We start from the raw sequence: 113,101 nt of genomic DNA on the forward strand, positions 1-113,101 counted from the left end.
TCCTGCTCCTGAAGCTGTCCGCCCCCGAGCAGGCGGGCGCCAACTCGGCGGCCCTGCAGATCTCCGACGGCCTGTCCAACGTCCTGCTCCTGTCCGCGGGCGGCGCCGCGTTCGCCGCGCTCGGCGGCGGAACCGTCGCCCGCACGGCCACCGGGGCGACCGCGGCCGGCTCCCATCCGGCCGCCTTCACCGCGGTGTTCCTGCCGATGGCGGCGGTCGCGCTGGTGGGGGCGTGGGTGACGACCCGGTTGCGGACGGACCCCGCTGACACACGTCGCACCGTCCAAGCGCGGCCGGACTGAACCTGCGGTTCACGGACGCAGAACTCGCGCGTCCCCGGTCGAGTGTGTTCGGTCAGGACGCCCACCCCGACGTGTGGGAAGGCTGCCGCGCTGATGGAGTCCCATGCCCGCAACCACGCCCTCGCCGACGGGAACAAGCGCGTCGCCTGGTCCGCGACCCGGGTGCTCCTGCACGTGAACGGGCACTCCCTGGACACGGACCTCGACGGGGACGAGGCCGAGCGATTCGTGCCGGACGTGTGCCGGGGCGCACTGGACGTACCGGAGATCGCCTCCCGGTTGCCGCGCTTCGCGCGCTGACCGAGGTGTGTGCAGCGCGGTGAGTGTGAGCTGAATCCCATCCCCTGTCGCCTCCGCGCGGTCCGGCCGTCGGGCGACCGGGTCGCCGATAGGGTGGCCCGGTTGTCATACGCAGCCGAGCCGCCGACCCCCACACGGAGACCGTGAGTACCTCCCGCCCGTCGCCCACCACCGCCCTCAACGGAGGGCCTTCCAGGCCCGCACCCGCTTCTTCCGGCTCCAGCTCCTCGCACTCCCACCACCTCTCGCCCGCCTTCCCCGGCCGTGCCCCCTGGGGCACCGCCGGCAAGCTGCGCGCCTGGCAGCAGGGGGCGATGGAGAGGTACATCCAGGAGCAGCCGCGCGACTTCCTCGCCGTCGCCACCCCCGGCGCCGGCAAGACGACGTTCGCGCTGACGCTCGCCTCCTGGCTGCTGCACCACCACGTCGTGCAGCAGGTGACCGTGGTCGCGCCGACCGAGCACCTGAAGAAGCAGTGGGCGGAGGCCGCAGCGCGGATAGGGATCAGGCTCGACCCCGAGTACAGCGCCGGACCCCTCGGCCGGGAGTACCACGGTGTCGCCGTCACCTACGCCGGCGTCGGCGTGCGGCCCATGCTGCACCGCAACCGGGTCGAGCAGCGCAAGACCCTCGTCATCCTCGACGAGATCCACCACGCGGGCGACTCCAAGTCCTGGGGCGAGGCGTGTCTTGAGGCGTTCGAGCCCGCGACGCGACGGCTCGCGCTCACCGGTACACCGTTCCGGTCGGACACGAACCCCATTCCGTTCGTGGCGTACGAGGAGGGAGCGGACGGGATCCGGCGCTCGGCCGCCGACTACACCTACGGCTATGGGTCCGCGCTCGCCGACGGCGTCGTGCGCCCGGTCATCTTCCTCTCCTACAGCGGCACCATGCGCTGGCGCACCAAGGCGGGCGACGAGATCGCCGCCCGGCTCGGCGAGCCCATGACCAAGGACGCCGTCAGCCAGGCCTGGCGTACCGCGCTCGACCCGCGCGGTGAGTGGATGCCGAGCGTGCTGCGCGCCGCCGACCAGCGGCTGACCGAGGTGCGCAAGTCCATCCCGGACGCGGGCGCCCTCGTCATCGCCTCCGACCAGGACTCGGCCCGCGCCTACGCCAAGCTGATCCGCGACATCACCGGGCACAGGGCGACCCTGGTGCTGTCGGACGACGCCGGGGCCTCCGACCGGATCGACGAGTTCAGCAACAACGACGACCGGTGGATGGTCGCGGTCAGGATGGTGTCCGAGGGCGTCGACGTGCCCCGGCTCGCGGTCGGGGTGTACGCGACCACCATCTCCACACCTCTCTTCTTCGCTCAGGCCGTCGGCCGTTTCGTACGGTCCCGGCGGCGCGGCGAGACCGCGTCCGTGTTCCTGCCGACCGTCCCCGACCTGCTCTCCTTCGCCAACGAGATGGAGCGGGAGCGGGACCACGTCCTGGACAAGCCGAAGAAGGCCGGCGAGGAGGACCCGTACGCCGAGTCCGAGAAGGAGATGGAGGAGGCGAACCGGGAGAAGGACGAGGACACCGGAGAGCAGGACATGCTGCCCTTCGAGGCGCTGGAGTCCGACGCCGTCTTCGACCGGGTCATGTACAACGGCGCCGAGTTCGGCATGCAGGCGCACCCGGGCAGCGAGGAGGAGCAGGACTACCTCGGCATCCCGGGGCTTCTCGAGCCGGAGCAGGTGCAGTTGCTGCTGCAGAAGCGGCAGGCCCGGCAGATCGCGCACAGCCGGAAGAAACCGGACGCGGAGGCCGATCTGCTGGAACTGCCCGCGGACCGGCGGCCCGTGGTCACGCACAAGGAACTGATGGAGCTGCGCCGGCAGCTGAACACGATGGTCGGGGCGTACGTCCACCAGAGCGGGAAGCCGCACGGCGTGATCCACAACGAGCTGAGGCGGGTGTGCGGGGGGCCGCCGAGCGCGGAATGCACCGCGGGGCAGTTGCGGCAGCGGATCGCGAAGGTCCAGGAGTGGGCCACGCGGATGAAGTGACCCACCCCGAGGCCCGCCGTGGCGGACTGCGGAACGTATCCGCGCAAAACAAACCACTCCGTACCGGCCACTGACCGGATTCTGGACGGAGCCTTCCGCTGAGCGAACCGGCTCGCTACTGTCCCGCTAGCACACGCCCCGTGGCAGCGCCGCCGCGGAGCGCAGCCGTGAAGCGACAGAGTCCGGGAGCCGCCCGGGCCGCCGGCCGATCGGCGGCCTCTGAAGCGCGTCGCCGGCGGGACCCGGCGTCGCATCCGCCGCGGAGGGGGCCGTCGACCTCACCACTAAGGAGTGGGCGTCGTGACCGCGGAGACTTCCCAGACGCTCGACCGGGGCCTGAAGGTCCTCAAGCTGCTCGCCGACACCGACCACGGGCTGACCGTCACCGAGCTGTCCCACAAACTGGGCGTGAACCGGACCGTGGTGTACCGGTTGTTGGCCACGCTGGAGCAGCACTCCCTCGTGCGCCGCGACCTGGGTGGCCGCGCCCGGGTCGGACTGGGCGTACTGCGCCTGGGCCGCCAGGTGCATCCGCTGGTGCGGGAGGCCGCGCTGCCCGCGCTGCGGGCGCTGGCGGAGGACATAGGCGCGACCGCGCACCTCACCCTCGTCGACGGCTCGGAAGCGCTGGCCGTCGCGGTGGTCGAGCCGTCGTGGACCGACTACCACGTGGCGTACCGCGCCGGGTTCCGGCACCCGCTCGACCGGGGAGCCGCGGGCCGGGCGATCCTCGCCGCCCGCCGGCAGTCCGTCGCCGAGCCCGGGTACACGCTGACGCACGGCGAGTTGGAGGCAGGCGCCTGCGGGGCCGCCGCACCGCTGATCGGGGTGACGGGTGTCGAGGGCAGCGTGGGTGTCGTGATGCTGGCGGACTCGGTACCGGAGAGGGTGGGCCTGCGGGTGGTGGACGCCGCGCGGGAGGTGGCGGAGGCGCTGCGCTGACCCTCGGCGCAGGCAGGCCATCAGTCCCTCAGCACCCTCAACTGCAGCCACAGCGCCAGCCGTTCGTCCGCGTCGTCCAGGTCCACCCCGAGCTGCCGCCGCACCTGACGCAGCCGGTACCGGCACGTGTTCGGATGGACGGCGAGCCGCTGGGCCGCACTTCCCGCATCGCAGCCCGCCTCCAGCCACGCCAGCAGCGTCGCCGCGTACTCCGTGCCGTGCCCGGCGTCGTACGCCACGACCTCCTCCCACGCCCCCACGGCCAACTCCCGCCGCTCCCGCATCACTTCGGCGAGCCGCAGCAGCGTGATCCGGGCCCGCACCCGTCGCGCGGACGCCACCGGCAGGTGTGGCCCGAGCACCCGCAGCACCAGGTCCGCGTCCTGCCGCGAGGCGGCCGCCCCGGCGAGGGAGGGCACCACCTCCCCGAGCCCCGCCCGCACCGGCACCCGCAGCGCCTGCCCCGCCCGCCGCACGATGTCCCCGGCCAACCGCAGGTGCCGTTCACCGCCACGCTCCCCGGAAGCGGGCAGCAGCGCGTAGACCACCCCGTCGACCAGCACGCACGCGTGCCGCCCGTACCGCGCCTCGCACTGCAGCCGTACGAGGTCCAGCAGCCGCAGCGTGGTCTGCTCGTCGTCCGGGGCGGACGGTGCGGACACCGGGGAGTCCAGGACGAACGCGGCCACCCGCACGGCCTGGAGCCCGAGCCGGTGGGCGGCGGCGGCCGGGTCGGCGGTGCCCTCGAGGACGCGGCGCAGCAGGGCGCCGTCCTGGTGCCGGGCCAGCTCCTGCGCGGCACGCGCCCGCAGCAGGAGCAGGGCCGCCGTGGAGGCACCCCGCGCCAGCGCCTCCTCGGCGTCGGGGGCCAGTCGGCCGTCGTCCACCACCCACAGGGAGCCGAGGGTCTCCCCGCCGGCGCGGACGGCGACGGCGAGCCGTGGCAGCGCCCCGGCGAGAGCCGGCAGCCGTACCGGGCCGGGGGCCGCGAGGACGGTCCGGTACTGCTCGGTGTTGTCCGGTATCTCCGGCACCTTCAGGCCGAGGATGCCCTGACGGCGGTCCTCGTCGGTGGCCTGCCCGGGAACCGTCGAGTAGGCGAGGATCCGCTGTCCCGGGTCCTCGATCGCGGTGGCCCCGCCGACGGCCGCCGCCACCGCGTCGGCCAGTGCGAACAGCTCCCCGCGCGTGTCCCCGCCGCCCCCGGCCGCCGGGCGCGCGGCGATCGCCGACGCCAGCAGCAGGTGCACCTCGTGCCAGGCAGCGTCCTCGTCGACGCGGAGCAGGGCGACCCCGGCCGCCTGCGCCTCGGCGACCGGCCCGCCCGCGCCCCGCACGACGACACCGGTCGTCCCGGCCTCCGCCGCGGCCCGCACCAGCGGCCCGGCGGCCCGGGGCGGGACGCCCACCGCGAGCAGCAGGGAGCCCGGGACGCGGGGGAGCGGGGCGTGGGCGTCGTACAGCAGTACCTCGGTGACGGGCGCGGTGAGCCCGGCGGGCGCGGTGCACAGGCGCAGCGAGGGCTCGCCTGCGACGTCCAGCAGGTCGCCGAGTGTGCGGACGTCCATGTGCGGTGTCCCCCGGGGTGTCTGTGCGCCGATTCCCTCGGCAACGGGTCCGTCGGGCCGGCCTTCGCAGCGCCACGGTTCTGTTTGGCCGATGCTCTCAGCAACGTACGCACACGTTGTCCGTCTCCACAACGCCGACGCCCGCCCCTGCTTCGACACTCGTGTCATGACTGCAGAGACGGACCGACCACCCGTCCGCACCGCCGCGGACGACGCCGACCACGCCGCCCGCGCGGCCGGAGTCACCGTGCGCACCGTGCACGACGTGACCGGTATCGCCGCCGTGGCCGACTTCTTCAGCGACGTCTGGAAGACCCCGCGGCAGGCCCCGCCGGTGCCCGCGGAGGTGATGCACAGCCTGGCGCACGCGGGCGGCGCCGTGCACGCCGCGTACACCCTGGACGGGGGCCGGCTCGCCGGGGCCTGCGTCGCCGTCTTCGGGCCGCCGGCGTCCGCGGACGCGTACTCGCTGCTGGCGGCGGCCCACCGGGGCGTCGGATACGCCGTGAAGCAGGCGCAGCGCGGCTGGCTCCTGGAGCACGGCGCCCGCACCCTGCGCTGGACCTTCGACCCGCTGGTGGGTCGCAACGCCCGCTTCAACCTGGTCAAGCTGGGCGCGACGGGCACCGAGTACCTGGTCGACTTCTACGGTCCGATGGCCGACGGCGTCAACGAGGGCGACGAGAGCGACCGGCTCACGGTGACCTGGGACCTGACGGCGCCCCGCGAGGAGGGCGCCACCGGCGACCGCGCCGCCGCACCCGTCACGCACCGCGCCCCGGACGACGCCCCGCTCGCCCGCCGCTCCCGCGACGACCGGCGGGTGTGGTGCCGCGTACCGGACGACATCGTCGCCCTGCGCGCCGCCGACCCGGCCCTCGCCCTGCGCTGGCGGCACTCCGTCAGAGTCGTCCTCACCTCGGCCTTCGCCGACGGGTTCACCGCGACCGGCATGTCGCGGGACGGCTGGTACACGCTCACGCGCGAGGAGGACCCCCCGGCATGAAACTGGAACGCGTCGAGATCGTCCATGTGTCGATCCCGCTCGTGACCCCGTTCCGCACCTCCTTCGGGACGATGACCACCAAGGACACCTTCCTGCTGCACGTCGTCACGGACACCGCCGAGGGCTGGTCGGAGTTCGCGGCCGATCCCGAGCCGCGCTACTGCTCCGAGTTCACCGCCGGGGCCGAGATCGTCCTGCGGGACTTCCTGCTGCCGCGTGCCGGCGCCCTGCCCCGGCTGACGACGGCCGCGCTCGCCCCGGCCATGGCGCGGGTCAAGGGGCACGAGCTCGCGAAGGCGGCACTGGAGACGGCGGTCCTGGACGCCGAGCTGCGCGCACACGGCATGCCGCTCGCGTCCTACCTGGGGGCGGTACGGGACCGGGTTCCGGCCGGGGTGTCGGTGGGCATCAAGGACTCCGTGCCCGAACTGCTGGACGATGTCGAGCACTACCTGGCCGAGGGCTACGTCCGCATCAAGCTGAAGATCGAGCCGGGCTGGGACCTGGAACCCGTACGGGCCGTACGCGAGCGGTTCGGGGATGCGCTGCCCCTGCAGGTCGACGCGAACACGGCCTACAACCTCGCCGACGCCGAGCACCTGCGGCGGCTGGACGAGTTCGGGCTGCTGCTGATCGAGGAGCCGCTGGGCGAGAACGACCTGCACGCCCACGCCCGGCTCCAGCAGCGCCTCGCAACCCCCGTCTGCCTGGACGAGTCCCTGCACAACGCCCGCGACACCGCCTCCGCGATCGCCATGGACGCCTGCCGTGTGGTGAACGTCAAGCCCGCGCGGGTCGGCGGCTACCTGGAGGCCCGACGTGTGCACGACGTGGCGCACGCGCACGGGGTGCCGGTGTGGTGCGGCGGCATGCTGGAGACGGGGATCGGACGCGCGCCGAACCTCGCCCTGGCCGCCCTGCCCGGCTTCACGCTCCCGGGCGACACCTCGGCGTCGGCCCGCTACTTCGCGGAGGACATCACCGAGCCGTTCGTCCTGGAGGACGGCCACCTGCCGGTCCCGTCCGCCCCGGGGATCGGCGTGGAACCACTACCGGACGCACTGCGGCGCTTCACGACGGGGAGGGCCGACCTCCATACGGCGTGACCGGGGGTCGGTGGGGCCTGACCGGGGTCCGGTGGGCTCTGTGGAGCCCGACCGGGACCCGGCCTGCGGGCGGGCCCCAGAAGGGGTCCGCCCCGCCCTCAGGCCGACCGCCGACCTGGCCAGAAGTGGCCGTCGCGTTAGATTGATCCCGTGCTCTCTCGTCTCTCCGGCCCCAAGGCCGTCGCCGTCTGCGCCCTGCCCGTCACGGCCCTGCTCGCCGTGGCGGCGTTCGCGCCGCTGCCGTTCGTCGTGGCGCAGCCCGGAATGACGGCGAACGTGCTGGGCACGAACAAGGGCGCCGCGGTGATCACGATCAGTGGAGCGCCCACCCGTACGACGACGGGCCAGCTGCGGATGACGACGATCGAGGCGACGGGCCCCGACGCGCACGTTTCGCTCGGTGAGGTGGTGGACGGCTGGTTCCGCACCGACCGTGCGGTACTGCCGCGCGACGCGGTCTACCCGAGCGGCGACACCGTCAAGGAGATCGAGCAGCACAACACCGAGCAGATGAAGCAGTCCCAGGACGCGGCCACCCGCGCGGCCCTGTCCTATCTGCACCTCAGCGACAAGAACGTCAAGGTCACCCTGAGGCTCGCGGACGTCGGCGGCCCCAGCGCGGGGCTGCTGTTCACCCTCGGCATCATCGACAAGCTGGGCGGCGACGGCACGGGCGGCGACCTCACGGGCGGCCGCACCATCGCCGGTACGGGCACGATCGACTCCTCGGGCCGGGTCGGCCCGGTGGGCGGCGTGGCCCTGAAGACCCAGGCCGCCAAGCGGGACGGTGCGACGGTGTTCCTGGTCCCCAGGGCGGAGTGCGCCGACGCGAGGGCGGAACTGCCCAGGGGACTGCGCCTGGTTCCGGTGACCACCCTGAAGAGCGCCGTCGACGCCCTCGTGTCCCTGGAGAAGAGCAAGGACTCGGTCCCGAGCTGCTAGCTGGTGCCGTGACCGGAAAGGTTCACCGGCTCGCGGCAAACCTTTCCGGCCACAGCACTGGCCGAGGGAACCTCAGTCGAAGGGCTCTGCGGGAGCGATCTCTTCCGCTATCTTGTTACCGCGCCGTAGTTAAGGGCTCAACAAGGCCTCCCGGCGCGGTCTTTCCTGTCTTCGGCTCCCGTTTCCGAGCGGAGTTCCATGTGACCCAGTGTTGTGTCATGCCCATGGCGAAGATGGCGGAAGCGTCCTCGTCCGCGTGAGCGGCCCAGAACGCTCCGGCCGTACGTCCGCGCATCCGCTCACCGAAAGCCCCCTCACTTCGTGACCGTCTCCCTGTACGACAGCCGGCCCGCCGGCCGGCACGCCGCGGTGCCCACGGGCAGTCTGCTCCGACGGGTCTACGCACCGCGCGCCTGCGACGCGCTCGCCTACTCCATGGCCACCTACGCCATGCCACTCGTCGTGCTGGCGACCACCGGCTCCGCGTCCCTGACCGGCCTGGCCTTCGCACTCGAATGGATCCCCCGGGTGGCCGCCTTCGGCTTCGCCGGTGCCCTGGTGGACCGCAGCGGCGCGGCGATCGTGTGCTTCCTCGCCTCGCTCGCCCGCGCCCTGCTGGTGGCGGGCGCCGCCGTCGTGCTGGTGGTGCTGCCGCGGGGGACGGCCGAGACCGTCACCGTCATGGTGCTGGCCGCCGTGACCGGTGCCCTCACCCAGTTCGGCTTCATCGCCAACGAGGCGGTGGGCGCCATCGCCGGCCGCCGCGTCACGGGACGGACCCACAAGGTGCAGCCGGTGCTGATCGGCATCGACCAGACGGCCACCCTCGTCGGCCCGGCCCTGGGCGGCGTTCTGCTCCTGACCGGGCCGACCCGCATGCTCGCCTGCCTGAGCGTGCTGTCCTTCCTGTCCGCGGGCCTCGCCCTGCAGACCCCGCCCACCCCCCTGCGCGCCGCGCACCAGGGCGGACAGGGGCGTCGCGGAGGCATGCGGGACGGGTGGCGGACGCTGCGTTCCCTGCCGTCCCTGCGGCGGCTCGTGGCCGGCCTCGCCTGCTCCAACCTGGCGCTCGGTCTGCTGCAGTCGGCCGGGCCCGTCCTCGTCGAGGGCCGCTTCGGCCGGTCCCCGGCCGCCGTCGGGACGCTCTGGTCGGTCGCCGCCGCCGCCACACTGGTCGCGATCACCTGCTGCCGGTTCGCCCTGGGCCGGGTGGGCCTGTGGGGGGTCGGCGTGATCAGTGCGACCGTCGCGTCCGCCGCCTGCCTCGCCGTGCCGCAGGCGCCCTCGTACCTCGGCTACACGGCCCTCGTGGCCCTCTTCATGGCCGCCGACGGAGGGCTCACCGTGGTGCTGCGCACCCTGCGCTCGCTGATCATCCCGCCCGCGGCCTTCGGAACGACGCTGTCCCTGACCATCCTGCTCCTGCTGGTCCCCTTCCCCGTGGCGGGCATCCTGCTGGCCGTCACGCCGCCGCCGTATCTGACCGACGTCATCGGGGCGTGCGCCGCCCTCCAGGCCCTGACCCTGTTCGTCACCTTCGTACGGCTGCGCAACGACCCGGTGCTCCGCGTCACGGGGCACCCGGCCGCAGGTGACGCCTGACAGGCCCGGAGGCCCGGCCGCACCGGCTCACACCCCCTCCCGGTCCCGTGCCGCCTGCTCCACCAGGGGGATGATCCGCAGCGGTACCGCGTTCTCCATCACGATCGCCGTGGAGGCGCGGACGATGCCCTCGAAGCCGACCACCCGGTCGATCACCCGCTGCAGGTCCGCGTTCGAGCGGGCCACCAGGCGGCACAGCATGTCGCCGCTGCCCGTGGTGGTGTGCAGCTCCAGGACCTCCGGGACCGTGGCCAGATGGGCCCGCACGTCCGCGCCCTGGCCCTGGCGGATCTGCAGGGTCGCGAACGCCGTGACCGGATAGCCGAGCGCAGCCGGGTCCACCTCCGGGCCGAAGCCCCGGATCACCCCCTTAGTCTGCAGACGGTCCAGGCGCGCCTGGACCGTGCCGCGCGCCACGCCCAGCCGCCGCGACATCTCCAGCACCCCGATGCGCGGCTCCCGGGCGAGCAGCACGATGAGCCGGGCGTCCAGATGATCGATCGCCATACCGCGCCCCTCCTTGGTCATCCTGTACAGAACGCCCGGCGATGCGGGCCTTTCACCGGGCAGATTGCCCAGTCCAGAAGCAAACTATTGCGCACCTTGCGGAGTCGGGTGACCCTGCCGCTATGACGCAGACCACACACCACGCCCCTGACACCGCGCGCGAGGCCGACCCCTTCCCGGTGAAGGGAATGGACGCGGTCGTCTTCGCCGTCGGCAACGCCAAGCAGGCCGCGCACTACTACTCCACCGCCTTCGGCATGCGGCTCGTGGCGTACTCCGGACCGGAGAACGGCAGCCGCGAGACGGCCAGCTACGTCCTGGAGAACGGCTCCGCCCGTTTCGTCCTCACCTCCGTCATCAAGCCGGCCACCACCTGGGGCCACTTCCTTGCCCAGCACGTGGCCGAACACGGCGACGGCGTCGTCGACCTCGCCATCGAGGTCCCCGACGCCCGCGCCGCGTACGCGTACGCCCTCGAACACGGCGCCCGCTCCGTCGCCGAGCCGTACGAACTGAAGGACGAGCACGGCACCGTCGTCCTCGCCGCGATCGCCACCTACGGCGAGACCCGCCACACCCTGGTCGAGCGCTCCGGCTACGACGGCCCCTACCTGCCCGGCTACACCGCCGCCGACCCGATCGTGGAGCCGCCCGCGCACCGCACCTTCCAGGCCGTCGACCACTGCGTCGGCAACGTGGAACTCGGCCGCATGAACGAGTGGGTCGAGTTCTACAACAAGGTCATGGGCTTCACGAACATGAAGGAGTTCGTGGGCGACGACATCGCCACCGAGTACAGCGCCCTGATGTCCAAGGTGGTCGCCGACGGCACCCTCAAGGTCAAGTTCCCGATCAACGAGCCCGCCATTGCCAAGAAGAAGTCCCAGATCGACGAGTACCTGGAGTTCTACGGCGGCCCCGGCGTCCAGCACATCGCACTCAACACCAACGACATCGTGCGCACGGTCCGCACCATGCGGGCGGCCGGCGTGGAGTTCCTCGACACCCCGGACTCGTACTACGACACCCTCGGCGAATGGGTCGGCGACACCCGCGTCCCCGTCGAGACCCTGCGCGAGCTGAAGATCCTCGCCGACCGCGACGAGGACGGCTATCTGCTGCAGATCTTCACCAAGCCGGTCCAGGACCGCCCGACGGTCTTCTTCGAGATCATCGAGCGTCACGGCTCCATGGGCTTCGGCAAGGGCAACTTCAAGGCCCTGTTCGAGGCGATCGAGCGCGAGCAGGCCAAGCGCGGCAACCTGTAGGCCGCCCGGGCCCACTCGCGGAGGAGCGCCGGCCACCGGCGCTCCTCCGGCCCCCGCGCTCCTCCGGCCCCCGCGCTCCTCCGGCGGGGCTGCTCCGGGCTTCCCACCGCCGCCACCCGGTGCGACGCTGTGATCATGAGCCGTATCGAAGCCCCGCGCGACGAAGTCACCGGCAACCTCCTCGACCGCCTGCGGGCCGGCCTGCCGCCCGAGGCCGTCCTGACCGACCCCGACGTCACGGCCTCGTACGCCAACGACATGGCGAGCTTCTGCGCGGCCGGCCTCCCGGCCGTGGTCGTGCTGCCGCGCACCGTCGAACAGGTCCGGCACGTCCTGCGGACCGCCACCGAGCTGCGCGTCCCGGTCGTCCCCCAGGGCGCCCGCACCGGCCTGTCGGGCGCGGCCAACGCCTCCGACGGATGCATCGTGCTGTCGCTCACCAAGATGAACCGCATCCTGGAGATCGACCCGGTCGACCGCATCGCCGTCGTCGAACCCGGCGTCGTCAACGCCACGCTCTCCCGCGCGGTGAACGAACACGGCCTGTACTACCCGCCCGACCCCTCCAGTTGGGAGACGTGCACGATCGGCGGCAACATCGGCACCGCTTCCGGCGGCCTGTGCTGCGTGAAGTACGGGGTGACGGCCGAGTACGTCCTCGGCCTCGACGTCGTCCTCGCCGACGGGCGCCTGATGTCCACCGGCCGCCGTACCGCCAAGGGGGTCGCCGGATACGACCTCACCCGGCTGTTCGTCGGCTCCGAGGGCTCCCTCGGCATCGTCGTACGGGCGGTCCTCGCGCTGAAGCCGCGGCCGCCCCAGCAGCTCGTCCTGGCGGCCGAGTTCGCCTCCGCGGCAGCCGCCTGCGACGCCGTCTGCCGGATCATGACCCAGGGGCACGTGCCGTCGCTCCTGGAACTCATGGACCGCACGACGGTGAAGGCCGTCAACGCCCTGGCCCACATGGGTCTCCCGGAGAGCACCGAGGCCCTGCTCCTCGCCGCCTTCGACACCCCTGACCCCGCCGCCGACCTCGCCGCCGTCGGCGCGCTCTGCGAGGCCGCGGGCGCCACCCGGGTCGTGCCGGCCGACGACGCGGCGGAGTCCGAACTGCTGCTGCAGGCACGGCGGTTGTCCCTGCCGGCGCTGGAGGCCGTCACCGGCACGACGATGATCGACGACGTGTGCGTCCCGCGCTCCAGGCTCGGCGAGATGATCGAGGGCACCGAGCGCATCGCCGAGAAGTACCAGCTCACCATCGGGGTGGCCGCACACGCCGGTGACGGCAACACCCACCCCGTCGTCTGCTTCGACGCGCAGGACCCCGACGAGTCCCGGCGCGCCCGCGAGTCCTTCGACGAGATCATGGCCCTCGGCCTGCGACTCGGTGGCACGATCACCGGCGAGCACGGCGTCGGCGTCCTGAAGAAGGAGTGGCTGGCGCGTGAGATCGGCCCGGTGGGCGTGGAGATGCAACGGGCCGTCAAACAGGTCTTCGACCCGCTGGGCATCCTCAACCCCGGCAAGCTCTTCTGACCCGCCCGTACGAGTGAGGGCACGACCGTGTGGCACCGTGCCGCGCGTTGCGGAGGGCTTCTTTCGGGCTGTGTTCCGGCTGTGTCGCCCCGGGGAGCGACCGGGAGCAACCTCCGGACCACCAGCCGATCAAGACCGCTCGACCATGACCAGAAAGTGGGCCTTGTGGCCGGAGCCGCACAGGCTCGTGCACGGGTCTGATAGATGTGGACCCCCAACGACCCCCCGAGCAGATACGGGACGACGGACATGAGCGCCCCAACCCCGGCACCCGGCGACGACAGGCCCCGCGAAGGCTATTACCCGGACCCGTCCATTCCTGGATATGTCCGGTACTGGAACGGTGTCGCCTGGGTGCCCGGCACCAGCCGCCCGGCGCCCACCGACGGCGAGCCGCTCTCCCCGCCGGCCGGCGCGCGCCCCGCCCAGCCCTCGGTGGAGGAGACCGGGCCGCACTTCTTCGACGAGGACCCGGTCGACGAACCCGGGCAGGGCGCCCCGGCCGAGGGCCGCTCGGAGCCCGCTCCGGCCTGGGGCGCCGACCGCTCCCAGCAGTCCGGCTTCGGCGGCGAGCAGGACCGCCGGGTGTCATGGGGCGCCGCCCAGGCCGCGGACCCCCGGCTGCCGGTTGCCGACTCCGGGGCCGAGGCGTCCTCGGGCTCGCCCGGTGCCACGGCGCTCCGCCGGCCGGCGCCCACCGACGGCACCACCGGCACCGACGAGCCCACCCCTTCCGAGGGGACCATGAAGTTCCGCGCGCTCTCCCCGCGCACGGGGGAGCAGGGCTCGGGCACGGCGGCGGCCGGTGCCGGCGCCGGCCCGGGGCAGCCCGGCACCGGGCGCCCGACGAGCACCCGGGCGGCGGCCCGTCAGGCGCTGGGCCTGGACCCGGACGGCCCGGACCCCGCCCCGAACCCCGCCCCGCCCCCGCCACAGCCGTCCGTCCCGTCGCCCGCGGCGGGGCTGCCCCCACAGCAGCCCGCCGCGCCGGTCGCCACGCCCCTGACCAGCGGTCCCGGCGGCGGCCAGCCCTCCTGGGCGCAGCAGGTCCACCAGCTGGCGAGCCCGGGCCCCGAGGGCGACCGGCCTCTCGCCCCCTGGAAGCCGCCGGTGGAGGACATGTTCCAGGCGGCCGCCCGGGCCCAGGCGGCGGCGCGGCCCGCGGGACTCGGCAAGCGGCTGGCCGCGCGGCTGCTCGACACCCTGGTCCTGGCGGCGGTCACGGGCCTGGCCGCGGTACCGCTGGGCACGAAGGCGATCGACCACGTCAACGCCAAGATCGACGCGGCGAAGCTGTCCGGACAGACCGTCACGGTCTGGCTGCTCGACGGCACGACGTCGGTCTACCTCGCGATCGTGCTCGCCGTGCTGCTGGGCTTCGGGGTCCTCTACGAGGTGCTGCCGAACGCCAGGTGGGGACGCACCCTGGGCAAGAAGGTGTGCGGCCTGGAGGTACGGGACATCGAGGCCCACGAGCCCCCGACCTTCGGCCAGGCCCTGCGTCGCTGGCTGGTCTACAGCGTCCCCGGCGTGCTCGCCGTGGGCGTGGTCGGGGTCCTGTGGTGTCTGTTCGACCGCCCCTGGCGCCAGTGCTGGCACGACAAGGCCGCACGCACGTTCGTCGCCGGCTGACCCGGACGGCCCTGTAGGGATGCGGAGCCGGAGGGTTCGCGGTCGACTCGGGCCATGAGCACCGAACCGCCACCCCCCGGCCGAGGAGACGCCCCGGTGTCCGCCCAGGGCGGCGAGCCGCCCCACGGCCAGCCCCCGCCCGGCGGTGAACCACCCGGCGACGGACCACCGGGCGGCAGCGCCCCCCACGGCGAAGGTGGCGGCCCGTACGGCGGTGGGGGCCCCCACGGCGAAGGTGGCGGCCCGTACGGCGGTGGCGGCGGCCCGTACGGCGGTGGCGGCGGCCCGTACGGCCCCTACGACGGCACGGATCCCCTCGCCGGGATGCCCCCGCTCGCCGACAGCGGCAAGCGCGTCCTGGCGAGGATCATCGACATGGTCCTCGTCGGCATCGTCGTCTGGCTGCTGTCCTGGGCGTTCCACACCCTCGAGTACAACCTCGAGGCCAACAAGGTCGACACCGGCAAGTCCCTGGGCCAGTCCGTGATCGCCGCCGTGCTCTACACGGCCTACGACACCGTCCTGATCAGCAGAACCGGACAGACGTTCGGTAAGAGGCTGCTGAACATGCGCGTGGCCAACCTGGACGACGGCTCGAACCCCTCCCTCAAGGTGTCCCTGATGCGCGCCGCGGTGCTGTGGCTGCCGTTCGCGTTCTGCTGCGCCTGCGTGTGGACCGCGATCTGCGGCGGCTGGAGCTTCTTCGACCGGCCCTACAAGCAGGGGCTGCACGACAAGGCGGCCAGGACGGTGGAGGTCAGCACGGCGGGCTGACCAGGGGCGCGGGGGCGTACGCGCGAACCGGCGGGCCCGCGCATCCAGGACCCGCCGATTTCGAGTGCTCCCTGTGAAGTTGCGCGGATGTGCGCCCGGTTCAGGGGCTTGCAGGCTCGCGGACGGGCTCGGCGGTCGCGGCGGATCCGACCGACGCCGCGGGGCGCCCCGCCGGGGCGTGCTGCCGTGTGGCGGGCGCGGCGGCCGGTGCGGACTTCGGCAGCGGTACCGTCACGGCGACGAGCAGCCCGAGTGCGAGCGCCGCCAAGGCGATCACGGTGATCCCCAGGCGCGAACTCGTCTGCGACAGCAGCAGCATGGCGAGGGTCGAGAAGATCACGGTGCAGGAACCATAGGCGAGCTGTGCGGCGTTCGGACGAGGCATGGCCATTCCTCGGGGTGGGGGACTCCCCCCCGTGCCTCTCGTGATGGGGGAGGATGCGGACAACTGCGGACAATGATGGGGTACTTGGACGTCAACCACGGAATCATGGCAACGACAACGGTGTCGACAAGGCAAACCGCCGCCATTCCGGCGCTCCGCCCAGCGACCCTATTCGCCTCCATGCCCGAGCGGAACGGTTGGTAAGCGTGACCTAACCCACGGTGCCGAAGCACAAGGGGCGCACGGAGTCATGTGTTCCACCAACTGGACACGTGCGCGCGCCGGTTGACAAGAGATTATGCCGTTCGGGTGCGTTCGTTCCGGGACCTCTGCTTCGGGCTGGGCGCCGCCGCCCGCGGACCACGACCTCGGCGGCGTGCGGGCCGGCAACGCGGTATCCGGGTCGGCGACCACACCGTCCGGCCGGAGAACGGCACCCCCGGCGGAGATCAAGTCGTCGAAACGCGTCCCGGTCTCGACGGCCATGCCGGCGCCTGCCGCGACCCGTCGAGCCCGGCCGCGGCGTCAAGATCATCGACACCAGTACCAAGATCAAGATCATCAAGGAGGCCGGGAAGGGGCGCGCGATCTTGCAGCAGGTCGGACCCGCGGTGAAACGGTCCGCGTTTCCGCAGGTCAGAAGCGTATCCGCAGCTGCCCCTTGGCGGGCGGCCGCCGATCGTGTTTAGGTGCGTGCTGTGGCTCTCTTATTGACAACAGGTCTCACGGGGGTGTGATGCGTATGGCCGCAGGAGGTTTCTGCAAGCTGCCGAACGGCAGTGTGGTGGTGGCCCTGAACCTGCCCAGCCCGGGTTCGGGCGCGGGTTCCGTGCGCGTCCTGGTGCACGCCCAGAACCGCGCCCGCGCGCTGACGCGGCTGCGCAACCTGGGCCTGCGCGTGGTCTCCCTGCGCGGCAACGCGGCTCCGCCCTCCCCGGACGAGGTCACGGCGGTCCTGCACCACCCCGACGGCCTGATATGGCGCACGGCCCCGGACAGCGCGGCCCAGGACCTGTCCGTCGAGCTGTGGCACCCGATCGGATCCCTGCTGAGGCGGACGGCCCGGTGGTGACCCGTTGAGGCGCACGGGAGGGCCCGGGGCACCCTCCTGGCGCCCCGGCTATGCCACCACCGGCTTGCCGGACAGCTCCACGCCCGCCTCCCGGAGCTCCTCCAGCGCGCGCTCCGTGGTCTCCTCGGCCACCCCGGCCGTCAGGTCCAGCAGGACCTGCGTGCGGAAGCCCTGGCGCACCGCGTCCAGCGCGGTGGCGCGCACGCAGTGGTCCGTGGCGATCCCCACCACGTCCACCTCGTCGATCTCCCGCTCGCGCAGCCAGTCCCCGAGCGCGACCCCGTTCTCGTCGACCCCCTCGAACCCGCTGTACGCCGCCGAGTACGCCCCCTTCTCGAACACGGCGTCGACCGCGCCGGAGGCGACCGCCGGGGCGAAGTTCGGGTGGAAACCCACCCCCTCCGTGCCCGCCACGCAGTGCGCGGGCCACGAGTGGACGTAGTCGGGGTTGTCGGCGAAGTGGCCGCCGGGGGCGATGTGGTGGTCCCGGGTGGCCACCACGTGGCGGTACCCGGCGGGGGCCTGCCCGATCAGCTCGGTGATCGCGGCGGCCACATCGGCACCGCCGGCCACCGCGAGGCTGCCACCCTCACAGAAGTCGTTCTGCACGTCTACGACGATCAAGGCGCGGCGCATGGTCGGTGTCCTTCGGCTTGGCAGCGGTTCGGGTGTGGAGGGTGCGGGCCCGGCCGTCCGTTGACTACATGACCTACCGAGCCTAGAGACTTCGGGGACCGGGCGGGAGAGGGCATCGGGCGGTCGGCCGGGTGCGCCGGGTGCGTTGCCGTCGCGTTCCCGCCCGTCGGCCGCTCGTGCGCCCTCGCGTGAGAACGCCTCCGCCTCCATGGTCCCCCGGGCGCGTCGACCGCGAGGCGTCGGGCTCCCGGGGTGCGTCGACCGCGAGGCGTCACACGTACTCGGTCGGGATCACCGGCTCACCGCGGGAGAGCTGCGTCGCCGACAGCGGCAGGTTGGCGCGGGCGGTCGCGTGCCGGTCGCGGACGACGTCCAGCGGCTCCCGGGCGATCACCTCGCCCCCCTTGACCAGCTGCACCAGCAGCTGCCGGTCCGCCAGCCCGTCCGGCACCGGACCGGTGCCGACCACCTCGGCCTCGGCCACCCCCTCCTCGTCCAGCCGCCGCGCCGCCCACTTGCGCCCGCCGACGGACGTCTTGCCGCCGATCGACTTCTTCGCCACCGGCACCAGCATCCTCGGGTCGGCCGACTCGGCGCGGGCGACCAGCTTGTAGACCATCGAGCAGGTCGGATGCCCGGAACCGGTCACCAGCTTGGTGCCCACGCCGTACGCGTCCACGGGCGCCGCCGCCAGCGAGGCGATGGCGTACTCGTCCAGGTCCGAGGTGACGATGATCTTCGTGTGGGTGGCGCCGAGCGCGTCCAGCTGCTGCCGCACCCGGTGCGCGACCAGCAGCAGGTCGCCGGAGTCGATGCGCACCGCGCCCAGCTCCGGCCCGGCGACCTCGACGGCCAGCCGGACGGCCTCCGTGACGTCGTAGGTGTCCACGAGCAGCGTGGTGCCCCGGCCCAGCGACTCCACCTGGGCCCGGAAGGCGTCGCGCTCGCTGTCGTGCAGCAGTGTGAAGGCGTGCGCGGACGTCCCGACCGTGGGGATGCCGTACCGGAAGCCCGCCGCCAGGTCCGAGGTGGTGGTGAAGCCGCCGACGTAGGCGGCGCGGGAGGCGGCCACGGCGGCCAGTTCGTGGGTGCGCCGGGCGCCCATCTCGATCAGCGGCCGGTCCCCGGCGGCGGAGGCCATGCGGGAGGCGGCGGCCGCGACGGCCGAGTCGTGGTTGAGGATGGAGAGGATGACGGTCTCCAGGAGCACGCACTCGGCGAAGGAGCCCTCGACCCGCATGATCGGCGACCCGGGGAAGTACACCTCGCCCTCCGGGTAGCCCCAGATGTCGCCGCTGAAGCGATAGCCCGCGAGCCAGTCGAGGGTCTCCGCGTCCACGACCCGGCGCTCGCGCAGGAAGTCGAGGACGCCCGCGTCGAAGCGGAAGTTCTCGACCGCGTCGAGGACACGTCCGGTACCCGCCACCACGCCGTAGCGGCGGCCCTCGGGGAGCCGCCGGGTGAAGACCTCGAAGACGGAGTGCCGCTCGGCGGTGCCCGCCCTCAGGGCGGCCTGCAGCATCGTCAGCTCGTAGTGGTCGGTGAAGAGCGCCGTGGAGGGCACGTCCACCGGCAACCCAAGGTCCGCTACACCCACAAACCTCTCCTCACACACGACTCTTCGGTTGCACGCATCCGTGGTCCCGGTGCCTGCGACGGCCGATCGTACTCCTCATCTCGTCAGTTTGACGATTTGCGGTCCCGGCGGGGGTGTCCGTTTGTGCGACCACCCCCCTCGGGTGGCAGCATGGGGCTTGTGACGTCACCCGCTCCCGTAGAGATCGAACGAACACAGCCGGCGGAGGAAGAGTTCGCCGTACCCGAGCCCGACGTCCCCTGGGTCACGATCGTCCACAACGACCCGGTCAACCTCATGAGCTATGTGACGTACGTCTTCCAGACGTACTTCGGCTATTCCAAGGACAAGGCCACCAAGCTCATGCTCGACGTCCACCACAAGGGCCGGGCGGTCGTCTCCAGCGGTACCCGCGAGGAGATGGAACGCGACGTGCAGGCGATGCACGGCTACGGCTTGTGGGCCACCCTCCAGCAGGACCGGAAGTAGCGACCTCCCTTCATGTCAGGACACTTCGAACCGCTCCCCGGCGGCGGCGCGGCCGTCGCCCTCGACGACGTCGAGATCTCCATCATCCGGTCGCTGGCCGTGCAGCTGCTGGAACTCATCGGGCCCGGCCCCGCCGAGGACGCCCCCGAGGATCCGCTCGCCGAGTTGTTCGCGGAGGGGCCCAGCGAGCCACCCGCCGACCCGGTGCTGCGCCGCCTGTTCCCGGACGCGTACGGCGACCCCGGCGCCGAGCCCGCGTCGCCCGGCGAGGCCGAGGAACTGCGGGCGCACTCCGCCGAGTTCCGCCGCTTCACCGAGAACGACCTGCGCGCCCGCAAACGGGAGAACGCCCTGGCGGTGATCCGCACCCTGGACGCGCTGACCTCGCAGAGCCGGGAGGGCGGGGTGCTGAGGCTGTCGCGCGAGGAGTGCGAGCGGTGGCTCGGTGCCCTGAACGACCTGCGCCTCGCGATCGGCTCCCGACTGGAGGTCGCCGACGAGGACGAAACCGACGAGCTGTACCGGCTGCCCGACGAGGATCCGCGCAAGCCGATGGTGATGGCCTATCTGTGGCTCGGCGGTCTGCAGGAGACGCTGGTCGCCACCCTTATGCCCTGATCGGTACGGGTTTCGTGTTCGCTCAGCGGACGCTCAAATCCGGATAACGATCGGATCACCATTGCGGCCGTATATGGGTCGTTCACGCGCGCTTTGTCCGCTTCTTACTGTGTGCTGCGCCACACGACGTCCGGGTGATCAGCATTGCGGTCGTGATAAATCTTCACGACCGCCCGGCGAACACCACCCATGTTCCGCCGGGTGCGCCACCGAGCCGACGACCGTCGGCCAGGCATGAGCGGAGCCGGGGACGGCCCGCCCGCTCGCTCCATCAATCCGGGGGGATCGAAAACCGGTCCGAGGCCGACGAGAGGCCCGGGTCGGCATGGAGAAAGGCGCACCACACATGACCTCAGTGCAGGTCGGCAAGGAGAACAACCCCGAGGAGGGGTACGAGCGCGGGCTCGGCAGCCGTCAGGTCCAGATGATCGCGATCGGCGGCGCCATCGGCGTCGGCCTGTTCCTGGGCGCGGGGGCGAACATCGCCAAGGCCGGGCCCAGCCTGATCCTCATGTACGCCGTCGCCGGCGTGATCATCTTTTTCATCATGCGGGCGCTCGGCGAGCTGCTTCTGTACCGCCCGGTCTCGGGTTCCTTCGCGGAGTACTCCCGAGAGTTCCTCGGCCCGTTCTTCGGCTACTTCACCGGCTGGACGTACTGGCTGATGTGGGTGGTGACCGGCATGGCCGAACTCACGGCCGCCGCGATCTACGTCCACTACTGGTTCCCGTCGATCCCGCGGTGGGTGACGGCGCTGGTCTTCCTGGTGGTCCTGTTCGTGGCAAACCTGATCTCGGTGAAGCTGTTCGGCGAGATCGAGTTCTGGTTCTCGATGGTCAAGGTCACCGCGCTGATCGGCATGATCGTCATCGGTCTCGGCGTGCTGACCTTCGGATTCAGCGCGGCCGGTGACACCGCCGCGGTCTCCAACCTCTGGCAGTTCGACGGCTTCTTCCCCAAGGGTGTCGGCTCGTCCCTGATGACCCTGCAGGGCGTCATGTTCGCCTACCTCGCCGTCGAGCTGGTCGGGGTCACCGCGGGCGAGTCCGAAGACCCGGAGAAGACCCTCCCCAAGGCGATCAACACCCTGCCCTGGCGCATCGCACTGTTCTACGTCGGCGCCCTCACCGTCATCCTGTGCGTGGTGAAGTGGACCGAGTTCGCGGCGGGCGTCAGCCCCTTCGTGAAGGCCTTCGCGGTCATCGGCATCCCGGCCGGCGCCGGAATCGTCAACTTCGTGGTGCTCACCGCGGCCCTGTCGTCCTGCAACTCGGGCATGTACTCCACCGGCCGCATGCTGCGCACCCTCGCGGACAACGGCGAGGCCCCGAGGGCCTTCAGCAAGCTGTCGGCGTCGAAGACCCCGGCCCTCGGCATCACGGTCTCCGTCGCCTTCATGGGCATCGGCGTGGTCCTCAACTACGTCGTCCCGGAGAAGGCCTTCGGCTACGTCACCTCGGTGGCCACCGCGGCCGGCATCTGGACCTGGCTGATGATCCTGGTCAGCCACGTCCTGTACCGCCGAGCGGTGGACGCGGGCCGGCTGCCCGCCTCCTCCTTCCCGGCGCCCGGCGGCGCGGTGTGCAGCTGGATCGCCATCGCGTTCCTGCTCTTCGTCACCTGCCTGATCGCCTACGACGCCGATTCCCGCATCTGCCTGTACGTGATGGCGGTCTGGGCGGCCGCCCTGGCCGTCGGCTGGGCGGTGCTGAAGGCCCGCAACCCGCAGGTCACCCAGCGCAGCGAGCAGGAGCTGGAGAAGGTCCGCTGAGGCCCCTGACTCACGCGTAGCCCACCATGTGGGCCGTCCCGTACCACCCCTCGGTATGGGACGGCCCCTCTGCTTATGCTGACGGTCATGCTGACCATCACCCAGGCCCTCGTCGACCAGATCGTCGCGCACGCGCGCCAGGACCACCCCGACGAGGCGTGCGGCGTCGTCGCCGGCCCGGCCGGCTCGGACCGCCCCGAGCGTTTCGTCCCGATGCTGAACGCGGCCCGCTCGCCCACGTTCTACGAGTTCGACTCCGGCGACCTGCTCAAGCTGTACCGCGAGCTGGACGACCGCGACGAGGACCCGGTGGTCATCTACCACTCCCACACCGCGACCGAGGCCTACCCCTCCCGCACGGACATCTCCTACGCCAACGAGCCCGGCGCCCACTACGTCCTGGTCTCCACCGCCGACACCGACAGCGCGGGCCCCTTCCAGTTCCGCTCGTTCCGGATCGTGGAGGGCGAGGTCACGGAGGAAGACGTCAAGATCGTGGAGTCGTACTGATCCGGAGGTCGATCCGGCGGCCACCCGGCAGCAGCCCCCGGCCGATCTCCCGTCTCGCGTCTCGGATGGATTCTGTCCGAAGAGCGAGATCACACTCCGGGGGCCGGGCCGGGAATCGTTACGATGAGCGCATGGTTCTGAACGACGTGAGCGACAAGACGCCGGGCGTACTGCTCGTGGCGCGGCTGCACGTCGACCTGTGCAGGCTCGCCAGCGCCATCTGTTGACGCTGCCCCTGCCGCCGTACGGCCGTGAGCCGCGGCGCCCGACCCGCGTACCACCACGCACGCTCTTGCGCCGCCGCGCGCTCTCCGACCCGCCATCCTTCCGACAGGAGCCCGCAACCATGGCCATCGAGGTCCGCATCCCGACCATCCTCCGCCAGTACACCGACGGTCAGAAGGCGGTGGAAGGCACCGGGGAGACCCTCGCCGACCTGTTCGCCGACCTCGAGACCCGCCACCCGGGCATCCAGGCCCGCATCGTGGACGGCGGCGAGCTGCGCCGCTTCGTGAACGTCTACCTGAACGACGAGGACGTCCGCTTCCTCGACGGCATCAACACCAAGGTCGCCGACGGCGACAACGTGACGATCCTGCCGGCCGTCGCCGGTGGTATGGCCTGATCTCCATGCGCTACGACTCCCCGCTGGCCGCGGTGGGCAACACCCCTCTGGTGCGCCTGCCGCGGCTGTCGCCGTCCCCCGACGTCCGGATCTGGGCCAAGCTGGAGGACCGCAACCCGACCGGCTCGATCAAGGACCGCCCCGCGATGCACATGATCGAGCAGGCGGAGAAGGACGGCCGGCTCACCCCCGGCTGCACGATCCTGGAGCCGACCTCGGGCAACACCGGCATCTCCCTCGCCATGGCCGCCAAGCTCAAGGGCTACCGCATGGTGTGCGTGATGCCCGAGAACACCTCGCAGGAGCGCCGCGAGCTGCTCGCCATGTGGGGCGCCGAGATCATCTCCAGCCCGGCGGCGGGCGGCTCCAACACCGCCGTGCGCGTCGCCAAGGAGCTGGCGGCCGAGCACCCGGACTGGGTGATGCTCTACCAGTACGGCAACCCGGACAACGCGGGCGCGCACTACGCGACGACGGGCCCCGAGATCCTCGCCGACCTGCCGTCCGTCACGCACTTCGTGGCCGGACTGGGCACCACCGGCACCCTGATGGGCGTGGGCCGCTTTTTGCGCGAGCACAAGCCGGACGTCCAGATCGTCGCCGCCGAACCGCGCTACGACGACCTGGTGTACGGCCTGCGGAACCTCGACGAGGGTTTCGTGCCGGAGCTGTACGACGCCTCCGTCCTCACCACCCGCTTCTCCGTCGGCTCGGCGGACGCGGTGACCCGGACCCGCGAACTCCTCCAGCAGGAGGGCATCTTCGCGGGTGTCTCCACCGGCGCCGCGCTGCACGCCGCGATCGGTGTCGGGAAGAAGGCCGTCAACGCGGGCGAGAGTGCCGACATCGTCTTCGTCGTGGCCGACGGCGGCTGGAAGTACCTGTCGACCGGCGTCTACACGGCCGCCACGACCGAAGAGGCCATCGAGACGCTCCAGGGCCAGCTCTGGGCCTGAGGGCCGGCTCCGGGTTCGAGGACGATTCCGGGCCCGAGGGTCGATTCCGGGCTTGAGGGTCGAGCCCGGGTCTGAGGTCGAGCCCGGGTCTGAGGTCGAGCCCGGGTCCGAGGTCGAGCCCGGGTCCGAGGTCGATTCCGGGGGTCGACTCCGGGCCTGAGGGCCGGCTCCGGGTTCGAGGTCGAGTCCGGGCCCGAGGGCCGAGTCCGGGCCCGAGGGCCGAGTCCGGGCCCGAGGGCCCGTTCCTGGTCTGCGTCCGAGGGCCGCCTCCCGCCATGAGCGCGCCAACCCCCTCCTATGAGGGGGCTAAGCGTTGCCTACGGCGCGGCAAAGATCTTCCTTCGGGGGAGCCTTTCGCTGTCGGACGGAGCTACGTTCTGGCCGTCCTGTCATGTCACGTTCATCGACATCGCAGGGTGTTCTAGGTGTCATGCCCATGACGTGCGTCCCACCGCCGCTACGCGCGTCACAGGCCTGCCGCCCAGCTGTTGAATCCCCACTTCCGGCTGTGGTTCCGCGTCCGGCCCTCCCCAGGCCCGCGCGGTGCCGGCCTCGATTCGATGGAGGCAACACCCCATGCGTGAGTCACGCCCGAACAAGCGGCGCCGGAGTCTTCGAAGACTCCTGACCGCCGCCGTCCCGGCCCTCACCCTCACCGCCGCCGGGTTCCTGGCGGCCCCGTCCGCGGGCGCGTCCACCGCGCCCGCCGCCACCGCGCACACCACGCGCGTGGCCCAGAACGCCAGGGCGCTCACCGACCCCCAGCGGCAGACCGTCCACGCGACCGGCAAGGCCGGCCAGAAGGTGGCGACCCAGCACCTGTGCGCCACCGCGAAGCCCGGACAGGCGTCCTGCTTCGCCCAGCGCCGCACCGACATCAGGCAGCGCCTGGCCTCCGCCCTCGCGGCCGCCGCGCCCTCCGGCCTGAGCCCGGCCAACCTGCACAGCGCCTACAACCTGCCCTCGACCGGCGGCTCCGGCGAGACCGTCGCCATCGTCGACGCCTACAACGACCCCAACGCCGAGTCGGACCTGGCCACCTACCGCTCGACGTACGGCCTCTCCGCGTGCACCAAGGCCAACGGTTGCTTCAAGCAGGTCAGCCAGACCGGCTCGACCACCTCGCTGCCCACGAACGACTCCGGGTGGGCCGGTGAGGAGGCGCTCGACATCGACATGGTCAGCGCCGTCTGCCCGAACTGCAACATCATCCTCGTCGAGGCCAACTCCGCCAACGACACCGACCTCGGTATAGCCGAGAACGAGGCCGTCTCGCTGGGCGCCAAGTTCGTCTCCAACAGCTGGGGCGGCTCCGAGTCCTCGTCCCAGACCAGCGAGGACACCTCGTACTTCAAGCACCCGGGCGTCGCGATCACCGTCTCCGCGGGCGACTCCGGCTACGGCGCCGAGTACCCGGCGACCTCCCAGTACGTCACCGCCGTCGGCGGCACCGCGCTGACCACCGCCTCCAACTCCCGCGGCTGGAGCGAGAGGGTCTGGAACACCAGCTCCTCCGAGGGCACCGGCTCCGGCTGCTCCGCCTACGACCCCAAGCCGAGCTGGCAGACCGACACCGGCTGCTCCAAGCGCATGGAGGCCGACGTCTCCGCGGTCGCCGACCCGGCCACCGGTGTCGCGGTCTACGACACCTACGGCGGCTCCGGCTGGGGAGTCTTCGGCGGTACCAGCGCCTCCTCCCCGATCGTCGCCGGTGTCTACGCCCTGGCGGGCACCCCGGGCTCGAGCGACTACCCGGCGAAGTACCCCTACTCCCACACCGGCAACCTGAACGACGTCACCAGCGGCAGCAACGGCTCCTGCTCGACCTCGTACTTCTGCACCGCGCGCACCGGCTACGACGGCCCGACCGGCTGGGGCACCCCCAACGGCACCACCGCCTTCGCCTCCGGCAGCAGCACCGGCAACACCGTGTCCGTCACCAACCCGGGCAACCAGTCCACCACGACCGGAAGCTCGGTCAGCCTGCAGATCCAGGCGAGTGACAGCGCGGGTGCCACCCTCACCTACAGCGCCACCGGCCTGCCCACCGGCCTGTCGATCAACAGCTCGAGCGGCCTGATCTCCGGCACCGCCTCCACCGCCGGCACCTACAGCGTGACCGTCACCGCCAAGGACTCGACCGGTGCCTCCGGCTCGGTCTCCTTCACCTGGACGGTCGGCTCCTCCGGCGGCACCTGCAGCTCGGCGCAGCTGCTCGGCAACCCCGGCTTCGAGTCGGGCAACACCACCTGGAGCGCCTCCAGCGGTGTGATCACCAACGACAGCGGTGAGGCGGCGCGCAGTGGCTCCTACTACGCCTGGCTCGACGGGTACGGCTCCTCGCACACCGACACCCTGTCCCAGTCGGTGACCGTTCCGTCCGGCTGCAAGGCCACGCTCACCTTCTACCTGCACATCGACACCGCGGAGACCGGCAGCACCGCGTACGACAAGCTGACGGTGACCGCCGGTTCGACCACCCTGGCGACCTACTCGAACCTCAACGCGACCTCCGGCTACACCCAGAAGTCCTTCGACCTGTCCTCGTTCGCGGGGTCCACGGTCACCCTGAAGTTCAGCGGCGTGGAGGACTCCTCGCTGCAGACCAGCTTCGTCATCGACGACACCGCCCTGACGACGAGCTGACCGCACCCGTGCGCGAAGGGGCCCCGGCCGGGCGTGTGGGCCGGGGCCCGTTTGCGGGCGCGTGGGGATCCTGATGCGCTGGAGAAACGTCACATCGGCACACACGGGCACGAGTAACGAGAGGCGGCCCTCATGCGCCGTACCACCGCTCAGCGGACCACCGCCATCGCCGTCGCGGCAGCGGCGCTCCTCCTCGCGGGCTGCGGCACGCACAGTGGGGGAGGCGCCTTCGGCAGCGGCGCGGTGTCGCCGTCCCCGTCGGTGTCCGGCTCGACCCCGGCTCCGGCGTCCCCGTCCGCTTCCGGGCCGGCCTCCACCTCCGCGCCCTCCTCGGGTGCGCCGTCCCCCACGGCCACCCCCACCGGCTGCGCACCCCACGTCCAGCTCACCGCCGCCGACACCGGCCGCACCGTGTGTCTGACCACCGGCGGACAGCTCCGCCTCACCCTGGACGGCACCAAGGACCGCCCCTGGACCCCCGTCACCGCCACCGGCACGGCGCTGAAGGCCACCAACGCCGGCTTCGTCGTCCAGCCGGGCGACGCCGTGGCCGCCTTCGACGCCGTCGCGCCCGGCACCGCGCAGCTCAAGGCCACCCGCCCGCTGTGCGCGAAGCGCCCCGGCCAGACGTCGTGCCTCGGCATCCAGCAGTGGACCGTCACGGTCACCGTGACCAAGCCGTGAGACCCGCATGAACGCCGTCGACGCGCTCACCCCGCCAGGTACCGCACCTGGTCCCACAGCGCGGGGTCCACCACCCCCACCCGGTGCCGGAAGTCCCACAGCGGCACGTCCCGCAGCTCGTCCGTCTCCAGAAAGCCGGGCCGCCCCTGGACGTCACCGACCGACCCCGGCGGAAGCGGGATCACGCCCGGCCGCTCGTCGTGGTACCGGCTGGTGATCCGGGCGACCGTCGCGCTGTCCCCGCGCACCGTCAGCACCAGGCACGGCCGTTCCTTGCCGCCGGGCCGGTCCCCGTAGGGCACGCTCGCCCACCAGATCTCGGCCGGCCGCGGATGCGCCCGGGCACGCCCCGGTGGGCGTGCGGCCGCGGCACGGTGACGCCGCCCGCGCCCCCATCCGTCCACCAGCGTCGCGACCAGCGCGAGCAGCACCACCGCCGCCAGCGCGAGCCACCACGACGTGTCCATACGGATGACGGTACCGGCGGGTTCGCCCCATTGCCCGCCTTCCGCAACTCAAGTGCGCCGTATTGTGCGCCGCGCGCGCCCTTGTTCCAGCCGAACCGGTGACACCACAGGTGAGTTCCCCCACAACGGCCCCTGGTGGAGGAGCTACCGATCCTTTTGCGCCTTACGCTCGACGGACCGCACGACCCCCGTCACCGTCCCTGCCTTCCGCACGTCCTGCCACGGAGGTTCCAGCTCTATGAAGCTCACCGTCGTCGGCTGCTCGGGGTCGTTTCCGTCCGCGGAATCGGCCTGCTCGAGCTACCTCGTCGAGGCCGACGGCTTCCGGTTGCTGCTCGACATGGGCAACGGCGCCCTGGGCGAGTTGCAGCGCCACTGCGGTCTCTACGACCTTGACGCGATCTTCCTCAGCCACCTGCACGCCGACCACTGCATCGACATGCTCGCCTACTTCGTCGCGCGCTACTACCGCCACGACGGCGGCCGCTGCGCGCCCATCCCGGTCTACGGCCCGGAGGGCACCGAGCAGCGTCTGACGACCGCCTACGGCGACCCCCCGTCGGCCTCCTCCATGAGCGAGGTCTTCGACTTCCACACGGTCAAGCCGGGCACGTTCGAGATCGGCCCCTTCACCGTGCACACGGAACGCGTACGCCACCCGGTGGAGGCGTACGGCATCCGGATCGAGCACGGCGGCAGGTCGCTCACCTACTCGGGCGACACCGGGGTGAGCGAGGCCCTGGACGAACTCGCGCGCGACGCCGACCTGTTCCTGTGCGAGGCCGCGTTCACCCATGGCAAGGAGGACATTCCGAACCTCCACCTCAACGGCCGTGAGGCGGGCGAGAGCGCCACTCGCGCCGGGGCCCGCCGTCTCGTCCTCACGCACATCCCGCCGTGGACGGACCCCCAGGTCAACCTGACCGACGCCCGCGCGGTCTATCCGGGGCCGGTGGAGCTGGCGGCGCCACGGGCGACGTACGAGATCTGACGCGTCCGTCCGCAGACCCCGACGGGCGTCCCCGGGCTCCGAACGCCCCGACGGTGACCGCCGCCTCCCCGGGAGGCAGCGGTCTCTTCGTCTTCCGGGCGAGCAGGAACTGCCCGCCCGGAAAGGGCGGAGTCCCAGGAGTCCCGAATCGCCCCGCACATGTGTGAGGGCCCCGGAACCACTGGTTCCGGGGCCCTGCGGGGGACTGCCGGCGCTAGGCCTTCGTCAGGTCCTCGACCTCCTCCTCGGGCTCGCGGCCCGGGGTGGTGAGGTCGAACTTGAGGATGGCGAACCGGAAGACGAAGTAGTAGATCGCCGCGAACACCAGGCCGATCGGGATGATCAGCCAGGGCTTGGTGGCGAGGTTCCAGTTCAGCAGGTAGTCGATCGCACCGGCCGAGAACGTGAAGCCCGCGTGGACGCCGAGCGCCCAGGTGATCGCCATGGACAGCGCGGTGAGGACCGCGTGGATCCCGTACAGCACCGGGGCGATGAACATGAACGAGAACTCGATCGGCTCGGTGACACCGGTGACGAAGGACGTCAGCGCGACGGAGACCATCAGACCCATCACGGCCTTGCGGCGCTCCGGGCGGGCGGTGTGCGCGATGGCGAGCGCGGCGGCCGGCAGACCGAACATCATGATCGGGAAGAAGCCCGACATGAACTGCCCGGCGGTCGGGTCACCGGCGAAGAAGCGGTTCAGGTCACCGTGCACCATGACGCCCGCGGAGTTCTTGTAGTCGCCGATCTGGAACCAGGACACGGCGTTCACGAACTGGTGCATGCCGACCGGGATCAGCGCGCGGTTGACCAGACCGAACAGACCCGCGCCCACGGCGCCCAGGCCGGTGATCCACTTGCCGATGTCGGAGATGCCGTCACCGATCGGCTTCCAGACCAGGCCGAAGAAGACGCCGAAGACCGTACCGACGAACGCCATGATGATCGGGACGAGCCGGCGGCCGTTGAAGAAGCCGAGCCAGTCCACCAGCTTGGTGCGGTGGAACCGCTGCCACAGCACGGCGGACAGCAGACCCAGGAGGATGCCGCCGAGGACGCCCGGGTTGTTGTACGTCGCCTCGACTATCTTGCCGTTCTCGATGTGCTGCTCGGTCAGCGGGAACGCCTTGAGGACGTTGCTGTAGACGAGGAAGCCGACCAGGGCCGCGAGCGCGGTGGAGCCGTCCGACTTCTTGGCGAAGCCGATCGCGACGCCGACGCAGAACAGCAGGGGCAGGTTGTCGAACACGGCGCCGCCCGCGGTCGCGAAGACGGACGCGACCTTGTGCCAGCCGAGTCCGTCGTCGCCGAACACGTCGGGCTGCCCCAGCCGGAGCAGGATGCCGGCCGCCGGCAGCACGGCGATGGGGAGCTGCAGGCTGCGGCCGACCTTCTGCAGGCCCTGAAACAGACCGGAGCCCCGCTTTTTCGCGGGGGCCGCCGATGTCGCGGTGGCGGTGCTCATACTTCCTCCATGTGCCGGGGAGCTGCCGGGAAACGGGAAAGGGGGAGGTGAACGGGGTGGACAGCCCCCGTGTGGTCTACACCACCTGTGGTGTAGACCTGTTGTAGCACGGTGAAGGCGGGATAAGGAACCCATGAATTCTCCGGCTCCGGAAGGACGAGGGGCAAATGCCGCACTCGTGATAAAGGCCACGTAGATGGGTGCCGTGTTCTCGCCCGGTGCTTTGCGGCCGTTCCCGGGGTGGTGTAGACCAGTTTCGACACAGCGGTTCGGCTCAGGGAGTAGGGACATGGCCAGCAAGGCTGAGAAGATCGTTGCCGGGCTCGGCGGCATCGACAACATCGACGAGATCGAGGGCTGCATCACCCGGCTCCGCACCGAGGTCCACGACGCCTCGCTGGTCGACGAGGCCGCTCTGAAGGCCGCCGGCGCCCACGGCGTCGTCAAGATGGGCACCGCCATCCAGGTCGTCATCGGCACCGACGCCGACCCGATCGCCGCGGAGATCGAAGACATGATGTGAGCCCCGGCTCACGCGGTCCCGCACACCCGTACGCGCACGCGGGTGGCCAGGGGTTTCTCCCGCCGCGGGAGAGGCCCCTGACGCGGATACGGATAGGCTCGGCGCCATGTCTCGAATCGACGGCCGTACCCCCGAACAGCTCCGCCCGGTCACCATCGAGCGCGGCTGGAGCAAGCACGCCGAGGGCTCCGTCCTCGTCTCCTTCGGCGACACCAGGGTCCTCTGCACCGCCTCCGTCACCGAGGGCGTGCCGCGCTGGCGCAAGGGCAGCGGCGAGGGCTGGGTCACCGCGGAGTACGCCATGCTGCCCCGCTCCACCAACACCCGCGGCGACCGCGAGTCGGTCAAGGGCAGGATCGGCGGCCGTACGCACGAGATCAGCCGCCTGATCGGCCGCTCCCTGCGCGCCGTCGTCGACACCAAGTCGCTCGGCGAGAACACCGTCGTCCTCGACTGCGACGTCCTCCAGGCCGACGGCGGCACCCGCACCGCCGCGATCACCGGCGCGTACGTCGCGCTCGCCGACGCGGTCGCCTGGGCACAGCGCAGGAAGCTGGTCAAGGCCACCCGGCAGCCGCTGACCGGCACCGTCTCGGCCGTCTCCGTGGGCATCGTGGCCGGTGTACCGCTCCTCGACCTCTGCTACGAGGAGGACGTCCGCGCCGAGACCGACATGAACGTCGTCTGCACCGGCGACGGCCGCTTCGTCGAGGTCCAGGGCACGGCGGAGGCGGAACCCTTCGCCCGCGCGGAACTGAACGCCCTCCTCGACCTCGCCGTGGCGGGCTGCGAACAGCTCACGGCGATGCAGCGGGCGGCGCTGGAGGCAACCGCGTAGCGCCCGGCGGCGTTTTCAGGAGTGACCCGGGTGGGGCGCACGGACGACACCGTGCGCCCCACTCCGACCACCCACGTGGAGGGAACCGCTCCATGGCCTCGCGCCACCGCCGACGCAACCCCACCGCCGCGTTCGCGGCCGTCGCCGTCCTCGCCGCCGTGGGCGCGAGTGCGGGCTGTGACGCCGTGAACAAGGCCGTCGACTGCGTCCAGACCGCAGACGCGATAGCCGACGGCGTCACCGACCTCCAGCAGGCCGTCGAGAACGCGGCGAACGACCCGGCCCGCACGGACGACGCCCTGAACTCCATCGAGAAGAACCTCGACAAGATCGGCGACAGGACGGACGACGTCGACGTCAACAAGGCGGTCGACGACCTGCACAAGGCGGTCACCGGCGTCCGGGACGCGATCAGGACCGGTGACAAGACCCCCGACGTGGCCCCGGTGACGAACGCGGCGGGCGAACTGACGAAGGTCTGCACGCCCTCCTAGTGCCTGTTCCGGCGGCAGACCGGCAGGCGGGCGCCGCGGTCGCGGACCGCCCACGGATACTGGTCCCATGACCCGCCTGATCCTCGCCACGCGCAACGCCGGAAAGATCACCGAACTCAGGGCGATCCTCGCCGAAGCGGGCCTCCCGCACGACCTCGTCGGCGCGGACGCCTGCCCCGACATCCCCGACGTCAGGGAAACGGGCGTGACGTTCGCCGAGAACGCCCTGCTCAAGGCCCATGCGCTGGCTCGCGCCACGGGCCTGCCTGCGGTGGCGGACGACTCCGGCCTGTGCGTCGACGTCCTGAACGGCGCACCGGGCATCTTCTCCGCCCGCTGGGCGGGCCGCCACGGCGACGACAAGGCCAACCTCGACCTGCTGCTGGCCCAGCTCTCGGACATCGACGACGCCCACCGCGCCGCCCACTTCGCCTGCGCGGCGGCCCTCGCGCTCCCCGACGGCACGGAACGGGTGGTCGAGGGCCGACTGTGCGGCACCCTGCGCCACGAGCCCACCGGCGCGAACGGATTCGGCTACGACCCGATCCTCCAGCCCGAGGGCGAGACGCGCACCTGCGCGGAACTGACCCCCGAGGAGAAGAACGCGATCAGCCACCGGGGCAAGGCGTTCCGGGCACTGGTACCGGCGCTGCGGGAGCTGCTCGGCTGAGGCCGATTGCGTGAAACGCCCGGTCCCTGGAAAGCACCCTGCCCGGACCGGGCCTTTCGTCATGCCATGTCCATGTGCGGCCGGTGGGACTCGAACCCACACGGGATTTCTCCCACGGGCACCTAAAACCCGCGCGTATGCCGATTTCGCCACGACCGCCCCAAAACGGACGTCGCACCTTCGCGTGCCGCTTGGTGCCGTTCAGTGTACGGGTGACGCCGCTCGCCCCGCTGGCCCCCCACCCTTCGGTACCCGCCATATCGCCGTCACGGCACGGCAGTTCGAGCGCCCGGGCGCAGTGGGCCAAGGGGGCCGACAGTGGGCGGCGACGCCGAGGGGCCGGCGACAGGTGTGTCGCCGGCCCCTCGGCCACCTTTACAGGTACAGCCCCGTGGAGTCCTCCGCGCCCTCGAAGCGGTCCGCCGCCACCGCGTGCAGGTCGCGTTCGCGCATCAGGACGTACGCGATCCCGCGCACCTCCACCTCGGCCCGGTCCTCCGGGTCGAACAGGACACGGTCGCCCGGTTCCACGGTCCGTACGTTCTGCCCGACCGCGACGACCTCCGCCCAGGCGAGGCGCCGGCCCACGGCCGCGGTCGCGGGGATGAGGATGCCGCCGCCGGAGCGGCGCTCGCCCTCGCCGGTCTCCTGCCGCACCAGCACGCGGTCGTGCAGCATCCGGATGGGCAACTTGTCGTGGTGGGTCTTCTCGCTCACGCCCTGAACCTACCTGCCTTCGACCGCCTCGCGCGCGCCCGGGTCAGTCCCTGCGCCGCCGGGAGCCCAGCGCGAACAGGCTCACGACACCGACCACGACCAGCGCCACGGGCACGATGCGCTCCAGCCGCGGCGCGCCCTCCTCCGTGACCAGCTGGCCCTTGACCTCGCTGACGACCCGGTTGACGCCCACATAGGCCCGGCCGAACGTGTGGTCGATGTTGGAGACGACCTTGGCCTTGGCGTCCCCGACGATGGTCTTCGGGTGCACCCGGACGCCGATCTCGTCGAGCGTCTCGGCCAGCGTCTCGCGGCGGCGTTTGATGTCCGCCTCGATCTCGGCCGGAGTCCTGGTGTCCGGTGTGCTCGACGTGTCCGTCACCGCGCTTCCTCCGTGGTCGTGTGCGACGTGTCCGGCGCATTTTCCTGATTCTGTGCTCGACAGTCTGTCAGCTCCGCGCCGAAGGGGCTCCCCGGCACCCCCGTGGGGGTCCGGAAGGAGATTAGGCTCCTCGGGTAACCCGAGTAACCCGCGTGATCCACGTGACCCGCCCCTTGCCCCGTGAGGTATCGATGAGCGAGCGACTCCAGCCCGGCGACACCGCCCCCGCCTTCACCCTGCCGGACGCCGACGGCAACGAGGTCTCCCTGGCCGACCACAAGGGCCGCAAGGTCATCGTGTACTTCTACCCGGCGGCGCTCACCCCGGGCTGCACCAAGCAGGCGTGCGACTTCACGGACAACCTCCAGCTGCTGGCGGGAGCAGGCTACGACGTCATCGGCGTCTCCCCGGACACGCCGGAGAAGCTCGGGAAGTTCCGTGAGAAGGAGTCCCTGAAGGTCACCCTGCTCGCGGACCCCGACAAGAAGGTGCTGGAGGCGTACGGCGCCTTCGGCGAGAAGAAGCTGTACGGCAAGACGGTCGTCGGCGTCATCCGCTCCACGGTGATCGTGGACGAGGACGGCAAGGTCGAGCGTGCCCTGTACAACGTGAAGGCGACGGGCCACGTGGCGAAGATCATCAAGGATCTGGGCATCTGACCGTCTCCAGCGGTAACGGCCCGCACCGGAGCGATCCGGTACGGGCCGTTCCCTGCGCCGGGGACCTGGCGCTAAGACCTCCGGCTCGGCGCACTCAGCGCCCCCGCCCCGGTGGTCGTGCCCCCGGTGCCGGTGGTGCCGCCGTCCCCGGTGGTTCCCGTGCCGCTGGTACCGCCGTCTCCCGTGGTGCCTCCGGTCCCGGTGGTGCCGCCGCCCCCGGTGGTGCCTCCGGTCCCGGTGGTGCCGCCGTTGCCGGTCGTGCCTCCCGTGCCGGTGGGCCCGCCGGTGGTCGTGCCGCCGTTGCCCGGGGTGCCGCCCGTCGTCGTGCCGCCCGTGCCGGGGGTGCCGCCCGTCGTCTGGCCCTGGGTCTGGCCCTGGTTCTGGCCCGGCGTGGGGGACTGGCCGCCCGTGGCGCCGCCGTTCGACTGGTCGCCCGTGGTGCCCGGCTGCTGGTCCGACGGCCCGGCGCTCGGGGGCTCCGGCGTCTGGTCCGCGCCCGGCTGGAGCTGCAGGTCGAAGTCCTTCACCGGCTGCCCCTGCAGCGCGTCCTTCGTGAACTGCGCCCAGATCTGCGCGGGCGCGCCGCCACCGTTGACGCGGGCCAGGCCCATCGCGCCGTAGAGCGACTTGTGCTTGCCGGTGTCCGGGTCCTGACCCATCACCGCGACCACGGTGGCCAGCTGCGGGGTGTAGCCCGCGAACCAGGCGGCCTGGTCCTCCTCCGCGGTGCCGGTCTTGCCCGCGGCGGGCCGGTCGGCGCCCTGTGCGGCGGTCGCGGTGCCGTTGTCGACCACGCTCTGCAGGACCGACGTGGTGGTGTCGGCCGCCTCACGGCTGACGGCCTGCTTCACGGACTGCTGCGGCAGCGCGATGTCCTCAGTGCCGTTGGTGATCTTCTCGACCAGTGTGTACGCGCCGTGCCTGCCGTGGTTGGCGAGGGTCGCGTACGCCTGCGTCATGTCCAGGACGCTCGCGGTGGCCGTGCCGAGCGCGATCGACGGGTAGGGCTGCAGGTCGGGCGTGTTCGCGGGCACACCCAGACCGACCGCGGTCTGCTTGACGCCGGACGGGCCGACGTCCACCGCCATCTGCGCGTACACGGCGTTCACGGACTTGTCCGTGGCCTCGCGGACGGTGATCGGGCCGTAGGAGACGTTGTCCTCGTTCTCCGGCGCGTAGGGACCGCCGGACCAGCCCTGCACGGGCCGCTTGTCCGTGCCGTCGTACACCGTGTTCGGGGTGATGGTGACGCCGTCCTGGGTGCGGGAGCCGTTCTCGATGGCGGAGGTCAACACGAACGGCTTGAACGTGGAGCCGACCTGGTAGTCGCGGCGGGTGGCGTTGTTGACGTACTGCTTGGTGTAGTCGATGCCGCCGTACATCGCGAGGACCTTGCCGGTGGCCGGGTCGATGGCGGCGCCGCCCGCGCGGACGTACCGGTCGACCTTGTTGTTCTTCTTGTCGAGCTTGTTCATCACCTGGTCGTCGACGGCCTTGACGAACGCGTCCTGCTTGGACTTCTCCAGCGTGGTGGTGATGCGGTATCCGCCGCGGGCCAGGGTGTCCTCGTCGATGATCTTGTTGCTGGTGAGGTAGTCCTTGATCGCCTCGACCAGGTAGCCGCGCTGCCCGGACATTCCCGAGGCGTGGACCTGCTGGCGGGGCATGGGGAAGGTCACCTTCTGGCGCTCGGCGGCGCTCAGCCAGCCCTTCTTGACCATGCCGTCGAGGACGTAGTTCCAGCGGGCCAGGGCCGCGCCCTTGTTCTCGGGGTGCGCGACGACGTCGTACTCGCTGGGGGCGTTGAGCAGGGCGGCGAGGTAGGCGGCCTGGCCGACGTCGAGGTCCTTGGCGTCGACGCCGTAGTAGGCCTGGGCGGCGGCCTGGATGCCGTAGGCGTTGCGGCCGAAGTAGCTCGTGTTGAGGTAGCCCTCGAGGATCTCGTCCTTGCTCTTCTCGCGGTCCAGCTTGATCGCGATGAAGAACTCCTTCACCTTGCGGGTGACGGTCTGCTGCTGCTCGAGGTAGTAGTTCTTGACGTACTGCTGGGTGATCGTCGAGCCGGACTGCTTGCCCTTGCCGGTGGCCGTGTTCCAGGCCGCCCGGACCATGGCCTGGGGGTCGACGGCGGACTCGGTGTAGAAGTCGCGGTCCTCGGCGGCGAGTGCGGCGTGCTGCGCGGCCCTGGAGATCTGCGCGAGCCTGACGTTCTCCCGGTTGATGGAGCCGTCGCGGGCCAGCTCGCTGCCGTCCGCGTACAGGTAGACGTTGCTCTGCTTGGTCGCCGCCGCGTTGGCCGCCGGGATCTTGACCGTGTAGTAGCCGAGTGCGAACAGTCCGATCAGGAGCAGCAGGCCCGCCAGGAGGGTGCCGAGCACCGTCTTCCAGGTCGGGATCAGCCGGCGCCATCCCGTGCGCCCCGGCCGCCTCGGGCCGTCGCCGGGGACCACCGCGACAGGTGCCGTCGGCGGTTCTCCGGACGCCACGCCCTGGCTGCTCTTCTGCGGCTGTGGCTCGTCGCTCATCGTGGTGCCGGACTCCCGTTTCGCGTCGTACGTTCCCGTACGTCCTCGTACGCCATCTGCATCCCCTGATGAAGACTGTCGCACCTTGCGTTCCAGTTCCCGGCACGAGGGACGGGCCTGCGGGAAAAACGTGTGGTACGCCACTTCGTCCGCGCGCTAGGCTCCTGCGCTTCGCCCGGCACGCGTCGAAGGGAGGGCTCCCGTGGGGGCAGGGCGGTTGTACACCGCTGTCGCCGCCGGTGGTTTCCGGCGGTACGCCACCTACCGGACCGCGACCGCGGCCGGGGTGTTCACCAACACGGTCTTCGGATTGATCTTGGCATACACCTACCTGGCCCTGTGGCACGAACGGCCGCACCTGGGGGGTTACGACGAGGGCCAGGCGCTGACGTACGTGTGGACGGGTCAGGCACTGCTGATGACCGTCTCGGTGATGGGCGGCGGCTTCGAGGACGAGCTGATCGAACGCATCCGCACCGGCGACATCGCGATCGACCTGTACCGCCCCGCCGACCTGCAGCTGTGGTGGCTGGCCGCGGACCTGGGGCGCGCGCTGTTCCATCTGCTCGGCCGGGGCGTGGTGCCGCTGGCGGTGGGCGCGCTGCTGTTCCCGCTCGCGCTGCCCGCGAGCCCGCTGACCTGGCTGGCCTTCCTGGTCGCGGTCGCCTTCGGGGTGGTGGTGAGCTTCGCGATCCGGTTCGTCGTCGCGCTCACCGCGTTCTGGCTGCTGGACGGCGCGGGAGTGGCCAGCATCTCCTGGCTGACGGCGATGTTCTGCTCGGGCATGCTGCTGCCGCTGAACGTCTTTCCCGGGGCGCTCGGCGACATCGTCCGGGTGCTGCCCTGGTCGTCGCTGCTCCAGGCGCCCCTGGACGTGCTGCTCGGCACGGCGGATCCCCTGCCCACGTACGCCTTCCAGGGCGCCTGGGCGGTGGTGCTGCTGGCCGTGGGGCGGCTGGTGCAGTCGGCGGCGACGCGGCGGGTGGTGGTGCAGGGTGGCTGACACCGCGTTCAGGGGCACGGAGCCGCACGGCCCGGTGCGCACGCAGGTCCACGGCCCGGTGCGCACGCAGGTCCACGGCCCGGTGCGCGAGGGAATGCGTGCCTACTTCCTGATCGTCGCCATGTGGATCCGCTCCACCGTGGCCTACCGCGCCTCCTTCCTGATGACGACGTTCGGCAATTTCGCCGGCACCGCGCTCGACTTTGTCGCGATCATGCTGATGTTCTCGCGGGTCGACCGCCTCGGCGGCTACGGCCTGCCCGAGGTGGCCTTCCTGTACGGCCTGTCCACGACCGCCTTCGGCCTCGCCGACCTCGCGATCGGCTCGATGGACCGGCTGGGGCGGCGGGTGCGCGACGGCACGCTGGACACCCTGCTGGTGCGGCCGGCGCCGGTGATCGCGCAGGTCGCCGCGGACCGCTTCGCCCTGCGGCGCCTGGGCCGGGTCACGCAGGGCGCGCTGGTCCTCGGGTACGCCGTCGCCGTGCTGGACGTCTCCTGGACACCGCTGAGGGTGCTGATGGTGCCGCTGGCGCTGCTGAGCGGTGGCGCGATCTTCTGTGCGGTGTTCGTGGCCGGCGGGGCCTTCCAGTTCGTCGCGCAGGACGCCTCCGAGGCGCAGAACGCGTTCACGTACGGCGGCACCACACTGCTGCAGTACCCGCCCACCGTGTTCGCGAAGGATCTGGTGCGCGGGGTGACGTTCGTGCTGCCGCTCGCCTTCGTCAACTGGCTGCCCGCGCTGTACGTGCTGGGCCGGCCCTATCCGCTCGACCTGCCGTCCTGGGTCGCCTTCACACCGCCGCTGGTCGCGGTGGGCTGCTGTGCGCTCGCGGGGCTGGCATGGCGGGCGGGACTGCGTTCGTACCGGAGTACGGGGAGCTGAGAGGGGATCATGAGCAGCGGCTTCATCGAACTCGACCGCGTCGGGAAGGTCTTCGACGTGCGCAAGAGGACCGGGTTCCTGAAGAGCGAGCGGCGGCAGGTGAGGGCCGTGGACTCGATCTCCTTCACCGTGGCACGCGGCGAGATGGTCGGCTACATCGGGCCGAACGGTGCCGGGAAGTCCACCACGATCAAGATGCTGACCGGGATCCTCACCCCGAGCGGCGGCCGGCTGCGGGTCGCCGGCATCGACCCCTCCCGCGAGCGGACCCGGCTGGCGCAGCGCATCGGCGTGGTGTTCGGGCAGCGTACGACCCTGTGGTGGGACCTGCCGCTGGTCGACTCCTACCGGCTGATGCACCGGATGTACCGCATCCCCGACGCCCGTTACCGCGAGAACCTCGACCGACTGGTCGAACTCCTGGAGCTGGGCGCCCTGTTGGACGTGCCGGTACGGCAGCTGTCGCTGGGCCAGCGGATGCGCGGCGACATCGCGGCAGCGCTGCTGCACGACCCGGAGGTGCTGTACCTGGACGAGCCGACGATCGGGCTGGACGTCATCTCCAAGGCGAAGGTGCGGGAGTTCCTGCGGGAGGTGAACGCCGAGCGCGGTACGACGGTGCTGCTGACCACGCACGACCTGCAGGACATCGAGCAGTTGTGCTCCCGGGTGATGGTCATCGACCACGGCCGGCTGATGTACGACGGCCCGCTCGCCGGGCTGCACGAGGTCGGCGACAGCGAACGCACCCTGGTGGTCGACCTGGAGCGGGAGCTGCCGCCGATCCAGGCGCCGCCCGCGCGCGTGGTGCGGGTGGAGGGACCACGGCAGTGGCTCGCGTTCCCGGCGTCGCAGTCGGCGGCGCCGCTGGTGGCGCGGATCGCGGAGGAGTATCCGCTGGTGGACCTCTCGGTGCGGGAACCGGACATCGAGGCGGTGATCGCGAAGATGTACGCGGAGAAGGCGGGGGAGGGCGTGGGCGTGGTCGGGGGCGCCGCGAACTCGTAGGCTGACGCCCATGACCGACGCTGTGTCTCACGGGGGAAGCGACGAGCAGCGGCCGGCGCCGCACACCCGCCTCCCGGATCCGGATCTGCGCGCCTCCGACGCCGATCGTGAACGTGTCGCCGAGGTCCTCAGGGACGCCCTCGCGGAGGGCCGTCTCGACATGGAGGAGTTCGAGGAGCGGCTGGAGGCGACGTACAGGGCGCGGACGTACCGCGAACTGGCGCCGATCACCCGGGACCTGCCGGCCGCGGGTGTCACACCGCCGGTCGTGTCCCTGAGCAAGGAACCGGCGCCGAGCGGCGGTTGGGCCGGGCGGATCACCGGTGGCGAGGGATCGTCCTCGTGGGCGGTCGCCGTGATGTCCGGGTTCCAGCGCAAGGGGCGCTGGCGGGTGCCGAAGCGGTTCAACTGCTTCGCCTTCTGGGGCGGCGGTGAGATCGACCTCAGGGAGGCGGACTTCGCGGACCGCGAGGTCGAGATCAACTGCGTCGCGATCATGGGCGGGATGAACGTGATCGTGCCACCCGGTGTCGAGGTGGTCGTGCGCGGCATCGGCATCATGGGCGGCTTCGACCACCGCGAGGAGGGCGTGCCGGGGGAGCCGGGCGCGCCGCGCGTGGTCGTCACCGGGTTCGCGTTCTGGGGCGGGGTCGCTGTCGAGCGCAAGCTGACCAAGGCCGGGCGGCAGCGGCTGAAGGAGCAGCGGCGCCAGGAGAAGCTGGAGCGCGGAGCCGGCCGCGGGGAACTGGAGAACTCCCCCCGAGAGGGCCTGGAGGGCCTGCTCGACGCCCACAGGGCGCTCGAGGAGCACCGCGAGTGGATGCGTGAACGCCGCGAGGAGCGGCGCGAGCAGTACCGCGAGCGCCGTGAGGCGCGGCGCGAGGAGCGCGACCGGCGCCGTCACGGCGGCTGGTGAACGGGGTCAGCGTCTGCAGTCCGGCGCCGGCCCCTACAGCTCGGCGGGCGCGGTGCCCAGGAGCGAGGTCAGGCCGACGGCCTCCGCCATCCTCCTGAAGCCCCGGTCGCTGGGGTGGAGGTGGTCGCCCGAGTCGTAGTCGGGGCGCAGCCGGCGCGGGTCGTAGGGGTCGCGCAGCGCCCGGTCGAAGTCGACGACCGCGTCGAACACGGTGCCCGAACGGATCTCCGCGTTGACGGCCTGGCGCACCTGCTCGCGGTCGGCCCGGTAGAGGCGGTGGCCCTCGAACGGCGTCAGCGTGGCGCCGACGACCTTCAGACCGCGGGCGTGGGCCTCGCGGACGAGGGTGCGCAGGCCCGCGGTGATCCGGTCGGGGTCGGCGTGGCCGGGGTCGTGGAGGATGTCGTTGACGCCGAGGTCGATGACGACGACCTTGGCGTTCGTGCGCTCCAGCACGTCGCGGCCGAAGCGGCTCAGACCGCTCGGGTTGTCGGCCGGCCGGCCCCCGCCGCTCGCCAGGACCTCGTTGCCGCTGATGCCCTCGTTGACCACGGTGTAGCGGGGCACGTCATCCCGTCCGGCCGCCTGGCGCAGCCGCTCGGACAGCACGTCCGTCCAGCGGCGGTCGGCGCCCACGGTGGAGGTGATGCCGTCGGTGATCGAGTCGCCGAACGCGACGACGGTGCCCGTCGCCTCGTTGCTGAGCAGGTCGAGCGCGGTCAGACAGCGCCAGGAGAGGGTCGGGGTGGTGAAGGGCAGGCCGCTGGTGTCCTCGGTGCGGTCGCCCTGGGCGACGTAGGAGATCTGGCGGGCGTACCGGTGGTAGGTGACCGGGCCGGACGGGGTGGGGGAGTAGGTGGTCACCAGGACGTCCGCACCGCGCGGGACGACGATCCGTACGGCGTCGCTGATCACCTGATCGCCGGGGGCGATGACGACCGAGGGCAGGCCGCCGAAGGTGAGCCGGCGCATGCTGCCGTCGGCCGCCCGCGCGGTGCCGTCCGTGGCGGCGAGGGCGATCGAGGCGTGCGTGATGCTCAGGGGCTGCCCGCCGTAGAGATTGGACAGCGTGATCCGGGCGCCCGTCCCGCCGACGCCGACGTGGACGACGTTGCGTACGGACCTGCCCGCCGTTCCGGTGGCCCGGGTGCCGGGCTCGGCCCCGGACGGCGAGGCCGCCCAGGCGCTCACCCAGATGCCGGTGGAGGCGGGTGCGGCGGCGTCCGGCGGGGTCGGCCGGGCGACGGCGAGTGTGCTGCGGCGACTGCCGTCGCCGGCCGTGACCCCGAGGTATATGGCGGCCGAGACGGTCAGCACGATCGTCAGGACAGCCGCCAGCAGGGCATAACCGTGTTTCCTGGTCATGCGGATGCGTTGTCTCCTAGGGCGAGCGGAACCCAAGGCTCCGTTTTTGATCATTCCCATGATGCGTCATGGGGCGCAGGTGACCGACGCGGCCCTGGGCCGGCTCCTGGACGAAACCTCTGACGTAACTCCGGAAAGCCCCGGAATCTTCCCGCTCCGGACCCGATGTGGGGAACTCCTGTTCCGTTCCAGGAGTCGGTCGGGAAGGGACAATGTGTACGGGGGACGCGGACGGGTGGAGTGGATGGAACGGACGAAGACCGACGACGAGGTGACGGTGCGGCAGCGGGCCCGCCCCGACGTGGACGTCGCCGCCGGCCGGGCGATGACCTCCTTCAGCCCTGCCGACGAGGAGAAGCGCCGGGGCGTACGCCGCATGAAGGGCACGGCCACCGGGTTGCTGCTGCTCGTCGCGGTCGTGTACGCGTTGGCCAGATGGGCGCAGAACTCGGGCGCGGGCCCCTGGGCGGGCTATGTCGCGGCGGCCGCCGAGGCCGGCATGGTCGGCGCGCTCGCCGACTGGTTCGCGGTCACGGCCCTCTTCCGTCACCCGCTCGGCCTGCCGATCCCGCACACGGCGATCATCCCCAACAAGAAGGACCAGCTGGGCGTCTCCCTCGGCGAGTTCGTCGGGGAGAACTTCCTGTCCCAGGAGGTCGTACGGCAGCGGCTGCGCGCCGTCGGTATCGCGAGCCGCCTCGGTGCCTGGCTCGCCGACCCGGAGCACGCCGACCGGGTCACGGCGGAGCTGGCGACGGCCCTGCGCGGTGCCCTGACCGTGCTGCGCGACTCCGACGTCCAGGCGGTGGTGGGCGAGGCCATCACCCGCCGCGCCGACGCCCAGGAGATCGCCCCCGGGCTCGGCAAACTGCTCGAACGCGTCGTCGCGGACGGCGGCCACAAACGGATCGTCGACCTGGTCTGCGCCCGCGCCCACGACTGGCTCGTCCTGCACGACGACCAGGTGATGGCCGCCGTCCAGGGCGGCGCCCCCGGCTGGACACCCCGCTTCGTGGACAAGAAGGTCGGCGAACGGGTCTACAAGGAGCTGCTCCGCTTCGTCACCGAGATGCGGGACGCGCCCACGCACCCGGCGCGCGGCGCCCTCGACCGGTTCCTCGCCGACTTCGCCTCCGACCTGCAGTCCGACACCGACACCCGGGCCCGCGTGGAGCGGCTCAAGGGCGAGGTGCTGGGCCGCGGCGAGGTGCAGGACCTGATCGCGTCCGCCTGGACGGCCGTACGATCCATGATCGTCTCGGCGGCGGAGGACGAGCGCAGCGAGCTGCGGCTGCGGGTGCGGGCGTCGCTGCTGTCGCTGGGCGCGCGCATGGCCACCGAGCCCAGGACGCAGGGGAAGGTGAACTCCTGGGTGGAGGGGGCGGCGGTGCACGTCGTGACCACCTACCGCAGGGAGATCACCTCCCTGATCACGGACACGGTCGCGGGCTGGGACGCCGGCCACACCACCCGCAAGATCGAGGCGCACATCGGCCGGGACCTGCAGTTCATCCGGATCAACGGCACGGTGGTGGGCTCGCTGGCCGGGCTGCTGATCTACACGGTGTCACGGGCGCTCGGGGCGTAACCGGCGCCGGCGCGGGAACCCGGGGCGCGTGCGGCGCCACCCGGCGCCCCTGAGGAGGGAGCCATGTCGACCACCGCGCCACGCCCTGGCACGGTCACCACCGCCATACCCGCCCGTCTCGACCGTCTGCCCTGGTCACGCTGGCACTGGACGATCGTGATCGGCCTCGGCACGGTGTGGATCCTCGACGGCCTGGAGGTCACGGTCGTCGGTAACATCGCCAGCCGTCTGTCGGAGCCCGGCAGCGGCCTGGCGATCAGTTCGGGCCAGGTCACCGGTGTCGCGGCCGCCCTGTATGTGGCGGGCGCCTGCTTCGGCGCCCTGTTCTGGGGCCGTCTGACCGACCGGTTCGGCCGCAAGAAACTCTTCATGATCACTCTTGCGGTCTATCTCGCCGCCACCGCCCTGACCGCGGTGTCCTTCCAGGCCTGGTGGTTCTTCCTCTTCCGCTTCCTGACCGGCTTCGGCATCGGCGGAGAGTACGCGGCCATCAACTCCGCGATCGACGAACTGATCCCGGCGAAGTACCGGGGCCGCGTCGACCTGATCATCAACGGCAGCTTCTGGGTGGGTGCCGTGGCCGGCGCGCTGCTGTCGATCCCCGCCCTGAACACGTCCTTCCTCGCGGCGAACGTCGGCTGGCGGCTGACCTTCGCCCTCGGCGCCGTCCTGGCCCTGGTCATCCTGCTGGTGCGGCGGCACGTCCCGGAAAGCCCGCGCTGGCTGCTGATCCACGGCCGGGACCGGGAGGCGGAGGAGATCGTCTCCGCCATCGAACGGCAGGTCGAGGAGCAGAAGGGCGAGCGGCTGCCCGAGCCGGACGGCGGCGAGCTGGAGATCCACCAGCGCAGGAGCGTGAGCTTCGCGGAGATCGCCCGCACCGTCTTCGGCCAGTACCGCAAGCGGGCCGTCCTCGGCTTCTCCCTCTTCATCGGCCAGGCGTTCCTCTACAACGCGATCACCTTCGGCTTCGGCGCGATCCTGACCAAGTTCTTCAACGTGCCGGCCGACCACACCGGCTACTACTTCGCCGTCATCGCGGTCGGCAACTTCTGCGGTCCGCTGCTGCTCGGCCACCTGTTCGACACGGTCGGCCGCCGGGTGATGATCTCCTCGACGTACCTGCTCTCGGGCCTGCTGCTGTTCGGCACGGCCTGGCTGTTCGACCGGGGCTCGCTGGGCGCGGCCACCCTCACGGCCTGCTGGTGCGCGGTGCTGTTCTTCGCCTCGGCAGGCGCCTCCAGCGCCTACCTCACGGTCTCCGAGATCTTCCCGATGGAGACCCGGGCGATGTCCATCGCCTTCTTCTACGCCCTCGGCACCGCGGCCGGCGGCATCAGCGGTCCGCTCCTGTTCGCCCACCTCACCGGCACGGGCAGGGTCGGCGACACGGTCCTGGCCTTCTCGATCGGCGCGGCCCTGATGTGCGGGGCCGGCCTGGTCGCGGCGGCACTGGCGGTACGGGCCGAACGGCGCTCGCTGGAGGACATCGCCCGCCCGCTGACGGCTGTGGCGGGCCGGGCCAGGACGGCCGCCCAGGGCGCCCGGCCCTCCCGCCGGACCCCCGGCACCGAGGGCCCCACGGCCCCACCGGCGGCGAGCGCGCCGTAACGGCACAGGCCGGGCACCGGCGGTACGCCGTACCGCCGGCGTTCCAGATGAGCGGCCTTCGCCTCCCTCGATGACGACGACGGCGGCCGTGTCGCGAGGGGGGCCCGCTCGGCGGTGGTCGCGTCGCGAGCGGCCCGCCCCGCTTGGCGGTGGCCGTGTCGCGAGGGTCGCTCGGCGGTGGCCGTGTCGCGAGGGGGCCCGTCTGTCCTAGCCGCGCCGGTCGGCCACGGCCCAGGACGCCAGGGCCACGGCCCCGGCCACTCCGAACACCGAGGGCCACGCCCCCACCTTCTTGGCCAGCGGGTGCGATCCGGCGAAGGCGGCGACGTACGCGGCGGTCAGCGCCCCCGCCGCCGCACCCCCGGCCTGCCGCCGCCACCGCTGCGCGGCCGCTGCACCCGCGACGGCCAGCACGGCTCCGCCCAGCTGCCGCTTCCTGGTCCAGCGGGCGACCCCGTAGCCGCCGACGAGCCCACTCGCGGCCACCAGGGCCGTAGGAACCTTCGCCATCGCAGTCTTCCTCCCGATCATCGTTCCGGCGGGATGAGGCTAACTCCGCGCAGGGGAGCGCCCGGGAGCAGGGTGCTGCTGGGCGCGCCGCCGCAGTCGCACCAACTTGAGTCGGAGCTTGTCAACTTTCTGCCTCCGCGCTATATAAGAAGACGTAAAGGGCATCGCACACGCAGCGCCTGACGAAGGGAGTGACCTGTGATGCTCATGCGCACGGATCCGTTCCGCGAGCTCGACCGGCTCACGCAGCAGGTCTTCGGCTCCACCGCACGCCCCTCCGCGATGCAGATGGACGCCTACCGTTCCGGTGACGAACTCGTCGTCCACTTCGACCTCCCCGGCATCGACCCCGAGTCGATCGACCTCGACGTCGAACGCCACGTCCTCAACGTCCGCGCCGAGCGCCGCTCCCCGGCCCCCGAGGGCGCCGACATGGTGGTGGCCGAGCGTCCCACCGGAACCTTCACCCGTCAGCTGTTCCTGGGCGACACCCTGGACACGGAGCGCATCGAGGCCTCGTACGACGCCGGCGTCCTCACCCTCCGCATCCCCGTCGCCGAGGAGGCCAAGCCGCGCCGCATCCAGATCACCGGTGGCGACAAGCCCAAGCAGCTCAGCAGCTGACAACCGCCGAAAGGTGCCCGTCCCGTGTCCGAAAGCCCATGGGACGGGCAGCGGTAACCGGGTACCCGGGAGGCGACCGGGTGGGAAGCGAAACTGGAGGAGTACGCGCAGGATGAGAACGACCACGACGAGCGCGGCGGCGACGGGTACGGCGATGACCGGCACGCTCGGCAAGGTGACGACGGGCCCCGTCGACACGACGACCACGGTGGAGACACCGGTCACGTTGGACGCACCGGTCAGGGCGGGCGCACCGGCCAGGGCGGGCGCAACGGCCATGGTGGACGCACCGGTCACGGCGGAGGCGACGTCCCGGCCCGGCTGGTCCCGGCTGGTCGACGCGGTGCAGGAATCCGGCCAGTACGCGACCGTCAAGGAGGCGGAGCGCATCATCCGTATCGTGCTCTCCGCCCTCGGCGGCCATGTGATCGGCGACGAGCGCGTGGAACTGGCCCACCGCCTCCCCGAGGAGGCGGCGCGCCTGATCGCCTCGCAGATCCCGGTGACACGGCCGCTGACGGCGCCCGAGTTCGTGGACGCGGTGGCCACCCGGATCGAGGGCGCCACACCGGCGACGGCACGCTGGGACGTCAGCGCGGTCCTCGGCACGCTGCCCGCCCTGGTGGGAGACGACCTGACGACTCGTCTGATCCGCCAACTCCCCTCCGGATACGCGCTGCTGTTCGGAAAGGCGGACCTGACACCGGCAGCGTGACACCGGCGCCGCCGCACGCACGATCGAGCCCCTGACCGCGGAGCGAGGGCCGGGTGATCCCCGTGTGACCCGGTTCTCCCCCGCGGCGGGAGCGGCAAGGGGCGGGTGCCGCTCGCAGCCGGCGGGCGACTGCCGGCCGGGCGTGTTCGCCTGACGCCTGGTCGCGGCCGCTTGGGGCGGGTGTCACTCGTGTGTGACGAGCGGCACCCGCTCCTCCATGTACGCGGCGATGTGCGCGAAGGTGGCGTCCGGCTGCTCGATGTGCGGCAGATGGCCCGCCTTCGGGACGACCTCGAGCCGGCCGTCACCGAAGGCCCTGGCGAACGCGGCGCCGTAGGCGGGGCTGACGATACGGTCGCTCTCGCCCCAGAGGAGGAGGGCGGGAACCCGGACCCGGCCCGATCGGCGCAGCAGCTTGGGGTCGTGCATGTAGGGGTCACCGGCCAGGGCGCGCAGCGTGGCCACGTTGGCCTGGCGGACGGCGAGTTGGTCGGCCGGGAGCGTGGCCGGGTCGACGTAGTGGCGGTCCGGGTCGTGCCAGGAGTGCTCGGCGACGCCGCGGGCGTCGAGGGCGAAGAAGTCGGTGATCGGTTCCGACTCGATGTGCACGCCGACGGCGTCGATCAGGACGAGGCCGCTGATGATCCCGGCCGTGTCCCGTACGGCCATCTCGGCGGCGATCCAGCCGCCGAGCGAGGAGCCGACGACGAGGACGTCGGCCGACCCGCGGCCGCGCAGAAGGTCCAGGTACGCGAGGGCGAGGTCGTCGACACCGGTGAGCCATGCGGGCCGCTGGGTGCCGTCCCATCCGGGGTGCACGGGTGTGAGGGTGTGCGCGCTCTCGGAGAGGCGCGCGGCCAGCCCGGCCACCGTGGCCGGCCCCCCGCCGCCGTGCAGGACCAGGACCGGCCTGCCGTGGCCGGCTTCCGACAAGGTGAGGGACAGGTCGTCGTAGACGACCGCTGTGGTCTTCGTCTGCATGCGACCACAGTAACTAAGTATCTTTATTTAAGCTAGCTCAGTCACTGGGTAGACTTGCCCCATGCACTCCACGCGCGGCGATCTCGGCGACCTGCAAGCCCTCGGCAGGGCGATCAAGCAAGCCCAGTACCGGCAGCACCGGGCCCTCGACAGCGCCCTCGCGGCCGTCGGCACCACGCTCGCCCAGTGGGACGCCCTCCGGGCGATCAGCCGCTCCCCCGGGGCGTCGGCCCGCGAACTGGCCACGGCGACCTTCCAGACCGAACAGGCCTTCGGCACGCTCGCGACCCGCCTCACCACCCAGGGCCTGATCGAACGCCGCCCGGGTCGCGGCCGCCGCATCGAGCACCACCTGACATCCGCCGGCGAACAGGTCCTGACGAGGGGCGGCAAGGTCGCCGAGGAAGTACTCGCCACATGCTTCGCCGCCCTGCCGGACACGGACCGGGAGACGCTGCTCGGCCTGCTCAGCCGCCTCAACGGCGAAGAGGGCACCTGTTCCGCCCGGCCGGCACCAGCGCACCGCCCGGCATGAGCGCCCTGCGGCAGGTGCGCCCGCACGTGGCCCGCATGCCGCAGCGGCTGCCGGAGGCCGCAGCGATCGTCACCGACGCGTCCTGCGGCCTCGTCGCCTGGAACCCGCTCGCGCAGGCGCTGCTCGGCGCCGACCTCGGCCGCGGCACCACGAACCTGGCCCGCCGCCGCTTCCTCGGCCGGGGCCGCATGTACGAGAGCACCAGGGCCGAGCAGTTCGGGCACACCGTGGTGGCACGACTGCGCCGCGCCGCGGACCGCTGCCCCGACGCCGAGCCGGCCGCCCTGCCGGCCGAACTGCACACCGGCAGCGAGGAATTCCGCCGGATCCTGAAATTCCGCCGGATCCGGGAAAGCCACCCGATCCACGCCCCCGGCCACCGCACCAAAGCCGTCGACCACCCCTCGGTGGGCAGACTGCGCCTGAACTGCGACGTCCTCCTCGTACCGGAGGACGACCAGGAGGTCGTCCAGATCACGGCGAAGCCGGGCTCACCCTCCGCACGGGCGTTGCGCGCTCCGGCCGCAACGGCCGCCTCACGAAGGGCGGATCGGTGGGCGGCGTGACATCCCGTCAGGAGCCCCGGGTGCTGTCGGGTGCCGCGGTGAGGCCGTGTCAGCCGTACAGCACCGCAAGCGATCCGAGGAGGAGCGCGGCTGCGACGGACAGGCCCAGGACCCTGTAGCGGCTCCACGCGGCAAGCGCGAGGAAACACGCCCACGCTCCGCCCACGACGGTGGCAGCCCACCAGCCGGCGCTCGTCTGGGCGGCGGCGAGGGGGATGGGCGCCAGCACGATCGTCGGCGGGAGGACCGCGAGCCGTGGCCTGATGTCCAGCAGTCCGTAGACGACGATCAGCGTGATCAGCGCTGTCGCGAACGTGAGGGGGACGACGGCGAGATCCCACCAGGTGAGGCAGAGGCCGTCCGTCGTCTCACATGCCTGCTTGCTGTACTGCTCGACCCAGGAGAAGAAGCGGCAGGCACCCCAGGCCAGTACCGCGCCGGTGACAGCCGCTCCGGATACGCGCGGCGCGATGGGCCTGGGCTCTGTGTAGGGCGTGTCCATGCCTACAGACTCCTTCGAAGGGCGGCCGCGGTCCTGAGTAGGAATACTCAGGACCGCGGCTCAGACCGCCCAAGTGACGGAGCCCAGGCTCCTCTTGGGACCCACTGGCGGCCTCCCGTCGCGGACACGGGGCACCGGCCCCGTAGGAAGCCCCAACCGCGTTCCACGCTGTCCGCGACCACGCTCGACGCACCGAACGCGCACGAACTCACCCGCTTCTGCCAGGACCTGCTCGGCCGGCCGCGCCGGGCCCTCCCCGAGTACGCCCTCCCCGAGTACGCCCTCACCGAGCACGGCATGGCCGAGCTGCGGCTCCGGCTGACCGGGACCGCACCACAGCGGAACACCCGCAGCGACATCCTGCTGCGGGTGTTCTTCCTCGGCGTGCTGTACGTAGCCCCGGCCGCTTCTCGATGATCACCGGGGGATCCGGCGCCCGAGCGGTTGCCGGACGCCGATACCCCTCGGATCAGGCCGGTGAGATGACGGCCCGGCCGAGGTGCCGCGCGAAGAACCGGACCGCGCTGTCGGCCTCGAACCTGGGCAGCTCCTTGTGCCTGCCCGTGTTGGCGTGCAACGTCTTCTCCTTCGAGGCGAAGGCGTCGAACAACGCCAGGCCGGACGCGCGCGGGATGTGCTCGTCGTCCCACTGGAGCGCGAACTCGACGGGGACGGTGATCTGCTTCGCCGTCTCGGCCAGGGCGTCGGGCCAGTGCAGACCGAAGACCGCGGCGCTGATCCTGGGTTCGATCGCCGTCAACGGCACCCCGATCGCGGTGCCCATGTTCAGGCCGTAGTAACCGACCGGCCCCTCGGAGCCGATCTCCGGCAGCTCCTGGAGGGCGTCCAGGGTCGCCTGCCACTCGGGTACGGCGCGCTCCGCCAGGTGGGCGTTGTACCGGACGACGATCGGACCTTCCGGCTCGCCCGCCTCCCTCGCCCGGTACAACTCGGCTATTTCCTGCTCGTCGTGCGCCGTACGCGGCCGGTCGCCGTGACCGGGCGCGTCGATGCAGGCGACGTGGAAGCCGCAGCCGGTCACGAGAAGGCGTGCGCGGCCCGTCATCGCCGGCCACTTCTTGTACGTGCCGCCACCGTGGCCCATCAGCACCAGGGGAGCACGACCGGCGCCGGACGCCGGCGACCAGAGCACACCGGGGATCCCGCCCAAGGCGAAGTCGCGTTCGAGGACACCGTTCGCCGACGACTCGGCGGTGAACTTCAGAGAAGACATGGGTTGCTGCCTTTCGGGAGTGCCTTGTTGTCGAGGCGCTCCCGGCGACACCTACGTCAGTCGCCGGCCGTGAAGACGAGGGGGAGCACCCACACGCATACAGCCTTCATGGGTCTCACCTCCTCGGTCGGTGTCACGGCTGCCCGCAAGCTACCGACTCAAGTGCCGCTCCACCAAGTCCTTTTATTGCAAGGTGCAGGTCCCCCAGCCGTCCGAGGCCCCGGTGTCCGGGGTGCACGCCTCGACTCCGCATACCGCGCCACCCCGTGAGTGCGAGTGGCGCCGTATGCGCAGTCAGGAGTCCGGTTCTGGCGCGGCGCTCGGCGGTTGCCGTGCGCCGTGTTGGCGAGCAGACCCCCCTCCACCACATCCCCGGCTGGCGACAACGCCCCGGCAGGGGGAATGACCGCCGTCTCCTGCGCGGACGCCAGCGACAGAATCGGCATCACGTAAGCGGTGTCGGAGTCCTCATCCGCTGGCGACCGCGGCCGCGTACGACCACACGTCGGCGGGCAGCTCGTGCTGCAGATCCCACGTGATCGCCATGGGCTTGCTGCCGGTGTGTCCGAAGTAGGTGGCTGGACCCAGAAGCATCCACGGCTCCGACTTCCCGATGCTGTTGCGCTTGTAGCGGCGCAGGAACAGCAGGACGTGGCTGCCCTGCTCGGCATGGTTCCGGTAGCGCAGGCCAGTTGGTGACTCAGCCGGTGTGGTGCTCTGCGACTCCCAGTGGAAGCGGGTGGGGCTGAGAGCGTAGTCCTTGTAGCGGATCGTGGGGGAGAAGTCCCGCTCGCTCTTCTCCAGAGTGATGAGCAGAGCGTCGGTCTTGATCTTCTCGACCCACCGCACGCCCTGTCCGAAGTCCCTGGGCATCTGGCCACCCAGTTGCGCCACGCCCAGAGCCGCGAGGATCTCGGAGCGGTTGTATGCACTGTGGACCTTCAGCGGGATATGGCCGAGCGGGCCGTCCAGGGGGATGGGGAAGTGGTCGGCTTCGTCGAGGACGTGGGTCAGGACCTGCCGGAGCTCGTCACGGACGACATGCTGGGTGCGCAGCGACTCGAGCCCCTGGTGGTAACCGGTGAAGCCCCCGGCGTTGTCCCACAGGTTGAAGAAGAACATGCGAGCATACGCCTGTCCCTTCGGGGACAAGGAGTCGTAGTCCGGAGCGTCGTCCTCGAGCAGGCGCAGATATGCCCGGACCCGTTCCGGGTCGTCGACGTGCAGGAAGGCGTGAACGCGTTTGAGGAGCTCGGCTTCACCCGGTGGGGCCGCCGCTTCTATGAGTCCTGCCTTGCGCAGCACCTTGGTCCAGGAGTTGTCGCTCTTGTAGAGCTCCTTGATCTCCCGGCGGCTCTCACGCAGGTAGTCGGCCAGCTTGGGCGTGCTGTAGTCCCTGACCTCCTTTGCCAGCGTGGTGATGGTGGCCTTGAGCTGTGTACGGACGTTGTCGAGGACGAGGTCCTTGGACTTGCCCTCCAAAATGATCTGGCAGCCCGAGGGCAACTGCGGGAAGTCACGCTCGATGTTGGCGAGCAGACGGTTGCGGGAGAGGTTGGTCAGGGCACGGAACTGCTCCTCGAAGCGGAACTCCGCTCGGTGCTGGCCGATGAAGTCGAGCACCGTCAGCACCGGCTTGCTCGGCGTACGGCGCAGCCCGCGCCCGAGCTGCTGGAGAAAGACCGTCGCGCTGTTCGTGGGCCTCAGGAGGAGCAGAGTGTCGACGTCCGGTACGTCCAGACCCTCGTTGAACAGGTCGACGGAGAAGATCACCTGGATACGTCCGGCTTTCAGTTCCTCGAGCGTGTGCTCTCGCACAGCGGGAGCCGAGTCGCTGTCGAGGGCTTCGGCTCGGAGACCTGCCTCGCGGAAGCACTCGGCCATGAAGTGTGCGTGCTTCTTGCTCACGCAGAAGCCGAGCGCCCGCATCGCGCCCGGGTTGGCGATCTTGTCCCTGACCTGCTTGATGACGATGCGGGCCCGGGCGTGGTCACCCGTGTAAAGGTTGCCGAGCGCCTCCCGGTCGTAAGTGCCGGATCGCCAGGCGAGGTTGGTCAGGTCCGTCCCGTCCGGGAGCCCGAAGTAGTGGAAGGGGCACAGCAGATCGTTCTCGAGGGCCTCCCAGAGCCGCAGTTCGGCGGTGATACGGCCGCCGAAGAACTCGTCCTGCACATTGAGTCCGTCCATCCGCTCCGGGGTAGCCGTGAGACCGAGCAGTTCGGTGGGTTGGAAGCGCTCGATGACCCGTCGGTACGTATCCGAGGTCGCATGGTGGAACTCGTCGATGACGATGACGTCGAAATGCTCCGGCGCGAGCTGCTCGAGCCGCCGGAGGTTCAGGGACTGGACGCTGGCGAAGACATGAGTCCAATCGCTTGGCTCCCGTCCGTTGTGCAGCAGCTCGCCGAAGGAAGCGTCGTCGAGCACCTCGCGGTAGGTCCGTAGGGACTGCCGCAGGATCTCCTTGCGGTGGGCGACGAAGAGCAGCCGTGGAAGGGCTCCTCCGAGCTTGTCGCGGAGGCTCCGGTAGTCAAGGGCGGCCATGACCGTCTTGCCGGTGCCGGTAGCCGCGACGAGGAGGTTCCGGTGGCGGTCGCGGATCTCGCGCTCGACCCGGAGGCGCTCCAGCATGTCCTTCTGGTGCGGGAGCGCATGTACTTCGAGGCCGGACAGGCTGATCTTCGGCTCTCCGGCTGACCCGGTGCCGCCGGCCCGGGCCAGCGCCTCGGCAAGCCGTTCGCCGTCCCGGTCGGGGTCGTACGCCTCGAACGCAGCGTCGGCCCAGTAGGCGTCGAAGGTCGCCTCGAACTTGTCGAGCACCCTGGGAGTGGCCACCGACGAGAGCCGGACGTTCCACTCCAGACCATCGAGCAGCGCGGCCTTCGACAGGTTGGAGCTGCCCACGTACGCCGTGTCGAAGCCGGTGTTGCGCCGGAACAACCAGGCCTTGGCGTGGAGACGCGTGGACCGGATCTCGTAGTTGACCTTCACCTCGGCACCGAATTCGCGGACCAGGCGGTCAAGGGCGTACCGATCGGTGGCGCCGATGTAGGTGGTCGTGATCACACGGATCGGAACACCGCGCTCCTTCGCCGCACGCAGCGAGTCCTCGAGTACCCGTATGCCGTGCCACTTCACGAAGGCACACAGCAGGTCGATCCGGTCCGCGGTGGCGAGCTCTGCCCTCAGCTCGGCCCCGAGGCTCGGATCGTCCGGGGCGTTCGTGATCAGCGCGGTTTCGGAGAGGGGTGTAAGGGGGCGGAGGGCGAAGACCCCGGGCGCCTCCTGCTCGGCCAGAGCCAAGAGCTGCCGGGGACCATCAGCGATGGCGCTGGCGGCCTGGTCCTCGTCCGGGTCGGGGGCGCTGGCAGCCAGCGCCTGCATGATCTGGTTGGCGGCGGCCACCTGTTTCTTCTGCGGCAGCTGACTCAATCGGCGTCCCACAGCTTCACCGATGTACCGGGCCAGCACGTGGGGTGCTGACTCCTCGCTGACCGTGGCATCGATGGCCTTCCAGCCTTCGGCTTCCAGGCGCTCTATCCGGTCCCGCAGTTTTTGGGTGATGAGCTGCTCGTAGACACCCGCGACCGGCTGCGACAGGCCCCCCGACTCCCCCACGACTGCTCCTTTGATCCCTCGTGGCGTGTCTGCGCGACCGCTCGCGCTGACAGGGGTCTGTTCTAACAGGAACCACCGACAATCGAAGGTGCCGTGCCGAAGGGGGCTCCGTCCCGCGCGATCGCGGCTGAGCGAGTGCCGGAGCAGGTTTGGCCACCTCGCACGACTCCGAACAGGCCTTGCCAGAGCCGTGAGTGGCGAAAACCACCCATCGCAGTGATGCCAGATCAGGGAGCCCCGCGCCTAGCCCCCGTGGCACTCCTCGTACGCCTGCCCCTTCCCGCACCAACACCCATCCCCCCGCTCCGGCGGCCAAGCCACAGCCCGCCCCCGGGCCGCCAGCGTCGTCGCGTACTGCGGCAGCAGCGAGACGTCCGCCGGTGACGCGCCCTCCGACGCCGCGAAGGCCTCGTAGGACGGCACCGTGCCCGAGACGATCCCCAGGTTCCCCGTGCCCGAGACCGCCAGTTCCCGCAGTGAGCCCTCTATCGTCGCCAGGTGCTCCTCGTGCGAGGGGTACTCGGCGGCCAGTGACGGGTACATCGACACCAGCTCCGCCAGCTCGCCCGCCGGCCAGTGCAGGACCGCCACCGGGAACGGGCGGGACAGGGCCTCCCGGTAGGCGCCCAGTTCCGCTCGGAGGCGGGTGATCTCCGCCTTCAGTTCCGCCGGGTTGTCCGAGCCCAGGGTCCAGATCCGCTTCGGGTCGTGCAGCTCGTCCAGGGTGATGGAGGAGGAGTGGACCGTGTCCGCCAGGGCGTCCCACGTGTCGTGGGCGGCGCCCAGCATGCGGCGGACGCGGTGGCGGCCGTAGAGGAGGGGGTGCGTGGACTGCGGGGGTTCCGTGGCGTCGCCGACCAGGAGGCGCAGGCCCTCCGTGAACGTCTCCTCCGCCGCCTGGAGCTCGTCGTGCGCCTCCAGGGACTCCGCGACGATCACCCAGGGGGCCGGGTGCCGTGGCGCGGCCGTGCGGATCCCCTCGATGATCGCCCTGGCTTCCGCCTCGTGGTCGTACTCCCACAGGTTGGACGCCTTCAGGGCGCGCACCAGGTGGGGGCTCTCCAGTGGCTCACCGGAGGACAGCAGGCGGTCGTACAGCGCGGTCGCGCCGGGGCGGTCGCCGGCCAGTTCCCGGTGGGCCGCGGCCTGCAGCAGCAGGTGCTCCGCGTCCTCCGGATACAGGCCAGCTGTCCGCTCCAGGCGTGCCGCCTCGGCGGGGTGGTCGACATTCTCGGCAGGCGTGTCGGGGCGCATGGGGGACACCGTACTGCCGACGGCTGACAAACGAGAGAGATTCGCAGGCCAGAGGTGGCGGAGGTCTCCCTTGGGAGTCGTGTCGCGGTGGTCACTTCGCCGGAGTCACATCGCGGGTCAGGCCACCACTCCGTCCACCTGCAGCGTCTGCACCGCCCCCGCCGCGAACGGCACGCTCAGCGTCTTTCCGCTCAGGTAGCTGTCCGAGTGGGATGTGTACAGGTCGCCGCCACCGCCCGTGACCGTGTTCCAGCGGGGGACCACGCCGCCCGTGCCGCCGGTCACGGTCGTGAAGCGGGAGAGGTCGAAGGTCAGGGTCTGGGCGGAGGTGGACTTGTTCGCCGCCACGATCACCAGGCGTTTCGCCGACTTGTCCAGGGCCGCGACCGCGTAGTCGACACCCGTGTCGAGGATCGTCATGCCGGGGCGGATGTGACGGCTGAACTGCGCCATCACGTAGTACTTCGTCTGCACCGCGCCCGGCTGGAGCGTGCTCGCGTCGTAGGCGATCATCGCCCAGCTCGCCGTCGGGTCCATCACCTGCCAGTAGACCCACGCCGTCGGGTGCAGCCAGCGGAAGTCGAGGAGCAGGTTGCTCGCCAGGGTGAGGCCGGTGGCGTCGCCGTCGCCCGTCTCCGAGTTCCACAGGCCCTTGCCCGACGTCGTCACCACGTCCGTGTAGAGGAGGTCCCTGCGGCCGCCGGACCCCTGGTAGCCGTGGACGTTGACGCGGTTGACGTAGCCCTTCGTCGTCGAGCTGAAGGAGCCCCAGGTCGTACGGGCGAGGTCGTAGCCCGTCTCGTCCGATGCCGAGATCTTCGTTCCCGTCAGGCCGCGCTGGTCCAGCTCGCTGCGCAGGTACGGCAGCACGGCCGACTGCACGGACGCGCCCATGTGGCAGCCCTCCTGGGTGCCGTCCGCCTTCCACCATCCCGACGACGGCTCGTTGAAGGCTTCGACCGTCGTGAAGTTCACGCCCCAGTTGTTCCTGGCGTAGAGGGCGACGGAGGCGAGGTGGGAGGCGTACTGGCGGTGGTTCCAGGACTGGAGGTTGTCGCCGCCGTCGGAGGCGCCGGAGGGGTTGTGGTTCAGGCACATCCACCACATGGGGGAGTTGGCGAACAGCTCGCTGACGGCGCCGCGTTGGGTGGCCTTGACGAGCATCGCGCGCTGGGTCGCGTCCGCCGTCCACTTCCAGGCGGAGGACGTCGGGTCCTCGTTGTTCCAGTCCTGCCAGTAGCCCTCGATCTGCTTGAAGGACGGGATGTTGGGCGAGGCGACCATCGACGCGCCGCCCACGCTGTTCCAGCTGCACGCGCCGAGGTTGTAGCGGGCGATGTTCAGGCCGAGGCCGGGGAGTGTCCTGCCGCCGTACGACACCGACTTGGTGGTGAAGAAGATGTCGGCGAAGTCGTCCCGGGCGCCGAAGACGTTCGCCCACCAGGCCAGGGAGGTACCCCAGCCCTCCCAGCTTCCGTAGGTCGTGCCCGGCTTGACCCCGATGGTCGCGTCCGCGTGCGCCGTGCCGGTCGCCAGCGCGCTTCCGAGGAACGAGCCGCCCGCGGCGGCCAGCAGGGTTCTGCGTCGGATCATGGGGCTTCTCCGCCTCTCCGTGCCGCTCGAACGCCGGGTCGTCCCTCCGGCGCCGAACGGTTCCGCTGGATGCAACACGAAGGATCGGGTGCGGCGGACGGGTTGTCGAGGGTTGTGACGGCCCTTTCTAAAACCGGTAGATGAAGGGGGAGGGAGAGAGGGAGGGGAGCGGACGGGAAGGGGAGTGTCGGACGTACGGGCCTGGTGACTTGGAGGCTCACCTTCTATCGTGCGGGCGGCTCCCGGGAGAAGGAGGCGTACGCATGCGGGCTCTGCGGACGGTGCGGGCTTCCGTGGTCGTGCACCGCACCCGGCGGCGCCGTGCCCTTCGCCGCCGTGCCCTGTGGGTCGGTGGGGAACTCCTCGTCACCGTCGGTCTGGTGCTTCTGCTGCTCGTCGTGCACGAGGTGTGGTGGACCGACCGGGAGGCCCGGCAGGGGGCTGAACGGAAGGTGGAGGCGCTGGAGCGGGAGTGGGGGACGGCGGCGACGCCGGGCGGGGTGGCGCTCCCCGGCGCGGCGGTCCCGGGCGCGGACGCCGGAGAGAGCGGGAACGGCTCCGGGGGGCCGGCCTCCTCGCCCGCGCGGGCCGGGAGCGGTGGCGGCCGGCGGGCCGGCGGCTTCCCACAGCTGCGCCCCACCCCGTCCCAGGCCTACGCCGTCCTCGTCATCCCGCGGCTGCGTCTCCGCGTCCCCGTCGCCGAGGGTGTGGGCAGGGCGGAGGTGCTGAACAAGGGGTACGTCGGCCACTATCCCGGCACCCAGCAGCCGGGCCGGACCGGGAACTTCGCCGTGGCCGGGCACCGGAACACGCACGGCGAGCCGTTCCGGTACCTCGACCGGCTGCGGATCCGGGATCTCGTGCGGGTGGAGACCGGGGCGGCCGTCTACACGTACGCCGTCGACCAGGTCCTGCCGCAGACCTCCGCGCGGGACTCGGGCGTCCTACGGCCCGTGCCGCGCTCGGCCGTCAAGCCCGCTTACGGCTACAGCGACCCCGGGTCCTACCTCACCCTCACCACGTGCACCCCCGAGTACACCTCCCGGTACCGGCTGGTGGTGTGGGGCAAGCTGCTGTCCACGCGGCCCCGGTGACGCCGGACCTCCTCACGCCGGCCCCCGCGGCACCACAACGGCGACCGTGCCCTCGTCACCGTGGCGGTGGTGCCGCCGGCCGCCGCGCTGTACGTGGTCACCGGTACGACGTGGGAGCGCGGTGGAGCGGGCGGTGCTCCACCGCTGAGCGCGCCGGAGCGGGAGACCGGGGTCGGGGCGGTCGTCGACGGTCCGGTAAGTGAACGGAGTATTGCGGACCGACCGCCGATCTTGGACGATCGACCAGTCCTCCGATGGCTGTGCGCCGGCCGTACCTGGCCGCGCCCGGCCGCACCCTTCGGCGGCTGCCCGCGATCCAGGGAGACTATGACCATGAAGCTGCTGCGAGTCGGTACGGCGGGGTCGGAGCGGCCCGCGCTGCTCGACGCCCAGGGAACCCTGCGGGACCTGTCCGGTCTCGTCCCGGACATCGACGGGCCGCTGCTCGCCGACGGCGCGACGCTCGGCCGCGTCCGCGCCGCCGCCGAGTCCGGCGAGCTGCCGGAGGTGGACCCCACCGGGCTGCGCATCGGGCCGCCGCTCGCCCGGATCGGCAAGATCGTCTGCATCGGGCTGAACTACCACGACCACGCCCGCGAGATCGGTGCCGAGCCGCCCGCCGAGCCGGTGATCTTCTTCAAGGCGCCGGACACGGTGGTCGGGCCCAGCGACACGGTGCTCGTGCCGCGCGGGTCCACCAAGACCGACTGGGAGGTGGAACTCGCGGTCGTCATCGGGCGTACGGCCCGCTGTCTGGAGTCCCGGGAGGAGGCGCTGGCGCATGTCGCCGGGTACGCCGTCGCGCACGACGTCTCCGAGCGCGAGTTCCAGATCGAGCGCGGGGGGACCTGGGACAAGGGCAAGAACTGCGAGACCTTCAATCCGCTGGGGCCCTGGCTGGTGACGGCGGACGAGGTGCCGGATCCGCAGAACCTCTCCCTGAAGCTGTGGGTCAACGGGGAGCTGAAACAGGACGGGACCACGGCCGAGCAGATCTTCCCGGTCGCCGAAGTCGTGCGGTACGTCAGTCGGTTCATGACGCTGTATCCGGGTGACGTGATCAACACGGGGACGCCGGCGGGGGTCGCGCTGGGGCGGCCCGAGCCGAAGCCCTTCCTTCGGGCCGGGGACGTGGTGGAGCTGGAGATTGCAGGGCTTGGGCGGCAGAGGCAGGAACTGAAGGACGCCTGATGGGTGGGGAACTGCGCCTGCCCGCCAACTGAAAGGCCGCATGCGGTTGCTCGCACCGACGCAGCGGAGCCGCATGTCGACACAGCCCCGCCCCCCTTCGGAGGTGCCCCCGGCCCCTAGTCCTCGAACCTCTCCAACGCTTCGACCACCAACCGGTGGTCCTCCACCTGCGGCAACCCCGACACCGTCACCGTGCCGATCACTCCGGCCCCCGCCACCCTGATCGGGAAGGAGCCGCCGTGGGCCGCGTAGACGTCCGGGTCCAGGCGGGACGACTCCTCGAACGTCGTCCCCTTGGCGCGGAAGCGTGAGCCGACCAGCAGGGACGAGCAGTCGTAGCGTTCGACCACGCGGCGCTTGCGGTCGATCCAGGCGTCGTTGTCCGGGGTCGAGCCGGGCAGCGCCGCGTGGAAGAGCTGCCGGCCGCCGCGGCGGATGTCGACGGCCACGGGGGCCTGACGCGCCCGCGCCAGCTCCACCAGCAGCGTGCCCAGCCGCCACGCGTCGTCGTACGTGAAATGAGGGAGCGTCAGGCGACGCTCCTGCTCCTCCAGTTCGGGGATTCCGGGGGCCGCGGCGGTCACAGCCTCACCTCCACGCCCTCGCGGGCCGAGCGGCGCGCCGCTTCCAGGACGTCCAGGGCCTCGGCCGCCTCCAGGGCCGTCACCGGGTTCGGACCGCCCTCGCGCAGCGCCGCGGCGATCGCCTCGTAGTACGCCGGGTAGTCGCCGGGGACGGTCGGCACGGCGTCGCCGCCGCCGGTCGGCGGGGAGTCCCCGGAGCCGATACGGCCCCACCGGGACTCGGGCTCCCGGCCCCACTCCGGGCCGGGGCGCAGGCCCTCGCGCAGGGCCGCCTCCTGTGGATCCAGGCCGTACTTGACGTATCCGGCCCGCGAGCCCAGCACCCGGAAGCGGGGGCCGAGCTGGGCCGCCGTCGCCGAGACGTACAGGTGGGAGCGGACGCCGCTGGTGTGCGTGAGCGCGATGAACGTGTCGTCGTCCGCCTCCGCGCCCGGGCGGCGGACGTCCGACTCGGCGTACACCGAGGCGGCGGGGCCGAAGAGGACCAGTGCCTGGTCGACGACATGGCTGCCCAGGTCGTACAGCAGACCTCCGATCTCTTCGGGGTCTGCGGACTCCCGCCAGCCGCCCTTGGGCTTCGGGCGCCAGCGCTCGAAACGGGACTCGAAGCGCCAGACGTCGCCCAGTTCGCCCCCGGTCAGCAGCTTGCGCAGGGTCAGGAAGTCGTTGTCCCAGCGGCGGTTCTGGAAGACCGAGAGCAGCAGGCCCCGCTTCTCGGCCAGCGCCGCGAGCCCGCGCGCCTCGGCCGCCGTGCCCGCGACCGGCTTGTCCACCACGACCGGCAGGCCGGCCTCCAGGGCCGCGGTGGCGATCGGGACATGCGTCTTGTTCGGCGAGGCGACGACGATCAGGTCCAGTTCGCCGGTGCGCGGCCACAGGTCGTCGGCGGTGGCGGCGAGCCGCACGTCCGGGAACGCGGTGCGGGCCTGCCGCTGCCGCTCCGGGTTCGAGGTGACGACCGTGTCGAGGACCAGGCCCTCGGTCGCGGCGATCAGCGGGGCGTGGAAGACGGAGCCCGCGAGGCCGTAGCCGACCAGGCCCACGCGGAGGGGGGTGTCAGTGCCAGGGGCTGTGCCAGTCATGCGGTCACTTTCGCAACAGTGTTGCCAAAGTGCAAGCGGCGGGGAGAATGGGGGTGTGAACAGGACGTACGCGGGGCCGGGCGGAGGCGGCGGGTATGCGGGAGGGACGGGGAGCGGCGTGAACCTGCTCGCCCTGCGCAGCCACAACACGGCGCTGGTGCTGGATCTGCTGCGCTCGGCGGGGGAGCCCGGGATCAGCAGGCTGGAGCTCGCGGAGCGGACCGGACTCACCCCGCAGGCCGTCAGTAAGATCATCGCCCGGTTGCGGGCGGACGCCCTCGTGGTGGAGGCGGGCCGCCGTGCCTCCACGGGAGGCAAGCCGCGCACGGTGCTGCGGCTGGTGCCGGACGCCGGGCACGCCGTGGGGCTGCACCTGGACCGGGACGAGCTGCGGGCCGTCCTGTGCGACCTCACCGGAGCCGTGGTCGCGGAGCGGCGGGTTCCGTTGGACCTGGGCGCAGGGGCGGAGACCGTGGTCGAGGAGGCGGCCCGCGAGGTCGAGGGACTGCTGGGTGAGGTGGCCGTGCTCGGCCTCGGGGTCGCGCTGCCCGGGCCGCTCGACCACCGGCACGGTGTGCTGCACCGGGTGACCGGGTTCCCCGAGTGGGACGGATTCCCCCTGCGGGAGGCACTGGCCCGGCGGCTGGCGATGCCCGTGGTCGTCGACAAGGACACCAACGCCGCCGCGCTCGGGCTCACCCTCGGCGGGGCGGCCGAGACGACGGGCGCGTCGTTCGCCTATCTGCACCTCGGGACCGGACTCGGCGCCGGGCTGGTGATCGGCGGCGACGTGCACCGGGGCGCGCGGACCGGGGCGGGGGAGTTCGGGCACCAGGTCGTCCAGCTCGACGGGCCGCCGTGCGGGTGCGGGAACCGGGGGTGCCTGGAGGCGCTCTGCCTCGCCGCCGTGGCGCGCGGCGACCTGCCGGAGGCGGCACGCGTCCTCGGAGTGGGCGCCGCCAACCTGGCCGTTCTGCTCGACATCGACCTGGTCCTGCTCGGCGGCCGTACCGTCGCCGCGTACCCGGAGCCCTTCGTCCGGGGGGTGGGCGCCGTCCTCGACGCACGCGCCCGGCGTGAGGGTTCGACGGCTGCCGTACCGGTGGCCGTCGCCCCCGGTGGAGCGCGCGGCGTGGCGGAGGGCGCGGCCCAGCTGCTGCTCGCGCCGTTGTTCGGGCGCGCGGAGGCCTGACCGGCTGCCGCCCTGCCGCCGCGGTCTTCGGTCCGGGTCCTGCCTTGTGGCGGTGGCTGGTCCGGGTCCTGCCCTGTCGCGGGAGCCCGGTCCGGTCCCGCCCATGTGCACACCCGGCGACTGTGCCCACCGCGGGCCCGGTGACTGTGTCCCCGCGGGCCCGGCGGCTGTGTCCCGCCCTTCCGCGCGCCCGGCGACTGTGCCCACCGCGGCCCCCGGTGACTGCGCTGATCGGGGGGACTTGGGCGGCCCGGCCCGGCTCGGAGGGCGTGGCGCGCCCGGGGGTGGCGCCCCCTGTCCGGTCATATCTTCATGCGACACTCTCGACCGACCGGTATGCCCAGCCGGCCTCACCGACCCAGCCGGCCTCACCGACCCCGGCGGGCCCGGTGGGCCTGGCGGGCCGGACTGCCCAGACGGGCGTGGCCGCCGTGGTGGGCCGGGCCGCCCCACCCGGCCGGGCCGCCCCACCCGGCCGCGCCGGCCCTCCCCACTCCGCCGGCCCTCCCCACCCCGCCGGCCCTGCTCCTCCCCCTCCTCGCTCTCCTCGCTCTCCCTCCCCTCCTCGCCCTCCTGCCCTGTGCCCTCGCCGCCGCCGTCCTCCTCCCGCAGGCGCCCGCCGCCGCGCTCCCGGCCGGCCCACGGCCCAGCTGTGACGGGCGCGACCGGCACACCTTCCCCCTCACCGCCCGCATCCGCGGCGGGCCGGGGACCTACGTGGCCGGTGGCTCCGCCCATACCTGGTACATCGACCTGAAGAACACCTCCGCGCAGCCCTGCGGCAGCATCCACCCGGTGCTCGTCCTCGCCGACACCCGCCGCGCGCTGACGGCCGGACAGGCCGAGGCGGAGTTCTTCGAAGGCGACCATCCGCATCCCGTCACCTTCCAGCGCACCGACGAGCAGGAACTGGTCGGTCCCTTCGACGACGGCTTCCGCGGCTTCACCGTGGCCCCGGGCCAGACCCTCAGCGTGAAGGTGCGGCTCGCGCTCGCCTCCGGCACCCCGCAGGACGAGGTCGTGGCGACGGCCGCGATCGTGCGGCGGCGCGGCGACGACGGCGACTGGGTCGGCCAGTCGAACGACTACCGGTTCACGATCGAGGGCGACGCCCGGACGAAGACCGGGTCCGGCTCCCGGTCGCCCGCCTCCCGTCGCAGCCAGGCCGCCGAGGCGCTCGCCGACACCGGCCCCCGGGCGCCGCGCGGCCTCGGCACGATGGCCGGAGGACTGCTCCTGACGGCGGGCGGCCTCCTCGCGGCGGGCCTGCCGCTGCTGCTGTACCGGTGGCACCGCCGGTACCGCGCGCGGTACTCCGTGCCCGGCGGGAAGGAGGCCGACCGGCCCTGATTACGCTGGGGCCCCGGGCGCACCCGTCTTCCGGCGTCCCCGGAGTCCCCGGTTCCCCTTGCGTACGGCAGGAGATCGCACATGGCAGAGCGCAAGCCCATCGAGTCATGGCTCACCGACATGGACGGCGTGCTCATCCACGAAGGTGTTCCGATCCCCGGCGCCGACGCCTTTCTGAAGAAGCTGCGCGAGTCCGGCAAGCCGTTCCTCGTGCTCACCAACAACTCCATCTACACCCCGCGCGACCTGCACGCCCGGCTGCGCCGCATGGGCCTGGACGTGCCGGTGGACAACATCTGGACCTCGGCCCTGGCCACCGCCAAGTTCCTGGACGACCAGCGGCCCGGCGGCACCGCGTACGTCATCGGCGAGGCCGGGCTGACGACGGCGCTGCACGACATCGGCTACATCCTCACCGACCACGAGCCCGACTACGTGGTCCTCGGCGAGACCCGCACCTACTCGTTCGAGGCCATGACCAGGGCGGTCCGGCTGATCAAGGACGGTGCCCGGTTCATCTGCACCAACCCGGACGAGACCGGCCCCTCCGCCGAGGGTCCGCTGCCCGCCACCGGGGCGGTCGCCGCGCTGATCACCAAGGCCACCGGCAAGAAGCCGTACTTCGCGGGCAAGCCGAACCCGCTGATGATGCGGACCGGGCTGAACACGCTCGGGGCGCACTCCGAGACCAGCGCGATGATCGGCGACCGGATGGACACCGACGTGCTGGCCGGTATGGAGGCCGGCATGCGGACGTTCCTGGTGCTGACCGGGCTCACCGCGTCCGAGGACATCGACCGCTACCCGTTCCGCCCGTCCCACGTCGTGAACTCGATCGCGGACCTGGTCGACCGGGTCTGACGCCGGCCGCGAGGCACGGCGCCGCGGACTCGTCCGTGGACCCGCCGACCGCCCGACACCCCGCCCGCACGGGGCGACGAGCGGCCCGTGCGGCGCAGGGCGCACCCTCGTACGGAGTAGTCGGGGTCCCGTCCGGATGCGCCGGGGTGCCCGGCGGGGGAGTCTCCTGGTATCGGGAGGTTCACGATGGGCTCACTACGGCTCACCCTCTGTGTGGGCGCCGTCGTCGCGGGTGCCCTCACGCCCGCGGCGTACGCGGCGGACGCGCAGGGCGTCGTCCTGACCCCCGCGTCCCCCGCGCCCGGCAGCGACGTCCGGGTGGCCGTACAGGGCTGCCCCGGCAGGACCGGGACCGCGGTGTCGGACGCGTTCGTGGCTCGGGCACGGCTGGTCGGGAGCGACGGCACGCTGTCCGGCGACACCCGGGTCCGCTCGGCGCTGTCACCGGGCCGGTACCGGGTGACGGTCGGCTGCGACGGCCGGGAGATCGACGACACGCTCACCGTGGCCGGCCCGACGGCGTCCGCGCCGTACAGCCCCATGCCGTCCACCGCCGTCGCCCCGTACAGCCCCATGCCGTCCACCGCCGTCGCCCCGTACAGCCCCACGCTGTACGCCGCCACCGGCACGGCGCCCCCCGCCCCCACGACTTCCCCGTTCGCCTCCGCCTCCCCTTCCTCCGCCTCCTCGCCGGTCGCGCCGGTGCACGCGGGCGGCGGTGGTACGGCGGGTGCCTCCTCCGACGACCCCCGGGTCGCCGTGCCGGGACTGCGGCAGACGGTGATCGGACTGGTCCTCGTGGGCGTCGCCGGCGTCGTGGTCGTCGCGCGCGGCGCCCGACGGCGCCGTGGCGCGGAGTGAGCCATGTCCGGGCACGAACGTTCCTGCGGTACCGGGCGCCTGCTGATGGGGGTCGCCTGGGTGGTACTGCTGCTCGGGCTGTGGACGTGGGGCCGTGAGGTCACCGACGTACGCCAGGGGATCTCCGCGCCGACGACCGGCGACATGGCCGCCGTCGGCCGCCCCCCGACAGCGCACCTGCCCCCCGCCGCACGGCCGCTGAAACAGGCCCTCCCGCTGCGCCTCGACATCCCCGACCTTGGCGTGCAGGCACCGGTGGTGGCGCGCGGCCTGGACGCTCGAGGTGCTCTCGACCCGCCGCCGTTCGACGAGCCGGGGGTGGTCGCGTGGTACCAGGGCGGGGTGACCCCGGGGGCCGCCGGGACCGCGCTGTTCGTCGGGCACGTCGACACCCGGAGCAAGCCCGCCGTCTTCTACCGGATCGGCAGCCTCCGGCGGGGCGCCGTGGTGCGGGTGGTCCGCGACGACGGCAGGGTCGCGGAGTTCACGGTGGAGAACGTCGAGACGCTCTCCCGTGACCGCTTCGACGCCCGAAAGGCGTACGGGCAGCGCGAGCCGGGCCGGGCCGAACTGCGGCTGATCACCTGCGGCGGCACCTACGACAGGGCGAGCGACACCTACTCGGCCAACGTGGTGGTGTCGGCGTACCTGACGAGCGGCTCACCGTGACCGGGTGGGTATGTCACGCTTGGGGGGTAAAGCGGTACAGCCAGGGGGGAGTTGGATGTACGGGACGAGGGGTGCGGGGGCACGCGTGGCCGCGGCGGTCGTGGTGGGAGCCGCGTTACTGCTGGCCGGGTGTTCCTCTTCCGGGGGCGGGGACAAGGGCGGCGGGGACAGGGGCGGCTCGGGCGGCGGCGTCACCCAGCGGCCGAAGGCGTCGGACCCCTTCTGGGTCAACCCGGACGGGAACGCGGCACGGCAGGTCACCGCGTACGAGAAGGCCGGGAGGCCGGCCGAGGCGGACCAGATCAGAAAGATCGCCGAGCAGCCGACGGGGGAGTGGATCGGCCCGGAGAACCCGGAGGCGGAGGCGCGCGGCTTCACCGAGGCCGCCGAGCAGGCGGACCGGACGGCGCTCCTGGTCCTCTACGACATCCCGCACCGCGACTGCGACCAGTTCTCGCAGGGCGGCGCGGCCGACGGCAACGCCTACCGGGCGTGGATCGACGCCGTGGCCCGGGGCATCGGGGACCGGCACGCGACGGTGGTCCTGGAGCCCGACGCGGTGCTGCACATGGTGGACGGATGCACGCCGGAGCAGTTCCACGAGGAACGCTACGACCTGCTCAAGAGCGCGATCGCCAAGCTGAAGGCGCTGCGGAACACCAGGGTCTACCTGGACGCCGGCAACGCGGGCTGGCAGCACCCGGACGAGATCTTCCAGCCGCTGCGGCAGGCGGGTGTCGACCGGACGGACGGCTTCGCGGTGAACGTCTCCAACTTCTACTCGACCGAGGACTCGATCGCGTACGGCAAGCAGCTGTCGGCGAAGGTCGGCGGCAAGCACTTCGTGATCGACACCAGCCGCAACGGCAACGGCCCCTACACGGACGGCGACCCGCAGCAGCGCTGGTGCAACCCGCCGGGCCGGGCCCTGGGCGATCCCCCGACGACGAAGACGGCGGACTCCCTGGTGGACGCCTATCTGTGGGTCAAACGCCCCGGAGAGTCGGACGGCACCTGCAAGGGCGGCCCGAAGGCCGGGCAGTGGTGGTCCGGCTACGCACTGAAGCTCGCCGAGGCCGGCAAGTAGCTCAGCAAGGCGCTCGACGGGGAGCGCCGGCCGTGACCGTGGGGGCGCCCTTCATGGCGGAGGGCGCCCCCACGTGCGTGCGGGCTACGGGACCCTGACCCACCGGGCCACCGACGGCGTCCCCTGGTCGTCGTCCACGAACAGCATGTACCAGCCCGGAAGAACAAGGCTCCGGTTCTTCGGGACGGTCACCGTGATCCTGTCCCCGGACCTCTTGAAGTCCAGGGCGATCGACCGCTGGTCGACATCCGTGACGTGCGTCGACGCACTCGGCCGGATCATCCGTACCTTCCGGATCGCCGACGCGTGCTGCGAGGTGAACGTCCCCGAGCCGCCCGGCGCGATGGTCTGCGGCCCGCCCGACAGCGATGGCCGGCCGTCCCGGTACAGGTACGGCGGTGTGTAGATCTCGATCCGCTGCTCGAACCTGCCCGGCTTGGTGTTCGCCTTGTCGCCGTACAGCGAGTCCGAACCGAAGAACATCACGCGTCCGTCGGGCAGCAGGATCGACCCCGAGTGGTAGTTGCGGCCCACCAGCGGGTCGGCGACCCGCTGGAAGGTGTTGCGGTCCGGGTGATAGAGCCGCGCCTGGAGGATGTTGGAGTCGCTGCGGCCGCGGTAGTCCTCCGAGCCGCCCGAGACGAGCACCGTGTCGTCGGGCAGAACCGAGGACTGCGGATAGCGGGTCCCCTTCTCCAGGGACGGGCCGTCGACGAACCTCGGGCTGCTGTCCTTGAGGTCGATCAGCCGGGTCTTCCTGCTGGACAGCTTGGACTCGCCGACCCCGCCGCCGCCGATCACCATGTACTTCTCGTCCTGCGCGGGCGGCAGCAGCACCGTGCCGGACGTCTCCATCATGTTCGGGTCGCTGAGCCCGGGCAGCTCGCTGAACTTGTTGGTGTCGACGTCCCAGACGCCGGGGTCGCGGCCCACGTTGTCCGGGCCGTAGCCCGCGTTCGAACCCGAGTAGAAGATCTTGCCGTTCTGCATCAGGAACAGCGCGGGATAGGTCGGGAACTGACGGATCTTGGAGGTGTAGGTCCACTTCTTGGTCTTCGGGTCGAAGACCTCGTTCTTGCCGGGGACCAGCTGACCGATGTCGTCGAGCCCGGAGACGCTGAGGATCTTCCCGTCGCTCAGCGTGGTGAGCGTCGGGTACCAGCGGGCCTCGTTCATCGGGTCGACCTTGATGTACTTCTCGGCGACCGGGTCGAACTCGTAGGCGTCCCGGATGCCCTGGAAGTCCTTCTTGTCGAGGGCCAGTTTCTGCGCGATGCCATAGGTGTTGCGGGCGTCGACGCCGGTCAGGCCCTGGACGCGATAGTTGTCCTGGGTGCCGGTCTCGTATCTGGCCCCGCTCCTGCCCGCCTCGACGTAGATGCGGCCGAGACCGGGGTCGTTGTGCAGGAACTTCCCGGTCCTGTCGAAGACCTTCGTCGCCCGCGGTACGAGCACGGGGTCCTTGGACACGAAGGTCTTGCCGTTCTCCCTGCCCGTGAACCTGGTGCCCGCGGGGAGGGTGATCGGCTTGTCCGGGTTCTCGTTGTGGACGATCATCAGGCCGCCGGCCTTGGTGACGTCGCCCTTCAGCTTCTCGTACCGCTTGGTGCCGCCCGCGATCAGGATCTTGCCGTCGGCGAGCTGGGTGTGGCCCGTGCAGAACACGTCGTTCGGTGTGGGCACCTTCTTGATCGTGCCCTTGACCGGGTCCCAGATCCGGGTGTCGAACTGCTTCTTGTCGAAGTTCTCCTGGTTGTTGCCCGACCCGGCGATCATCAGCACCTTGCCGGTGTGCAGCAGTACGGCGTGGATGGTGTCCTGGCGGTACCCCTCGGGGAACTCGACGATCTGCCAGTGCCCGTTCTTAGCCTTGTACTCCGGCTGGTTGATGACGTAGTCGTGGTACTGCGCCGTCCCGAAGCGGTACAGCCACGGTCCGTTCATTCCGCCCAGTGCGAGGACCACCGCCGTGCCGATCGCCAGCCGTCGAGCGCGACGGCGGCCGGACTGGTCATTCATTTCTCGCGTCCCCCAAGAGTGATCCGCATGGTCCGGTCGTCGTGTTCGGCCGCGGAGGGCCGCTGCCCCGGTGTGTGTGTCCCGGTGGGCTGGTGCGGTATCACCGCGGTGTGCTGCGGCTGATCCGCGACGGCCGGCCTCTCGGTCTGCCGCAGGGTCCAGCGCCAGGCGACGATCGGTGAGGCCGTGATCAGCAGGGCGAGCGAGGCCCAGGTGATCATCGCGGGGTGGGAGTGGCCGAGGAGGAGACCCGCGGCGATCGAGCCGCCGAAGACCAGGATGAAGAACAGGTGGATCCGGAACGTCCCGAACAACGTGTCCGGGCTGGCCGAATCCCCCTTGGGAGTCACCACGAACCCGCTCTTGCGGCGCAGCACCGCGTCCAGGAGCGAACGGGCGTAGACCGGCGCGGACAGCGCCGACATCACCATGCCGGCCACACCGCCGGAGCCTTCCGGCTCGTGCGGGGAGACGTTGTGCCGGCGGTTCCAGATGTACAGGCCGATCTGGAGGGCCGACGCGTTGCCGTACAGCATCAGCCAGACCGTCGGGTCGATGTTCACACCCGATGCGCCCAGGCCCAGGAACAGCGCGCAACTCAGCGCCGCCAGAATCCAGTTGAGTGCCGACATCGGGTAGAAGATGATCATCATGGTGTAGTTGAAGAGCCTCCCGGGCGGCAGTGAGAAGAAGCCCTTCCAGTACTGCTTCAGGATCGTCTCGTACGTGCCCCGCGACCAGCGCAGCTGCTGGGTGAAGAAGTCCGTCCAGGCGGCCGGGCCCTCGCCGACCGCGAGCACGTCCGGGGTGTAGACCGACTTCCACCTCCTCCCGGTACCCGGGTTCCGGTGGCGGTGCATCTCGAACCCGGTGGCCATGTCCTCGGTGATCGAGTCGTACAGGCCGCCGATCTGCTTCAGCGCGCTGATGCGTACGGCGTTGGAGGTGCCGACGAACATGGGTGCGCCGTAGCGGTTGCCGGCGCGCTGGATCAGCGCGTGGAAGAGGAACTGCTGGGACTCGGCGGCCTTGGTGACGAAGGTGTCGTAGTTGCCGTAGACCTGCGGGCCGATGACGAAGCCGACGTCCGGGTCGCGGAAGTAACCGAGCATCCGCTCCAGGTAGTTGGGCAGCGGCACATGGTCGGTGTCGACGGAGGCGAAGTAGTCGTACTCGTCGCCGTGCGCCTCGAGCCAGGCGTTGTAGTTGCCGTGCTTGGTCTTGGCGCGGTGCGGCCCCTCGGGCCGGTTCCACTTCTCGACGCCCCTGCGGGTGAAGTGGTGCACCCCCAGGCGCTCGCAGACCTGCTTCACCTCCGGGTCGTCGCCCTCGTCGAGGAGCCACACATGCAGAAGGCCCCGGTGGCGCAGCCGGACGGCGGCCTCCAGGGTCTTCGTCACCATCGCCAGCGGTTCCTTGCCGGGCACGCAGGTGGTGATGAACGCGACTCTGGTGCCGGTCTCGGGCACCACCGGGACCGGGTCGCGGGCGACCAGGGTGGCGTGCGCGTTCGACAGCACGTTCATGCACCGGAAGAACTCGATCAGGCCGATCGAGACGAGCATCACGATGTCGAGGGCCGGTAGGAAGTCGTAGGCGGGATAGTCGCGTTCGGTCCAGTGTTCGGGCTGCAGCAGCCAGGCGAGCAGGACCAGCGACTGCAGCGGCGCCGCGCCCAGCATGAGGGCGGCGCGGATGCGGTGCGGCTCCTGGGACAGCAGCGAGCGGTACTGGACCTTGTAGGGCCTGGTCGGGTCCGGTTCGGTGAGGGGACCCGCCAGCCGGCTGTAGTGCTCGTAGTCGTATCTGGGCAGTGACCGTTTGATCCGGTGGATGGTGCCGGTGTGGCCCGTTCGGTGCGACACCACCCTGGGCCGGGTGGTCTCAGACGAGTCGAAGTCCTGCCGGGCGCCTGTCGGCGTCGACGTCATGAGTCATCCCCCCGCACGCACATGTGCGTGTGTGTTTTGCTGGCTTTCGCCCGCTTTTGATCCCCCTGGACCTTGGCGGACGGATCAGTGACGGGTCGGCGCCACCGTGTCATCTTCACCACATCGACACGGTTGCGTGACCTTCCGGTTGTGCGGCGCCCCCCTCGGCGTCCGTGTCTGCGAGGCCCCCATCCCCGCGTCCGGCAACCGGTCCTTGCCCCCAACTGCCGTGCCACGGCAGTTTCTTGCAGCCCAGGGTCTACTGCGTCCGACTTGATCGCAAGACGCGAAACGCGTTGTTTACGGTCATAACCACTCAATGAGTCGTTTCTTGGTTCCTAATGGTGTGGTTGTGACCATTCATGCGCGGATGTTGAGGAAGTGGTTGCTTACGGCATCCTCGCGGCGGGCGGCGGGCGGCGGGCGGCGCGTAGTCCAGATCACCAGGGTTTTCCACAGACCACGAGACCGCTGTTGACGCCACCTCTAACAAGTGCCACATTCGCCGGTGTGACGTGACGGAACAGGTGCGAGTGGCAGAAGAGGGGGACGAGTGGCTCTCACGGGGGCGCGCGAGCGCCGGGTGCGGACGGGCGGGGTCGAGCTGTGCGTGGCCGAGCTGGGCGACCCCGAGCGGCCCACCGTGGTGCTCGTGCACGGTTACCCGGACACCAAGGAGGTCTGGTCCGAAGTGGCGCCCCGCCTCGCCGACCGCTTCCATGTCGTGCTCCACGACGTCCGCGGCCACGGCCGGTCGACGGCGCCGGAACCGCTGCGCGGCGGTTTCACCCTGGAGAAGCTGACGGACGACTTCCTGGCGGTCGCCGACGCGGTCAGTCCCGGCCGGCCGGTGCACCTGGTGGGACACGACTGGGGCTCGGTGCAGGGCTGGGAGTTCGTCACGGCCGGGCGCACCGAGGGCCGGGTCGCCTCGTTCACCTCCATGTCAGGACCGTCCCTCGACCACCTCGGACAGTGGATCGAACGGCGGGTCCGCCGGCCGACCCCGCGTCGCGTGGGCCAGCTGCTGGGCCAGTGCGCCAGGTCCTGGTACGTCTACCTGCTGCACGCTCCCGCCCTGCCGGAGCTGGCCTGGCGCGGACCGCTCGGCAGACACTGGCCCGGCATCCTGCGCCGCGCCGAGCGGCTGCCCGACGGCGACCACCCCGCCCCGTCACTCCCCAGGGACGCGGCCAACGGCGCCTGGCTGTACCGGGACAACGTGCGGCCGAGGCTGCGCCACCCGCGCCCCGACGCGTACGCACACGCGCCCGTGCAGCTGATCACGCCGCTGCGGGACGCGTTCCTCTCGGAGCACCTTTATGACGAACTCGAGCGGTGGGCACCGCGGTTGATCCGTCGCACGCTTCCCGACGGACACTGGATCCCGCGCACGCGTCCCGACCAAGTGGCGAGCTGGATCACGGAGTTCGTGACCGCCGTGGAGAACGGCCGTACGCTGCCTGTGGCGAGCGGTCGGTACGCCGAGCGGTTCGGCGGACAGCTGGTGCTGGTGACGGGCGCGGGGAGCGGCATCGGGCGGGCCACTGCGGTCGCGTTCGCGAAGGCCGGGGCCCGCGTGGTGGCGGTCGACCGGAACGGTGAAAGCGCCTCCCGCACCGCGGAGTTGGCCCGTACCTGCGGTGCCCCCAAGGCATGGTCGGAGACGGTCGACGTCTGTGACGAGCGGGCGGTGGAGAAGCTCGCCGAGAAGGTCGCCGCCGCGTACGGGGTGGTGGACGTCCTGGTGAACAACGCCGGAATCGGTCTGTCCGGCTCCTTCTTCGACACCACCGCCGAGGACTGGCGCACCGTCCTCGACGTCAACTTGTGGGGCGTGATCCACGGTTGCCGGCTGTTCGGCGAGCAGATGGCCGAGCGCCGGCAGGGCGGCCACATCGTCAACGTCGCGTCGGCGTCCGCCTATCAGCCGTCGAAGGTTCTGCCGGCCTACAGCACGTCCAAGGCGGCCGTACTCATGCTCAGCGAGTGCCTGCGCGCCGAGTTGGCAGAGCACGGCATCGGGGTGTCGGCGATCTGTCCGGGCTTCGTCCACACGAACATCATGTCGACGGCGCGGTTCGTCGGCGTGGACGCTCAGGAGGAGAGGCGACGGCAGAAGAGGGCCAACCGGCTGTACGGACTGCGTGGTTACGCGCCGGAAAAGGTCGCGGACGCGACTCTGCGTGCGGTGGTACGCAACCAGGCGGTCGTAGCCGTCACCCCGGAAGTCCGCGGTGCGCGGCTGTTGTCCCGTTTCGCTCCAGGGGTGTTGCGCGCCATCGCCCGGATCGATCCACCACTGTGACTCCCCGACAAGGGAGTTGACGAACCAGCGTTTCCTGCAGGCGGGTTCGGCAAGTCCGCTGCCAAGTGGCTTGACTTGACGAACAGTGCGTCTACAGCGACCAGTTGTCCACAGAGGCATCAATTCGCCTGTGGATAACCACGGTTGGTTGTGGATCAAACATCGCGACCCACATCACGTGCGTGATCCGCGTCTCTCCCGCACGCTGGAAAGATGACGGAAAGGAAAAACGACAGACGCACCGTGAAGGTGTCGAAGTACCTCTCGAAACACCTGCGGCATCAGCCGGAGCGAATCGGGATCACTCTGGACGACGGCGGCTGGGTCGAGATCGACACGCTGCTCGCCGCGGCGGCCGCCCACGGCTTCAGGATCACCCGCGAGGAACTGGACCGGGTGGTCGCCACCAACGACAAGAAGCGGTTCGTGATCGAGGGCATCCGCATCCGCGCCGGTCAGGGCCACAGCGTCGGCGTCGACCTGGGCCTTCCTGCGGCGACCCCGCCCGCGTGCCTCTACCACGGAACCGTGGCGCGCAACCTGGATCCGATCCGTGCCGAGGGCCTGAGGCCGATGACCCGGCACGATGTGCACCTCTCCCCGGACCGTGAGACCGCCACCCGCGTCGGAGCCCGGCGCGGCCGCCCGGTGGTGCTGGCCGTGGACGCCGGCGCCATGCACCGTGACGGCCACGTGTTCCAGGTCAGCGCGAACGGAGTGTGGCTCACCAAGGCCGTACCCCCGCAGTACCTGCGTTTCCCAGAGAAACACTGACCGTGGTCTGGGATTCCTTGGTTTTCCGGATCACGTCGGGACACGACCCCTTCCCGTCTCCCTTACGCTCGAGGCATGAGTCTGCGTCTGAGCACCGTGATCCTGCCGTACGTCCGCTGGCACGAGGGCGGGCGTTCCGCCTGGCAGCGTGCGGAGCGACTCGGATTCCACACCGCTTTCACCTACGACCACCTGTCGTGGCGGTCCTTCCGGGACGGTCCGTGGTTCGGCGCCGTGCCGACGCTGACCGCCGCGGCCGCCGCCACCGGCCGGATGCGGCTCGGCACCCTCGTCACCTCGCCGAACTTCCGGCATCCGGTCACCCTCGCCAAGGAACTGATCTCCCTCGACGACATCTCCGGCGGCCGGATCACGCTGGGCGTCGGGGCCGGCGGCACCGGCTTCGACGCCACCGCGCTCGGCCAGGAGCCGTGGACCGCGCGCGAGCGCGCCGACCGGTTCGGCGAGTTCGTCCCGCTGCTCGACCGGCTGCTCACCGAGGACTCCGTCTCCTACCGGGGGACGCACTACTCCGCGCACGAGGCGCGGAACATCCCCGGCTGCGTGCAGCGCCCCCGGCTGCCCTTCGCGATCGCCGCGACCGGCCCGCGCGGCCTGAAGCTCGCCGCCCGCCACGGTCAGGCGTGGGTGACGACCGGCGACCCGAAGCTGTACGAGACCGGCACCCCTGAACAGTCGCTGCACGCCCTGCGCGCGCAGACCGACAAGCTGTCCGAGGCCTGCGCCGCGGTCGGCCGCGACGTGGCGGAACTCGACAAGGTCCTGCTCACCGGATTCACCCCGGACCGCGGCCGACCGCTGCAGTCCCTCGACGCGTTCGTCGACTTCGCCGGCCGGCACGCGGAGCTGGGTTTCACCGACATCGTGATCCACTGGCCCATCCCCGACTCCGACTTCGCGGCGGACATGCAGGTCTTCGAGCAGATCGCCCTGGAGGCCCCGGCGAAGCTGCGCTGAGCATGACGGGACGTGATGGCGCTGGTGAGCAGGGTCACCACTCAGGTGTGCGGGTGCCCGCACGGCCGTGCGGGCATATGCGCCAGAATGGGCCGGTGACCTCAGCGACCCGACAGCCCGAGACCCCGGCCTCCACCCTCCCGCCCCGGCTGATCGCGACCGATCTCGACGGCACCCTGCTGCGCGACGACAAGTCGGTCTCCGAGCGGACCGTCGCCGCGCTGGCCGCCGCCGAGGAGGCCGGGATCGAGGTCTTCTTCGTCACGGGCCGCCCCGCCCGCTGGATGGACGTCGTCAGCGACCACGTCCACGGTCACGGACTGGCGATCTGCGGCAACGGCGCGGCCGTGGTGGACCTGCACGGCGGCCCCGGCACCCACCGCTTCGTCAAGGTCCGCGAGCTCGCCCGGGAGAACGCACTCGACGCCGTACAGCTGCTGCGGGACGCCGCACCCGGCACGATGTACGCCATCGAGCAGACGTACGGCTTCTACCAGGAGCCTGCCTACCCGAAGCTGCATCTGGAGATCCCGGACCTGCTCGCGCCCGCCGAGGAACTGCTGGCACCGGACGCCCCCGGCGCGCACGAGCCGGTGCTGAAGATCCTCGCCCACCACCCGAGCCTGGACCCGGACGCCTTCCTCACCCTGGCCCGACTCGCCGTCGGCGACCGCGCCACCATCACCCGGTCCAGCCCCAGCGCCCTGCTGGAGATCAGCGGGCCGGGCGTCTCCAAGGCGAGCACCCTCGCGCTGTGCTGCGCCGAGCGCGGCATCTCCCACGAAGAGGTCGTCGCCTTCGGCGACATGCCGAACGACGTGGAGATGCTCACCTGGGCGGGCCGGTCCTACGCGATGGGCAACGCCCACCCGGACGTGATCGCCGCCGCATCGGGGCGGACGGTCGCCAACAACGACGACGGTGTGGCCGTGGTGATCGAGCGGATCCTCGCCGAGCGGTCGAAGGCCGCAGGGAGACCGTCCCTCGGGTAGCGCCCTCACAGTCGTACGCCCCGTGCGGTCAGCCAGGGCACCGGATCGATGCCCGATCCCCAATCCGGAGTGACCCGGACCTCGAAGTGCAGATGCGGCCCCGTCGAGTTGCCCGTCGTGCCGGACTGGGCGATCCACTGGCCGGTGGCCACCGGCTCCCCCGGCTCGACGGTGACGGCGGCGAGATGGGCGTACTGGGTGAAGTAGCCGCCCGGGTGCCGGATCACGACCTCGATCCCGAAGGCGCCGCCGCACGCGACCCGCACCACCTTCCCGGCACCGACGGCCCGCACCGGGGTCCCGATGGGCACCGCGAAGTCCTGACCGGTGTGCCGGTGCGCCCAGTGGCCGCCCCCGCTGCCGAACGGAGCGGACAGCCTGTACGACTCCACCGGCGGGCCCCACGCGCGGGTGGTCCTCTGCCGCAGCCGGCCCAGATGGACGGCGCCCCGGCACGATCCCGTGGCGGCGGCCGCGTCGGCCTGCCTCTGCAGGACCTGCCGTGCCTCCTCCAGCCTCGCCCGCAGGGTCCGGCTCCTGTCGGCCAGTTCGGCGTTCCGCCTCTGCAGCCGCCGTGACTGCGCCGACGCCTCGGCAAGGTCCGCGGTGAGGCGGTCCGCCACCAGGTGGATACCGACGACCGCGTTCGCAGCCGCACGATCGGCTCGCGTGAGCGAGTGCTGACCGCGCATCACGTTCAGGACGGTGTCGGGGAGGAGCGTCTGCGGGACGTACGGGGGAGCGCCGTTCGGGTGGTACCGGGCACGCCCGACCAGGCCCGGACCCTCGGGGAAGGCCGCGGCCCGCCGGCGCTCCCGTATGAGGAGCCTCTCATCACGCCGCGCCCGGGCGCGCTGTTCCTCGGCCCGCCTGCGCCCGGTCTCGTACTGCCGTGCCACCAGGGCGACTTCCTCGTACAGCCGCGCCACCCGTAGGGCGGCGGAGGAATCGGCACCGCCGCCCCCCTTCCCCTGTCCGGCCACCGCTGACCAGGCCGGGACCGTCGTGAACGCGGACAGCACGACCGAAACGAGCAGGACTCGCCGACACATTGGATGCATGTCAACGATCGTGGCCCGTGTCGCGGGCCCGGTCCTGTCGACTTACCACGGCCGGCGGAACGGACGGCCACGAATGGCCCAGCGGTATCCCTCAGCCGGCCCCCAGCAGATCCCCCTGAGCCTCCCGCTCCAGCATCTCCCGCAACGGCCCGTCCTTCGCCGCCAGCTCGCCGTAGCCGCCCCGCTGGACCACCCGTCCCTCCGCGAGGACGATCACCTCGTCGACCGCCTCCAGGCCGGCCAGCCGGTGGGTGATCAGCAGGGTGGTCCGGCCCTCGGTGGCGGCGAGCAGGTCCGTGGTGAGCGCGTCCGCCGTCGGCAGGTCGAGGTGTTCCGCGGGCTCGTCGAGAATCAGGACGGGGAAGTCGGCCAGCAGGGCGCGGGCCAGGGCCAGGCGCTGCCGCTGGCCGCCGGAGAGCCGGGCGCCGTGCTCGCCGATCAGGCTGTCCAGTCCGTCGGGCAGCCCCTCCACCCAGTCCATGAGCCGGGCCCGCGCGAGCGCGTCGCGCAGTTCCGCCTCGCCGGCGTCCTTCCGTGCGAGCAGCAGGTTCTCCCGCACCGAGCTGTCGAAGAGGTGGGCGTCCTGTGCGCACAGACCGACCAGGCGCCGCACGTCGTCGCCGTCGAGCGCGTGGGCGTCCGTGCCGGCCAGCGTGTAGGAGCCGGCGTCCGCGTCCAGGAACCGCAGCAGGACCTGGGCGAGGGTCGTCTTGCCCGCACCCGAGGCACCGACCACGGCGACCCGGCGGCCCTGTTCGAGGGTGAGGTCGAAGCCGCTGAGCGCGTCCCGCCGTTGCCCGTCGTACCGTGCGGTGAGCCCGTCCAGGACCAGCGGGAAGGGCGACGGGGGAGCCGGCTGCGGCTGTTCGGGTTCCCGTACGGGCGCGGGAGCGTCCAGCACCTCATGGACGCGCTCGGCGCTCCGGCGCACCCGCTGGCGGTGCTGCACGGCGAGCGGCAGCCCCATGACCGCCTCGAACGCGGCCAGGGGCGTGAGCACCAGGACCGCCATGACCACCCCGCCGAGCCGTCCGCCGGCGACGGCCTGTGCGCCCACGAGTGCGGAGGCCGCGACGGTCAGCCCGGTGACCAGCGCGGTGAGCCCGTCACCGAGCGCCGTCGCGGTGGCGGCGCGGGAGGCGATACGGGTCAGCACGGCGTCGGCCTGCCGCGTCCGAGCGGTCCGCTCCGGCAGCGCACCGGCGACCGTCAACTCGGCTGTCCCTGTCAGCAGATCCGTCACCCGGGTCGCCAGTACACCCCGGGCGGGTGCCAGCCTCCGCTCCGCCCGGCGCGCCACGGCCCCCGTCACCAGGGGAACACCCACCCCGGCCGCGAGCAGTCCGGCAGCGAGGACGGCACCGGCCTCGGGCAGCAGCCAGGCGGTGAAGCAGACGGAACCGGCCGACACGACGAACGCCGCCCCCGCGGGAAGCAGCCACCGCAGCCAGTAGTCCTGCAGCGCGTCCACATCGGCTACCAGCCGTGACAGCAGGTCGCCCCGCCGGGTCGTGCGCAGTCCCGCCGGGGCCAGCCGCTCCAGGCGCCGGTAGACGGCGACGCGGGTGTCGGCCAGCATGCGCAGGACGGCATCGTGGGACACCAGCCGCTCCGCGTACCGGAACACGGCCCGTCCGATTCCGAACGCCCGCGTGGCCGTCACGGCGACCATCAGATACAGCACCGGCGGCTGCTGGGAGGCCCGCGAGATCAGCCACCCGGAGGTGGCCATCAGCCCCACCGCGCTGCCGAGCGCGAGACTGCCGAGCACCAGGGCGAGGGCGAGCCGCCCTCGACGGGGGCCGGCCATGGCACGGACGCGTGTGAGCACGCCACCGTGCCTCACCGGGAGCGGGGCGGAGGCCGGCTCACCTCGGGCGGGCGGCGCGCTCACGGCCTCCCGGAGCGGCAACGGCTCGGGACCGGCCTGCGCAAGGGCGCTCGGCGTGGTGTACTGCTCCGCATCCAGCCGTACCACCCGGTCCGCCAGCCCCAGCAGTGCCGGCCGGTGCACCACCAGCAGGACCGTCCGGCCGACGGCGAGCCGACGCACCGCTTCCACGATCTCGTGCTCGGTCGCCCCGTCCAGGGAAGCCGTCGGCTCGTCCAGCAGCAGCACCGGACGGTCGGCGAGGAACGCACGGGCCAGGGCGAGCCGTTGCCGCTGCCCGGCGGACAGGCCCGCCCCCTCCTCGCCGAGCACCGTGCGGATCCCCTCGGGCAGCGTGTCCACGAACTCAAGCGCCCCTGCGTCGGCAAGCGCCCTTCGCACCGCCGCGTCGTCCGCCTCCGGCCGCGCCAGCCGTACGTTGTCGGCGATCGTGCCCGCGGAGAGGTGGGGTCGCTGCGGCACCCATGCGATACGTGAACGCCACTCCGCCAGATCGGCCGAGGCGAGGTCGACGCCCCCGACCCGTACGCGCCCTTCGGTGGGCGGCACGAACCCGAGCAGGACGCTCAGCAGGGTCGACTTGCCCGCTCCGCTCGGTCCTACGAGGGCCACGGTCTCACCGGACGCCACTGTGAGCGACACATCGGACACCGCGGCGGACGACCGTCCGGGATAGCGGACCGTCACGCCCTCGAAGGCGATCGGCCCGTCCGGAACCTGCTGCTCACCGCAGGCCGGTAGCGGGGTCTCCAGCACTGCGAAGATCTCCCCGGCTGCGGAGAGGCCCTCCGCCGCCGCGTGGTACTGCGTTCCCACCTGCCGCAACGGCAGGTATGCCTCCGGGGCCAGCACCAGGATCACCAGCCCGATGTACAGGTCCATGTCGCCGTGGACCAGCCGCATGCCGATCTCGACGGCGACGAGCGCGACCGAGATGGTGGCCAGGAGCTCCAGTGCGAAGGACGACAGAAAGGCGAGGCGCAGGGTCCGCATGGTCGCCTGCCGGTACTCGCCGGTGATCCGCTTGATCGACTCGGCCTGGGCCTTGGCCCGGCCGAAGACCTTGAGCGTCGGCAGTCCGGCGACCACGTCGAGGAAGTGCCCGGACAGCCGGGACAGCAGCCGCCACTGACGGTCCATCTGGGACTGTGTCGCCCAGCCGATCAACATCATGAAGAGGGGGATCAAGGGCAGCGTGCCGGCGATGATCGCCGCGGACACCCAGTCCTCGGTGACGATCCGCACCAGTACCGCCACCGGCACCACCACAGCGAGCCCCAGCTGCGGCAGATAGCGCGAGAAGTAGTCGTCGAGGGCATCGACCCCCCGTGTGGCCAGAGCGACCAGCGAACCGGTCCGTTGTCCGCTGAGCCATCCCGGACCGAGGCTCCCGGCTCGCTCCAGCAGCCTCCCCCGCAACTCCGACTTCACCGCCGCGCTCGCGCGGTGGGCGGAGAGTTCGGTGAGCCAGGACACCAGGGCGCGTCCGACCGCCACGGCCACCAGGAGCAGCAGGGGCGTGCGCAGTTCGACGACCGACTGATGGTGCTGGAAGGCACCGACCACCACATCCGCGATCAGCATCGCCTGGGCGATGACCAGAGCCGCGCCGAGGGCACCCAGGCCGATGACCGCCCCGAGGAAGAAGCGCGTCGCCCGGGCGTAGCGGAGGAGTCGTGGATCGATCGGTTTCACGTGAAATATGCCCTTCGGTCCGGGCGGGGTGTTTCACGTGAAACACCCCGCCCCACCAGATTCAGTGCACGGCACCGGCGGAAGCGTCGGCGGCGATGTGCTGAGTGCCGATGCGCTTGCGGAACACCCAGTAGGTCCAGCCCTGATAGAGCAGGACGATCGGCGTGGCGATCCCGGCGCACCACGTCATGATCTTCAGCGTGTAGGGGCTCGACGAGGCGTTGCTCACCGTCAGGCTCCAGTCCGCGTTGAGCGTGGACGGCATGACGTTCGGGAAGAGCGTCAGGAACAGCATGGCGACCGCGGCCACGATGGTGATCCCGGAGAACGCGAACGACCATCCCTCACGGCCTGCCTGATTGGCGACGAGCCCAGCGACGAGCGCAGCCACCGCCACGGCCATGGCGACCAGGCTCTTGCTGTCTCCCTGGTCGATCTGCACCCAGGTGAGGAAGAGAAGCGCCAGCCCCGCGGTCACCAGCCCGACCCCCAGGGCCAGCTTCCGCGCCCGCTGCCGGATGTCCCCGACGGTCTTCAGCGCCGTGAACACCGCCCCGTGGAAGGTGAACAGGGCCAGCGTGACCAGGCCGCCGAGGAGCGCGAACGGGTTGAGCAGGTCCCAGACGTCGCCCACGTACTCCAGGTGCTGGTCGATCTTCACGCCCCGCACGATGTTGGCGAAGGCCACCCCCCACAGGAACGCCGGGATCAGCGAGGTCCAGAAGATCGCGTTCTCCCAGTTGCGCTGCCAGTTCTCCTCGGGCCGCTTGGCCCGGTACTCGAAGGCGACTCCGCGCACGATCAGACAGACGAGGATGACCAGCAGCGGCAGGTAGAAACCGGAGAAGAGCGTGGCATACCACTCAGGGAAGGCGGCGAACGTGGCGCCGCCCGCGCTGAGCAGCCATACCTCGTTGCCGTCCCAGACCGGGCCGATCGTGTTGATCAGCACCCGCCGCTCGGGGCGGTTGCGGGCCAGGAGCTTGGTGAGGATGCCGACCCCGAAGTCGAAGCCCTCCAGGAAGAAGTAGCCGATCCAGAGGACCGCGATCAGGACGAACCAGACGTCGTGAAGTTGCATGGTGTGAGCGCTCCCTCGGCCTAGTACGAGAAGGCCATCGGCTTGTCGGCGTCCCGGGAGTCGCCGCCGAGCCTGGTAGGCGGGTTGAGATCGGACTCGGTGAGCTCGGGCGGTCCGGCCTTGACGTACTTCGTCAGCAGCTTCACCTCGATGACGGCGAGGATCGCGTAGAGCACGGTGAACACAGTCATCGACGTGATGACCTCGCCCTGGGAGACACCGGGGGAGACGGCGTCACGGGTGCGCAGCACGCCGTAGACGACCCAGGGCTGACGGCCCATCTCGGTGAAGATCCATCCCCAGGAGTTGGCGATGAGCGGGAAGGCCAGGGTCCAGATCGCGATGCGCCAGTACCAGGTGGTCAGCGTCGGGCCGAGCGCCTTGTTCCGGAACAGGACCAGATGCGGTACCTCGTCCTCGCCGACCCGCAGATGCTGCGGCAGCAGGAACTTCTTGCGGGTCAGCCAGAGCCCGGCCAGACCGATGGCGAAGGAAGCCATACCGAAGCCGATCATCCACCGGAAGCCCCAGAAGGTGACGGGAATGATGGGGCGGTAGTCGCCGGGGCCGAATTTCTGCTGTTCGGCCTTGTTGGTGTCGTTGATGCCGGGGACGTAGGAGGTGAAGTCGTCGTCGGCCAGGAACGACAGCAGGCCGGGGACGGACAGTTCGACGGAGTTGTGGCCCTTGCTGACGTCGCCGTAGGCGAAGATCGAGAACGGCGCCGAGTTCTGGCCGTCCCACAGCGCCTCGGCGGCGGCCATCTTCATCGGCTGCTGCTTGAACATGACCTTGCCGAGGACGTCACCGCTGACCGCGGTGAGCAGGCCGGCGATGACGACGGTGACCAGTCCGAGCCGCAGTGAGCTCTTCATCACGGGGACGTGCTTCTTGCGGAGCAGGTGGTAGGCGGCGATACCGACCATGAACGCGCCGCCGGTGAGGAAGGACGCGGACAGAGTGTGGAAGACCTGGGCCAGCGCGGTGTTCTGGGTGAGGACGTGCCAGAAGTCGGTGAGTTCGGCGCGCCCCTTCGCCTTGTTGATCCGGTAGCCGACGGGGTGCTGCATCCAGGAGTTGGCCGCGAGGATGAAGTACGCCGACAGGATCGTTCCGATGGACACCATCCAGATGCAGGCCAGGTGGATCTTCTTCGGCAGCTTGTCCCAGCCGAAGATCCACAGCCCGATGAAGGTGGACTCGAAGAAGAAGGCGATGAGGGCCTCGAAAGCGAGTGGGGCACCGAAGACGTCGCCGACGAAGCGGGAGTAGGCGGACCAGTTCATGCCGAACTGGAACTCCTGGACGATGCCGGTGACGACACCCATCGCGATGTTGATCAGGAAGAGCTTGCCCCAGAACTTCGTCGCCCTGAGGTACCTCTCCTTCTCCGTCCGTACCCACGCGGTCTGCAGGCCGGCCGTCAGCGCGGCGAGCGAGATCGTCAGCGGGACGAACAGGAAGTGGTAGACGGTCGTGATGCCGAACTGCCATCGCGCCAGGGTCTCCGGCGCCAAAGCTATGTCCACGTCGTCCTTCTCCTTACGTCGCCGTGGTCACGCGGCGTTTTGCCCTGCTCGTCCCGCACATCACGGGGGCAATCAGGGCCTGCTTGTGAACGCGTTCACATTCACAAGCAATTATGACGTATGGCGCCGGCGAGCCGGAGGGGTGGGGGGTCCCTAAGCGGGACCGTTCGACCTCTGGCGCGATTTCATCCCCGGGGCCCTGTCCTCCCGGGGCCCTGCTCACGCGGGACCCCGGGAGGACAGGGCGGTGCTCGGCTCCTGCCAGGGCAGGACTACAGATCCCTGTGGAAGCCCTCCGCCACCTTCATGAAGACGTCGTTCGCCTCGGCCTCGCCGATCGTCACGCGCACTCCTTCACCCGGGAAGGGCCGCACGACCACGCCGGCCTGCTCGCAGGCCGCCGCGAAGTCCACCGTGCGCTCCCCCAGCCGCAGCCACACGAAGTTCGCCTGGGTCTCGGGCACCGTCCAGCCCTGGGCGCGCAGCGCGTCCACCACGCGCGTGCGCTCGCACACCAGCGAGCCGACCCGGCCGAGCAGTTCGTCCTCCGCGCGCAGCGAGGCGATCGCCGCCTCCTGTGCCAGCTGGCTGACACCGAACGGCACCGCCGTCTTGCGCAGCGCGGCGGCCACCGGCTCATGCGCGACCGCGAAGCCGACGCGCAACCCGGCGAGGCCGTACGCCTTGGAGAAGGTGCGCAGCACACACACGTTCGGCCGCTTGCGGTACAGCTCGATGCCGTCCGGCACCTGAACGTCGCGGATGAACTCGCGGTACGCCTCGTCGATCACCACCAGCACATCGCCCGGCACGCGGTCCAGGAAGCGCTCCAGCTCCGCCCGGCGCACGACCGTGCCCGTCGGGTTGTTGGGATTGCAGACGAAGATCAGCCGGGTGCGGTCGGTGATCGCGTCGGCCATCGCGTCAAGGTCGTGCACCTCGCCGTCGGTCAGCGGCACCTGCACCGCTGTGGCACCGCTGACCCGGGTGATGATCGGATACGCCTCGAAGGACCGCCAGGCGTAGATCACCTCGTCGCCGGGGCCGCTCGTGGCCTGCAGCAGCTGCTGGGCCACCCCGACCGACCCCGTCCCGGTGGCGAGGTGCGACTGGGGCACCCCGAAGCGCTCCGACAGCTCGCTCATCAGGCCCGTGCACGCCATGTCCGGGTAGCGGTTGAAGGACGCGGCCGCCGCGGTCACCGTCTCCAGCACGCCCGACAGCGGCGGATAGGGGTTCTCGTTCGAGGACAGCTTGTAGGCCACCGGGCCGCCCGCCGCAGCAGGCCTGCCGGGCTTGTAGGTGGGGATGTCCTCCAGCTCGGCACGCAGCCTCGGGCTCGTCTCGCTCACCGCAGTCCTCCTCGCGCACACCACCGGCTCGCAACCGCCGCCGGCTCCAATGCTTCTCACCTTATGAGGATTCCGCGCCCCTGCGAATGGGCTGTGGGCAACCGCTCCGTCCTGTGTGGATCAACCGCTCCCTCCGTGTGGATCATGACACGAAGGCGCGTGCAGCCAGGGGCGCGTCGTCCCCTGTCGCACGCGCCGGTGGCTCACGCCGTGGCGCGCATCCCCCGTGCAGGTGAGTTGAGACCTCTTCGCAATATGGCCACCGTGACAGGTCCGCGCATGCCCTCACGCCATCTATTGACCTTGGATCGTTCAAGCCCCTTGCATTCCAAGGCACTTGACTATTTTTGATCATGCAGAAACGTGCCTGTCAACGGATGCATATGCGTCCGCACTACCCCACCGCATGAGCCCTACTATCGGCTCGCCATGACAGCAGCAGGGAAGCACCAGGTGAGCCGGGCGGAGACATCCCGCCGAGGCAGTCGGCCGGGCCGGGCGGGCATCAGAGACGTGGCCGCCGCCGCCGGGGTCTCCATCACGACCGTCTCCGACGCCCTCAACGGCAAGGGCCGGCTGCCGGACGCCACCCGACGCCACGTCCGCGAGGTCGCCGACCGGCTGGGCTATCGCCCCTCGGCCGCGGCCCGCACCCTCCGTACCGGCAAGTCGGGCCTCATCGGCCTGACCGTGACGACGTACGGGGATGAACCTTTCACCTTCACCGAGTTCGCGTACTTCGCGGAGATGGCCAGAGCCGCCACCTCCGCCGCCCTCGCCCGGGGATACGCCCTGGTCATCCTGCCCGCGACCTCGCGCCACGACGTGTGGTCGAACGTCGCCCTGGACGGCACGGTCGTCATCGACCCCTCCGACCAGGACCCGGTGGTCACCGAGCTGGTCCGGCAGGGGTTACCGGTCGTCTCCGACGGCCGCCCGGCCGGCTCGCTCCCGGTCACCGCCTGGGTCGACAACGACCACGAGGCCGCCGTCCTCGGCATCCTCGACCACCTGGCGGAAGCCGGCGCCCGCCGTATCGGGCTGCTGACCGGCACCACGACGGACACGTACACACATCTGTCCACGACCGCGTACCTCAACTGGTGCGAGCGCGTCGGACAGGACCCGGTCTACGAGGCCTACCCGGCCCACGACCCGTGCGCGGGCGCCGTAGCCGCCGACCGGCTGCTGGCCCGCCCGGACCGCCCGGACGCGGTGTACGGACTCTTCGACCCGAACGGCACCGACCTGCTCGCCGCGGCCCGCCGCTACGGCCTGCGCGTCCCCGAGGACCTGCTGCTCGTGTGCTGCAGCGAGTCCGCCGTGTACGCCAACACCGAGCCTCCCGTCACCACGCTCTCCCTCAAACCGCGCCGGATCGGCACCGCGGTGGTCCAGCTCCTCATCGACGCCATCGAGGGTGTCCAGCCGGAGCAGCCGGTCCAGCAGGTGATACCGACGGAACTGATCGTGCGTACGTCGTCCGAGCGACGCCCGCCGCGCACCACGGTCAGCCCGCCCCGGTCGCCCGAACAGGGGTAGCTCCCAGAGCACCCGCGGGTGACGCACCCGTTGCCCGCGGGCCGCCGAGGGCCGGACCCCGGCGGGAGAGCCCCGCCCATTTAGGGCGAAAGCCGCAGGGAACTGGAGGGCTTCCCCGATTCACCACCCCTGGGTCATCACATGGCGCGATCCGCATTCCTATGATGGGCCCACGACACCGCGGGCCGCTGCGACCAGGCAGTCCGATGCGGTGCAGATGCGGCGCGATGGTGGAGGGGTCGATGACTCAGGGGGCCGGTCAGGGACCCGAGGTGGAACGGACGGCGACGTTGCGCGACTTCCGGGTACCCGCGTACGTCCACGAGGCCGCTCCGTACCCGCAGAGCACGCACCCCGACCAGGTCACCGGCCCCGTCGCCGCCCCGGAGGCCTACCCCCCCGCGTACTCCGACGCGTACACGCCCACCGAACGTGACCTCCCGGTCGTCAACCGCGGTGACACGCTCCAGGCGGGCGTCACTCCCGCGTCCGCACCCGTCCCGCAGCCCGCTGAGGGGCCCGGTCCGCTGTTCGTCGTCGGAGACGTGCACGGCTATCTCGAGCAGCTTGTGGCGGCGCTCCAGGAGAAGGGCCTCATCGACGCCCAGGCACGTTGGTGTGCGGGCACGGCGAGGCTCTGGTTCCTCGGCGACTTCACCGACCGGGGGCCCGACGGCATCGGCGTCATCGACCTGGTGATGCGGCTGTCCGCGGAGGCGGCCGCGGCCGGCGGCTACTGCAAGGCGCTCATGGGCAACCACGAACTGCTGCTGCTCGGCGCCAAGCGGTTCGGCGACACCCCGGTCAACTCCGGCGCGGGCACCGCCACCTTCCAGGCCGCCTGGCTGCTCAACGGCGGCCAGAAGACCGACATGGACCGGCTGCAGGACCACCACCTGCAATGGATGGCCCGCCTCGACGCGGTCGAGGAGGTGGACGGGCACCTGCTGGTCCACTCGGACACCACCGCCTACCTCGACTACGGAGACTCCATCGAGGCGGTCAACGACACCATCCGCGAGACGCTCACCCGCAACGACGCGGACGAGGTCTGGGACCTCTTCCGCAAGTTCACCAAACGCTTCTCCTTCCGCGACGAGGGCGGCGCCGACGCCGTACGCTCCCTGCTGGACACCTACGGTGGCAGCCGCATCGTCCATGGTCACAGCCCCATTCCCTACCTCCTCGGCGAGGTCGGCTCGGAGGACGGCGAGGACACGACGGGTCCGGTGGTCGAGGGGCCGCACCTCTATGCGGACGGGCTGGCGATCGCAATGGACGGCGGGGTGACCATGGCCGGAAAGCTGCTCGTCCAGCAACTTCCGCTGGGCGTCTGAGCGTTCACCCGTCAGACGCCTCCCGACAGGACTGCGAAGACCGCAGGCCAGGGGCCAATTTCCGGAAACCCCCTGTCACCACGCGCCGTCACCGCTCTACCATCGGCTTATCCGTAGCAGGCTCCCCTCCGTTTCTGCCCGACGGCTCGTCAGCATGCCGAGCCCCAAGCCCTACGGAGCATCGGGGGATGCACATGAACAGCGTTCCGCAGCACCTGCTGAGCGAGGACCGCCAGGACTACGAGCGGATCCTCGATGAGGCGCTGCGCTCCGCACCACACCGCCCGGATCTGGCCGCTGTGGGTCAGCGGCTGAACTCCGAACAGTTGCGCACCATGGCACTGAACGCCACCGCCCTCATCACCGCGGCGGCGGCCACCGAGTACCAGCACTATGTGAGCGTCCGCGAGGAACTGCGCCGGCCTGCGCCGTCCGCCCCGATCATCCAGGACACCACCTCCGGTTCCCCGGAGCCGGACCTGGACGCTCTGGGACTCGCCGCCGCCGTGGGAGAGGCCGCGGCGAGCGCCGGGACCGGTGCCGTCATCGCGGTCCTCGCCCCCTTCCTCGCGGGAGCCGCCGCGGCGATCTTCCTGCTTGTGGGGTACACCCTCAAGATGGTCAGTCCCGGTCAGGCGTTCGCCCGGACGCTCCTGACCACTGGGTGGGTCTTCGGCGCGGTGACCGCGGCGTCAATCCTGGTCGCCGCGATCGGCCTGCTGCTCACCGCCCTGCGCAACAGCGCCTCGGCACGAGAGGCGGACGCGTCGGGCACGTTGACCACAGAGGTGGCTCAGGCCAGGGATGCCTGGCACGAGGCGCTGCTGGAGCGCGGCATCCTGCCGTTCCTCCGTGAAGCGCTCAGCGACCCGGGTACGGCCGCCATGACCCGTAAGGCACCGGAGGCCGCCGCCGGCCGCATTCCGCACCTCGGCTACGACCGCCCCGGGTTCAGCAGCCCCGACAGCGGCCCGGCCGCCGGTACACGCCCCAGCTTCAGCAGCCCTGACTTCACGAGCCCGGACTTCGGGGGGCCGGAACACAAGCCGGAGTGACAGGCCCCGGACGGCGACCGGCCGCCGTCCGAAAAAGGATTTCGGATCCCGCCTTCGGCGGCCTACCCTCCACAGACGACGGGCGATCCGCGCCTCTGTTCGTTCGACGAGCGCACGGCTGTGGACATGCGATGCCTTGGACAAGCGGCGTCGTGCCGTTTCCGATACCACGATCCGCCTACCAGCGAGGGGGAGCCGGTTCCTCCGGCCTGCGCAGCGACCACGCAGGCCGGAGCAACCGGATGACGGAACGCCCGGAGGCGCTGCCAGGTCAGTCGGCGATGGGCAGATAGACGCGGTTCCCCGCTGCGGCGAACTCCCTCGACTTCTGTGCCATGCCCTCCTCGATCTCCTCCCGATTGGCCCCGTGTTCGCGGCGGATGTCCTGGGAGATCTTCATCGAGCAGAACTTCGGCCCGCACATCGAGCAGAAGTGTGCGGTCTTGGCCGGCTCCGCCGGGAGGGTCTCATCGTGGAAGTCGCGGGCCGTGTCCGGGTCGAGGGCCAGGTTGAACTGGTCCTCCCAGCGGAACTCGAAGCGTGCGTCGGACAGCGCGTCGTCCCACGCCTGCGCGCCCGGGTGCCCCTTGGCCAGGTCGGCCGCATGCGCGGCGATCTTGTAGGTGATGACGCCGGTCTTGACGTCGTCACGGTTGGGCAGACCCAGGTGCTCCTTGGGGGTGACGTAGCAGAGCATCGCCGTGCCCCACCAGGCGATCATCGCAGCGCCGATGCCGGAGGTGATGTGGTCGTACGCCGGCGCGATGTCCGTCGTCAGCGGGCCGAGCGTATAGAACGGAGCCTCATCGCAGATCTCCTGCTGGAGGTCGATGTTCTCCTTGATCTTGTGCATCGGGACATGTCCCGGGCCCTCGATCATGGTCTGTACGCCGAAACGCCTGGCGATCCGGCCGAGTTCCCCGAGCGTGCGCAGTTCCGCGAACTGCGCCTCGTCGTTGGCGTCCGCGATCGAGCCGGGCCTGAGGCCGTCGCCCAGCGAGTACGTGACGTCGTAGGCGGCGAGGATCTCGCACAGCTCCTCGAAATGCTCGTAGAGGAACGACTCCTTGTGGTGCGCCAGGCACCAGGCCGCCATGATCGAGCCGCCACGGGAGACGATGCCGGTCTTGCGGTTCGCGGTCAGCGGTACGTACGACAGGCGCACACCCGCGTGCACCGTCATGTAGTCGACGCCCTGCTCGGCCTGCTCGATGACCGTGTCCTTGTAGATCTCCCAGGTCAGCTCCTCCGCCTTCCCGTCGACCTTCTCAAGGGCCTGGTAGAGCGGCACCGTGCCGATCGGCACGGGGGAGTTGCGCAGGACCCACTCGCGCGTGGTGTGGATGTTGCGGCCGGTGGACAGATCCATGACCGTGTCGGCGCCCCAGCGGGTCGCCCAGGTCATCTTCTCGACCTCCTCCTCGATGGAGGAGGTCACCGCGGAGTTGCCGATGTTGGCGTTGACCTTCACCAGGAATCGCTTGCCGATGATCATCGGCTCGATCTCGGGGTGGTTGATGTTGGCCGGAAGGACCGCGCGGCCCGCCGCGATCTCCTCGCGTACCACCTCCGGGGAGACGTTCTCCCGGATGGCGACGAACTCCATCTCGGGCGTGATCTCGCCGCGTCGTGCGTACGCCAGCTGCGTCACCGCCTTGCCGTCGCGGCTGCGCCGCGGCTGACGCGGCCGCCCCGGGAACACCGCGTCGAGGTTGCGCAGTCCGCCCCGCGGCGAGGTGTGCTTGATCCCGTCGTCCTCCGGGCGGACGGGACGACCCGCGTACTCCTCGGTGTCGCCGCGGGCGGTGATCCAGTTCTCCCGCAGGGGGGCCAGGCCCCTGCGGACGTCTGTCTCGAGGAGCGGATCGGTGTACGGGCCGGAGGTGTCGTACAACGTGACCGACTGCCCGTTGGTGAGGTGCACTCGACGAACCGGCACGCGCAGATCGGGGCGTGAGCCCTCGATGTACGCCTTGTGCCAGCCGATGGACTGTCCGGCCTCCTGGGGCTGTTCGCCCTGAACAGAGGCAGGCGTGCGTACGTCCTTGTTGGTCATGTGACCTACTCCCTACGCCGGCATTACCCGGTAACAGGTTCAGCGGTCGACGCAGCGGCTTCCGCCCGCCGATGTTCCACGTGAAACATCGCGTCTGCGGAGTCAGCGCCCTCTCAGCCCGGTGCTCCGAGCTCCCGCGTGTGCAAAGGTCCTCTCACGCTAGCGTCTCTTTGCGTGAGCTGAACAGTGGGCCTCACGTCCTCTTGCGATGATGCCTCGGTGACCACGACACAGCATCCGCCCCCGTACCCGCCGCCCGACCCGCCCCACGGCCACCATCAGGGCGGCGCACATGGTCATGGACCGAGTGCCGGCCACCGGCATGCGCCGAGTGGTGGGCACGGCCACTCCCACAGCCATGGCCCGGCAGCCCCCGTGTCGCGGCACCTGCGCAGGGTCATCGCCGCGATCCTCATCTCCTTCACGGCGGCCGTGGTGATCGGTCTCGTCGTGCTGTGGCCCGGCGGCGTGCCGTCGCACAAACGCACCGGTGTCGGATTCGACCGGCAGACCCAGCAGGCCACGGTCACCCGGGTGATCGAGGTGGACTGCAAGTCGGTGAACGCCTCGGGTGACACCCCGACCGGCGACACCTCCACGGCCGAGGGCTCCTCGGCGCGGCAGCAGTCGACCGGCACCTGCAAAAAGGCGACGGTCCGCGTCGACACGGGCAAGGACCAGGGCCGGACGTTCACGGAGATCGTCCAGCCGGACCAGTCACGGCAGTTGCATCAGGGCGAGAAGGTCGTGGTCGCGTACGAACCGTCCGCTCCAAGGGATCTGCAGTACTCGGTGGCCGATGTGAGCCGCAAGCTCCCCATGGCGCTGCTGGCCGGTGTCTTCGCCGTCGCCGTGGTGGTGGTGGGCCGGATGCGCGGTGTGATGGCGCTCATCGCGCTGGCCGTCAGCTTCCTGGTGCTGAGCCTGTTCATCCTGCCAGCGATCCTGCAGGGTTTGAACCCCCTGCTCGTGGCCGTGGTCGGATCCAGCGCCATCATGCTGATCGCCCTCTACATGTGCCACGGGCTCTCGGCGCGCACCTCGGTGGCGGTGCTCGGCACGCTCATCTCACTCTCCCTGATCGGTGTACTGGGTTCCCTGTTCATCGGCTGGGCCGCGCTGACCGGCAACACCGACGACAACACCGGCCTGATCCACGGCCTCTACCCGGGAATCGACATGAGCGGCCTGCTGCTGGCCGGCGTCATCATCGGCTCGCTCGGTGTCCTCGACGATGTGACGGTGACGCAGACGTCGGCGGTCTGGGAGCTCCACGAAGCGAACCCGTCGATGGGCTGGCGTGGTCTGTACCGTGCGGGCATCCGCATCGGCCGCGACCACATCGCGTCGGTCGTCAACACACTCGTCCTGGCGTACGCGGGTGCCGCTCTGCCTCTGTTGCTGCTGTTCTCGATCGCGCAGAGCAGCGTGGCCACCGTTGCCAACAGCGAGCTGGTCGCGGAGGAGATCGTGCGCACGCTCGTGGGTTCGATCGGTCTGGTCGCCTCGGTGCCCGTGACCACGGCGCTGGCCGCCCTCGTGGTCTCCGCCGACCGTTCGGACCGGTCCGCCGCTCCGGCCGCCGTGCCGGCCCGTGGTGGGCGGGGGCGGCGCCGCAGGCACTGAGGGTGCCCGAGCCCTGGAGACCGCACCGCAGAAGCGTTACGGCACCCACCGCGCCCCCCGCACCTCCGCGAGGAACCGTTACAGCACGGACGTACGGCGTCAGCCCGCGCTCTGCTCCTCGGCCAGGATCCGGTCCAGCGCCTCGTCCAGATGGGCGTCGAAGTCGGCGAGGGAGCCCTCCTGACCGAGCGGCACCAGCTTGTCCGTACGGTCCAGGAACGCGACCAGCGGCACCGCCCCGGACCGGAACAGGGCCCGGTCGGCGCCCACCTGGAGCCGGATCAGCACATCGCCGAAGGTGTCCGGCTCGGCGGGCGCAATGTGCACATCTCCGTCGCCGCACGGCCTGCCCACGCCGTCCACCAGCAACTCGCGCCCGAATGCCCAGGTGACGGGGGCGTCCCCGGGCAAGTGGAAGGTCAACCTCACGGCATAGGGATCACAGGTCTCGTAACACAGTTCCACCGGAATGCGGAACGAGAGCTCCTCCGAGACGAGAAAGCTCATCATCACCTCTGCCTGTACCGACTCGCGCATCGTCTACCCCGTCAGTAGCCGTGGACTGGCCAGGAAGCATCCCCTGACACCTGCTGGAAGTTTGCTGAACGTGCATGGCAGATCACAAGGAGTGAGTTTTCAGATGCTGATAGAGAGGGCGAGTGACCCGAGCATCCGTGCGATCTCCTCCTGCAGTCGGCGTGCCAGCGGCAGCAGCCGGTCGGCCTCACCCGCCGGCAGCGAGATCGCCATCGCCGCGGCCATCGGCCCCACGGTCAGGGGAATCGCGGCACAGACCGCCCCGAGCGCATACTCCTGGCGCTCGATCACGGGTTCTGTGCGCTTGAGACGCTCCAGCCGACGGAGGAACGCGCGCTCGTCATGGACGGTGTACGGCGTGATCGCCCGAACGGGGTAGCGGTCGAGGTGGTCCCGGCGGGCCTCCTCGTCGAGCTGGGACAGCAGGCACTGGCCGACCGCGTGGGCGTGCCCGGTCTCACGGAAGTCGGCCCACTCCTCGACCGCCGGGCTGCCGGCGACGCCCAGGACCTCGATCTCGCCCTCGCGGTAGACCGCGTAGTACACCGGAGAACCGATGGAATCACGCCATTGTGCGAGCGCGTCCTCCACCGTGCTGCGACGTTTCTGCTGGGCTGCGTCGGCGCCCAGCCGCTCGGCCGCCTCGCCGAGGAAGAACAGGCCCTTCTCGCGGCGCAGATAGCCCTCGTGCGTCAGGGTGCGCAACAGGTGGTAGGTCGTGGGCAGTGCCAGGCAGACCTCGCGCGCCAGTTGTTTGGCGGTGGCCCCGTACGGACGTCCGGCGACGGCTTCGAGGAGGCGCATCGCGCGCTGTACGGATCCGATGAGGGTGGTGGAGGGCGGTTGCGCGGGCGGAAGAGGGGGGCGCTCCTCCCCGGGTGAGGTCCGTCGCTGTGCGGGCGGGGCGGTTGAGTCTGCGGATGCGGTACCAACCGTGGCCAAGGATCACTCCCGGAGCGCGAGGGCGGCCTCCCGTGCGGGGACACAGGAGGGGATGCGCCGCGCGGGGCTACCGCGCGCGAGTTCCGGACTCTAACGGCCCGTCACCGCGGTCCGACGGTGTCGCCGGGAAAACTTCCCTCCCCCGAGGGAACGTCCTGTTCCGTGTTACCGCCGCCCCTTGCCCTCCGCCCCCGCGGACCGCAGCCCCGTGACACGCTTCTTCGTCTCGGCGCGCTCCGGACGGCTCACCAGTCTCCGCGTGAGGTGGAGTTCGACATGAACTTCCGTACGACGTAGATGAGTCCGCCGACCAGCGCGACGAAGAGCAGCATCTTGAAGAGCAGCCCGATCACGAAGCCGACGACGGACGCGATCATGCCGCCGAAGACGACCAGGGCGATGACCGGCACCGCGATCCACTTCACCCACCACGGCAAACCCGCGAAGATCTCTCGCATCGCCCTTGTCCTTGTCTCTCGGCGTCTGTGTGCCTCTTGGGCCCGCGCCCCGCGTCCCGTCCGGGGCGGCGCTCGCGGTCCTTCGATGTCCTGCCCTCGATGCTAGGGCCGCCGCAGGGGGCGGCGGGCGTCCTCGATCCCTTGTCCTCCCCTGATTCCTCCCCTGAGGGAACCCCGAGAGGCGCCTCAGCTTTCGGGCGGAGAGAACACCACCAGCACCCTCAGGTCCTCGGTGATGTGGTGGAACTTGTGGGGGACTCCGGCCGGCACGTAGACGACGCTGCCGCGCCCGACCTGGGTCGTCTCCATGCCGACGGTGATCGAGGCGCGTCCGCTGACGACGAAGTACACCTCGTCCTGCCGGTGCGGCTTCTGCGGGTCCAGGTCGCCCGCTTCGAGCGCGTACAGGCCGACCGACATGTTCCGCTCCCGCAGGAACTGCAGATACGCGCCCTCGTTCGCGGCGCGCTCCGCCTCCAGTTCGTCCAGCCGGAATGCCTTCATCGCCCTTGTCCGCCCTTGCTCGGTACTCACCCGTGATCCGGTCTGCCACGATCAGACACATGAAGAATTTCGTAGTCAAGACGATCGCCAACGCCGGGGCCCTCGCCGTCGCCGTGTGGCTGCTCGACAAGATCACCCTCACGGGTTCAAGCACCGGCAGAAAGATAGGCACGCTGATCGTCGTCGCGTTGCTGTTCGGCCTGGTGAACTTCCTGGTCAAGCCGATCGTGAAGGTGCTGACCTTTCCGCTGTTCATCCTGACGCTCGGCCTGATCACCCTGGTCGTCAACGCGCTGATGCTGCTCCTCACCTCGTGGCTGGCGGGCAAGCTGGACCTGAGCTTCCATGTCGAGAGCTTCTGGACCGCCGTCCTGGGCGGCCTGATCATCTCGATCGTCTCCTGGGCCCTGCACGTCGTGCTGCCCGACGAGGACTGAGTGAGCCGCATGACCTACCGCGTCTGTTTCGTCTGCACCGGCAACATCTGCCGTTCCCCGATGGCCGAGTCCGTCTTCCGCGCCCGCGTCGAGGAGACGGGGCTCGACGACCGGGTCGAGGTCGACAGCGCCGGCACGGGCGGCTGGCACGAGGGCGACGGCGCCGATCCGCGCACCGTGGCCGTCCTCGAGGAGAACGGCTACGTCAGCGATCATGTCGCACGGCAGTTCCAGCCCTCCTGGTTCTCCCGCCTGGATCTGGTGCTCGCCCTGGACTCGGGGCACCTGAAGGCCCTGCGCCGCCTAGCGCCCACTCCCGAGGACGCGGCGAAGGTGCGGCTCCTGCGTTCCTACGACCCGGCCGCCGACGGCGATCTCGACGTGCCGGACCCCTACTACGGGGGGATGGACGGCTTCGAGGAGTGCCTTGAGATGGTGGAGGCGGCGAGCGCCGGCCTGCTCGCCGCGGTACGCGAGAAGGTGGAGGGACGGGCAGCATGAGTTCAGGGGACACCGGCACGACCGGCGCGGGGTACGGCGACGGCACGCGCGCGGTCCGCGCGGGGCTGCCCGAGCCGGTCAAGCACGAGCCGACCCTGCCGGGTCCCGTCTTCGCCGCGCACTACCACCTGCCCGGCGAGGTGACCGGTCCGTACACCTACGGGCGCGACGAGAATCCCACCTGGAACCACCTGGAGCGCGCCATCGGTGAGCTGGAGGCGCCCGGTGAGGACGACGTGGAGACGCTCACCTTCGCCTCCGGCATGGCCGCGATCTCGGCGGTCCTGTTCTCCCAGCTGCGCACGGGCGACGCGGTGGTGCTGCCCGAGGACGGGTACCAGGCGCTGCCGCTGGTGCGTGAGCAGCTCACGGCGTACGGCATCGAGGTGCGCACCGCGCCGACCGCCGGCGACGCCCAGCTCGGGGTCCTCAACGGCGCGAGGCTGCTGTGGATCGAGACCCCCTCCAACCCGGGACTCGACGTCTGCGACGTGCGACGACTCGTCGATGCGGCCCATGCTCAGGGCACCCTCGTCGCCGTGGACAACACCCTGGCGACCCCGCTCGGCCAGCGGCCCCTGGAACTGGGCGCCGACTTCTCCGTGGCCAGCGGCACCAAGATGCTCACCGGGCACGGAGATCTGCTGCTCGGATACGTGGCGTCCCGCAACACCGGGCTGATGGCGTCGGTACGGCGCTGGCGCAAGATCGTCGGTGCGATCCCGGGTCCCATGGAGGCCTGGCTGGCGCACCGGTCGCTCGCCACCCTCCCGCTGCGCGCAGATCGGCAGACCGCCAACGCGCTCGCCGTCGCCGAGGCGCTGCGCGGCCGCCCGGAGGTGACCGGGCTGCGGTACCCCGGCCTGCCCGACGACCCGTCCCACAAGATCGCCGCGCAGCAGATGCGGCGCTTCGGGTGTGTGGTGTCGTTCGTGTTGCCCACACGCGCGCGTGCCGAGCGCTTTCTCGACGCACTGCGCCTCGTCGACGACGCGACGAGCTTCGGAGGGGTTCGGTCCACCGCCGAGCGACGTGGGCGCTGGGGCGGGGACGCGGTACCGGAAGGCTTCATCCGGTTGTCGGTCGGCGCCGAGGATCCCGAGGACCTGGTGGCCGATGTGCTCCGTGCGCTGGACGAGTCGGTGCACTGACAGGTGTCGACCGCCGGTGACCGCCTCGGCTACGCACCTCGGGGGTGTCCGTCCGCCGGCCAGGGCCGCCGTTCTACGTACGACGGACGGTCCGAGCCTCCCCCCTCGTGGCTCGGACCGTCCCGGTTCCGCGCGCCAAGAACCGCGCGATCTAGGCTAATTGACTCCGCGTCAGAGTCCAATCACGGTAGCGACAGAGACCTATCGACTTATTTATAGTTGGGCGCGTCCGAGGGTGTGGGGAGGGGAGAGAGCACCATGGATCTGGCCCTGCTGCGCACCTTTGTGACCGTGCACCGAGCCGGCTCCTTCACCCGTGCCGCGGCGCTGCTCGGCCTCTCGCAGCCGGCGGTCACCTCCCAGATCCGCACGCTCGAACGTCAACTGGGCCGCCCCCTGTTCCTGCGGCGGGCCCGCGGGGTGACACCGACGACCATAGGCGACGAACTCGCGCACAAGGCCGCGCCCCATCTCGACGCCCTGGTGGAGATCGCCGAGACCGGGCTCGACGAGCAGGTGTCGCTGCGCACCCTGCATCTCGCCGGGCCGCCGGAGTTCACCGCCGTGCGCGCCCTGCCCGCGCTCGCGGAACTGACCGGCGACGACGGACAGGGGTTCGCCCTGCGTGTTTCCTTCGGGACCATGGACGAGACGCTCGAAGGGCTCGCCGCCGGGCATCACGACCTGGCCATCACCACCGCCAGGCCACGCGGTGCTCTGCTCACGGCGACTCCGTTGTGCGACGAGGAGCATGTCCTGGTGGCGGCGCCGCGCTGGGCGTCCCGCATCGATCCCGGCACGCTGCGCCGGGAGGGCGCCGATGCGCTGGAGAGCCTTCCGGTGGTCGAGGTGCACGAATCACTGCCCTTCGTCTGCCGCTACTGGGCCTCCGTCTTCGACTCCCGCCCGGCCGCCTCCGGCACCGTCGTCGTCCCCGATCTGCGGGCCGTGCTCGGCTGCACCACCACCGGCGCCGGACTCGCCGTGCTGCCGCGCTATCTGTGCGCCTCCGCGCTGGAGCGGGGCGAGGTGGTGGTCCTGCACGAACCCGCTGTTCCCCCGCTACGGACCTACTTCCTCGTGGTGCGGACCGGAACGCTTGCCATGCCACACATCGCACGGGCCCAGGAGTGCCTGCAGCGGGCGGCGGCCGACTGGGGCTGAGCGATGACCGTGTGCGATGCAGGTGCAGGCGATGTTTCACGTGGCACGTGCTGGGCCACATTTCTCCCATGACCGTTCGCCCCGTGGTCAAGCGCACCGCCCGCGCCATCCTGCTCGATGGCGACGATCTGATCCTGATCAAGCGAACCAAGCCCGGCATGGATCCGTACTGGGTCACTCCGGGTGGCGGGGTCGAGCCCTCCGATGCCACCGTCATCGACGCGCTGCACCGGGAGGTCGACGAAGAACTCGGTGCCAAGATCACCGATGTGGTGCCCTGCTTCGTGGACACGGTGGAGCACATCGGCGAGGGCGGCTCGACCGGCGTGAAGGTTCAGCACTTCTTCGTCTGCCGTCTGGAGTCCATGGACGAACGCCTTCGGCATGGCCCCGAGATCGAGGAGCCGGCCGGGGAGTACGAAATCGTGCGGGTGCCCTTCACCCGCGTGGGAATCGCCTCGGTTCATCTCGTCCCGCTGTCACTGCGGCACTACCTGGACGGAAACATCGAGGGCGTACGGGCCATGCACGCGCCCGACCTGGGCTGAGGACCCGGCCGACGTTTCACGTGAAACGTCCGTCCCTGTACCGTGCTGCGGGGTGGGGCATGGCCAAAAGCATGTGTGTTGCACCTCAAACCGGTGGACGCCGGTGGCCCCTGTCGGACAGCCTGACCAGCGTGTCGACACCTGCCCTCGCCGCTCTGCCCATCCGCCGTCTGACCCTCCGCGACCTCCACGCCTGCGCGGACCTGTCCGAGGACCGGGGCTGGCCCCGCGAGGAACACAAGTGGGGCCTGCTTCTCGCCGCCGGGAAGGCATACGGCATCGACGATCCCCAAGGCGGACTCGTCACCGCGTGTGTCGTCACCGAGTACGGGCCCAGCCACCGCCCCGACCTCTGTGCCATCGGCATGGTGCTCGTCGCCGAGCGGCACGCCCACCAAGGCGTCGGCCGTCGGCTGATGCGGCATGTGGTCGCCGAGGCGGGCACCGCCCCGCTGACGCTGTACGCGACCCCTTACGGACGTCCCCTGTACGAAGAGCTGGGCTTCAAGGTCATCGGCAGCTCCGAGATGGTGCGCGGGCACTTCACGGCCGACGGACCGCCCTCCGCCGTCAGGACCCGTCCGGCCACCGGGGAGGACCTCGCCACCCTCGTCCGGCTGGACGAGGAGGTGTTCGGCGCCGACCGTACGCACATGATCACCCGCTTGCCCGCCTTCGTCGACCAGCTGCGAGTCGCCGAGGAGAGCGGGCAGATCATCGGTTACGCGGCTGCCTGGCCCAACATGGACACCCATGTCGTGGGGCCCCTCATCGCCCGCGACACGGAGACCGCGAAGGCCCTCGTCGCCTCCCTGGCCGCACACACCGACCGTCCCCTGCGCACGGATGTCGACGTACGGCACGAGTCCCTGCTGACCTGGTTGAAGGAGCGGGGTCTTGCCTCGGCGGGCGTCAACGCGGTCATGACCTACGGCATTCCGGACCTGCCCGGCGACTGGACCCGGCGTTTCGCCCCGCTGACCGTCGCGGCGGGCTGATCGGAGGCGCACGGCGAGACACGCGCCGGAACTGGCCCCACTGGTCCGCGTCGTCGAGTCCCTGGACGTGCCGGCCTAGCGGCACCCACGTCCAGGACACTCGAAGGGGCCTAGGGTTCGGGGCATGGGAGAACTCGACATACGGCCCGCCGTCGCCGACGACGTGCCCGCGATCGTCGCCATGCTCGCCGACGACCCCCTCGGCGCCCAGCGCGAATCACCGGACGATCTGACGCCCTACATGAATGCCCTGGACCGGGTGAGCAGCGACCCGAACCAGCGCCTCGTGGTCGCCGTACGCGACGGCAGGGTCGTCGGCACGCTCCAGCTCACCCTCATTCCCGGACTGTCCCGCAAGGGGGCCACCCGCTCGCTCATCGAGGCCGTCCGTATCCACGCCGACGAACGCGGCGGCGGCCTGGGAACACAACTCATCGAATGGGCGGTGGACGAATCCAGGCGCCTCAACTGCCAGTTGATCCAGCTGACGTCGGACGCAACCCGCACCGACGCCCACCGTTTCTACCAACGTCTCGGCTTCGAAGCGTCGCACGTGGGCTTCAAGCGGCAGCTCTGAGGACTCGTCGGTGAAGGGGCCCGTTTCACGTGAAACAAGCCTCTTCGTGCCGCTCGGCGGGGGCCTACCGGATCCCTCTCCACCCGTCCTGGTCGACACCGCCGGGCACCGGAGCCCCCTCCTCGTACGGCTGCCGCGTAAACACGAACGACCCGAGGTCGAGATGGCTCACCGATCCGTCCGGCCGCCGTACGGCCTTCAGAACCTCCCCCGCGTAATAGCCGTCCAGCCCCGTCCAGGTGCCGTCCCCGCTGGGCCGTAGGCGCCCACGCCGACCGACACCGGACAACGGTTCCAGGGAAACGCTGCCGTCGGCCGTCAGCCGCAGCACGAAACCCTGCGTGCCCCAGTACCACTGCCCCACCAGTTCCAGCACCGACCGGTCCACATCGGGCAGCGGCCGCCACGGTTCGGGGATCCTCGGCTCCGACTCCGCCACGATCGCCACGAGATCGGCGGCAACGGAGGAGACCGCCGGCCCCGAGGTGCAGTTGGCCAGTACGACGGCCGCCACGTCATCCGCCACGCTGAGCGTGAGATCGGCAAGGAACCCGGGCAGAGAACCGGAATGCCCCACCAGAAGACGGCCGTCCCGGCGCTGAAGCCGCAGTCCCAGACCGTACGCGGAGCCCGCCACCACCTCTGACACCTCGGGGGGTGCGGCCGCCGTCCGCATCTCCCGTACGGACTCCGCACCCAGCACCCGCTCGTCACCCTGCGCCAGAAAGGCAGCGAAACGGGCCAGGTCACCCGTGGTGGACCACAGTTGACCGGCGGGAGCCATCCGCCCGAGATCCTCGGCAGGTTCCGGCAGCATCACATCCGCCCACGGATGAACTGCCCACCCGCCCGCATGCGGTGCCTGCGGCCGGCCGCCGGTCCGGTGCAGCCCCAGCGGCTCCAGCACCTCCCGCCGCAGAACGTCCTCCCAAGGTGCACCGCGCACTTCCTCGACCAACGCGCCCAGAAGCGTGTAGCCGGGATTGGAGTAGTGGAACGTGCGCCCGACCGGGTGCCGCAGCGGATGCGCGCCCAGCACGTCCGCCAGCTCGGGCCGCAAGGTGCCCGGCGTCCGTTCCCACCACGGACCGGGCGACTCCGCCGCCAGGCCCCCGGTATGGGCGAGCAGATCGGCGATGGTCGCCTCCCCCACCCCGGTGCCCGGCAGATGCTTCTCCAGCGGATCGCCGAGATCCAGAACGCCCTCGTCACGCAGCCGCAGCACGAGAACCGCGGTGAACGTCTTGGTGATGGACCCGATCCTGAACTGGACGTTCTCGTCCGGAGCATGGCCGTCCACACAGGATCGCGCACCATGCCACACCGTCCGCCCACCCCGGACGACGGCCGCCACCAGCGACGGCGCCCGCCCCTCGGCCTGGGCCACGGCGATGCGGTGCAGCAGCGCCCGGCGCGTTGCGGGAAGCAGCTCTTCCTCAGATGTCGTCATGGCCCCAGTCCACCCGCTGCGGCATCCCGCGTCGAGCGCGTTTGCCTGGTGCCCCCTCACCCGACGAAGATCTGCTTCCCGGCTGGGACCCACGATTCACCGTGCTGATCGCGGCCTGCGACGACACGGTCGTGCCGCGATCGATCACCGCACTCCCGGTCGGCCTGACCTGGCCGTCGGCGCCGGGCGTCACACTGATCGGCGATACCGCGCACCTGATGCCGCCGGTGGGAGAGGGCGCCAACATGGCGCTGCTCGACGGCGCCCTGCTCGGTCTCGCGCTGACCGCGCACCCGGACGACTTTCCCGCCGCCGTCAAAGAATACGAACGCGAGATGTTCGAACGCACCAGCGCTGCCGCCCGGATGTCAGCGGACATGCACGCATTGCTGGCGTCGCCGGACGCCGCCCGGGACATGCTCGGGTTCTTCCAACCCGGCTGAAGACAACCACATACGACCAGGAAACCGGTCGTCCAGTCGGCGCGATCACGACCCCTCAGGTCAGGAAGCCTGAAGAGTGAACGCGCCGACCTGCCTGTCTCACGGCCGCTTCATAAGTGCAGGCCGATATGAAGCTGGAGCGTGAGACTGTGCAGCGAAGTCTGAGACCCGACAACGGCAAATCAGGTCTGTGCCATGTCCACGAACCGGGAGTAGTGGCCCTGGAAGGCGACCGTGATCGTCGCCGTCGGGCCGTTGCGGTGCTTGCCGACGATGATGTCCGCCTCACCCGCCCGCGGCGACTCCTTCTCGTAGGCATCCTCACGGTGCAGCAGGATCACCATGTCGGCGTCCTGCTCGATCGAACCCGACTCGCGCAGATCGGACACCATCGGCTTCTTGTCCGTGCGCTGCTCCGGACCACGGTTCAGCTGCGACAGCGCGATCACCGGCAGCTCCAGCTCCTTGGCCAGCAGCTTCAGGTTCCGTGACATCTCGGAGACCTCCTGCTGCCGGCTCTCGGACCGCTTGGAACCGGACTGCATCAGCTGCAGGTAGTCGATGACGACCAGTTTCAGATCATTGCGCTGCTTCAGACGACGGCACTTCGCCCGGATCTCCATCATGGACAGGTTCGGCGAGTCGTCGATGTACAGGGGTGCGGCCGACACGTCCGGCATGCGGCGGGCCAGCCTGGTCCAGTCCTCGTCCGTCATCGTGCCCGACCGCATGTGGTGCAGTGCCACCCGCGCCTCCGCGGACAGCAGACGCATGGCGATCTCGTTGCGCCCCATCTCCAGCGAGAAGATCACGCTCGGCAGGTTGTGCTTGATCGCAGCCGCTCGGGCGAAGTCGAGAGCCAGCGTCGACTTACCCATCGCGGGACGCGCGGCGATGATGATCATCTGGCCCGGATGAAGGCCGTTGGTGAGCTGGTCCAGATCGGTGAAGCCGGTCGGCACACCGGTCATCTCCCCCGACCGTGAGCCGATCGCCTCGATCTCGTCGAGCGCCCCCTCCATGATCTCGCTCAACGGCAGATAGTCCTCCGCCGTGCGCTGCTCGGTCACCGCGAAGATCTCGGCCTGAGCGCTGTTGACGATCTCGTCGATGTCGCCGTCGGCCGCGTACCCCATCTGTGTGATGCGCGTACCGGCCTCCACCAGGCGCCGCAGCACCGCACGCTCGTGCACGATCTGGGCGTAGTACTCGGCATTCGCCGCGGTCGGCACCGTCTGCACCAGGGTGTGCAGATACGAGGCCCCGCCGACCTTGGTGATCTCACCGCGCTTGGTCAGCTCCGCCGCGACCGTGATGGGGTCGGCCGGCTCACCCTTCGCGTACAGGTCGAGGATCGCCTGGTAGATCGTTTCGTGCGCCGGCCGGTAGAAGTCGTGGCCCTTGAGGATCTCCACGACGTCCGCGATCGCGTCCTTGGACAGGAGCATGCCGCCGAGGACGGACTGTTCGGCGTCCAGGTCCTGTGGCGGCACCCGCTCGAAGGCGGAGCCCCCACCGTCCCAGGCACCACTGTCCGGCCCCCTCTCATGCTGCTCGTCACGCCCCTTGCCGCCCTCGCGGCGCCGGCGGGAGGCGGGGACACGATCGCCGGGACCGCTGTCGGCCCACTGATCGTCCAAGGGCTCGGAAATGCTCACCGGGCCGCCTCCTCCCGTCCGCCGCGCGGACCTCGCCGTGCACCCCCATTTCTAGGGCACGACACTGACAAAGCCAGAAGCCCAGCTCCGGTTCAGACGCGTCGGTCGAGCGCGTTGTCCGAGGACGGAGAGGGAGCGGGCGCCGGACCACGTTAGGCCCCTGGGCACCGTCAGCCAATCTGGTTATCCACAGGCCATGTGGACGAGACGCCCAACGCTGTGGACAACTCCGCGAAACCTGTGCACGACACGGTGGACAGCTCTGTGAACAAGCCCTCAACCCTTGAGTGGGACCCCATACGACCTGGGGCTTTGCCGTCCACCGCTTGTGCAGAACAAAAACTTCCCCGGTCGGATCAAGATCATCAACAGCCGTGGACAGTACAGGGGGACAGAGCGTCTACAGTAAGGGACACACTCGCGTTACAGCTATTACCTGTGGACGATTGGATCGGTGGTCATGACACAGGCTCACGCGACACCCCGCGTCCTTGGACGCCGGCACGACCGGGAGATCGTCGCACTGGCCGTTCCGGCCTTCGGCGCACTCATCGCGGAGCCCCTCTTCGTCATGGCCGACAGCGCGATCGTCGGTCATCTCGGCACCTCGCAACTTGCCGGACTCGGTATCGCCTCGGCGCTTCTCACCACCGCCGTGAGCATCTTCGTCTTTCTCGCCTACGCCACCACAGCCGCTGTCGCGCGCCGCGTCGGCTCTGGAGACCTACGCTCGGCCATCCGCCAGGGCATGGACGGTATCTGGCTGGCGGTGCTGCTGGGAACAGCCGTCATCGCCGTCGTCCTCCCCACGGCACCCGGCATCGTGGCCCTCTTCGGCGCCTCGCCGACCGCGGCCCCCTATGCGACGACGTATCTGCGGATCTCGGCACTCGGCATCCCTGCGATGCTGGTGGTGCTGGCCTCCACCGGCGTGCTTCGCGGGCTGCAGGACACGAGGACACCGCTGTACGTGGCGATCGCGGGTTTCCTGGCGAACGCCGCCCTCAACGCGGGGCTCGTCTACGGCGTCGGACTCGGCATCGCCGGATCCGCCTGGGGCACCGTCGTCGCTCAGTGCGGGATGGCGACCGCGTACTTGTACGTCGTCGTCCGCGGTGCCCGCCGGCACGGTGCCTCGCTGCGGCCGGATGCTGCCGGTATACGTGCCTGCGCACAGGCGGGGGCACCACTGTTGATCCGTACGCTGTCACTGCGGGCGATCCTGATGATCGCCACAGCCGTCGCCGCGCGGCTCGGGGACGCCGACATCGCCGCGCACCAGATCGTCCTGTCCTTGTGGAGCCTGCTCGCGTTCGCGCTGGACGCGATCGCCATCGCGGGACAGGCCATCATCGGACGCTATCTCGGTGCGGACGACCCGTGGGGTGCCCGCGCAGCGTGCCGCCGCATGGTGCAGTGGGGCATCACGGTCGGCCTCGCGCTCGGACTGCTGGTGCTGGCGGCACGGCCGCTGTTCCTCCCTCTGTTCACCAGCGATCCGGCCGTTCACCGGGCGGCTCTGTCCGCTCTCGTGCTGGTGGCCCTCTCACAACCCGTCTGCGGTGTCGTCTTCGTCCTGGACGGGGTGCTGATGGGAGCGGGCGACGGACCGTATCTGGCCTGGGCGATGCTCTTGACTCTGGCGGTCTTCGCTCCTGCCGCGCTGCTTGTTCCGGTCGTCGGGGCCGGGCTCACCGCCCTGTGGGCGGCGATGACACTCATGATGACCGTGCGGATGGTCACTCTGTGGCTGCGTTCTCGCTCGGGCCGCTGGATTGTGACCGGTGCGACGCGCTGACGGCGTCGACCGCCCGGAGTCGCGGTGTTTCACGTGAAACGAGGGGAGTAACCAGTATCCAGCGACGAAGAAGGGCCGTACCGCTCGGGTACGACCCTTCTTCCAACTGCTCGCCGGTCGAGCGCGGCGTCAGGCCGCGACAACCTCGATGCTGACCTTGGCGGCCACCTCGGGGTGCAGACGCACGGACGTCTCGTGGGCGCCCAGCGTCTTGATCGGCGCACCGAGCTCGATGCGCCGCTTGTCCACCTCGGGACCACCGGAGGCCTTGATCGCCGAGGCGATGTCGGCCGGGGTGACGGAACCGAAGAGACGGCCGGAGTCGCCGGAGCGGACGGCCAGGCGGACCTTCACGCCCTCGAGCTGGGCCTTGACCTGGTTGGCCTGCTCGATGGTCTGGATCTCGTGGATCTTGCGGGCGCGACGGATCTGCTCGACGTCCTTCTCGCCCCCCTTGGTCCAGCGGATCGCGAACTTCCGCGGGATCAGGTAGTTGCGGGCGTATCCGTCCTTGACGTCGACGACATCGCCCGCGGCGCCGAGGCCGGAGACCTCGTGGGTGAGGATGATCTTCATGAGTGGGTCACCCTTCCCTTAGCGCGCGGTGGAGGTGTAGGGCAGCAGCGCCATCTCACGGCTGTTCTTGACGGCCGTGGCGACGTCACGCTGATGCTGCGTGCAGTTGCCGGTCACGCGACGGGCACGGATCTTGCCGCGGTCGGAAATGAACTTCCGCAGCATGTTCGTGTCCTTGTAGTCCACGTACGTGACCTTGTCCTTGCAGAATGCGCAGACCTTCTTCTTCGGCTTGCGCACAGGCGGCTTCGCCATGGTGTTTCTCCTGTGTGATCAAGAAGTTTGGGTACGACCCGCCCTTGGCCCGAGGGCCTAGAAGGGGGGCTCGTCCGAGTAGCCGCCACCGCCGCCACCGCCGCCGGAGCCACCGCCCCAGCCGCCGCCACCCTGCTGGCCGCCGGCGGGAGCGCCGGTCGCCCACGGGTCGTCGGCAGGTGCGCCGCCGCCCTGCTGACCGCCGCCGGGGCCACCGCCCCAGCCGCCGCCACCCTGGCCGCCACCGCCGCCGTAACCACCCTGGCCACCGCGGCCGGCGGTCTTGGTGACCTTGGCCGTGGCGTTGCGCAGGCTGGCGCCGACCTCGTCGACGTCGAGCTCGTAGACCGTGCGCTTGACGCCCTCACGGTCCTCGTAGGACCGCTGCTTCAGCCGGCCCTGCACGATGACGCGCATGCCTCGCTGGAGCGACTCGGCGACGTTCTCCGCCGCCTGGCGCCAGACCGAGCAGGTCAGGAAGAGGCTCTCGCCGTCCTTCCACTCGTTGGTCTGACGGTCGAAGGTGCGGGGAGTGGACGCGATGCGGAACTTCGCGACCGCCGCACCGGACGGGGTGAAGCGCAGCTCGGGGTCATCGACAAGGTTGCCGACGACCGTGATGACGGTCTCGCCTGCCATGGGGGAACCTCTCGGCGGGTTTGCTGCTGGCTGCTTGGTGCTACTCGAATCCCGGGTTCAACCGAGCCGGAGAGCTCAGTGGGTCTCGGGGCGGAGGACCTTGGTCCGGAGGACCGACTCGTTCAGGTTCATCTGGCGGTCGAGCTCCTTGACGACCGCAGGCTCGGCCTGCAGGTCGATGACCGAGTAGATGCCCTCGGGCTTCTTCTTGATCTCGTAGGCGAGACGACGACGACCCCAGGTGTCGACCTTCTCGACCTTTCCGCCACCGTCACGGACGACGGAAAGGAAGTTCTCGATCAGCGGGGAGACAGCGCGCTCCTCGAGATCGGGGTCGAGGATGACCATCACCTCGTAGTGACGCATGTGGAACCCACCTCCTTCGGACTCAGCGGCCACGGTCGTTCCGTGGCAGGAGGGTTGCGATGCGTACGCAACGGTGCCTGTAGTAAATCAGCCGCCACTGACAATCGGAGGCCGGTCGACGGTTGACCCGGCTGTGCCTGGGCAGACACCGGTGCAGACGGTACAGACTACCCGCACACGTGCTTCCGGTTGAAATCCGGGCCTCGTGGCCGTCAATCTGTACGCATCGGGTGTGTATGGCGCTACGATGCGCCGCCTTCCGCAGGAGGTGCCCCATGGCACAGGTATTGCGACCCAACACCACCGGTTCCCTCTTCGCCACGGACGGCAAGGCCCACCCAGTCCAGGACACCTTCCTCGTGGTGACCCTGGTGCTGGGCGTCACGGCCTTCGTGACGGCACTGGTTTCCAAGGATCTGCATCTGATCAGCTCCTGGACCGGCCTGGTGGGGATCTTCACCGGCGCCTACGGGCAGTACATCTCCGTGACGACCCGAGAGCGCTTCGGCCTGATCCTGGGGCTCGGTGCCTCAGCCATCGGCTTTTTCCTGGGCATGGCCCACGGTGGTCTCTTCGGCGGAGTCGTCGGCCACTGACCGTCGGACCTCGGTGCGGTCGGCGGTGCCGTGGGCGACCCGCCGGACGCACAGGTTGCGCAGGGCCAGTCGGGGCGCTCGCGGGGCGCAGTAGGCTTCGGCGCGAGAGCCGGAGCCCCTGTACCCATGGGGACACACCAGCCCGAGGAGCGCCCCGAATGAGCCTGACCCTGAGGACGATCAGTCGCGAGCAGCATCTGGCGTACATCCAGAGCCTGCCGGCGGCGAGCCACATGCAGGTCCCGGCATGGGCAGACGTCAAGGCGGAGTGGCGGTCCGAGAACCTCGGCTGGTTCGACAAGAACGGCGAACTGGTGGGCGTCGGTCTGGTGTTGTACCGGCAGCTGCCCAAGATCAAGCGCTATCTCGCGTATCTCCCCGAGGGCCCGGTCATCAACTGGTTCGCGCCGAACCTGGAGGACTGGATCCAGCCGATGCTCGCGCACCTGAAGCAGCAGGGCGCCTTCTCCGTGAAGATGGGCCCGCCGGTGATCATCCGCCGGTGGAACGCGGAGACCATCAAGAAGGGCATCCAGGACCCGGACGTCAAGCGGCTGCGTGACCTGGAGGCCGACTTCATCGAGCCGCGCGCGTTCGAAGTGTCCGACAAGCTGCGTCGGATGGGCTGGCAGCAGGGCGAGGACGGCGGGGCCGGCTTCGGCGACGTGCAGCCGCGGTACGTCTTCCAGGTGCCGCTCGCCAACCGGTCCCTGGAAGAGGTCCACAAGAACTTCAACCAGCTGTGGCGCCGCAACATCAAGAAGGCCGAGAAGGCGGGCGTCGAGGTGGTCCAGGGCGGCTACCACGACCTCGAGGAGTGGCAGCGCCTGTACGAGATCACCGCGGTGCGCGACCACTTCCGGCCGCGCCCGCTGTCGTACTTCCAGCGCATGTGGACGGCCCTCAACAGCGAGGACCCCAACCGTATGCGGCTGTACTTCGCGCGGCACAACGGTGTGAACCTGTCGGCGGCGACGATGCTGATCGTCGGCGGCCACGTCTGGTACTCCTACGGAGCCTCCGACAACATCGGCCGTGAGGTACGGCCGTCGAACGCGATGCAGTGGCGGATGCTGCGCGACGCCTACGCGCTCGGCGCCACCGTCTACGACCTGCGCGGCATCTCCGACTCTCTGGACGAGACGGACCACCTCTTCGGCCTGATCCAGTTCAAGGTGGGTACCGGCGGGCAGGCAGCCGAGTACCTCGGCGAGTGGGACTTCCCGCTCAACAAGCTGCTCCACAAGGCGCTCGACATCTACATGTCGCGCCGCTGAGGACAAAGACCCGCGCCGGACCGCCCGAGCGGACCGGCGAGCCCCGCCGGTCCGGCGGATCCGTCACAATCCCTCTCAGACCTCTGACACACGGCAGCCACGAGAAAGGTTCCGGGACCGGCCATGGCGCTCACGCTCTACGTCGACACCGCGCGCTGGCGGGCACACCACAAGCATGTGCAGGAGCAGTTCCCGGGGCTCGTCCCCGTCTGCAAGGGCAACGGCTACGGGTTCGGCCATGAGCGGCTGGCGGAGGAGGCCACCCGTCTGGGCTCGGACATGCTCGCGGTGGGCACGACGTACGAGGCGGCCCGGATCAAGGACTGGTTCGGCGGCGATCTGCTGGTGCTGACGCCGTTCCGGCGGGGCGAGGAGCCCGTCCCGCTGCCGGACCGCGTCATCCGCTCGGTGTCGTCCGTGGACGGCGTGTACGGGCTCGTGGGTGCCCGGGTGGTCATCGAGGTGATGTCCTCGATGAAGCGCCATGGTGTCAGCGAGCAGGACCTGCCTCAGCTGCACGCGGCCATAGAGAACGTACGGCTGGAAGGCTTCGCCATCCACCTGCCGCTGGACCGTACCGACGGCTCCGACGCCGTCGAGGAGGTCATCGGCTGGATGGACCGGCTGCGCGCGGCCCGGCTCCCGCTGCACACCATGTTCGTCAGCCACCTCAAGGCCGATGAGCTGACCCGGCTCCAGCAGCAGTTCCCGCAGACCCGCTTCCGCGCCCGCATCGGCACCCGGCTGTGGCTCGGGGACCACGAGGCCACCGAGTACCGCGGGGCCGTCCTGGACGTGACGCGGGTGGCCAAGGGCGACCGTTTCGGCTACCGGCAGCAGAAGGCGGCCTCCGACGGCTTCCTGGTCGTCGTGGCGGGCGGGACGTCGCACGGGGTGGGCCTGGAGGCCCCCAAGGCGATGCACGGCGTGATGCCGCGCGCCAAGGGCGTGGCCCGGGCCGGCCTCGCGACGGTGAACCGGAATCTGTCGCCGTTCGTCTGGGCGGGCAAGCAGCGCTGGTTCGCCGAACCCCCGCACATGCAGGTCTCGATCCTCTTCATCCCGGCGGACGCCACCGAGCCGAAGGTGGGCGACGAACTGGTGGCTCATCTGCGCCACACCACCACGCAGTTCGACCGGCTCGTCGACCGCTGACCCACCGAGCCGGAAGCACGACGAAGGCCGTACACGCAGTCCGTGTACGGCCTTGTCCCTGACGACTCGGCGCCCGGCTCGTCAGGGGGAACCGTCGTCAGCCGGCTCCCCGCCACGGCTGCCCCAGTCCACCGGGGGACCCTCGAAACGCGCGGCGTGCCGCGGCGGATGTGCGGCGGCTCCGAACGCGAAGACGTCCGGTGCGCCATCCAGTACGCCGCCGGACGGGTCGTCGTCACCAGCCCGGCGCACCATGTCCCGTTCCGGCAGGAAGACGTCGCGCACGACGACGGCGCACAGGTAGAGCGTCCCCAGCAGGTGGACGGCGATGGCGAGCTGGTACCCGTCCGTCGGGAGGCCTTTGTGAGCGTCTCCGCTGGTCGTGTAGGCGAGGTACATCCAGATCCCCAGGAAGTACGCGACCTCGCAGGCCTGCCAGATGAGGAAGTCCCGCCAGCGCGGCCGGGCGAGCGCGGCGAGGGGAACCAGCCACAGCACGTACTGCGGTGAGTAGACCTTGTTGGTCAGGATGAACGCGGCGACGATCAGGAAGGCGAGTTGGGCGAAGCGCGGGCGGCGCGGAGCGGTCAGCGTCATCACGGTGATGCCCGTGCAGATGAGCACCATCATGATCATCGCGTAGGTGTTGGCGGTGTCCGCCGTGATGTCGATGTTGAACCAGCGCGAGACGAACAGGAAGACGGACCCGAAGTCCACTCCCCGCTCCTGGCTGAAGCGGTAGAACTTGGACCAGCCCTCGGGGGCCAGCCACATCACCGGCAGGTTGACCACGAGCCACGCGCCGACGGCGCCCCCGACGGCGATCCCGTACTCCCGCCACCTGCCCGCTCGCCAGCACAGCAAGAGGAGCGGTCCCAGCACCAGGAACGGGTAGAACTTGGCGGCTGTGGCGAGCCCCACGAGGACGCCGAAGGCGAGGCTGCGGCCACGTGACCACATCAGCATCGCGGCGGCCAGCAGGGCCACGGCAAGCAGGTCCCAGTTGATGGTCGCGGTCAGGGCGAAGGCCGGCGCCAGGGCGACGAGAAGGCCGTCCCAGGGGCGCCTGCGGTGGATCCGGGCGGTGCACACGGCGATGACCGCGGCGCATACCAGGAGCATTCCGGCGTTGACCATCCAGTAGGTCTGCTCACGGGCCTGGATGCCGCCACTGCCCGGAGTCAGCCAGGAAGCCACCTCCATGAACACACCGGTGAGCACCGGGTACTCGAGGTAGTCCATGTCGCCCGGGAGCCTGTCGAAGTAGGGCACAAGCCCGTCGGCGAAGCCGCGCCCCTGGTAGAGGTGCGGGATGTCCGAGTAGCAGGCGTGCGTGTACTGCGAGCCGGCACCGAAGAACCAGCCGCTGTCATAGCAGGGCAGCTTCTGGACCATGCCGAGGGCGAACATGCCGATCGCGACGAGCGCCACGATCCGCACGGGCGTCCACCAGGACGTGCCGAGCAGGGCGCGTCGCCCGACGGGTCCGCCGATCAGCTCACTGCCGGCCGCGGCGACCTCGTCCTCCCTGGTCAGCCGTACCACATCCGGCTCGTGCACGCTCGCGCGCGTCGTCTCTGCACTGGGCATGAGGTTCATCCTGCCGTATCGAGCCAGGAAAAAGCCGAGGGCCGCCCCACCTGGCTGATGAGACGGCCCCTCTTCGGGCGATGTCACGCGAAACGGAGTGTTTCACGTGAAACACGGTCGGTCACGACTACCCGTTCGGTCCCGCGAAGATGCCTCCGTTGCCGTTGCCCCGGTTGTTTCCGCCGGTCGTCTCCGTCGGCGATGTACTCACGCCACCCGTGCCGCCTGCGTCGGTGCCGCCAGGGCCGGTTCCACCGTTTCCGTTGCCTCCTCCGTTGCAGCTGCTGTTGCCCCAGAACCCGCAGGTGTCGCTCGGCGAGGGAGCAGGCGGGGTCAGCGACGGGCTCGGCTTCACGCTCGGAGTCGGGCTCTGCGTGACGCTCTGTGTGGGCGTGGGCGTCACGCTGGGGCTCGGGGTGTCGTTGACGACCGTGCCGATGGGCTCCGGCGTCGGGAACGGCACCACGGGTTCGTCCTTGAGCGCCTCTGCCATGTAGTCGTGCCAGATCTCGGCCGGGAAAGAGGCGCCGTGGATCTTCTTCTGGCCGCCGGTTCCGTACATCTTCAGGAACGTACGGTTCTTG

At 70.6% G+C, this 113,101-nt stretch carries 103 protein-coding genes, 1 tRNA gene and 3 pseudogenes (2 of these 107 cut by a window edge); 66 read left to right on the forward strand and 41 right to left on the reverse strand.

Going from position 1 to position 113,101, the window contains the following annotated elements; translation table 11 throughout:
* The 4 genes and pseudogenes from AC5WS8_RS07480 to AC5WS8_RS07495 all read left to right on the forward strand — a co-directional run.
* On the forward strand, nt 1-302 hold the final stretch of the coding sequence (locus AC5WS8_RS07480; protein WP_496102501.1) for an MFS transporter. The gene continues 1,195 nt to the left of window position 1, outside the view; 302 of the gene's 1,497 nt are visible here — the last part of the coding sequence; its start codon lies beyond the left edge, outside the window; the stop codon is at nt 300-302.
* 14 nt (nt 303-316) lie between these two features.
* Nucleotides 317-602, forward strand: a pseudogene (locus tag AC5WS8_RS07485) (type II toxin-antitoxin system death-on-curing family toxin); the annotation flags it as partial.
* Between the two features lie 143 nt (nt 603-745).
* A complete protein-coding gene (locus AC5WS8_RS07490; RefSeq protein WP_496102502.1) occupies nt 746-2,605 on the forward strand; it encodes a DEAD/DEAH box helicase in 1,860 nt (619 codons plus the stop codon).
* Between the two features lie 300 nt (nt 2,606-2,905).
* The gene (locus AC5WS8_RS07495; protein ID WP_496102503.1) at nt 2,906-3,547 is read left to right on the forward strand and encodes an IclR family transcriptional regulator; all 642 of its coding nucleotides are present in this window, start codon (nt 2,906-2,908) and stop codon (nt 3,545-3,547) included.
* 20 nt (nt 3,548-3,567) lie between these two features.
* Here the strand turns inward: AC5WS8_RS07495 and AC5WS8_RS07500 are convergent, their stop codons facing one another.
* Nucleotides 3,568-5,115, reverse strand: coding sequence for a PucR family transcriptional regulator (locus AC5WS8_RS07500; protein ID WP_496102504.1), 1,548 nt, complete (start codon nt 5,113-5,115; stop codon nt 3,568-3,570).
* A gap of 166 nt (nt 5,116-5,281) precedes the next feature.
* On the opposite strand from AC5WS8_RS07500, the gene AC5WS8_RS07505 reads away from it, so the two are divergent.
* The 4 genes from AC5WS8_RS07505 (at nt 5,282) to AC5WS8_RS07520 (ending at nt 9,771) form a co-directional block, all read left to right on the forward strand.
* The gene (locus AC5WS8_RS07505) at nt 5,282-6,121 is read left to right on the forward strand and encodes a chorismate synthase (RefSeq protein ID WP_496102505.1); all 840 of its coding nucleotides are present in this window, start codon (nt 5,282-5,284) and stop codon (nt 6,119-6,121) included.
* Nucleotides 6,118-7,227, forward strand: a complete 1,110-nt coding sequence (menC, locus tag AC5WS8_RS07510) for an o-succinylbenzoate synthase (protein ID WP_496102506.1) — start codon at nt 6,118-6,120, stop codon at nt 7,225-7,227. The genes AC5WS8_RS07505 and menC overlap by 4 nt, the downstream gene beginning before the upstream one ends.
* Before the next feature lie 150 nt (nt 7,228-7,377).
* Nucleotides 7,378-8,169, forward strand: coding sequence for a S16 family serine protease (locus AC5WS8_RS07515; RefSeq protein ID WP_496102507.1), 792 nt, complete (start codon nt 7,378-7,380; stop codon nt 8,167-8,169).
* 321 nt (nt 8,170-8,490) lie between these two features.
* Nucleotides 8,491-9,771, forward strand: a complete 1,281-nt coding sequence (locus AC5WS8_RS07520) for an MFS transporter (RefSeq protein WP_496102508.1) — start codon at nt 8,491-8,493, stop codon at nt 9,769-9,771.
* A gap of 27 nt (nt 9,772-9,798) precedes the next feature.
* On the opposite strand, the gene AC5WS8_RS07525 is transcribed toward AC5WS8_RS07520, so the two are convergent.
* Nucleotides 9,799-10,278 (reverse strand): Lrp/AsnC family transcriptional regulator, encoded by a 480-nt coding sequence (locus AC5WS8_RS07525; RefSeq protein WP_496102509.1) that lies wholly within the window; start codon nt 10,276-10,278, stop codon nt 9,799-9,801.
* Nucleotides 10,279-10,400: 122 nt separating this feature from the next.
* On the opposite strand from AC5WS8_RS07525, the gene hppD reads away from it, so the two are divergent.
* From hppD to AC5WS8_RS07545, 4 genes are all read left to right on the forward strand, one after another.
* Complete coding sequence (hppD, locus tag AC5WS8_RS07530; RefSeq protein ID WP_496102510.1) at nt 10,401-11,546, forward strand: 4-hydroxyphenylpyruvate dioxygenase; 1,146 nt, start codon at nt 10,401-10,403, stop codon at nt 11,544-11,546.
* Nucleotides 11,547-11,675: 129 nt separating this feature from the next.
* Nucleotides 11,676-13,082, forward strand: coding sequence for an FAD-binding oxidoreductase (locus AC5WS8_RS07535; RefSeq protein WP_496102511.1), 1,407 nt, complete (start codon nt 11,676-11,678; stop codon nt 13,080-13,082).
* 249 nt (nt 13,083-13,331) lie between these two features.
* Nucleotides 13,332-14,714: an RDD family protein gene (locus AC5WS8_RS07540; protein ID WP_496102512.1), complete on the forward strand. Its 1,383-nt coding sequence runs from the start codon at nt 13,332-13,334 to the stop codon at nt 14,712-14,714.
* Between the two features lie 54 nt (nt 14,715-14,768).
* Complete coding sequence (locus tag AC5WS8_RS07545; protein WP_496102513.1) at nt 14,769-15,488, forward strand: RDD family protein; 720 nt, start codon at nt 14,769-14,771, stop codon at nt 15,486-15,488.
* A gap of 100 nt (nt 15,489-15,588) precedes the next feature.
* Here AC5WS8_RS07545 and AC5WS8_RS07550 read toward each other — a convergent pair whose 3' ends face one another.
* The gene (locus AC5WS8_RS07550; RefSeq protein ID WP_496102514.1) at nt 15,589-15,873 is read right to left on the reverse strand and encodes a hypothetical protein; all 285 of its coding nucleotides are present in this window, start codon (nt 15,871-15,873) and stop codon (nt 15,589-15,591) included.
* 742 nt (nt 15,874-16,615) lie between these two features.
* Between AC5WS8_RS07550 and AC5WS8_RS07555 the strand changes: the two genes are divergently transcribed.
* On the forward strand, nt 16,616-16,945 hold the full coding sequence (locus AC5WS8_RS07555; RefSeq protein WP_496102515.1) for a hypothetical protein: 330 nt from the start codon (nt 16,616-16,618) through the stop codon (nt 16,943-16,945).
* A gap of 48 nt (nt 16,946-16,993) precedes the next feature.
* Here AC5WS8_RS07555 and AC5WS8_RS07560 read toward each other — a convergent pair whose 3' ends face one another.
* A complete protein-coding gene (locus AC5WS8_RS07560; RefSeq protein ID WP_496102516.1) occupies nt 16,994-17,581 on the reverse strand; it encodes an isochorismatase family protein in 588 nt (195 codons plus the stop codon).
* A gap of 271 nt (nt 17,582-17,852) precedes the next feature.
* A complete protein-coding gene (locus AC5WS8_RS07565) occupies nt 17,853-19,178 on the reverse strand; it encodes a nicotinate phosphoribosyltransferase (RefSeq protein ID WP_496102517.1) in 1,326 nt (441 codons plus the stop codon).
* Between the two features lie 150 nt (nt 19,179-19,328).
* Here AC5WS8_RS07565 and clpS point away from each other — a divergent pair, with 150 nt between their 5' ends.
* The 9 genes from clpS (at nt 19,329) to AC5WS8_RS07610 (ending at nt 27,456) form a co-directional block, all read left to right on the forward strand.
* Nucleotides 19,329-19,646 carry an ATP-dependent Clp protease adapter ClpS gene (gene clpS / locus AC5WS8_RS07570; protein ID WP_388994098.1) on the forward strand — a complete coding sequence of 106 codons (318 nt, stop codon included), beginning with the start codon at nt 19,329-19,331 and terminating at the stop codon, nt 19,644-19,646.
* Nucleotides 19,647-19,658: 12 nt separating this feature from the next.
* Nucleotides 19,659-20,264 (forward strand): DUF2017 domain-containing protein, encoded by a 606-nt coding sequence (locus tag AC5WS8_RS07575; RefSeq protein WP_496102518.1) that lies wholly within the window; start codon nt 19,659-19,661, stop codon nt 20,262-20,264.
* Between the two features lie 346 nt (nt 20,265-20,610).
* Nucleotides 20,611-22,035, forward strand: coding sequence for an amino acid permease (locus AC5WS8_RS07580; RefSeq protein WP_496102519.1), 1,425 nt, complete (start codon nt 20,611-20,613; stop codon nt 22,033-22,035).
* Nucleotides 22,036-22,122: 87 nt separating this feature from the next.
* Nucleotides 22,123-22,545: a M67 family metallopeptidase gene (locus AC5WS8_RS07585; protein WP_496102520.1), complete on the forward strand. Its 423-nt coding sequence runs from the start codon at nt 22,123-22,125 to the stop codon at nt 22,543-22,545.
* Nucleotides 22,546-22,676: 131 nt separating this feature from the next.
* Nucleotides 22,677-22,772: a putative leader peptide gene (locus AC5WS8_RS07590; RefSeq protein ID WP_496102521.1), complete on the forward strand. Its 96-nt coding sequence runs from the start codon at nt 22,677-22,679 to the stop codon at nt 22,770-22,772.
* A 119-nt stretch (nt 22,773-22,891) separates the two neighbouring features.
* On the forward strand, nt 22,892-23,170 hold the full coding sequence (locus AC5WS8_RS07595) for a MoaD/ThiS family protein (RefSeq protein ID WP_103845066.1): 279 nt from the start codon (nt 22,892-22,894) through the stop codon (nt 23,168-23,170).
* Nucleotides 23,171-23,175: 5 nt separating this feature from the next.
* Nucleotides 23,176-24,126 carry a PLP-dependent cysteine synthase family protein gene (locus AC5WS8_RS07600; protein WP_496102522.1) on the forward strand — a complete coding sequence of 317 codons (951 nt, stop codon included), beginning with the start codon at nt 23,176-23,178 and terminating at the stop codon, nt 24,124-24,126.
* Nucleotides 24,127-24,702: 576 nt separating this feature from the next.
* Nucleotides 24,703-26,772: a putative Ig domain-containing protein gene (locus AC5WS8_RS07605; RefSeq protein ID WP_496102523.1), complete on the forward strand. Its 2,070-nt coding sequence runs from the start codon at nt 24,703-24,705 to the stop codon at nt 26,770-26,772.
* Between the two features lie 132 nt (nt 26,773-26,904).
* Entirely contained in the window at nt 26,905-27,456 is a 552-nt protein-coding gene (locus AC5WS8_RS07610; RefSeq protein ID WP_496102524.1) for a hypothetical protein, read from the forward strand.
* A gap of 26 nt (nt 27,457-27,482) precedes the next feature.
* On the opposite strand, the gene AC5WS8_RS07615 is transcribed toward AC5WS8_RS07610, so the two are convergent.
* Nucleotides 27,483-27,923 carry a type II toxin-antitoxin system PemK/MazF family toxin gene (locus AC5WS8_RS07615; RefSeq protein WP_496102525.1) on the reverse strand — a complete coding sequence of 147 codons (441 nt, stop codon included), beginning with the start codon at nt 27,921-27,923 and terminating at the stop codon, nt 27,483-27,485.
* A 238-nt stretch (nt 27,924-28,161) separates the two neighbouring features.
* Here AC5WS8_RS07615 and AC5WS8_RS07620 point away from each other — a divergent pair, with 238 nt between their 5' ends.
* The gene (locus AC5WS8_RS07620; protein WP_496102526.1) at nt 28,162-28,914 is read left to right on the forward strand and encodes an MBL fold metallo-hydrolase; all 753 of its coding nucleotides are present in this window, start codon (nt 28,162-28,164) and stop codon (nt 28,912-28,914) included.
* Nucleotides 28,915-29,128: 214 nt separating this feature from the next.
* On the opposite strand, the gene AC5WS8_RS07625 is transcribed toward AC5WS8_RS07620, so the two are convergent.
* Nucleotides 29,129-30,382: a PTS transporter subunit EIIC gene (locus AC5WS8_RS07625; protein ID WP_496102527.1), complete on the reverse strand. Its 1,254-nt coding sequence runs from the start codon at nt 30,380-30,382 to the stop codon at nt 29,129-29,131.
* Nucleotides 30,383-30,671: 289 nt separating this feature from the next.
* Here AC5WS8_RS07625 and AC5WS8_RS07630 point away from each other — a divergent pair, with 289 nt between their 5' ends.
* The 4 genes from AC5WS8_RS07630 (at nt 30,672) to rdgB (ending at nt 32,907) form a co-directional block, all read left to right on the forward strand.
* Nucleotides 30,672-30,905: a PTS sugar transporter subunit IIB gene (locus AC5WS8_RS07630; RefSeq protein WP_043440579.1), complete on the forward strand. Its 234-nt coding sequence runs from the start codon at nt 30,672-30,674 to the stop codon at nt 30,903-30,905.
* Nucleotides 30,906-31,011: 106 nt separating this feature from the next.
* The gene (rph, locus tag AC5WS8_RS07635) at nt 31,012-31,743 is read left to right on the forward strand and encodes a ribonuclease PH (RefSeq protein ID WP_496102528.1); all 732 of its coding nucleotides are present in this window, start codon (nt 31,012-31,014) and stop codon (nt 31,741-31,743) included.
* A 92-nt stretch (nt 31,744-31,835) separates the two neighbouring features.
* The gene (locus tag AC5WS8_RS07640) at nt 31,836-32,237 is read left to right on the forward strand and encodes a hypothetical protein (protein ID WP_496102529.1); all 402 of its coding nucleotides are present in this window, start codon (nt 31,836-31,838) and stop codon (nt 32,235-32,237) included.
* A gap of 67 nt (nt 32,238-32,304) precedes the next feature.
* A complete protein-coding gene (gene rdgB, locus AC5WS8_RS07645; RefSeq protein WP_496102530.1) occupies nt 32,305-32,907 on the forward strand; it encodes an RdgB/HAM1 family non-canonical purine NTP pyrophosphatase in 603 nt (200 codons plus the stop codon).
* Nucleotides 32,908-32,982: 75 nt separating this feature from the next.
* On the opposite strand, the gene AC5WS8_RS07650 is transcribed toward rdgB, so the two are convergent.
* From AC5WS8_RS07650 to AC5WS8_RS07660, 3 genes are all read right to left on the reverse strand, one after another.
* A tRNA-Leu gene (locus tag AC5WS8_RS07650) sits at nt 32,983-33,066 on the reverse strand.
* Between the two features lie 216 nt (nt 33,067-33,282).
* Nucleotides 33,283-33,624, reverse strand: a complete 342-nt coding sequence (locus AC5WS8_RS07655) for a GroES family chaperonin (RefSeq protein ID WP_181139332.1) — start codon at nt 33,622-33,624, stop codon at nt 33,283-33,285.
* A gap of 43 nt (nt 33,625-33,667) precedes the next feature.
* Nucleotides 33,668-34,006, reverse strand: coding sequence for a DUF3618 domain-containing protein (locus AC5WS8_RS07660; protein WP_496102531.1), 339 nt, complete (start codon nt 34,004-34,006; stop codon nt 33,668-33,670).
* Nucleotides 34,007-34,197: 191 nt separating this feature from the next.
* Here AC5WS8_RS07660 and bcp point away from each other — a divergent pair, with 191 nt between their 5' ends.
* Entirely contained in the window at nt 34,198-34,665 is a 468-nt protein-coding gene (bcp, locus tag AC5WS8_RS07665) for a thioredoxin-dependent thiol peroxidase (protein WP_496102532.1), read from the forward strand.
* Between the two features lie 71 nt (nt 34,666-34,736).
* On the opposite strand, the gene AC5WS8_RS07670 is transcribed toward bcp, so the two are convergent.
* Entirely contained in the window at nt 34,737-37,190 is a 2,454-nt protein-coding gene (locus AC5WS8_RS07670) for a transglycosylase domain-containing protein (protein ID WP_496102533.1), read from the reverse strand.
* 202 nt (nt 37,191-37,392) lie between these two features.
* Here AC5WS8_RS07670 and AC5WS8_RS07675 point away from each other — a divergent pair, with 202 nt between their 5' ends.
* From AC5WS8_RS07675 to AC5WS8_RS07690, 4 genes are all read left to right on the forward strand, one after another.
* Nucleotides 37,393-38,193: an ABC transporter permease gene (locus AC5WS8_RS07675; protein WP_496102534.1), complete on the forward strand. Its 801-nt coding sequence runs from the start codon at nt 37,393-37,395 to the stop codon at nt 38,191-38,193.
* Between the two features lie 94 nt (nt 38,194-38,287).
* On the forward strand, nt 38,288-39,079 hold the full coding sequence (locus tag AC5WS8_RS07680; protein WP_496102784.1) for an ABC transporter permease: 792 nt from the start codon (nt 38,288-38,290) through the stop codon (nt 39,077-39,079).
* 9 nt (nt 39,080-39,088) lie between these two features.
* The gene (locus tag AC5WS8_RS07685) at nt 39,089-40,087 is read left to right on the forward strand and encodes an ABC transporter ATP-binding protein (protein WP_496102535.1); all 999 of its coding nucleotides are present in this window, start codon (nt 39,089-39,091) and stop codon (nt 40,085-40,087) included.
* A 10-nt stretch (nt 40,088-40,097) separates the two neighbouring features.
* Nucleotides 40,098-41,003 carry a DUF1707 SHOCT-like domain-containing protein gene (locus tag AC5WS8_RS07690; protein WP_496102536.1) on the forward strand — a complete coding sequence of 302 codons (906 nt, stop codon included), beginning with the start codon at nt 40,098-40,100 and terminating at the stop codon, nt 41,001-41,003.
* Between the two features lie 33 nt (nt 41,004-41,036).
* On the opposite strand, the gene AC5WS8_RS07695 is transcribed toward AC5WS8_RS07690, so the two are convergent.
* Complete coding sequence (locus tag AC5WS8_RS07695; protein WP_496102537.1) at nt 41,037-42,368, reverse strand: SGNH/GDSL hydrolase family protein; 1,332 nt, start codon at nt 42,366-42,368, stop codon at nt 41,037-41,039.
* Nucleotides 42,369-42,612: 244 nt separating this feature from the next.
* Here AC5WS8_RS07695 and AC5WS8_RS07700 point away from each other — a divergent pair, with 244 nt between their 5' ends.
* Together AC5WS8_RS07700 and AC5WS8_RS07705 are read left to right on the forward strand one after the other, a co-directional pair.
* Nucleotides 42,613-43,956, forward strand: a complete 1,344-nt coding sequence (locus AC5WS8_RS07700) for a DUF445 domain-containing protein (protein WP_496102538.1) — start codon at nt 42,613-42,615, stop codon at nt 43,954-43,956.
* A 63-nt stretch (nt 43,957-44,019) separates the two neighbouring features.
* A complete protein-coding gene (locus AC5WS8_RS07705; RefSeq protein ID WP_496102539.1) occupies nt 44,020-45,567 on the forward strand; it encodes an MFS transporter in 1,548 nt (515 codons plus the stop codon).
* Between the two features lie 207 nt (nt 45,568-45,774).
* Here the strand turns inward: AC5WS8_RS07705 and AC5WS8_RS07710 are convergent, their stop codons facing one another.
* Entirely contained in the window at nt 45,775-46,077 is a 303-nt protein-coding gene (locus AC5WS8_RS07710; RefSeq protein ID WP_468242062.1) for a hypothetical protein, read from the reverse strand.
* Nucleotides 46,078-46,278: 201 nt separating this feature from the next.
* On the opposite strand from AC5WS8_RS07710, the gene AC5WS8_RS07715 reads away from it, so the two are divergent.
* Nucleotides 46,279-46,701, forward strand: coding sequence for an Hsp20/alpha crystallin family protein (locus AC5WS8_RS07715; RefSeq protein ID WP_496102540.1), 423 nt, complete (start codon nt 46,279-46,281; stop codon nt 46,699-46,701).
* A gap of 277 nt (nt 46,702-46,978) precedes the next feature.
* Entirely contained in the window at nt 46,979-47,416 is a 438-nt protein-coding gene (locus tag AC5WS8_RS07720; protein ID WP_496102785.1) for a DUF2267 domain-containing protein, read from the forward strand.
* A gap of 183 nt (nt 47,417-47,599) precedes the next feature.
* Here AC5WS8_RS07720 and AC5WS8_RS07725 read toward each other — a convergent pair whose 3' ends face one another.
* Complete coding sequence (locus AC5WS8_RS07725; protein WP_496102541.1) at nt 47,600-48,397, reverse strand: alpha/beta fold hydrolase; 798 nt, start codon at nt 48,395-48,397, stop codon at nt 47,600-47,602.
* A 61-nt stretch (nt 48,398-48,458) separates the two neighbouring features.
* Between AC5WS8_RS07725 and AC5WS8_RS07730 the strand changes: the two genes are divergently transcribed.
* Complete coding sequence (locus AC5WS8_RS07730) at nt 48,459-48,932, forward strand: MarR family winged helix-turn-helix transcriptional regulator (protein ID WP_496102542.1); 474 nt, start codon at nt 48,459-48,461, stop codon at nt 48,930-48,932.
* Nucleotides 48,884-49,498, forward strand: a pseudogene (locus tag AC5WS8_RS07735) (MmyB family transcriptional regulator); the annotation flags it as partial. The gene AC5WS8_RS07730 and the pseudogene AC5WS8_RS07735, both read left to right, overlap by 49 nt.
* A 49-nt stretch (nt 49,499-49,547) precedes the next feature.
* Here the strand turns inward: AC5WS8_RS07735 and AC5WS8_RS07740 are convergent.
* The 5 genes from AC5WS8_RS07740 to AC5WS8_RS07760 all read right to left on the reverse strand — a co-directional run bounded on the left by AC5WS8_RS07740 (nt 49,548) and on the right by AC5WS8_RS07760 (nt 57,699).
* Nucleotides 49,548-50,000: a hypothetical protein gene (locus tag AC5WS8_RS07740; RefSeq protein ID WP_496102543.1), complete on the reverse strand. Its 453-nt coding sequence runs from the start codon at nt 49,998-50,000 to the stop codon at nt 49,548-49,550.
* A gap of 469 nt (nt 50,001-50,469) precedes the next feature.
* Nucleotides 50,470-51,234 (reverse strand): alpha/beta hydrolase family protein, encoded by a 765-nt coding sequence (locus AC5WS8_RS07745; RefSeq protein WP_496102544.1) that lies wholly within the window; start codon nt 51,232-51,234, stop codon nt 50,470-50,472.
* Nucleotides 51,235-51,702: 468 nt separating this feature from the next.
* Nucleotides 51,703-54,852 (reverse strand): DEAD/DEAH box helicase, encoded by a 3,150-nt coding sequence (locus AC5WS8_RS07750; protein WP_496102545.1) that lies wholly within the window; start codon nt 54,850-54,852, stop codon nt 51,703-51,705.
* Between the two features lie 243 nt (nt 54,853-55,095).
* On the reverse strand, nt 55,096-56,106 hold the full coding sequence (locus AC5WS8_RS07755) for an SEC-C domain-containing protein (protein ID WP_496102546.1): 1,011 nt from the start codon (nt 56,104-56,106) through the stop codon (nt 55,096-55,098).
* A gap of 117 nt (nt 56,107-56,223) precedes the next feature.
* Complete coding sequence (locus tag AC5WS8_RS07760; RefSeq protein ID WP_496102547.1) at nt 56,224-57,699, reverse strand: glycoside hydrolase; 1,476 nt, start codon at nt 57,697-57,699, stop codon at nt 56,224-56,226.
* 263 nt (nt 57,700-57,962) lie between these two features.
* On the opposite strand from AC5WS8_RS07760, the gene AC5WS8_RS07765 reads away from it, so the two are divergent.
* Nucleotides 57,963-58,793 (forward strand): class E sortase, encoded by an 831-nt coding sequence (locus AC5WS8_RS07765; RefSeq protein WP_496102548.1) that lies wholly within the window; start codon nt 57,963-57,965, stop codon nt 58,791-58,793.
* Between the two features lie 333 nt (nt 58,794-59,126).
* Nucleotides 59,127-59,984: a fumarylacetoacetate hydrolase family protein gene (locus AC5WS8_RS07770; RefSeq protein WP_496102549.1), complete on the forward strand. Its 858-nt coding sequence runs from the start codon at nt 59,127-59,129 to the stop codon at nt 59,982-59,984.
* A 116-nt stretch (nt 59,985-60,100) separates the two neighbouring features.
* On the opposite strand, the gene AC5WS8_RS07775 is transcribed toward AC5WS8_RS07770, so the two are convergent.
* Both AC5WS8_RS07775 and AC5WS8_RS07780 read right to left on the reverse strand, forming a co-directional pair.
* Nucleotides 60,101-60,568 (reverse strand): heme-degrading domain-containing protein, encoded by a 468-nt coding sequence (locus AC5WS8_RS07775; RefSeq protein WP_496102550.1) that lies wholly within the window; start codon nt 60,566-60,568, stop codon nt 60,101-60,103.
* Nucleotides 60,565-61,650, reverse strand: a complete 1,086-nt coding sequence (locus AC5WS8_RS07780) for a Gfo/Idh/MocA family oxidoreductase (protein ID WP_496102551.1) — start codon at nt 61,648-61,650, stop codon at nt 60,565-60,567. Before AC5WS8_RS07780 ends, AC5WS8_RS07775 begins: the two co-directional genes overlap by 4 nt.
* Between AC5WS8_RS07780 and AC5WS8_RS07785 the strand changes: the two genes are divergently transcribed.
* From AC5WS8_RS07785 to AC5WS8_RS07810, 6 genes are all read left to right on the forward strand, one after another.
* Nucleotides 61,649-62,842 (forward strand): ROK family transcriptional regulator, encoded by a 1,194-nt coding sequence (locus AC5WS8_RS07785; RefSeq protein WP_496102552.1) that lies wholly within the window; start codon nt 61,649-61,651, stop codon nt 62,840-62,842. The two genes, AC5WS8_RS07780 and AC5WS8_RS07785, sit on opposite strands and share 2 nt — an antisense overlap.
* A 336-nt stretch (nt 62,843-63,178) precedes the next feature.
* Nucleotides 63,179-64,192 (forward strand): hypothetical protein, encoded by a 1,014-nt coding sequence (locus tag AC5WS8_RS07790; RefSeq protein ID WP_496102553.1) that lies wholly within the window; start codon nt 63,179-63,181, stop codon nt 64,190-64,192.
* A gap of 81 nt (nt 64,193-64,273) precedes the next feature.
* Nucleotides 64,274-65,053: an HAD-IIA family hydrolase gene (locus tag AC5WS8_RS07795; RefSeq protein WP_496102554.1), complete on the forward strand. Its 780-nt coding sequence runs from the start codon at nt 64,274-64,276 to the stop codon at nt 65,051-65,053.
* Nucleotides 65,054-65,239: 186 nt separating this feature from the next.
* Entirely contained in the window at nt 65,240-65,914 is a 675-nt protein-coding gene (locus AC5WS8_RS07800; protein ID WP_496102555.1) for a hypothetical protein, read from the forward strand.
* Nucleotides 65,915-65,917: 3 nt separating this feature from the next.
* Nucleotides 65,918-66,583 (forward strand): class F sortase, encoded by a 666-nt coding sequence (locus AC5WS8_RS07805; protein WP_496102556.1) that lies wholly within the window; start codon nt 65,918-65,920, stop codon nt 66,581-66,583.
* A gap of 55 nt (nt 66,584-66,638) precedes the next feature.
* A complete protein-coding gene (locus AC5WS8_RS07810) occupies nt 66,639-67,670 on the forward strand; it encodes a glycoside hydrolase family 6 protein (protein WP_496102557.1) in 1,032 nt (343 codons plus the stop codon).
* Between the two features lie 84 nt (nt 67,671-67,754).
* Here the strand turns inward: AC5WS8_RS07810 and glxA are convergent, their stop codons facing one another.
* Together glxA and AC5WS8_RS07820 are read right to left on the reverse strand one after the other, a co-directional pair.
* Entirely contained in the window at nt 67,755-69,689 is a 1,935-nt protein-coding gene (glxA, locus tag AC5WS8_RS07815; protein WP_496102558.1) for a radical copper oxidase GlxA, read from the reverse strand.
* The gene (locus tag AC5WS8_RS07820; protein WP_496102559.1) at nt 69,686-71,620 is read right to left on the reverse strand and encodes a glycosyltransferase family 2 protein; all 1,935 of its coding nucleotides are present in this window, start codon (nt 71,618-71,620) and stop codon (nt 69,686-69,688) included. Before AC5WS8_RS07820 ends, glxA begins: the two co-directional genes overlap by 4 nt.
* Before the next feature lie 553 nt (nt 71,621-72,173).
* Here AC5WS8_RS07820 and AC5WS8_RS07825 point away from each other — a divergent pair.
* The 4 genes from AC5WS8_RS07825 (at nt 72,174) to AC5WS8_RS07840 (ending at nt 76,672) form a co-directional block, all read left to right on the forward strand.
* Nucleotides 72,174-73,928 (forward strand): SDR family oxidoreductase, encoded by a 1,755-nt coding sequence (locus tag AC5WS8_RS07825; RefSeq protein WP_496102560.1) that lies wholly within the window; start codon nt 72,174-72,176, stop codon nt 73,926-73,928.
* Between the two features lie 213 nt (nt 73,929-74,141).
* Nucleotides 74,142-74,702 carry an RNA 2'-phosphotransferase gene (locus AC5WS8_RS07830; RefSeq protein ID WP_496102561.1) on the forward strand — a complete coding sequence of 187 codons (561 nt, stop codon included), beginning with the start codon at nt 74,142-74,144 and terminating at the stop codon, nt 74,700-74,702.
* A gap of 75 nt (nt 74,703-74,777) precedes the next feature.
* Nucleotides 74,778-75,680 carry an LLM class flavin-dependent oxidoreductase gene (locus AC5WS8_RS07835; protein ID WP_496102562.1) on the forward strand — a complete coding sequence of 301 codons (903 nt, stop codon included), beginning with the start codon at nt 74,778-74,780 and terminating at the stop codon, nt 75,678-75,680.
* 77 nt (nt 75,681-75,757) lie between these two features.
* Nucleotides 75,758-76,672: an HAD hydrolase family protein gene (locus AC5WS8_RS07840; protein ID WP_496102563.1), complete on the forward strand. Its 915-nt coding sequence runs from the start codon at nt 75,758-75,760 to the stop codon at nt 76,670-76,672.
* Between the two features lie 5 nt (nt 76,673-76,677).
* Here AC5WS8_RS07840 and AC5WS8_RS07845 read toward each other — a convergent pair whose 3' ends face one another.
* From AC5WS8_RS07845 to hisC, 5 genes are all read right to left on the reverse strand, one after another.
* Nucleotides 76,678-77,733: a M23 family metallopeptidase gene (locus tag AC5WS8_RS07845; protein ID WP_496102564.1), complete on the reverse strand. Its 1,056-nt coding sequence runs from the start codon at nt 77,731-77,733 to the stop codon at nt 76,678-76,680.
* 91 nt (nt 77,734-77,824) lie between these two features.
* Nucleotides 77,825-81,319, reverse strand: coding sequence for a thiol reductant ABC exporter subunit CydD (gene cydD, locus AC5WS8_RS07850; RefSeq protein ID WP_496102565.1), 3,495 nt, complete (start codon nt 81,317-81,319; stop codon nt 77,825-77,827).
* A gap of 61 nt (nt 81,320-81,380) precedes the next feature.
* Entirely contained in the window at nt 81,381-82,400 is a 1,020-nt protein-coding gene (cydB, locus tag AC5WS8_RS07855; protein WP_496102566.1) for a cytochrome d ubiquinol oxidase subunit II, read from the reverse strand.
* 20 nt (nt 82,401-82,420) lie between these two features.
* Nucleotides 82,421-83,929, reverse strand: a complete 1,509-nt coding sequence (locus AC5WS8_RS07860) for a cytochrome ubiquinol oxidase subunit I (protein WP_496102567.1) — start codon at nt 83,927-83,929, stop codon at nt 82,421-82,423.
* A 272-nt stretch (nt 83,930-84,201) separates the two neighbouring features.
* Complete coding sequence (gene hisC / locus AC5WS8_RS07865; protein ID WP_496102568.1) at nt 84,202-85,281, reverse strand: histidinol-phosphate transaminase; 1,080 nt, start codon at nt 85,279-85,281, stop codon at nt 84,202-84,204.
* A gap of 429 nt (nt 85,282-85,710) precedes the next feature.
* Between hisC and AC5WS8_RS07870 the strand changes: the two genes are divergently transcribed.
* The 3 genes from AC5WS8_RS07870 (at nt 85,711) to AC5WS8_RS07880 (ending at nt 89,215) form a co-directional block, all read left to right on the forward strand.
* The gene (locus tag AC5WS8_RS07870; RefSeq protein WP_496102569.1) at nt 85,711-86,823 is read left to right on the forward strand and encodes a LacI family DNA-binding transcriptional regulator; all 1,113 of its coding nucleotides are present in this window, start codon (nt 85,711-85,713) and stop codon (nt 86,821-86,823) included.
* Nucleotides 86,824-87,050: 227 nt separating this feature from the next.
* Entirely contained in the window at nt 87,051-88,160 is a 1,110-nt protein-coding gene (locus AC5WS8_RS07875; RefSeq protein ID WP_496102570.1) for a metallophosphoesterase, read from the forward strand.
* A gap of 188 nt (nt 88,161-88,348) precedes the next feature.
* On the forward strand, nt 88,349-89,215 hold the full coding sequence (locus AC5WS8_RS07880; RefSeq protein ID WP_496102571.1) for a hypothetical protein: 867 nt from the start codon (nt 88,349-88,351) through the stop codon (nt 89,213-89,215).
* A gap of 271 nt (nt 89,216-89,486) precedes the next feature.
* On the opposite strand, the gene thiC is transcribed toward AC5WS8_RS07880, so the two are convergent.
* A complete protein-coding gene (gene thiC, locus AC5WS8_RS07885) occupies nt 89,487-91,271 on the reverse strand; it encodes a phosphomethylpyrimidine synthase ThiC (protein WP_496102572.1) in 1,785 nt (594 codons plus the stop codon).
* Between the two features lie 219 nt (nt 91,272-91,490).
* Between thiC and AC5WS8_RS07890 the strand changes: the two genes are divergently transcribed.
* Complete coding sequence (locus AC5WS8_RS07890) at nt 91,491-92,897, forward strand: YibE/F family protein (protein WP_496102573.1); 1,407 nt, start codon at nt 91,491-91,493, stop codon at nt 92,895-92,897.
* Between the two features lie 99 nt (nt 92,898-92,996).
* Here AC5WS8_RS07890 and AC5WS8_RS07895 read toward each other — a convergent pair whose 3' ends face one another.
* The 4 genes from AC5WS8_RS07895 to AC5WS8_RS07910 form a co-directional block, all read right to left on the reverse strand.
* Nucleotides 92,997-93,434, reverse strand: a complete 438-nt coding sequence (locus tag AC5WS8_RS07895) for an SsgA family sporulation/cell division regulator (RefSeq protein WP_059127372.1) — start codon at nt 93,432-93,434, stop codon at nt 92,997-92,999.
* 99 nt (nt 93,435-93,533) lie between these two features.
* Nucleotides 93,534-94,376, reverse strand: coding sequence for an IclR family transcriptional regulator (locus tag AC5WS8_RS07900; RefSeq protein ID WP_496102574.1), 843 nt, complete (start codon nt 94,374-94,376; stop codon nt 93,534-93,536).
* Nucleotides 94,377-94,621: 245 nt separating this feature from the next.
* A complete protein-coding gene (locus AC5WS8_RS07905; protein WP_496102575.1) occupies nt 94,622-94,834 on the reverse strand; it encodes a DUF5326 family protein in 213 nt (70 codons plus the stop codon).
* Nucleotides 94,835-95,020: 186 nt separating this feature from the next.
* Nucleotides 95,021-95,338: a cupin domain-containing protein gene (locus AC5WS8_RS07910; protein ID WP_496102576.1), complete on the reverse strand. Its 318-nt coding sequence runs from the start codon at nt 95,336-95,338 to the stop codon at nt 95,021-95,023.
* A 59-nt stretch (nt 95,339-95,397) separates the two neighbouring features.
* Here AC5WS8_RS07910 and AC5WS8_RS07915 point away from each other — a divergent pair, with 59 nt between their 5' ends.
* From AC5WS8_RS07915 to AC5WS8_RS07945, 7 genes are all read left to right on the forward strand, one after another.
* Entirely contained in the window at nt 95,398-95,775 is a 378-nt protein-coding gene (locus tag AC5WS8_RS07915; protein WP_496102577.1) for a phage holin family protein, read from the forward strand.
* 9 nt (nt 95,776-95,784) lie between these two features.
* On the forward strand, nt 95,785-96,276 hold the full coding sequence (locus tag AC5WS8_RS07920; protein WP_496102578.1) for a low molecular weight protein-tyrosine-phosphatase: 492 nt from the start codon (nt 95,785-95,787) through the stop codon (nt 96,274-96,276).
* Nucleotides 96,273-97,427, forward strand: a complete 1,155-nt coding sequence (locus AC5WS8_RS07925) for a cystathionine gamma-lyase (RefSeq protein WP_496102579.1) — start codon at nt 96,273-96,275, stop codon at nt 97,425-97,427. Before AC5WS8_RS07920 ends, AC5WS8_RS07925 begins: the two co-directional genes overlap by 4 nt.
* Nucleotides 97,428-97,685: 258 nt before the next feature.
* Nucleotides 97,686-98,591, forward strand: a complete 906-nt coding sequence (locus AC5WS8_RS07930) for a LysR family transcriptional regulator (RefSeq protein ID WP_496102580.1) — start codon at nt 97,686-97,688, stop codon at nt 98,589-98,591.
* Nucleotides 98,592-98,659: 68 nt separating this feature from the next.
* The gene (locus AC5WS8_RS07935) at nt 98,660-99,139 is read left to right on the forward strand and encodes an NUDIX domain-containing protein (protein ID WP_496102581.1); all 480 of its coding nucleotides are present in this window, start codon (nt 98,660-98,662) and stop codon (nt 99,137-99,139) included.
* A 131-nt stretch (nt 99,140-99,270) separates the two neighbouring features.
* Complete coding sequence (locus tag AC5WS8_RS07940) at nt 99,271-100,137, forward strand: GNAT family N-acetyltransferase (protein WP_496102582.1); 867 nt, start codon at nt 99,271-99,273, stop codon at nt 100,135-100,137.
* Nucleotides 100,138-100,261: 124 nt separating this feature from the next.
* Nucleotides 100,262-100,714 carry a GNAT family N-acetyltransferase gene (locus AC5WS8_RS07945; protein WP_496102583.1) on the forward strand — a complete coding sequence of 151 codons (453 nt, stop codon included), beginning with the start codon at nt 100,262-100,264 and terminating at the stop codon, nt 100,712-100,714.
* 64 nt (nt 100,715-100,778) lie between these two features.
* On the opposite strand, the gene AC5WS8_RS07950 is transcribed toward AC5WS8_RS07945, so the two are convergent.
* Nucleotides 100,779-102,164, reverse strand: a complete 1,386-nt coding sequence (locus tag AC5WS8_RS07950) for a serine hydrolase domain-containing protein (protein ID WP_496102584.1) — start codon at nt 102,162-102,164, stop codon at nt 100,779-100,781.
* Between the two features lie 68 nt (nt 102,165-102,232).
* Here AC5WS8_RS07950 and AC5WS8_RS07955 point away from each other — a divergent pair.
* Nucleotides 102,233-102,607: pseudogene (locus AC5WS8_RS07955) on the forward strand (FAD-dependent oxidoreductase); the annotation flags it as partial.
* A gap of 182 nt (nt 102,608-102,789) precedes the next feature.
* Here AC5WS8_RS07955 and dnaB read toward each other — a convergent pair.
* Nucleotides 102,790-104,265 (reverse strand): replicative DNA helicase, encoded by a 1,476-nt coding sequence (gene dnaB, locus AC5WS8_RS07960; protein ID WP_496102585.1) that lies wholly within the window; start codon nt 104,263-104,265, stop codon nt 102,790-102,792.
* Nucleotides 104,266-104,725: 460 nt separating this feature from the next.
* Here dnaB and AC5WS8_RS07965 point away from each other — a divergent pair, with 460 nt between their 5' ends.
* The gene (locus AC5WS8_RS07965; protein WP_496102586.1) at nt 104,726-106,063 is read left to right on the forward strand and encodes an MATE family efflux transporter; all 1,338 of its coding nucleotides are present in this window, start codon (nt 104,726-104,728) and stop codon (nt 106,061-106,063) included.
* A gap of 129 nt (nt 106,064-106,192) precedes the next feature.
* Here AC5WS8_RS07965 and rplI read toward each other — a convergent pair whose 3' ends face one another.
* From rplI to rpsF, 4 genes are all read right to left on the reverse strand, one after another.
* Nucleotides 106,193-106,639: a 50S ribosomal protein L9 gene (gene rplI, locus AC5WS8_RS07970; protein WP_030615103.1), complete on the reverse strand. Its 447-nt coding sequence runs from the start codon at nt 106,637-106,639 to the stop codon at nt 106,193-106,195.
* Nucleotides 106,640-106,657: 18 nt separating this feature from the next.
* Nucleotides 106,658-106,894 carry a 30S ribosomal protein S18 gene (rpsR, locus tag AC5WS8_RS07975; RefSeq protein ID WP_003949403.1) on the reverse strand — a complete coding sequence of 79 codons (237 nt, stop codon included), beginning with the start codon at nt 106,892-106,894 and terminating at the stop codon, nt 106,658-106,660.
* A 57-nt stretch (nt 106,895-106,951) separates the two neighbouring features.
* Entirely contained in the window at nt 106,952-107,533 is a 582-nt protein-coding gene (locus AC5WS8_RS07980; protein ID WP_496102587.1) for a single-stranded DNA-binding protein, read from the reverse strand.
* Nucleotides 107,534-107,608: 75 nt separating this feature from the next.
* Nucleotides 107,609-107,899 carry a 30S ribosomal protein S6 gene (rpsF, locus tag AC5WS8_RS07985; RefSeq protein WP_014673750.1) on the reverse strand — a complete coding sequence of 97 codons (291 nt, stop codon included), beginning with the start codon at nt 107,897-107,899 and terminating at the stop codon, nt 107,609-107,611.
* A gap of 275 nt (nt 107,900-108,174) precedes the next feature.
* On the opposite strand from rpsF, the gene AC5WS8_RS07990 reads away from it, so the two are divergent.
* From AC5WS8_RS07990 to AC5WS8_RS08000, 3 genes are all read left to right on the forward strand, one after another.
* Nucleotides 108,175-108,495, forward strand: a complete 321-nt coding sequence (locus AC5WS8_RS07990; protein WP_496102588.1) for a hypothetical protein — start codon at nt 108,175-108,177, stop codon at nt 108,493-108,495.
* 158 nt (nt 108,496-108,653) lie between these two features.
* Entirely contained in the window at nt 108,654-109,772 is a 1,119-nt protein-coding gene (gene femX / locus AC5WS8_RS07995) for a peptidoglycan bridge formation glycyltransferase FemX (protein ID WP_496102589.1), read from the forward strand.
* Nucleotides 109,773-109,895: 123 nt separating this feature from the next.
* Nucleotides 109,896-110,927 carry an alanine racemase gene (locus AC5WS8_RS08000; RefSeq protein ID WP_496102590.1) on the forward strand — a complete coding sequence of 344 codons (1,032 nt, stop codon included), beginning with the start codon at nt 109,896-109,898 and terminating at the stop codon, nt 110,925-110,927.
* Between the two features lie 81 nt (nt 110,928-111,008).
* Here AC5WS8_RS08000 and AC5WS8_RS08005 read toward each other — a convergent pair whose 3' ends face one another.
* Together AC5WS8_RS08005 and AC5WS8_RS08010 are read right to left on the reverse strand one after the other, a co-directional pair.
* On the reverse strand, nt 111,009-112,517 hold the full coding sequence (locus AC5WS8_RS08005; RefSeq protein ID WP_496102591.1) for a glycosyltransferase family 87 protein: 1,509 nt from the start codon (nt 112,515-112,517) through the stop codon (nt 111,009-111,011).
* Between the two features lie 127 nt (nt 112,518-112,644).
* Nucleotides 112,645-113,101, reverse strand: the 3' portion of a protein-coding gene (locus AC5WS8_RS08010; protein WP_496102592.1) for a transglycosylase domain-containing protein. Its footprint extends 2,192 nt past the window's final position; the window shows 457 of its 2,649 coding nt (coding positions 2,193-2,649); its start codon lies beyond the right edge, outside the window; its stop codon occupies nt 112,645-112,647.

The organism is Streptomyces sp. PTL18, assembly GCF_059510295.1.

Coding starts and splice junctions, on each gene's coding strand:
- AC5WS8_RS07875 (WP_496102570.1), top strand. CDS start 87,051: ATGGTGGAGGGGTCGATGACTCAGGGGGCCGGTCAGGGACCCGAGGTG.
- AC5WS8_RS07805 (WP_496102556.1), top strand. CDS start 65,918: ATGTCCGGGCACGAACGTTCCTGCGGTACCGGGCGCCTGCTGATGGGG.
- AC5WS8_RS07640 (WP_496102529.1), top strand. CDS start 31,836: ATGGCCTCGCGCCACCGCCGACGCAACCCCACCGCCGCGTTCGCGGCC.
- AC5WS8_RS07575 (WP_496102518.1), top strand. CDS start 19,659: ATGTCAGGACACTTCGAACCGCTCCCCGGCGGCGGCGCGGCCGTCGCC.
- AC5WS8_RS07840 (WP_496102563.1), top strand. CDS start 75,758: ATGCGCCAGAATGGGCCGGTGACCTCAGCGACCCGACAGCCCGAGACC.
- AC5WS8_RS07700 (WP_496102538.1), top strand. CDS start 42,613: ATGGAACGGACGAAGACCGACGACGAGGTGACGGTGCGGCAGCGGGCC.
- AC5WS8_RS07630 (WP_043440579.1), top strand. CDS start 30,672: ATGGCCAGCAAGGCTGAGAAGATCGTTGCCGGGCTCGGCGGCATCGAC.
- AC5WS8_RS07945 (WP_496102583.1), top strand. CDS start 100,262: ATGGGAGAACTCGACATACGGCCCGCCGTCGCCGACGACGTGCCCGCG.
- AC5WS8_RS07555 (WP_496102515.1), top strand. CDS start 16,616: ATGGCCGCAGGAGGTTTCTGCAAGCTGCCGAACGGCAGTGTGGTGGTG.
- glxA (WP_496102558.1), bottom strand. CDS start 69,689: ATGAATGACCAGTCCGGCCGCCGTCGCGCTCGACGGCTGGCGATCGGC.
- AC5WS8_RS07695 (WP_496102537.1), bottom strand. CDS start 42,368: ATGACCAGGAAACACGGTTATGCCCTGCTGGCGGCTGTCCTGACGATC.
- AC5WS8_RS07990 (WP_496102588.1), top strand. CDS start 108,175: ATGGCACAGGTATTGCGACCCAACACCACCGGTTCCCTCTTCGCCACG.
- AC5WS8_RS07770 (WP_496102549.1), top strand. CDS start 59,127: ATGAAGCTGCTGCGAGTCGGTACGGCGGGGTCGGAGCGGCCCGCGCTG.
- AC5WS8_RS07545 (WP_496102513.1), top strand. CDS start 14,769: ATGAGCACCGAACCGCCACCCCCCGGCCGAGGAGACGCCCCGGTGTCC.
- menC (WP_496102506.1), top strand. CDS start 6,118: ATGAAACTGGAACGCGTCGAGATCGTCCATGTGTCGATCCCGCTCGTG.
- AC5WS8_RS08000 (WP_496102590.1), top strand. CDS start 109,896: ATGGCGCTCACGCTCTACGTCGACACCGCGCGCTGGCGGGCACACCAC.
- AC5WS8_RS07905 (WP_496102575.1), bottom strand. CDS start 94,834: ATGCGAGAGATCTTCGCGGGTTTGCCGTGGTGGGTGAAGTGGATCGCG.
- rdgB (WP_496102530.1), top strand. CDS start 32,305: ATGACCCGCCTGATCCTCGCCACGCGCAACGCCGGAAAGATCACCGAA.
- AC5WS8_RS07610 (WP_496102524.1), top strand. CDS start 26,905: ATGCGCCGTACCACCGCTCAGCGGACCACCGCCATCGCCGTCGCGGCA.
- rpsR (WP_003949403.1), bottom strand. CDS start 106,894: ATGGCGAAGCCGCCTGTGCGCAAGCCGAAGAAGAAGGTCTGCGCATTC.
- AC5WS8_RS07965 (WP_496102586.1), top strand. CDS start 104,726: ATGACACAGGCTCACGCGACACCCCGCGTCCTTGGACGCCGGCACGAC.
- AC5WS8_RS08005 (WP_496102591.1), bottom strand. CDS start 112,517: ATGCCCAGTGCAGAGACGACGCGCGCGAGCGTGCACGAGCCGGATGTG.
- AC5WS8_RS07710 (WP_468242062.1), bottom strand. CDS start 46,077: ATGGCGAAGGTTCCTACGGCCCTGGTGGCCGCGAGTGGGCTCGTCGGC.
- AC5WS8_RS07615 (WP_496102525.1), bottom strand. CDS start 27,923: ATGGACACGTCGTGGTGGCTCGCGCTGGCGGCGGTGGTGCTGCTCGCG.
- AC5WS8_RS07730 (WP_496102542.1), top strand. CDS start 48,459: ATGCACTCCACGCGCGGCGATCTCGGCGACCTGCAAGCCCTCGGCAGG.
- AC5WS8_RS07680 (WP_496102784.1), top strand. CDS start 38,288: ATGCGTGCCTACTTCCTGATCGTCGCCATGTGGATCCGCTCCACCGTG.
- AC5WS8_RS07895 (WP_059127372.1), bottom strand. CDS start 93,434: ATGCGCGAGTCGGTACAGGCAGAGGTGATGATGAGCTTTCTCGTCTCG.
- AC5WS8_RS07585 (WP_496102520.1), top strand. CDS start 22,123: ATGCTGACCATCACCCAGGCCCTCGTCGACCAGATCGTCGCGCACGCG.
- AC5WS8_RS07525 (WP_496102509.1), bottom strand. CDS start 10,278: ATGGCGATCGATCATCTGGACGCCCGGCTCATCGTGCTGCTCGCCCGG.
- AC5WS8_RS07690 (WP_496102536.1), top strand. CDS start 40,098: ATGACCGACGCTGTGTCTCACGGGGGAAGCGACGAGCAGCGGCCGGCG.
- AC5WS8_RS07920 (WP_496102578.1), top strand. CDS start 95,785: ATGACCTACCGCGTCTGTTTCGTCTGCACCGGCAACATCTGCCGTTCC.
- AC5WS8_RS07870 (WP_496102569.1), top strand. CDS start 85,711: ATGACAGCAGCAGGGAAGCACCAGGTGAGCCGGGCGGAGACATCCCGC.
- AC5WS8_RS07580 (WP_496102519.1), top strand. CDS start 20,611: ATGACCTCAGTGCAGGTCGGCAAGGAGAACAACCCCGAGGAGGGGTAC.
- AC5WS8_RS07595 (WP_103845066.1), top strand. CDS start 22,892: ATGGCCATCGAGGTCCGCATCCCGACCATCCTCCGCCAGTACACCGAC.
- AC5WS8_RS07745 (WP_496102544.1), bottom strand. CDS start 51,234: ATGTCTTCTCTGAAGTTCACCGCCGAGTCGTCGGCGAACGGTGTCCTC.
- rpsF (WP_014673750.1), bottom strand. CDS start 107,899: ATGCGTCACTACGAGGTGATGGTCATCCTCGACCCCGATCTCGAGGAG.
- femX (WP_496102589.1), top strand. CDS start 108,654: ATGAGCCTGACCCTGAGGACGATCAGTCGCGAGCAGCATCTGGCGTAC.
- AC5WS8_RS07810 (WP_496102557.1), top strand. CDS start 66,639: ATGTACGGGACGAGGGGTGCGGGGGCACGCGTGGCCGCGGCGGTCGTG.
- AC5WS8_RS07800 (WP_496102555.1), top strand. CDS start 65,240: ATGGGCTCACTACGGCTCACCCTCTGTGTGGGCGCCGTCGTCGCGGGT.
- AC5WS8_RS07605 (WP_496102523.1), top strand. CDS start 24,703: ATGCGTGAGTCACGCCCGAACAAGCGGCGCCGGAGTCTTCGAAGACTC.
- AC5WS8_RS07790 (WP_496102553.1), top strand. CDS start 63,179: ATGCCCAGCCGGCCTCACCGACCCAGCCGGCCTCACCGACCCCGGCGG.
- AC5WS8_RS07560 (WP_496102516.1), bottom strand. CDS start 17,581: ATGCGCCGCGCCTTGATCGTCGTAGACGTGCAGAACGACTTCTGTGAG.
- AC5WS8_RS07625 (WP_496102527.1), bottom strand. CDS start 30,382: ATGAGCACCGCCACCGCGACATCGGCGGCCCCCGCGAAAAAGCGGGGC.
- hppD (WP_496102510.1), top strand. CDS start 10,401: ATGACGCAGACCACACACCACGCCCCTGACACCGCGCGCGAGGCCGAC.
- AC5WS8_RS07980 (WP_496102587.1), bottom strand. CDS start 107,533: ATGGCAGGCGAGACCGTCATCACGGTCGTCGGCAACCTTGTCGATGAC.
- AC5WS8_RS07705 (WP_496102539.1), top strand. CDS start 44,020: ATGTCGACCACCGCGCCACGCCCTGGCACGGTCACCACCGCCATACCC.
- AC5WS8_RS07765 (WP_496102548.1), top strand. CDS start 57,963: ATGCGGGCTCTGCGGACGGTGCGGGCTTCCGTGGTCGTGCACCGCACC.
- AC5WS8_RS07590 (WP_496102521.1), top strand. CDS start 22,677: ATGGTTCTGAACGACGTGAGCGACAAGACGCCGGGCGTACTGCTCGTG.
- AC5WS8_RS07910 (WP_496102576.1), bottom strand. CDS start 95,338: ATGAAGGCATTCCGGCTGGACGAACTGGAGGCGGAGCGCGCCGCGAAC.
- AC5WS8_RS07720 (WP_496102785.1), top strand. CDS start 46,979: ATGGTGGACGCACCGGTCACGGCGGAGGCGACGTCCCGGCCCGGCTGG.
- AC5WS8_RS07925 (WP_496102579.1), top strand. CDS start 96,273: ATGAGTTCAGGGGACACCGGCACGACCGGCGCGGGGTACGGCGACGGC.
- AC5WS8_RS07930 (WP_496102580.1), top strand. CDS start 97,686: ATGGATCTGGCCCTGCTGCGCACCTTTGTGACCGTGCACCGAGCCGGC.
- AC5WS8_RS07725 (WP_496102541.1), bottom strand. CDS start 48,397: ATGCAGACGAAGACCACAGCGGTCGTCTACGACGACCTGTCCCTCACC.
- AC5WS8_RS07950 (WP_496102584.1), bottom strand. CDS start 102,164: ATGACGACATCTGAGGAAGAGCTGCTTCCCGCAACGCGCCGGGCGCTG.
- AC5WS8_RS07830 (WP_496102561.1), top strand. CDS start 74,142: ATGACGGAAAGGAAAAACGACAGACGCACCGTGAAGGTGTCGAAGTAC.
- AC5WS8_RS07740 (WP_496102543.1), bottom strand. CDS start 50,000: ATGGACACGCCCTACACAGAGCCCAGGCCCATCGCGCCGCGCGTATCC.
- AC5WS8_RS07795 (WP_496102554.1), top strand. CDS start 64,274: ATGGCAGAGCGCAAGCCCATCGAGTCATGGCTCACCGACATGGACGGC.
- AC5WS8_RS07845 (WP_496102564.1), bottom strand. CDS start 77,733: ATGCATCCAATGTGTCGGCGAGTCCTGCTCGTTTCGGTCGTGCTGTCC.
- AC5WS8_RS07505 (WP_496102505.1), top strand. CDS start 5,282: ATGACTGCAGAGACGGACCGACCACCCGTCCGCACCGCCGCGGACGAC.
- thiC (WP_496102572.1), bottom strand. CDS start 91,271: ATGACCAACAAGGACGTACGCACGCCTGCCTCTGTTCAGGGCGAACAG.
- AC5WS8_RS07780 (WP_496102551.1), bottom strand. CDS start 61,650: ATGACTGGCACAGCCCCTGGCACTGACACCCCCCTCCGCGTGGGCCTG.
- AC5WS8_RS07760 (WP_496102547.1), bottom strand. CDS start 57,699: ATGATCCGACGCAGAACCCTGCTGGCCGCCGCGGGCGGCTCGTTCCTC.
- AC5WS8_RS07670 (WP_496102533.1), bottom strand. CDS start 37,190: ATGAGCGACGAGCCACAGCCGCAGAAGAGCAGCCAGGGCGTGGCGTCC.
- AC5WS8_RS07820 (WP_496102559.1), bottom strand. CDS start 71,620: ATGACGTCGACGCCGACAGGCGCCCGGCAGGACTTCGACTCGTCTGAG.
- cydB (WP_496102566.1), bottom strand. CDS start 82,400: ATGCAACTTCACGACGTCTGGTTCGTCCTGATCGCGGTCCTCTGGATC.
- bcp (WP_496102532.1), top strand. CDS start 34,198: ATGAGCGAGCGACTCCAGCCCGGCGACACCGCCCCCGCCTTCACCCTG.
- AC5WS8_RS07715 (WP_496102540.1), top strand. CDS start 46,279: ATGCTCATGCGCACGGATCCGTTCCGCGAGCTCGACCGGCTCACGCAG.
- AC5WS8_RS07935 (WP_496102581.1), top strand. CDS start 98,660: ATGACCGTTCGCCCCGTGGTCAAGCGCACCGCCCGCGCCATCCTGCTC.
- AC5WS8_RS07915 (WP_496102577.1), top strand. CDS start 95,398: ATGAAGAATTTCGTAGTCAAGACGATCGCCAACGCCGGGGCCCTCGCC.
- AC5WS8_RS07540 (WP_496102512.1), top strand. CDS start 13,332: ATGAGCGCCCCAACCCCGGCACCCGGCGACGACAGGCCCCGCGAAGGC.
- rph (WP_496102528.1), top strand. CDS start 31,012: ATGTCTCGAATCGACGGCCGTACCCCCGAACAGCTCCGCCCGGTCACC.
- AC5WS8_RS07550 (WP_496102514.1), bottom strand. CDS start 15,873: ATGCCTCGTCCGAACGCCGCACAGCTCGCCTATGGTTCCTGCACCGTG.
- clpS (WP_388994098.1), top strand. CDS start 19,329: ATGGGGCTTGTGACGTCACCCGCTCCCGTAGAGATCGAACGAACACAG.
- AC5WS8_RS07600 (WP_496102522.1), top strand. CDS start 23,176: ATGCGCTACGACTCCCCGCTGGCCGCGGTGGGCAACACCCCTCTGGTG.
- AC5WS8_RS07620 (WP_496102526.1), top strand. CDS start 28,162: ATGAAGCTCACCGTCGTCGGCTGCTCGGGGTCGTTTCCGTCCGCGGAA.
- AC5WS8_RS07500 (WP_496102504.1), bottom strand. CDS start 5,115: ATGGACGTCCGCACACTCGGCGACCTGCTGGACGTCGCAGGCGAGCCC.
- rplI (WP_030615103.1), bottom strand. CDS start 106,639: ATGAAGATCATCCTCACCCACGAGGTCTCCGGCCTCGGCGCCGCGGGC.
- AC5WS8_RS07880 (WP_496102571.1), top strand. CDS start 88,349: ATGCACATGAACAGCGTTCCGCAGCACCTGCTGAGCGAGGACCGCCAG.
- AC5WS8_RS07755 (WP_496102546.1), bottom strand. CDS start 56,106: ATGCGCCCCGACACGCCTGCCGAGAATGTCGACCACCCCGCCGAGGCG.
- AC5WS8_RS07685 (WP_496102535.1), top strand. CDS start 39,089: ATGAGCAGCGGCTTCATCGAACTCGACCGCGTCGGGAAGGTCTTCGAC.
- AC5WS8_RS07835 (WP_496102562.1), top strand. CDS start 74,778: ATGAGTCTGCGTCTGAGCACCGTGATCCTGCCGTACGTCCGCTGGCAC.
- AC5WS8_RS07785 (WP_496102552.1), top strand. CDS start 61,649: ATGCGGTCACTTTCGCAACAGTGTTGCCAAAGTGCAAGCGGCGGGGAG.